A 115,343-nucleotide genomic window follows, 5' to 3' on the forward strand; every position below is an offset into this window, starting at 1 on the left:
ACATGCAGAAGAACTTACCCTTGCAGAAGCTTCGATGCTCGCTGGAATTCCTAAGGGGCCAAGCTACTATTCTCCCTTAAATAATTCCGAAAATGCAGAAGAGCGCCAGAGTGTTATTCTCTCGCGGATGGAGGAGCTTGGCTACATCTCTGCTGAGAAGGAGCAAAAAGCAGTAGCCGTGTCCCTCGATTACTATGATCATTCTGGGGAAGCCATGAAAACAGTAGCTCCGTACTTTCAGGATAAAGTGACGGAGGAGGCAGCGAGGATTCTTGATACAGATGTGGATTCTGTCAAAACAGGCGGGTACCACATTTACACGACGCTAAACAAATCACATCAGAAAGAACTTGAACAATCCATCGATGAAACGATCGCAAACGGCTCTGAAATTCAGACAGCAAGTGTAATTATGGACAGCCAAACCGGCGCCGTCACAGCACTAGCAGGTGGAAAAGATCACTCCAAAAGTGCCTATAATAGAGTAACTGATGCCCAGAGAATGGTCGGTTCCACCATTAAACCATTTCTTTACTATGCAGCTCTGATGCGTGATTACACACCGCTTACGATGATCGCAAGTAAGCCAACGTCATTTGAATTGAAAAATGGCAAAGTCTATTCACCCAGCAACTACAATAATTATTATGCCAACCGTAAGATCACGATGGCACAAGCCTTAGCGTTATCAGACAACATCTATGCCGTAACGACGAACGTGGATATCGGACCAAAGAACTTCGTAGAGGCTTTGCGGACGTTTGGCATTTCCGGTAAGCTGCCAGCGGTACCATCCCTGGCTCTTGGTACAGCATCGATCTCGCTTTACGAAATGGTCGATGGCTACATGCGGATGGTCAGTGGATCTGCAGCGGTTCGAGCTCACACCATAACTAAAATTACCGACCGCCATGGTGAGGTCGTGTACAAGTACAAGCTGAACACTGACACTGAGAAATCAATTGACCCTAACGTGGCTTTTACGGTCACCCATATGATGACAGGGATGTTCGACAAAGCCCTCAATGGCTACATGAGTGTGACGGGAGCAAGTATCTCCGATCAGCTGACACGTATGTATGGCGGTAAGTCTGGAACAACGGATGCGGACAGCTGGATGATCGGATTCAGTCCGCAATATACCATGGGGGTTTGGACAGGATATGATGACAACCGTGATATCACTAAAACAGCTGAACACCAATATTCGAAGCAATTATGGGCCAGTACGATGGAAACAATTCATCAACCGCTCCCTGTCGCAACCTTTACTCCGACTCCAGGGGTGAAGGGTGTATATATCAACCCTAAAACCGGTAAACTCTCCGGTTCAGGCTGTCCGAAAGAAAGACTCGTTTACATGGCCGAAGAAAACATCCCAACTGAAACTTGCGAACCAAACGAAAAAAGCGACGAAGAACAAATTAACAGAGAACTCCAAGACGACTCCTGGCTCGACGGCATCGTAGACTGGTTCTCCTGATCTCCATTTACTTCCACCTCAGGTCATCCAGAATCTGGATGACCTGAGGTGGAAGTAATAACCATAAATATAATCTGAATATTTTAATAATAATAGACAAAGAAAACGACCGGTGACTAGCCGGTCGTCTTCTTTGTCCTAGTAATACATGTAAAACCCATGTTGTACTTAATATATTATTCGAACAGCTTGCTCGTCAAGATTCGATGCCCGAAAAGCTGCATATTTCATGTGAACATTTTGTGAACAAATTTAAAACTTTTCGTGAATGGGGTCCCCTCGCTGTTTTGTCATTCTCAGCCCCTTTTCAACATGACCTGCTGCAAATTATATTTAACGAACCAGTCTTGTGATTACAAGAAACAGAAAAGGCGCTTCCCTTTTCAAAACCGGAAGCGCCTCAATCATTATTCAAATCCAAGTGAATCTTTCAACTCCTGATCTGAATTCTCCCACAGCTCGGGTTTAAAATCACGCAAATACTCCCCAAGGATTCGCTTCGACTTCTCATCCATATGTTCCAAGACGAAGCGGCCTTTTAGTGATTTATCCATCTGATTCACGTGCTCAGGCATTGATTTGTAGCCGCGGCGAATTTCACGATCAACGACAAGTTCACTTCCAGATACTCCATAATAACAAGGTTTACCACCCCGATGACCGACCGTCACCCATGCAATCCAATACAGTTTTCCATTTGGAACTTCTGAACGATCAGGTTGAAAGCGAACACGCTTTTCGACCTTACTTCGAGCGTGAAGCGCACCCATATCAACAAACGCCTCTTCCTCATTAGGATCAACAATCACCGGCGTCATGTTCTCAAGGCTGATAGACCCAACCCCATACCCGCCATGACCATCTGTGGAGTCATCTTTTATAATGGTAAATTGATTTTTCTTCTTGTCATTACTTTCGTTTTCATCTTTATTTTTAAATTGATCAAATTCCTTCATTCTGAATGACATCCTCCCTCTAGACTGCTGTTGCTTCTACTTTAACATACACATGTCCTACTTTTCACTCAACAAAAACTCCAATGATTCTTATCGGTGCGGGCAGGAATTTGGCATTTTTTGCAGAAGAGAGTATAGTGATCCAATTAACGCTTTAAAGGGAGAGAGCCAATATGCCTATTATTACTGTACAAATGCTCGAAGGCCGAACTGATGATCAAAAGGAAGCTCTAGTTGAAAAAGTTACGGACGCAATGACAGATACAACGGGCGCCCGCAAAGAAGCAGTTACTGTTGTGATTGAAGAAATGGCTAAACAAAACTATGGTGTAGCAGGAAAACGATTGATGGATTAATTTACTAGTATCCAATGTTTGAAGATTTCCACAAGTGGAAGGCAGTCTTATAGAATGTTAAACCTTATGAAAGGAAGGAATGTAAAATGAACCATTTATCCTTAGAAAATGCGAAAAAGTTAATTGAAAGTGCTGAGAAAGAGGCTAACAATCTGGATGTGGCCATGGTAATTTCGATCTTGGATGACGGCGGAAACTTAATAGCTGTCCATCGTATGGATGATGCATGGCTTGCCAGTGTCGATATCGCCCAAAATAAAGCTTGGACCTCAGTAGCCCTTAAAATGCCTACTTCTGACTTAGCAGAAGCAACTGTGCCAAAAGCCGAACTTTACGGCCTAAATACTACTAATAATGGACGCATCGTTGTATTCGGCGGTGGTATCCCACTCGTTAAAGAAGGGAAAGTGGTTGGAGCTGTTGGTGTCAGTGGCAGTAAAGTAGAACACGATGTACAGGTTGCTGAAGCAGCCGTTAAAGCTTTCGAATCACTGTAAACTAAAGACCATTATTCCAAGGCTGTCCTGGAAACGAATTAGTCTATAACCTGTTGGCTATCCAAAAATTTCAGCCCCCTAAAAACCAGTCTAAACGCAAACAATCCCGTATCACTTTGAAGGTGATACGGGATTTTAATATCCAGCTCAGAAAAAAATCAGACCTCAAAAGAAATACTATTCCTCTTGATCTCCCTCTTTTATTGAAGCTGATGGAGCACTATCTTCCCCTTCATTTTTCTTAAAGCCCTTATCTAATCTTCCTGCATTTTCGATGTCACCGGAAGCCTTGTAACCAGCGATTTCAGTGTTAGAGGTTGTGCCATAAAGCCCCATGCCGCCTAATTCACCATTTACATTTTCTTTATTGCGATCTTTTTCATTATCCACTTTTTTTCACCTCCTGATGGTAATATAACCAAAGGAGACCTCATCTATAGATGATCACAATTGTTACATAAATGGGAAGGCAACTTTGCTTCATAATTATAAAACAACATCAAAACCGCTTTTTTTCAAAAGCAGGTCATTATGATCTCCTAAAGTTCCCTACTACTTCAACCGTTTCACTGACGCTCACAAATGCTTTCGGGTCAACACTTGAGATAAGAGATTTAACTATGGCCAGTTCATATCGGGAAATAACTGTGTACAGCACTTTGCGTTCAGTATTAGAATAGCCGCCCTGTCCATCCATAACAGTAACACCACGAATTAAGTTTCCAAGGAGCTCATCTTTAACCTCCTGTCCTCGATTCGTAACCACCATCAGATTCAATTTGATATGACGGGTGTGAACACGGTCAATAACAATCCCGGTAATATAAATCGAAGCCATTGTATATAGTGCAAGGTCCCAGGCAAAGATAAAACCGGATACAAACACAACAATACTATTCAGGCCAAAAATTAATCCACCTAGAGGGATATCACGCTTTTGGGTAAGAACAAGTCCAATAACATCAAACCCTCCAGTTGATCCATAAAATCTTATAATAAAACCAATAGATATTCCGGCAATGACCCCTCCAAACACTGCAGATAACAAAGCGTCATCGGTAATCTTCATTACTGGGATATACTGCATGGATATAGAAGTGGTAAAAACAGAAAATATACTGTTCCATATAAATTCCTTACCTACCTTCATCCAGCCAATAATTAAAATAGGGATATTTAAAATGACAAGCCATATACCTGCGTTTATGGGAGAAAGCAGCCCAAAAACCATGGCAAGACCTGTTACTCCACCTGTCAATACTTCATGGGGGAGCAAGAACATATTAAAAGCAAATCCTAAAACAATAGAAAATACAAAGAGTACAGCATATTTATATAAATGATTCATTGACTTCACCTCGATCCGGATATTAGCAGGAACACCTAATGAATTTTAGTGGCCATGATAGTAAAAGTCAATATCGTTTTAATAGGGCCAAAGTCTCTATTATCACTAGTTAATCGTTCCTTTCCGGAAAGGTAAATTAGATCCCTTAAACTACCTACCACTTAACAGCTTTACGAATCGAAAGAAGGCTTATATACAGGGGCCAGTCCGATTCTTCATGATATCTTTTAAAATAATTGCTCATGAACCAGATGATTCCTTATCGTTTAACTTTCTGAAGGATTATCCCCCTTGGAGCATTTTTCTGATTATGCGGATTTGACCTCTATGATTAATTTCATCCTCAAACACATGGAACCAAATAAAGTAATTATTTGATGTATGATTGTCCCATAACCTTTCTTTGTATAGCCATTCATCATCTCTTTTTTGAAACTCTTCTAAGGTCCTGTTTCGAACCTGCTGCAGTTTATCCATATAAAAATCGAGAGAATTTCCTCGAATTTGTCTTCTTCCCTCATTCCCAAGTTCGTATGCTGCTCCCCATTTTTCAGACTCCTGCTTATTTGGAGCTCTATCCTCAAATATCTCAATCTGAAACCCCACTTCAATAGCAGCCATATGTAATAATAGAGCACCGATAGAGTTCGCATCTTCTTCCGGCAAAAAATCAAGCTGTTGTGTGGTCAACCCTTTTACTGCATTCAAGGTTGTATGCCTTGCATAATTCATCATGGAGACCAAATGACCTATTTGCGAGGTGTAACCTTCCGTCTTCTTTATCTTAAATTTCATTGTAATCCCCTTACTTTTTTAACTTCGGGACTTCGATTTATTGCACCCTCACAGATGGATTGAGATGTTCACTTTCAATTACAATTGCAGTCAATCCTTGATTGGTGACCGTCTCATTCCCTATGTGTGCCGGATATTCGTTTTGAACGATACGAGACAGGATAAAATTAGAATCAAACTTTGTGATTGTTTACCAAATTCCCTGCCGAACTTAAATACTTTCAAAGATATCGCCTGTCTTTTATCAACCTTTTTCCATGCTCATGTTTTCACATCTCCAGTTCATGATTTTAACCACAACCTCCTGGCCTGTTCATCAGACAGCCCCAATCGCTTGATAAAAAATAAATGAAGCAGCTCTTCTTCATCCCATTCCTTATAAATGTCGACTAACTTCTCTACGTTTCCCTCACAATACACCTCGACAAGAGCTTTTATCGTTTCAGCACTACGCCAGTAATCATAAAAATCACCGGCATAACCTGGACTCTCTCCTTGGCGATATCCTGCTTTTCCAAATTGATCGAGTGTGTATTCACCATAATCTCCTTTATAGGTTTCGATCAGAAGATTTTCCACTTCCGTAATCTCCTTAAATCTCTCCTCAGACAACATCAGCCTTCGTGGAATGTATTCACACATTCCTTCCTCAAACCACATATTCTCCTCGTCACCTTCGAAGTCATCATGAAAAAAGTCGGCATGATGAGTGAGCTCATGGGCAGCAATCATGGCAACGTCAACTTCCTCCAGCGATGAATAATACTCAACGGCTTTTGTAACATCCTTCCCTCTAGTTGATGCTAAGAAGATATCTCTCCATACCTCCGTTAACGGATTTAAGTGGATCAAGTCCCTCGATGTATAAGCCGGCAATGGAATCTCTGAATAAAGTTCAGTTGCTGATTTGAGATCGTGAAAGACTATTCCTCTTGGATCTTCAAAAGTAGTGAATTTTTTTAGATCGTTAGCAAAGTTAGTTAAGGATTCGATTATTTTTTTACCACTTTCTTCAATTTCTTTAACGTATGACGTATCTGTGACCGAGACAGCGTACTTCATAGCACTTCCTCCAAACAATTATAGACTTTCAAATTAAACTTCTATGAACTTCCTAAAAATTCCTTCCTAAAAAGCACGCAAAAACGCTCACCTAAGACAGAGCGTTTTCGATCATCCCTAGCCATTTTTTCTAATTGGAGGTTTCTTAAAAAGCACTGTCAATTACCTTTAAATGGGAAAAAACCTTTAATAACAAACAATTCTATACCCATTTACAAAAAATTAATACTTCTTATATCTCCTTTTATCTCGTTATATCTCCTTTTATCTAAACCCTTGATCTGAATAGGGGTTTAGGGTGATTTCCTCCCTTAATTAAATTTCAGATTTTCTCAAATCGTCTGTATTTTTAACTATACCCTAGCAATTTGTAATGTCACCCACCTTAGTGTGTGCCATCCCCATTCACAAGAAATAATGCCGTTTTTTACCTATAAAGCTGGTTTGATTATCTGCGTAGAGACCACTATTATAAAAACATTGACAACGGCAGAGCAGTCCTTAAGTAAACGGTTACAATGCTGACTGCCTTATTTGATCAATGCTAGGAAGAAATTTGTTTAAAAAATCAAAGGAGGATATGGTCATAATCACATTCCAGTATGAAACAGGTGAGCTCGTATGACTAATGAAACCGCAACAGTTACTCGGACTGATCAACACTTAACCTTTGAGAAACCAACCGTTGAAGATGGTTCTGCTATGTGGGAACTCGTCAACAACTCAACCCTCGATCAAAATTCACCCTACAAGTACATTATGATGTGTGAATACTTTGCAGAAACCTGTGTCGTTGCAAAAGAAAACGGCAAATTAGTCGGGTTCGTCACTGCTTTTATCCCGCCTGAACAAAGTGATGTTGTATTTGTGTGGCAAATCGGGATTGATTCTTCCCAGCGTGGTAAAGGTGTAGCTTCCAGAATTTTAAATGAACTGGTTGAGCGCGAAGTTTGCAATGAGGTGCGTTACCTTGAAGCTACCGTTACACCATCAAATGAAGCTTCACAATCCCTTTTTAAAAAATTAGCACGTGACCACAAAACGACGTGTACGATTACAGAGTGCTTCCCTGAGGATTTATTTCCAGGAGAGGGACATGAGGAAGAATTAACTTTTCGAATTGGACCATTTTCTAAACCGAACACTTCCGATAACCATAAATAACTCTAATTCTATCAAGGAGGATTGCAATTTATGAAAAACGATCTAACTGTATTTGAAGAACTAGAATCAGAGGTACGATCCTATTGCCGCAGCTTCCCTACCATTTTTACAAAAGCTAAAGGGTACAAGATGTGGGACGTAGATGACAAAGAATATTTAGACTTCTTTAGTGGGGCCGGGGCTTTGAACTATGGCCATAACGATCCGAATATGAAAGAGAAGCTTATTGATTATATTACTCATGATGGAATTACTCATAGCTTGGATATGGCTTCCGATGCAAAAGCTGATTTCTTAAACAAGCTGAATGACGTCATTCTTAAACCACGTGACCTTGATTATAAAGTTATGTTCCCTGGACCGACGGGTACGAACACTGTAGAAAGTGCACTTAAACTGGCTCGTAAAGTAACAAAACGTACCGAAGTTGTCAGCTTTACGAATGGTTTCCATGGTATGACGATTGGAGCGCTTTCCGTAACAGGAAACTCCTTCAAGCGTAAAGGTGCAGGCATTCCGCTTCATAATGCGATTACGATGCCATATGACAACTATATTGATGAAAACCTTGATACACTCGACTACTTTGAGCGCTACCTTGAAGATGGCGGCAGCGGGGTTGAAATTCCGGCAGCTGTCATTCTTGAAACCGTACAGGGCGAAGGCGGTCTGAACACTGCGCGCTTTGAGTGGTTGAAGAAACTTGATGCTATTTGTAAACGATTCGACATCTTCTTGATTATTGATGACGTGCAAGCAGGTGTCGGACGTACAGGCACATTCTTCAGTTTTGAACCAGCTGGTATCAAACCGGATGTTGTCTGCCTATCTAAATCAATTGGCGGCTATGGTCTGCCATTTGCGATCACATTGATTAAGCCTGAGCACGATATTTGGGGACCAGGTGAACACAACGGAACATTCCGTGGTAACAATATGGCTTTCGTAACAGCTACTGAAGCCCTTCGCTACTGGGAAGACCCAAGCTTTGAAGAGGGCATTAAAGAAAGAGGCGAGAAAATCACTGCATTCCTGGATGGCTTAATTGAGAAATATCCAGAAATGAAAGGATATCGCAAAGGCCGCGGCATCATGCAGGGAATTTCCTCTGGCGTAGAAGGTTTCTCTGAAAAAGTTGCTGAATTAGCATTCCAACAAGGTCTAATCATGGAAACAGCTGGTTCTGACGATGAAGTGTTCAAACTCTTCCCGCCGATCAATATTGACATGGAAGCTCTTGAACAAGGCTTTGAGAAGATCGAAGCAGCCGTAGAAGCTGTTGCAAAAGAAAAAGAATTAGTTACATCTTAATCAACTACTCAATTTACTATACAACACTTATTGGAGGCCGAAATTATGAAAGTAGTAAAACTAGAAGACGTTCTTGGAACAGACAAAGAAATCAAAGGTGAAAATTGGACTTCCCGCCGTTTGTTATTTAAAAAAGATGGCATGGGGTACTCTGTGAATGATACAGTTATCAAAGCTGGTACAGAAACACATATCTGGTACCAGAATCACCTAGAAGCCGTTTACTGCATTGAAGGTGAAGGCGAAGTGGAAACACTTAAAGACGGTAAAGTCTGGCCAATTAAAAAGAATGAAATCTATGCACTAGATGAGAATGATGAGCACTTACTGCGTGCGTACGAAGGCTCAGATATGCGTATGGTTTGTGTATTCAACCCACCGCTTACCGGCCGTGAGATTCATGATGAGAATGGAGTTTATCCAGTCGATGATTCTGATGAATAAATCATAAGAAAATCCTCCCTGTCGAGCAGGGAGGATTTCTTTATTTATGAAGGGAAACCCAGAATAGCTTTCTTCTCAAGATACTCTTCAATACCAAAATCGCCCCATTCTCTTCCAATACCGGACTGCTTATAACCGCCAAACGGAGCTGAGAAGTCTTTTCCTTTATCGTTAATTGTAATCCGCCCTGCGCGAATGCTTGTTGCTGCTTTGCGAAGCAGCTCTGGATCTTTACCTACTACATAACCCGCCAATCCATAAACCGTGTCATTGGCAATTTCAATCGCTTCATCTAATGTTTCATAAGTAATAATCGACATGACCGGTCCAAAGATCTCTTCTCGAGCAATCACCATATCATTTTTCACATCTGAAAATACAGTAGGTTTCACGAAGTATCCCTTATCAAGACCTTCTGGCTTACCCGCTCCACCAGTGATTAAGGTAGCTCCCTCTTCGATTCCTTTTTCGATATAGGATTGAACGCGATCCCATTGCTTTTTGGATACGAGCGGCCCCACAACCGATTCTTTCCGCGGGTCTCCAACAGGAAACTCTGGCAGTACTTGTTCTACCGCGTCTTCAAAAGAGCTTTTTATCGAAGCAGGAACAATGATACGAGTAGCCGCTGAGCAGACCTGGCCCGTATTCATGGAAATGTGTGTAACAGCTGACCTGGCTGCTTGCTCAAGGTCGGCATCTTCCAGCACTATAAGCGGTGATTTGCCTCCTAATTCAAGCGCCACGTTCTTAATCGTCTTCGCAGCATTTTCCATTATTTTTTGACCGACGCCTACTGAACCAGTAAAGGAAACAAAATCTATATCGGGGTGCGAGCTGATCCCGTCCCCAATGACATCGCCTGCGCCATTGACCAGATTAAAGACTCCTTTAGGAACGCCTACTTCGTCAAAAATTTCCGCTAAAATCATGGCGGCAAATGGAGTCAATTCAGATGGTTTTAAGACAACTGGGCTCCCTGCTGCGAAAGCGCTGGCAATCTTCGTTGACGTTTGATTTGTAGGGAAATTCCATGGGGTGATCAGCCCGCTGACCCCTACTGATTCTTTAACTAATGTATGGTTACCGCGCTGCTCCATAAAGGAAAAATTCTTAAGCGATTCAGCTGCCTGGGAAAAATGAGAATAACCCATTTTATAATGAACTTTTTCTGAAATAGATAAAGGAGCACCAAGTTCATCTGTCATCACTTCAATGAGATCATCTTTACGTCTTTCATACTCAGCCGCAATCTTTTCGAGCATTTCTATCCGCTCTTCTTTTGAAGTTTGTGAAAACGCAGGAAGAGCATCCTGAGCCGCTCTGACTGCTTTATCCAGGTCTTCCTTAGTTCCAAAGCTGATTTTCCCGATCACTTCCTCTGTTGCCGGGTTAATCACTTCTTCCGTTTCGGATCCAGTTGATTCTATCCATTCTCCATTAATGTAATGTTTCAAATAGTTACGCATTTCCACCGTCTCCTTCTATAAAAAGATTGTAATCATTACAAGCAAATCATCAGAAGTATATTCAGTTTTATAAACTATATAACCTTAATTCTTTCGTTTAAAACAGAGCCTATTATGAGCCAACTAAGCCTATACCTCCTCATCGTTCTATTATTTTCGTAATCTTAACATAATTTAAACTTATCTTAGTAATATTTTACAGGACGTTAATTAACTTTTCCAGGCTGGAGCCTTATACTTTACATCGTAGGTAATACATCATTATGAAAGGTGAGATAGTATGCTTCAAAATATTGGAATACCAGGATTAATCATCATTCTCGTAATAGCATTGATTATTTTTGGCCCCTCAAAATTACCAGAAATGGGACGGGCATTCGGAACTACATTAAAAGAATTTAAAAAATCCACTCAGGATTTAATGTCCGATGATAAGCAGGAGCATAAAGATCAAAACACCTCTACCGAGCAAAAAGAAAATCAGTCCGCTAACTAAACCAAACAAAAGAAGGTGTAAGCTATTCTCTTCTGCTTACATCTTCTTTTCATGAAAAGGAGACTTTTATGATGCCAGCACAAGAAATGGATCTCGTCGGACATTTGAGTGAACTGCGTAAGCGTCTACTTATCGTCCTGGGCTCATTCATCCTGTTTTTTATTGTAGCATTTGTTTATGTCCAAGAAATTTACAATTGGCTGAGTAAAGACATCGAAGTGCAGCTCGCTGTTCTCGGGCCGAGCGAGATACTCTGGGTATATTTAATGATCGCCAGCGTCGTCGCGGTTTCCTGCACCATACCAATTGTTGCTCATCAGCTCTGGCTATTTGTTCGGCCAGCCCTTACACCTAAAGAACAAAAAGTCACACTAGCCTACATTCCATCACTATTTATCCTGTTTCTCATCGGCATTTCATTTGGCTATTTCGTTATTTTTCCGATTGTATTTGATTTCTTGCTTTCCCTATCAGAGGGCATGTTTTTCACCTTCTTCACCACCGAGAAGTACTTCCGTTTCATGTTACAGATGACCTTGCCCTTCGGCTTTCTGTTTGAACTACCTGTAATTATCATGTTCCTGACAAGCCTCGGTGTGCTCAACCCGTACAGGCTTCAAAAAATGAGGAAGTATGCCTACTTTATCCTCGTTTTAATTGCAGTCCTAATCACGCCGCCTGACCTACTATCTGATATACTCGTTGTCATTCCGATGCTATTTTTATATGAATGTAGTGTGCTGCTGTCCAAAGTTGTCTATAAACGTAAACAGAAACTAGCAATCGCGGCTTAACCTCTGACACAAAAGGAAACTGTTCCTTTTGTGTCTTTGCTTAGCGAAGGCTGTTGCCTCTTCTTCTTCCCTGTCCTTCTACCCCTTTACATTTTATAACATAATGATTTTTACCTATTTTTTACTATTTACTTCACACAGGAACATGTGTTCTGTTATACTCTATATAGAGAAGGAAGGATCAGTAATTAGAAACCTCCCCTTAAACTATCTAATCAAACTTCTTCCTTCTCAGATTAGCTCGTATACTCACTTGTGCAGGCCCTCCCCATGAATAGCTAGCGCCTGATCCATAAAATATGTAACCTTATCTGAAACGGGATAAAGCCCCATCTCCTGCGAATAATGTTCTGACTTCCTTACCCTCCAGAACTTTTCAGCTAAAGCTTCATCCCCTTGAAACAATACATTCGATAATAACAAGACATCCTCAGCAAGAAGCTTTGCTTCCTCAGAATCAGCTTTTATATTATTCTTCAAGCATAACTCAATCCGTTTAATGATATTTATCCATAACTGCGTCTCCTGTTCCTCCATTTTTGGAAGCCTCTCCCTTAAGACTGATTGTTCCTCTTCATTAAACAAACTGGTCCAGGCATGACTTTTCTGTTCGGTTTCTTGTTCACTTAAATGAACAATCGGTAATAATCGTTCCCAATGCAAGTCGCCTTCAAGTCGGATTATATTTTGAATTGTATTCGTATGATTCAAAGATTCCTGCACCTGCCGAACCTTTTGTTCGAGCGTTTCTTTATGTAATATTAAAATTTGTTCAATCGAGATCTTATTTATTATTTTACTAATGTCATTCAGTGGCATAGCTAATGACTTTAGTATGGAGATCTTTTCAAGCGTTATCATTTCCCTTTCTGTGTAAAGCCTTTTTCCTGTATCCTCCTTGCATGCTAATAATATAACATTATTTCACTTCCTTTCGAAAAAAGTCTTGAAGGTTACGTTACGTCACCTATTATGATAATTTTAACGCTATTTCTAGAAAGGGATGAGATGTTTGGAAAAAGACTCACTATCTAAAAAACACTGGTCACGAAAAGAGATCATTCTCCTACTAACTATAACCTTTATTATCATTCCCATTTTTATAGAAACATTATTGGGCAGACAGTATTTTCAGTGGTTGAACGATAAGTTATATGCAGGAACTTTAACAGGGTTTACAATCGCAGTGGTCTTTTTATGCGGGGTATATCAATAGCCATACGTCCTCAAAGATTATCGTGGGGGATTGTAGGGTAACTGGTTTCAAGAAAAGGCATTGGTCTACTGTGATAATATGGACAATAAAATTGATCTTACCGGAATATTAGCTGCTATAATCATGGAACTACTAGGTGGAACCTATCAAAATAGTAAAACGGAAAGCATCCAAACAGATAGGAACATTGTGCGTTTCATTGTTGGATTTATTTCCGCTGCGATCATTTCCCCAATATATGAAGAGATCTTTTACCGGTGGGTTTTTGTATAAATGGTTTCGTAACCGATGGGGTATTTTTATAGGAATGGTGGTCAGTTCAATTATCTTTATGATTGTACACATCCCCACTTGGAATGTACTCCCAATTGCGTTTATTACCGGTTTGGTAACGTCCTGGGTTTATGAAAAAACACACTCGATCCTGCCAGCTATAATTATACATGGAGTGTTTAATGGAATAGCACTCATCTTAACGGTACTAGGCTGATCCGTTTCACTATTAATCTTGAATAAATCCTAACTCATTGCCACACGATATAACTCCTGCAAAGTATTTAAGAGTAGAAATGTGGTAACATTTTAACAATGAGTCATGGGAGTAAGCTGAACCAATATAAAAAGAAACCAATCTATCCCCTCTATGGCACAAATAACTACTTCTACATTAATCCATAGCATTCCTGCAAAATAAAACACCCTTCTTATTATGAAGGGTGCTAGTTCAAATTATCATCATTCTTTCGTAAAGTTTTTTGTACTTCTTACCGTATCAATTGGGCGGACCATTTCCTCAATTTCTTTACGCTTCGGTTCCAATGCTGGAGGAAGGGATAATTTCTCCCCAAGCGTTTCATAAGGCTCCTCCCCCATGAATCCTGGCCCATCTGTGGCAAACTCAAACAGTATTTGCGGAGCCACATTCGCATAGAGAGATTCAAAGAAATGACGGTTTACATAGCCAGATGTCCGGAATCCGAAGCCTTCCATCCGTTTAATCCATTCATCCAATACAGTACGATCTTCCACCCGAAATGCCGTATGGTGAACAGTGCCAAACCCTTGTCTGGCTTGCGGAAGAACGCGGTTATATTCAACGACTACCTGGGCACCGTTCCCTCCTTCTCCGACTTCGAATAAGTGAAAAGATCCCTCATTATCTATTTCAGTAAATAGCAGAACTTTTTCCAACATGTCTTTAAAGTAATCAATGTTGTCGACTCGCACAAAAATCGGGCCTAATCCAGTAATGGCATATTCTAAAGGAATCGGGCCGTTCTGCCATGGTGTACCAGCAGACACGCCTCTATTATTTTCATCGGATACCAGTTGATAGTGTTGATCATCGAAATCAACGAAAGACAGCGTCTTTTTACCAAATTGCTCTTTAATGCCGCTATGCTTTACCTCTAAATGATCGAAACGTTCCGCCCAATAATCCAAAGCGGCATTGCTTGGTACTCGGAAAGAAGTTTTCGAAATCTCATTCGTTCCGTGAACGCCTTTTGGAATACCAGGAAAATCAAAGAAAGTCATATCCGTTCCAGGACTGCCCGTATCATCGGCAAAGAATAGATGGTATGTTTGAATGTCATCCTGATTAACCGTTTTTTTAACTAAACGCATTCCTAACACATATGTGAAAAATTCATAATTCTTTTCAGCGCTGCTCGTAATTGCTGTTACATGATGTATTCCTTTTAATCCATTCATATTATTACTCCTCCTTCGTAAGGTAAATCAAATTTATAACTGGACTTTTTCCAAAGCTATCTATTTATCTTTAATTCAAGATAAATGTACTATGTATATTATTTGCTGTCAATCAGACCGTTTTATGTTATCAATGACAGCATCGTTGTTGACCATTATAGGAGCACAAATAGTTTATTGCATTCTAAGCACGGGAACAAAATAGTAAGGTTAATTCTCAAGGAGGCAATAAAAATGTTTCATAATGAAAAGAAAATCCACGGCTATCAGATTAATGCAACAGATGATGAATTAGGCAAGGTTGAATCTTTCCTATTTGATGATGAAAGTTGGACAATACGCTACATCGTTGCGGACACCCGAAAATGGCTTCCAGGGCGTACCGTACTTATTTCCCCGATTTCCATCAAAGCAGTTAATCACGAAGAAAGCCATGTTTCTGTAGAATTATCGAAGGATCAGGTGAAGGATAGTCCGGATATCGACTCGGAAAGCCCGGTGTCCCGTGAACAAGAGTTAAAATTAAACCAATATTACGGTTGGGGCAGTTACTGGGGCGGCCCCGGTGTCTGGGGTGCAAATATGTATCCTAACCACTTGCTGGGAGAGCACCTGGTGCAAGATTCCCTGAGCATGGAGGAAGAACCTGGAGAATCTCATGTAAGAAGCACTTCGGAAATTGAGAATTACGAAATTCATGCCGACGATGGCGGGATCGGTCATGTAGAAAGTTTTCTTATAGATGATGAAAGCTGGCAAATCCGCTATATTATTGTCGATACAAAAAACTGGCAGTCCGGAAAGAAAGTGCTGGTCGCCCCTGCATGGATTAACGAAGTGAAATGGGAAGAAAAAAGAGTCTATGTTTCTCTCGATAAAGAAAAAGTTAAAAATGCACCTGAATACGACCCTGACTCCCCAATATCAAATGCTTTTGAAGAAAAGCTTCACAATGCTTACGGAAAAGAACTTTCCTCTAAGAAATAAGAGTTCCTTCGTGGCCCAAGGTAACTATCGTACCCACTTTTTCTCTAGATCAATAGAGAGAAAGTGGGTATGAATAAAAAAAGTCTATTTTCGAACTACCTTCTAACTATAGTTCAACTTTTGCATAAACGCATGTGTCCCGCAGTTCTTTCCCATCTGCAGATCGATCTTCATTTCTAATAATTCCTTCTAAATTAAAGTTCAGTCTCTCTGGTATTGCCCTACTTCTTACATTATGGGGATCACACCTTACCTCAACCCGATTAGCCGCTAATTCTTTAAAGGCAAATTCAGTTATCCCTGCTACGGCTTCTGTTGTATAACCCTTTCCGCAAAAACGAGTATCTGCCCAGTATCCTATCTCGAACTTTGGGACCTGCCAATCGATACGATGGAGCCCCGAAGAACAAACTAACTCTCCTGTTTGCTTATGGAAAGCCAGCAGTCTTAAATCCTCTCTTTTTAAAAAATTTATGTGGGCTTCCCGAATATTGATCTCCGTCTGCTCTTCACTTTGATGTTTCTGAGCAAACGGCATCCACGGCTTCAATTCCTCTATAGAGGCCCTAAGGGATGCATAGACAGCCTTCCCATCCCCTGGCTTTGGGAGCCTGACAAATAAACGTTCGGTTTCAAATTCATGAGGGAAATCAAGCAGTATTGGATTCATCGACCTCTCTCCCTTTACTTTTCTAGCATTAACCTTCGAAATGGGAGCTACATATCAAAGATTTTTTCCAACTCTTTCATGACACCCCTCGCTCCTGAGCTTTTGTTCGAAAGGATGGCAAACTTCAATTCAGACTGCGGATAAAAGGCTGCGTGAAAGCTTACTCCTGGATCGTATCCCATCACATGATACTTATAGATGGAGTTATCTTTGTAGTTAATCCATACACCGTACCCATAATCAACTTCCTCATTCACATGTGCATAAGGAGTAAGCAGCGTGTTGGTCGTTTGTTCATCTAATAATTGATAATCGACCAGTGCCTCCCATAGTTTAATCATATCTGGAGCGGATACAAAAGCACCGCCATCCGCGCCACCTTTAATCGGAATGGAGTACATATTCGTCTTCCATGCCCCATCCTGTTGATCGATATACCCATATGCTGTGTTTTCAGGCAGACTATCTAACGAGAAGTAACCCGATTGATCCATTCCGCACCGCTTGAAGATATGTGATTCCACATACTCTTGAAAAGAAACCCCTGTTTGTTGTTCCACGATTAACCCCAGTACTATGTAGCCTGCATTGTTGTAATGAAATTTCTCTCCAGGATCAAACATCATTTCTCCATGTTGGAACATTGGAAGAAAATCCTTTAGATTCTTTAATAGATACATCGGGGTTTGTTTCCAAAGATCTTCAAAGTCATCCATGACTTCTTCATCAAAATAGTCCGCCATCCCTGAACTATGGCTTAACAGGTGATGGATCGTAACTCTATCATCAACATACGGAAATTCAATATCTAAACAATCCTTAAGCCTTGTTTGAAAAGAAAGCAGGTTATTTTCAACAAGTTGCGCAATTGCTATAGCCGTAAATAGTTTGCAGCCAGAGGCAATTCCAAAGCGTGTGTTGACTTTATTCAAACGCTTCTCAGCTCGATTAGCAAGACCAGCTGCAGATTGCAATAGCACCTCTCTGTCATCTTTCACCAATACTGTCCCAGAAAAGCCATCGTTATTAATATGATGTTCAATTGATGTTACGGCGTTCTTATCCAATAACCTCACCCTCCTTCATCTATTCGATTACTTTTTTAAACACATAACTTGCCTTGTTATAATCCATTCTTTCCTCATAAAACCTATGTGCCTCTGTTCGCTGCAGCCCCGATGACAAAGCTACAGCTTCGTAGTCATGCTCCTTCGTCCATTCATGGACAAAAGAAAGCAGCCTCTCACCATACCCTTTGGAGCGATGTTCACTCTGTGTCACGAGATCACACACCCAGACAAAACGCCCGTAATAAAGCGTAATCATTGGTTTAAATCCAGTTACAGCAACAATATCCTCTTGATCATATAAAGCGAATAGGTGATAGCTGTCTATTTTCTTTGCTTCTATCACAAGCGCTAGATATGTATCTTGATCAAGGTGAGAACGCAATTGTTTCATGACTGGAAAAGCTTCTGTGATTTCTTTTTCTGACTGTAACTCTTTAATTTCTACGTTGCTCATGAAATCCCCTCTTTCTTAACGAATATGATATTTCTCTTTAAAATCTAAGCTAAGCTCACTCCACACATCAAACATATTCCCGTCTAAATCCTTAAATATAAAGTTTAGGCCAGCATGACCTCTCTCCTCAATTTCGCCGACATCTACCCCTTTCTCTGTAAAAGCTTGGTGTAGATGCTGCAGTTCAGGGTTCCGTCAACTTCAAAAGTGATAGTGAACTGAGTATGCCCGTTTGAATCTATAAACTGAAGTCTCTCGCCTTTTTTAGCTTTTACTAAGAAGAAACTTTGGTTGGCAAAAGAAAGAATGGCTTTTTCCTCATCTAAATAATTTTCAACCGCACCAAGATTCTGTTGATACCACATTGATGAACTTTCAGGATTCAGAACAGGGGTATAATTTGTCCCGACCCGGTGGAGTTGCACATTCTTCACGATATCACCCCAATTCTTTTGTTAAGAAGAACGACTATGATCACTATCCATAAACACGAAGTCCTCTTTTGTCGGCTGCTTGGCAGCATCCTTTTGAGACGTTTTTGCAGAGAATAGCTTGAGATACCATTGGTTGCGGTCAACAGGGACACCGACACGTTTTTGCTGGACCTCTTTGATACCCTGGATAATGAACTGCATGGAGACGATGACCACCACGAATGCAACTAGGGGCGGGATAATATACCACCAGCGCCCTGTCATTAAAGCATTCTTGGATGAGCCGATCAGCCCTGACCATTCATAAGTAGTGGATTGCGGCGGGTCCGGCATAAACGGGCTATGCGAAACATCTGTCCCTCCGAAAAAGATGTTGAACACCCCTAAATGAATGAAGATGAGCAAAGTCTGAATGAACTGTTGGCCAAATACGATTCCTATTCGGGCACTTAAGTGTGGCAGCAAATGTCTCCAAAGCAAATGAACGGAGCTGCCTCCTAACACCTTTGTACTCAGGACAAATTCGTCTTTCATAATCAACTTCATTTCATTTCCAAATAACGTGATAAGGAGGGGCACAGCCAGAATCGTGAGAACGATTGCTTGATAGATAATCCTCTCCATTTCTGTTGTCGTAAAACCGCCCGGGGGCATCCACAGAACAGGTCTCAGTAACAAGTAGGCAATAACCGTTAAGGGTAGAAAATGCATACCGTCTACCAATTTCTCCAGCACTCGCTGCAGCTTCGGGGGGCAGAAAAAAGCATAAGGAACAGCAAGGATAAAGCCGAGCGCTACCCTTAGTAAGGCAATGGCTACCCCAAACAAAACCGTGTACTTCGCTCCAGTGAGCAGCTGGTCCAATATACTGTAGCCCAGTTCATCTGTCCCGAGGAAGACATATTCATGTGAATGAGGGGCGGCGCTGACTAATGTTCCGTTGTCGTCGTAAATGTGATAAAACTTCTCAACAAGGGGATCCGCAGCAGCCGTGTAGATCAAGCTGGTTGCAACAATGGCAAAAATAACACCAAATCCAATCAGAAATTTTACATTTTTGAAATGCACAGCTATTTCTCGAATAAACAGTCGAACCAATTTTCCATTCGGTTTGAAAGAAATGGATCCCAGGAAACGATTCATCTTCAAATTGGTCTCTTCTGCCACCCTGTTTTCTTTAAAGATAAACAACTCTGTTCCCTGGTAGAAAACAAAAAACGGTGTAAACAGCATAACGAGAATTAAAAATGTCACAATTGGTCTAAAATCACTCATAAAGGCTGTGGTAATTCCATTAATGTTAAAGATGTACTCAATAATCAGAAGACTTGATAAGGCGCCCCACAGGATAATTTTTGAATGATAAAAAATACTTTTAATAATATTCCTAAGAATATGGACGTTAAGAATAAAGGATTTAACCATCCCTTTACTTTTGGCAAACTGCACATAGGATTTCTTCATTTCTTCGTCCAATTGAATTAATATGATTTTATATAAAGAAACCATAGGAAGAATGGCCAAAGCTACGATGGGAAGAGCATAAATTCTTTCCTGGCCAACCGTAACGAAATCCATGAACAAGATATCCGTCTGTTTATACAGCCACACGATAACTAGCTGGGCACTGAAGGCAAGAAGCAGATCGGGTACAGCTTCCACCAAATTTAGCAGCCTCATAACCAGCCTTTTTATAACAGCCGGTAGAAAAAAGGTGCCGATAGCAAATAAGAAGGCAAGAGCAAATCCTAACGCAATCGCCCCCATAAAGATGGTCATAGAATAGCGATAAGGATCCCAAAGATACTCAAGTAATGGCACCGGATTTCCTTTAAAAAAGTACACCCATTCCGCGGGATGGATCACCGTTTGAAACAAATGGGACAACTCGCTGGTATAGGCAGATATATTAAAGAAGGTCCCCGTTTTAAATAAGGCCGGTGAAGCACTAATTAACACAATGCCAACTAAGCCAAAAATATAATAGAATAAAAACTTGGTTATTTTCACTATCCTGCCCCCTTTAGGCTATTTGACAATAGCCCTCCCCCTTTTAAATTTTAAAAATAATCAGTCACTTATGTATAAAAAAAGATATACTGTTTAACAGTATACCTTTCCTACTACTTATACTAATGAATCCGGCGGAGTTTTTCAATAAAATTCCAACCTTCTGTTATTTCTTCACTAGAGTAATTTTGTTTACCTTTTACAGTGTACACTTTTTCTGTGATTTCATCTTTAGGTAAATGTTCAAAGAAAAGCATGGTTGAAACTAGCTCCAGAAACCGGGAGCTCTGGGCAGCCATTTCCCTGATATGTTCATTAAAAGGCGGCAAATGTACATTTGAATGTTTGAGAAAATCATGCCCCGCTTCTGTCATTCGATAACGGTATTGATAATAATTCTTTTTCTCTTCTTTTGTTTCACTAATAAAACCTAAATTGCACATTTCCTCGATCCTTAACGTCAACTCTTCTGAATAAGGACCATAAAAATGAAATTCATAACGTTCCTCAAAAGGAATATCACACTTTTTTAAGATATAAATCATCTTTTGCAGCTTTTTTCGCCCTACGATGTCTTCAGAGCTTGAGAAGAATTGCATCAACTTTGCGTGATTCTCCAACATGACAACTCCACTCCTTATCCAAACAAAATTTCCATAATACGCTTCTTTGTCTTACTACGGTCCGGCATTTCCTCTAATCTATCAAGCGGAATATATAATTTATGATCGGTACGCTTTTTCCCGGATATCGATTCAACAATATCTGACAGGCGGGATAATTCCTTGAGTTCTTGATTGGGCTTTAACAAATGGATAGGAAGCCGTTCCCCTTCTTCACCAGGACGGTAAAAGTCATAAGGTAAATCAGAGCTTGAATCGACAACCAAATAATAGTCAGGGTTGATTCCTGCTTCCTGGAACAGCTTATACAGCTCCATCCATTCGTTCATCTGTGAATTCGGGTTAAACTCTATGTACTTCAAGAGTCGGCGGTTAACGAATCGATCACAGAGGTCAGACAGGATAGGATCATCCTCTTCCATCCACATTTGAAAATAGTAGAGCGCGATGGATTCATCCAGAGCTAAATATTCCTTTAGATTTGGCTTTCCTGTGAAAAAGGAAAGAAAATGGGTCGGCTCCAGTTTAAAGGTGTACCCCTTCTCATGCAGCTCCTTAGCACGGTGAAGAATTTTTGACAAAATTACTTCAGCACTCCGGGTGACAGGGTGAAAATAAACTTGCCAATACATTTGATAACGACTCATAATATAATCTTCGACCGCATGCATGCCGCTTTCTTTTACAACTACCTGATCCTCCATCGGGCGCATCACCCGAAGAATCCGCTCCATATCAAAATGGCCATAACTTACCCCTGTAAAATAGGCATCACGCTGCAAGTAATCCATTCGATCTGCATCAATTTGGCTCGAAATCAGACTCACCACGAGTTTATTTTTATACGTTTTATTAATTACATCGGCTACTTTCTTCGGAAAGCCTTTCCCCACTTTAGAGAGTACCTGGTGGATCTTCGTGTCCCCAAGCAGGATCGCCTGCGTAAAATCCTCATGATCTAGCTTGAAGACTTTTTCAAACGAATGAGAAAAGGGCCCGTGGCCGAGATCATGCAGCAGGGCGGCCGCTAAACAAAGCAACCGTTCTTCTTCGTCCCAATTGGGGCGGTCTTTAAAATTGCTAATAATTCGCCGTACAATCTCGTACACTCCTAGCGAGTGGTTGAAACGGCTATGCTCAGCTCCATGAAACGTAAGGTAACTGGTTCCCAACTGCCTGACTCTTCTCAGCCGCTGGAATTCGGGAGTGCCAATCAGGTCCCAGATAACACGGTCACGTACATGAATGTAGCGATGTACGGGGTCTTTAAATACTTTTTCTTCACTTAATTTCTCGTCACGGTAGGCCATTAGCTTGTCCTTTCTTCACGACATTTTCTACAATTATATACCTTTTTTCAGCATAAAAAAACATCTTGACAAAGCAAAGAACCGAGCATTTATATGCCCGGTTCTCTAGAGATAAAGTATGAAGCTTTCTTTTTACCATGAAGAAAAAATTGGTAAGGTTACCCTTACCAGTTCCTTCCCCTAGCCTTTATGTGGATCAACATAATCAGGAAAATCGGTAATAATTCCATCTACCCCAGTTTCTAAAAGAAAGTTTGCAGATTCGCGATCTCTAACGGTGTATGGATGGGTTTTCATATCATATTCATGAATTCGTTCAACGAGATCTTTCGTAATCATTGCTTTATTAGGGTTGAAATAATCGGCGTAGGCTGAGAATTCGGCAAGCTGCTCATTTGAAACGCCATTTTCGCTGTACCCGAGCAGAACTCCTACTGGCACAGAAGGTAAAATCGAATGGAATTTTTTCATAGATTCATGATCGAATGACTGCACAATAATCTTTTCATTTTCCGGCTTATGCAAATTGCGGGAAACAAGCGCATCCGCTACCTTTTGTTCAATTCCCGGGTAAAGGGACGGTGATTTCAATTCAATTAAAATTCCAGATCTCCCTTTAAATTGATCAAGCACTTCTCCGAGTGTTGGAATTTTTTCACCAGCAAATTCTTTACTGAACCAGCCCCCCGCATCGAGCTGTTGCAGCTCCTTATATGTAAAATCTCCCACTTGGCCAGAACCATTTGTCGTACGGTCTACCGTCGTATCATGAATCACAACCAGCTTGCCATCCTTACTCATTTGAACATCAAGTTCAAACATTTCTGCTTTCATGTCGACTGATTTTTCAAAAGCGGCCATTGTGTTTTCAGGTGCGTATCCGGAAGCTCCTCTATGCGCAATCGTGATGGTCTGTTGACGGTCCTTGTTCTTAATTTCATTAGCAGAAATACTTGTTGCTGACGTACTGAATACTCCCATAAATAATACCCCCATGATGAGAATGAACAATAAACGTGACATCTCTTCCTCCCCCTTCTTATCTTTAATTCCACTCTACAAAACTTACATTAATAGAGTATTAGGAAATCGTTAATAAAATGTAAGGAAAAACAGGAAAAAAATAACTCCCTCCGTAAGTACTACGAAGAGAGTCCTCTTATCATGGTTATACTTTTTGTAAGATTTGTTTATGCATGGTACCTGTCTCGGCAAAATTCTTGTGCCATGAGAAGGCTTCCTCAAGCACATGAGGCGTCTGTCCGCCTCCGGAAACTGCTTGATTGTAATAGTCCCACAGTTGGTCCCGATAAATAGGGTGAGCACAGCACTCTATGATTAATCCTACGCGTTCCCTCGGTGCTAATCCGCGTAAGTCTGCATAGCCTTGTTCTGTCACAACGATATCTACATCATGTTCGGTATGATCAATATGTGATGCAAAGGGGACGATGCTAGATATATTTCCATCTTTAGCGATTGATTTTGTTACGAAAATAGCCAGACGTGCGTTACGAGCGAAGTCACCCGATCCACCAATTCCATTCATCATCCTTGTACCCGCTACATGGGTAGAATTGACATTGCCATAGATATCAAATTCTAAGGCCGTATTAATTGAAATCAAACCGAGACGGCGGATAATTTCCGGGTGGTTTGAAATTTCCTGTGGTCTCATGACTATTCGATCACGATACTGTTCAAAGCTGTTAAACACCTGTTCCATTTTCTCCTCGGACAACGTAATCGAACAACAGGAAGCAAAGTTGACTTTTCCAGCATCCATTAAATCGAATACTGCATCTTGTAACACTTCAGAATACACTTCTAAATCCATAAATTCTGAGTCAGTCAAGCCGTGCAGCACAGCATTAGCCACAGAACCTATTCCAGATTGAATGGGGGCAAGACTTCTGGTTAAACGGCCGCAATTGACTTCTTCACGTAAAAAGGAAATCAAATGCTGGGCCATCATAACTGTCTCTTGATCCGGCGCCGTTATGGTGGATGGAGAGTCTTTTTGATCTGTAAACACAATTCCTTTTACTTTTTCCAGATCAACCGGAATTCCGACCGTACCGATTCGATCATCCACTTTTGTTAACGGAATTGGATCACGTTGTCCCTGTTTACCAGGGGCATATAGGTCATGAAGCCCTTCTAAGTTAGGTTGTTTCATGTTGATCTCAATAATGATCGATTCTGCATGTTGAGCGAATGCTAATGAGTTACCAATGGAAGTCGTCGGGATCACCATGCCGTCCTCCGTTATCGAAACCGCTTCCAAAATTGCGTAATCAATAGTTCCTAACACATTTCCTCTTACTAATTCAGAAGTGTGAGATAGATGATGATCAACAAATAAATGTTCACCTTTGTTAATTTTACTTCTCATCGTCGGGTCTGCCTGAAACGGCATGCGTTTATGAATAATGCCCGCTTTGGCAAAAAGTTTGTCTACATCTGATCCTAAGGAAGCTCCAGTAAACACGTTTACTTTAAATTCTTCCTTTCTGGCTCGTTCTACCAGCGAAAATGGTACCGCTTTCACATCACCCGCGCGTGTAAAACCGCTTAACCCTAATGTCATGCCATCCTTAATCCATGAGGCCGCTTCTTCTGAAGAAACAACACGATTCTTCAAACGGGAATCTTGAATTCGTCCGTTATCATTTTCCAATCTATCGCCCTCTTTTCATAACTTTTAGAATTATTTTAACTTATTCAATGAATGATTTGAGGAAAATGAAAGGGAATAGAAAAATGACGAGTGAACCAGCATATCCTGTGAGTGAAACAGCACTCTTTAAAATCCGAGTAGTTTTCTAAAATAACTGGAGTAAGATTGACTAACTGGAATACTAGCTCCGTCGTCCATCTCAAGCAAAAATGTGGAATGGGTATCAGGATAGATCTCCTTAATATGATTGACATTAACAATAAATGATCTGTGACAACGAATGAATGACTCTCTCGGCAACATGTACTCAAATTCCTGCAGCGAATTTTTATGTGTACCATAAAAGTTATCTGACCATACATATGCCTTTCGCTCTTTCACTTCTATGTATTTCACTTCAGCAAAGGGGAGGGGCTTCCATCCGTCCTGAGTTTTGACAGTGACTACTGATTTTCCATCAGTGAAAGCAGGATGAATCGCCATCACACACCCTTCAACATCCCCATCATTATGGAACGGCACAGCCATTCCGTGGTAAGGAACACCAAACACATCACGATTAATGAATTCGGAAACTTTTTGTTCCGTCTGTAAAGATTTATGTGCAATCGTCCCCTCTTTAACTGGGTCGCCTGTACTGATTTTCAAATCAATCCGTTTACTAGGACGATAATAAATATATTCCTCTGTATTTGATACAGCAATCGATATTTCATCTGAAAATAATTCACCTATCACATCTAATAGAGAATCTTTCGTAAAACTCTCCATTCTGTTAAACACCTCCCCTGATATCTCATTTCTCTATTTTAACGGATCTTTGGAAAGGCAGACAAATGGAACCTGTCCACCCCAGCTGTATTTTCTGTTATAATTATTTTGTTCTATTTATAAAGGAGTAACATGTTCATGAACAATATTCATACTTTATTACATCCCAAAACCTATCGCTTCATTGATCAAAGCGGCTTGGGTCCTGGATTTTCAGCGCTTCAGTCCTTTGCAACGGACGATGCTCTGGCTATTTCAGTGGGGCAAGGCACTTCCTCCACGACAGCCAGACTATGGGTTCATCACAATACCATTGTACTGGGCATACCGGATGCCCGCTTACCTTATATATCGGAAGCTGTTGACTATTTAAAATCTGAGGACTACCAAGTAATTGTCCGAAATTCAGGCGGACTTGCGGTTGTGCTCGATGAAGGAGTTCTCAACCTATCTCTAATTTTTCCTGATTCAAAAGAGGTCAACATTCATGAAGGTTATGAGGCAATGGTCGTGTTTATTAAGCATCTATTCGCGGATCTAACCAACAAAATCGAAGCCTATGAAATTACACAATCTTACTGCCCAGGCACCTATGACCTGAGTATCGACGGACGAAAATTCGCTGGAATTTCCCAGCGCCGTGTCAAGCATGGATCAGCCGTACAAATTTATTTAGATGTAAGCGGGAATGGTGAAGAGCGAGCTCGGCTGCTAAAGAACTTTTACGAAATTGGCAAGCGCGAGGAAAAAACACGTTTCGCTTACCCAAATATTGATCCATCTGTAATGGCTTCGATGAATGAGTTGTTGGGTACAAAGTTGAGCGTTGCAGATGTACGCGATCGGATCCTATACCAGTTGAGCGATTTCTCTGAGAAGGTTGTCGTTCAGCATCTTGAAGGCGAGGAAATGAACACGTTCAATAAACGCTTTGAACAGATGATTGAGCGAAATGCGAAAGCACTCGAGCGGATTGAGTAAACGCACGAGTGCTTTTATAGTTAAATGATTCATAAGTTTACACTTCAGCATCCTCAAGGTTATCCTTCTTATTTTTTATTCCTGCAATAATACTAATTGTGATAGCAATGAAGGATAGGCCAAGTAACGTCCCGGCGATGGGTCTAGTGAAGATTAACCAGAAATCACCCTTGTATAAAGTTAGTGTCTGCAGAAGCGATTCCTCCATCATTACCCCTAAAATGAACATGAGAGCAATAGGAGCCACGGGGATCTCCGCCTTTTTAAATAAGTATCCTAATAACCCGAAGAATAATAGTCCACCAACATCCCAAAGACTATTACTTATTGAATATGTTCCGACAATTGATATAGCTATGATAATAGGAAAAAGCAGTTTAAAAGGAACACTTGCTACTTTTGCCCATATTTTTGCCATAGGTAAATTCATAAATAGAAGCAATAAATTTCCGATAAACATACTTGCAATCACAGCCCAAACAAAATCAGGATGACGTACAAACAAGGTAGGTCCCGGCTGTAACCCATGTAAGATAAATGCTCCTAATAGCACAGCCATCGTTGCAGAGCTTGGAATTCCTAATAAAAATAATGGGATTAATGCTCCCCCTGTAAAGGCATTGTTTGCCGTTTCCGGTCCAGCTACACCTTCTACCGCCCCTTTTCCAAACCTAGAAGGGTCTTTAGCAATCCTTTTTTCCAACGAGTAGGAGAGCAAAGCAGGAACAACAGAACTCGTTCCAGGAATAAGTCCCATAAAGAATCCGAGGAATGTTCCGCGACCAATTGACATCCCTGATGGTCTCCATTCTTTCCGATTTGGTAATAAGCCCTTGACGACTGGAGGTTTTTCTGGTTTTTTAAGTTGCTGCTCAAGCCCCAGCAGAATTTCCGAAAGACCGAATAATCCCATTGCAATCGTTACAAAGTTAAAACCATCAATAAGATGAGTAATCCCAAAAGAGAACCTCACTACCCCGGAACTCGGTGCCATTCCGAATACGGCTAGAATTAACCCTATCAATACTGCGATCATGCCTCGAATGATAGATTTTCCGGCTAATCCTACAACCATCGTCATACCGAAAACAATTAAAGCGAAAAATTCAGGTGGCCCAAAGGAAAGCGCAAATTGAACCAATTGTGGGGCAACCAGAGTTACACCTATTATGGCGACAACTCCCCCTATAAAAGAGCCTATCGCTGACAAGCCCAGAGCAACCCCGGCTCGTCCTTGTTTTGCCATGGGATAACCATCCATGCTCGTAATGACGGAAGCTGCTTCTCCCGGCACATTAACTAGGACGGTAGTAATAGTTCCCCCATACATAGAACCATAAAATATACCAGCTAACATAACAATTGCAGATATAGGATCCATTCCAAATGTCATAGGAATGAGCAGTGCAGTACCTGCACTAGGTCCTAGACCTGGCAAAATGCCTACTAGCATACCCACGGATACACCAATTAAACAAAATAATAAATTATCCCAGGATAATGCTGTTTCAAAACCAGACATTAATAAACTAAATGCATCCACTTCCTTACCTCCCTACTACCATCCCCATATATTTGCCGGTAACGGGATGCCAAGAATCGTATCAAAAACTACAAACAGGATCATGGTTACAGTAAATGAAACACCAATCGATGTGTACCATTTAAAATCTGGCAGGAGTAGCATAAGCATGACAATAACCCCCGATACAATGTAGCCAACAAAAGGGGCAATAAATATAAAAATGATGATCGAAGCTACAATAGTAGATAATCTTGCTAAGACTTTCCCTTTAGGAAACACAGATGAAAATGTAATTTTATTCCCTTTTCTTAAACAGTCGATAATATAGAGCATCGAAATCAATATGAGAACACCGCTTAGAAGCGCTGGGTATAAGCCTGGTCCTGGTCCGTATTGACCATATAACTGATAATCCAAGGAACCTATGAATAAAATTATCGAAAATAATAGAATACAGATGCCTAACCATACCCCATAATTCTTCAACAGGTAACACCACATTTCTGTTACTTTAGTTAAAAGCATATCAGTCACAATCTATCAATTAGAAAAGAGCCCAGATCTATAGGACCTGGGCATATGAATTACCAGTCTAAAAGATCCCTTAATCCTTCAACATCCTTCTTATCTTGTTTTAACATTTCCATATATCCTGCTCCATCAACATAATCAACCTGGGTACCAATTTCTTTCATCTTCTCTACATGTTCAGCATTGTTAGCTGCTTTCTTTAAAGCTTCCTTAAGTATGTCTAACTTCTCTTGAGGTATTCCTTTAGGGGCTGCGAGTCCCCTCGTTGATTGTGAGATAACTTCCTCAAATCCAGCTTCTTTTACTGTAGGAACATCTTCTAAGAAAGACGATCTTTCCTTCGCTGTTACGGCAACTACTTTTAGCTTTTCATTCTGATGCATAGTGTACGCTTCCCCAACACTCGTAATCAGCACATCAACATGTCCACCTAAAAAGGCAGATCTTGATTTCGCTGTTCCTTCAAACTGAATAGCCCTAAAATTAGTATCCAACTTTTGATTAAGCTTTAAAGTGACCAAGTGGTCATCCCCTGCAACGCCCGTAGCAGTTGTAGTTACCTCATGCTCTTTTGCATACTCAACAAGTTCCTTCATATTTGTAAAACGTTCTTCATCGACCCGGATGACAATTGCCCCTGGGTCCGTAACGTGATTACCCAGGGCTTCAAAATCATCGAGGTTCACCTTACGCTCCATCGTCGGATTAACCAAACCACTTGCAATATTAGGTGAATTAAGGTAGCCTATAGTTTGACCATCAGGCTTAGCATTGGCTAGTGTGTTCCAACCAACCCAGCCACTGCCGCCTGGTTTATTTATAATATTTACTGGGACTCCCAGTTCTTCCTCTAAATAGGGTTGTAACGCTCTTGCTGTTGTATCTGTACCCCCGCCCGCATCATAGGCTACGATTACACTAATAGCTTCACTTGGGTAAGAGTCACTTGCTGAACTTCCCGACGCGGACTTTTCATTACTAGAACAGGCAGCTAATCCTCCAACGAATAACAACATGATAAAAGATAGATAGATAATTTTCTTCACTTTAACCTCGATTCCTCCTTAACCCGAATTTTGATTAACTCATATAGTTACATTACTTATAGAAAAAGCGGCAACACCTCCTTTGAGGCTGACTATTCTAACGAATCACCCCTCAAACTCAACTAAGGCAGCCTGCAAAGCCTTAATGTAACCAATTGAATAAGCAAAACCTATACTTGATGGACTCCAGCCAATATTTGAGTAAGCCCAATGATTACTCATATCTGGAACATCTCCTTCCATAAGGGGTACATGATCCGGGTTTATACATCCGTCGAACCCTACTTTTCTAAGTTCCAGCATGATTTTGAACATGTTCATATCCCCATCATCTAGTAATGCTTCTTCAAAGGCTCCTGCGGTAGGCAAACTCCCTCTAACATTTCGGAAATGAATGAGGAACAGCCTTCCCTTTCGTCCATAGTGATTAATTTCATCTAAGACGAGTGAGCTCCCACCTTCTTCCGCTCTTGTACCGACACAGTAAATGTAACCTACGTTTTTATTAGGAAATTCATCAATAATCCGATGGTAACCAAGTCCTCCGAAAGGAGTGTCAGGGTGAGGCGTGTCGGAGGGGTGCATACCAATTCTTACACCGCTGTATTCTGCAGCAGGAACAATCTTGCTATATACTTCTCTAAATTTATTCCTCCATTGTTTTGCTTCCTCTAAAGTAGGTGTCGTGATGCCCTGATCTTTTTGATACCCCAGACTTTCGCCTCTAGAAATCGCACCACCCCTTTGCTCTGCAGGATAACTTTGAGTAAGTCCTTGAAATACATCTCCAGCAAATCGCTGCCGTACTAGCTTAATCCCTGCTTCCGCAAACACTTCCACAGATTTGACAGCGTTTTCAATTTGGTGCTCTTGTCCCTGTTGATCATTCATGAATTCATGGGTAATATTGGGAAGAGTGACTCGATTAATATCCAATCCCCAGGAGCGAATTCTTCTAATTTGTTTCAACAATTGGTCTAAATCGGGGTAACCTTGTTCTTTTACTCCGGGGAAGGAAGATCCATTACCTAGATCGATGCAGTCTACCCCCAGTTGGCTCAGCTGCTTTAAATCCTGATCTGATAAATCAAAGTAATTTACCGTTATAGAAACTTTCATCATCCTTTTTCTTCCTTTCTACCAATAATAGTTACATAGCTGAAGCTAGAGTGTGTAGCTTTCCATTTTATAAAATGAAAAACTCACAATTTATTTACCAGCCGGGGTGAGCTTGTGAGTAAAGATCAAAAAACATCACGTGAATGAATGATCTTCATTACTTTGTTCCTGCCATACTCCAGATGCTCTCTTAACTTAGTGTAGGCTTCCAACACATCCCGTTTTTTCAGAGCATTATAAACTTCTATATGCTGCTCTACAGTTGCCTCGCGGTTTTTATATTCCTGTGATACTTTGTTTAATACTTGATCAACCATGCTAAGCAGCGGATCTACTAACCCTTCGACGAATGGATTGTTGGCACTATTGGCAATAATTCGATGGAATTCCTTATCGTGCTCTGAGTAGTCATCTGCTTCACTCATATCTTCAATTGTTTGTTTTAATTTCCCTAACTGCTCATCTGTTATTTTTTCAGCAGCTAAAGTAATTAACCCCAGTTCAATGGATATTCTTGCTTCAATAATTGCTGAAAAATCTCCCGTTGATAAGGCAAGCATTCGGTAAAATGGCTCACTTCCCACTCTTTCTGAAAAATAGGTCCCTTCCCTCGTTTTACGACGAATAATACCGAGAGTTTCTAGTGAACTCATTGCTTCACGTAGAACAGGTCTGCTTACATACAATTCCTCCATCAACTTAGGTTCTGAAGGCAGCTTGTCCCCCGGTTTAAAGTGGCCACTCTGTAATAGTTGAACAATCTGGTCCACAACTTGCTTGGAAAGTGTTTTTCTTTTAACTGATTGAAAACCCACATTCTTCTGGTTTAATGTCATAAAAATCACCTTTTTTAGTTTATTATAGTTTTTTCTACTATTTCCCTTATTGTAAGACAAATATAATCATTTATAAAAGGTGGCAAAGTGATGCAGTAAAGAATAGTGGGTAACTAAATATTTCCCTGAGCTTGTCCCCTCACACTTACTTCACAAAAACCGTCTTAATCGCTGTAAAAAATTCAATAGCAGCCTGTCCCTGTTCACGAGAGTGGGAGCTTGATTGCTTCATTCCACCGAAAGGTGCTTGTAATTCCACACCGGCGCTTTCTGCATTAACTCTTACAAGACCTGCCTCCATATCATTAATAAACGTAAGCATTTTTTTAATGTTAGTGGTGAAGATGGACGCACTCAAGCCATACTCCACATCATTTGCCAGCTGAAGTCCTTCCTCTAATGAGTTTACCTTCATCAATGCAAGAACCGGTCCGAAAATTTCTTCCTGTGCGATGGCCATTTCATTCGTTACCCCTTCGAAAACGGTTGGCTGGACATAATACCCGTTATCATAATCTCCGCCTGTTAGTCTTTCACCGCCAATTAAAAGCTCTGCCCCTTCATTAATTCCTTTGCGAATATAAGATAGAACCGTATCTAATTGACCTTCACTTGAACTTGGACCCATCCATGTTTCATCCAATAAGCTATTTCCTACTTTTATCTCTCTTACCTTCTCAATCAACTTGTCCTTAAATGACTCGTAAACATCACTCTGAACGATAACACGGCTGGTAGCTGTACATTTTTGACCAGTAGAGCGAAGCCCTCCGCTGATGGTTGCATTAACCGCCAGGTCAATATCCGCATCGGAAGCAACGATTACCGGGTTTTTACCACCCATTTCGAGTTGATACTTCCCTCCTCTAGCAAGTACACTTTGGCCAATCTGCCTCCCTACCTTATTGGAACCTGTAAAAGTAATCCCGTTAACATCTGGGTGGTCTGCCAAACCTTGTCCAATTACTGAACCCTGCCCTGTCACCATATTTATAACGCCCGAGGGGAATCCTGCGTCTGCAAAGCATTCGATAACCTTCGCACCGGTTACAGCAGCCTCTGTAGCTGGTTTAATCACTACAGTGTTGCCATAGATTAAGGCTGGAGCAGATTTCCATATCGGAATAGCAACAGGGAAATTCCAAGGGGTAATGACTCCTACCACTCCTAAGGGAGCCCTTGTAGTAAACATTAAAGCCTCACTATCCGTTGATGGGATTACGTCCCCAACTTTACGCAAACCTTCACCCGCATAATACCTTAAGATAGCAACACCGCGGGCCGTCTCGCCTTTTGATTCAGCTAGAGTTTTACCCATTTCTCTCGCCATACATGTTGCAATTTCTTCTAAACGGCTTTCGAGTATATCAGCTGCTTTATAAAGGTAGTCAGCCCTCTCATTCCCAGTTAAGTTTCCCCACTTTTTTTTCGCGGATTTAGCGGCGGCAATTGCCTCCTCCAAATCCTTCCGGGTCGATTTTTGAACAGATCCTACAACATCCTCGGTATTGGAAGGGCTTTCATTTCCGATAACTTCTTTTGATATCGATTCACACCACTCACCATCGACGTAATTTAAGAATATTTGTGTATTTGCTTTAACTGTCATTTCTATCACACTCCTATTTTTGATGTTTACACCATCTTACTTTTCAGTGGATATTTATTAAGAGTTTCATCAAGTATTTTCTCAAGTTGTTTGTAGTGGTCTTTTTCAACTGGAATAATTGGCGGTCTTACTGTATTTGAAACAGGGAGCCCCATGATCTCCATCCCAGCTTTTATTAGTGATACCGCGTATCCTTTTCTTTGTCTGCGAATGCTATTGATCGGAAGAATCACATCCTCATAAAGTTGGTTCGTAATTTCTTTATCATCATTCAGCACAGCCTCGTAGAACTTTCTAGAAACATGCGGAATGTAATTTGAAATGGCGGAAGAGTAAGAATCAAATCCTAACGGAACATATGTAGGCATTGTCACTTCAGCCATTGGCATCCCATTAAGCCATCCTATTTGATTACCAATGTTTTGCGTAAACTCAACGTTACGTTCCATGTCCCCAGCACCATCTTTTAACCCTACGACCTGCGGAAACTCTACTAACTTTTTCAGCGTAGGTAAATCCAAAATTGCGTTTGCCCTCTGATAAAGAATCGCATTTAAGTCAGTACTTCGGATAATGGCTTTGTAATATTCATAAAGCCCATTCTGCTCTCCCTCAATTAAGTATGGGGGAAGGATTAAGTAACCTTCAGCCCCAAGCTTTTCAGATAATCTGGCTTTTTCCACCGCCTCGGATAAAGGTCCCCCAACTCCTGTATAAACGGGCACTCTTCCCTCAACGACGGAGACCGTCAATTCTACCATTTTTTCATATTCCTTTAGGCTTAAAGAAGTAAATTCTCCCGCCCCGCAGGCAACAAATATAGCTTCTAAACCTCCTTCTAATAAAAACTCAACGTTGACAGTTAACGCATGCTGGTCCACATTTCCCTCTTCGTCATAAGGTGATACCGGAAACCCCAATATCCCTGTTGGTGATTTTCTTTCAAAGTTCATTTAAATAACCCCTCCCATATTACCAATTTTCATTGTTTTCTGAATTATAGGATATTTATAATTATTTGTCAATTTTATTTTAATACTATTTATTTGTCTGACAAATAAATAGTCCGGTGATCCGCGTGTGCAGAACAGAAAACCATTTTATTTTTTCTTGCAAAGCATTTTTGTTGTTCTATTCCATTTCACAAAAAAACAGGCCCGGAAGCTGATAGCCTCCGGGCCTGTTTTTTTATAAAGATTGAGCGGCTGTGATAATCGCAAGTTTGTAAACGTCATCTGAATTACAGCCACGTGATAAGTCATTAACTGGCTGGTTCAACCCTTGCAGGATCGGCCCGACCGCGTCAAAGTTTCCTAAGCGCTGGGCGATTTTGTAACCGATGTTCCCTGCTTCAAGACTTGGGAAAATAAACGTGTTGGCTTCGCCTTTCAGCGAAGAATCTGGCGCCTTCTTCTCTGCTACAGATGGAACAAAGGCAGCATCAAACTGGAATTCTCCATCAATCATCAGCTCCGAACTCTGTTCTTTAGCAAGCTTCAAAGCATCCGTTACTTTCTCCGTTTCAGGGGATTTAGCTGAGCCTCTTGTGGAGAAGCTTAACATCGCAACTTTAGGATCAATGTCAAACAGTTTTGCCGTATCAGCGCTAGCCAGGGCGATTTCAGCTAAGTCCTGGCTGTCTGGGGAAATGTTTATCGCACAATCAGCGAACACATATTTTTCCTCCTCGCGAACCATGATAAACACGCCAGATGTTTTTTTGATACCTGGCTTGGTTTTAATGATTTGCAGAGCAGGACGAACGGTATCAGCTGTAGAGTGAGCTGCACCACTGACGAGGCCCGCTGCCTCATTCATATAAACGAGCATCGTTCCGAAATAGTTCTCATCTTTAAGAATTTCGCGAGCTTGTTCCTCGGTCGCCTTGCCTTTACGACGCTCTACGAAACTGGCTACCATTTCATCGAAACCATTGTAATGGTCTGGATCAAGAATGTCTGACGTGGAAACATCGACACCTATCTCTTTCGCCTTCTGTTCTACTTTTTCTTTATTACCAACTAGTACAGGTGTGACTAACCCTTCTGCTCCTAGTTTACTGACTGCGGTCAGAATACGTTCATCTAAACCTTCAGGAAACACGACTTTCTTGCCTTTTCCGTCAATTTTAGCTTTCAATGTATCAAAAAGATCACTCATGTTGGACCCTCCCATTTTCACTTCTGTACTATATGATAAGGTGTTTTGTGTTTAATGAAAAGTAATAAGATAGGAATTTTTTCATTAAAACGATTACATCTTCACTGTACCCTACTTTTTTGTTCACAATACGTTCACAGTGCTTGAAATGATGCTTCAGGGACGATTGTGTTATATTGAAGTAGGAAGTACTATTTAAACTTTAGATAAAAGGAGCGATTTTGCCATGCCAGAAACAGTGAATACAGCGGATGGTTGGTACGCCCTGCACGATTTCCGCTCAATCGATTGGACTTCATGGAAATATGCCAGCAGTGAAGAACGCGATCAGGCGATCAGCGAATTCCACCAGTTGATTGGAAAATGGGAAGATACCGAAAAAAATAAACAAGGAAGTCATGCTTTATATACGATCGTCGGACAAAAGGCCGATCTCATGATGATGTTCGTGCGCCCTACGATAGAGGAGTTAAATGAACTGGAAACAGCTTTTGATAAATCTAAGTTAGCTGAGTTCACTTATAAAGCTTACTCCTATGTTTCAGTTGTGGAACTTTCCGATTATATGGGAGAAGTGGATGAAGAAGACCCAAATATTAAAGGCCGCTTGAACCCTATCCTGCCGAAGTGGAATCATATTTGCTTCTATCCGATGGACAAGCGTCGACAGGGTAATGATAACTGGTATGTTCTTGAGAAGGATGACAGGGCCAAGCTTATGTACGCCCATGGCATGACTGGAAGGCAGTACGCAGGAAAGATTCGTCAAATCATTACCGGATCAATCGGATTGGATGATTGGGAATGGGGCGTTACGTTGTTTGCCCATGACGTACTTCAATTTAAAAAGCTCGTATATGATATGCGCTTCGATGAAGTGACCTCTCGCTACGGAGACTTCGGGTCCTTCTATATTGGTAATATACTGCAACCAGAATTTGTGGATCAATTCTTTCACGTATAAATCAAACGAAAGACAGCCTCCAATAAAGGAAGCTGTCTTTCTTTTTACATTTATTTCCACCTCAGGTCATCCAAAATTTGGATGACCTGAGGTGGAAGTTATTTACAATCCGTTAGGCTACACGGCTCTTTTTTGGATGTTAAGGCTTCCGGCTGTGTAAAAGAGGATAAAGGCTGCGCCGATTGCGACAAGTAATGACTGGATTGGAACAGAAAATACTTCTCCTTGAGGCATCATCATTACGAAAGGCTGTACCCATGGATAAATCGGTCGGAATGTTTCTGAATTTGCAACTAAAATATTTGGTAACGTTAAGATCACATTTAACGTAAATGGAGCTGCAAAGCTTGACCAGATCATCGCCAGCCATAACGTTAGCGCAATCAACGGCAATGTGGAAACAAGTCCGCCTGCTGTGCATTTCAATACCAATTCGATCGGAACAGAACCCTCCATCCCTCTTATATACCCTGTCAACATAAAGATTGCAAAGAACATCACTTGGTTCACTGTAACAAGGCCAAACACGATTAAGAATTTTGCCAAATAGACCTGCTGCCTGCCCACCGGCATACTAAACAACTGACGCCAACCCCCATGCTGATGTTCATATCGGCAAATGAATCCGGAAAACACACTAATCATTAACGGCAGGATTAGCAGTGAATGAGCAGGTACCATCATCGTAAATAAAAATATCCATTCATTAGGCAATCCACTAGGGGGACTCCCTGTAAATCCGACAATCCCAGCTAAAAGAGGACTGATGAATAGCAGAACCCACACCTTTGTTTTACGTATTTTCATAAACTCTGATGCTAATAGTGAGCGTACCATCAGGCAATATCCCTCCTTTTGAAATCAAGTACTCCGACAGTAATGATAAGGAGGCCAACCAATAATCCCAGTCCCACAAATAGTAAAGGGTCCTTACCCGGGAACATCAGCGGCCATTTCCAAATCAGCCAGTCTGGAGCTTCATAGGCATAGGTTGAAAAAACGGCGCCAAATATGCCAATCGCCAATGGACCTGCTTGATTTTTAGCCACTATTGACATCCATAGTTGCAGAGCTAAAACAGGCAGCCCTGCAAAGAAGGGATAGAAACTGTTTTCCAGGATGGCGAGGATTGGAAAGTCCCACCCAAACCCTAATCCAACGCCAAGGGCAATCGTACCGATAAATAATAAAATAGAAGAGATTCCAATCATCATAGCTGTCACGAGAAATTTAGAAACAAACACATCTCTTCTTTTTACAGGTAACGCTAATAATTGTTTCCAGGAAGTTTGGCTATGTTCAATTGAAGCGATTTGTGAAGCTAAAATCGTCATCCCTAATAATAGAGCCGGACAAACGAACATATTGACAAACTGAATCAAACTGCCCCACTCATCCGGATGCTGCTGCATGATCCAATCATAACGCACACTATAGTTAACAACCTGAAGTGCAATCACCCCAAATGGCCCCAGGAAGACTAGCAGCCAGAACCACTTGAGCTTCACTTTTAATAAATCAGCTTGCAGAATAGGAAGCATGCGCCTCGCCTCCGTCCTTCGTCAATTCTAAGAAAATATCTTCCAGAGACTGACGCTGCTCCTCGATCCGATAAACTGGAATTTGCTGATTCACTAACGTGGCAACAAGACTCGAAATGTATTCATCCCTGCCCTCTTCCACATAAATATGCTCTTCATCATGTTCAACTACGTAACCTGAAGACAGAAGTTTGGATTTAGCTGCACTTCCATTGCCTACTCTTATACGAACCTGAGGTCGAGCCCGGCTTCTCAATTTCTCAATAGAGTCCTCATAAATCATCTTTCCTTTTAAAATAATGCCAACCTTTGAAGCCATTTGATCAATTTCACTTAACAAGTGGCTGGAGATCATAACCGTGATCCCATACTCCTCTGGCATTGACTTAATCAACTCTCTCATTTCATGGATCCCCGATGGGTCAAGTCCATTCGTCGGCTCATCTAAAATAAGCAGTTCCGGATCCCCGAGTAAAGCAGACGCAATACCTAACCGCTGTTTCATCCCAAGGGAGTATTCCTTCACAGGTCTGTCGCCATCTTTTGTTAAGCGAACAATTGATAATACGTGATCAATACGTGATTTCGGTACTTGCAAGAGTTTTCGCAATGCCTCCAAGTTCTCTCGACCAGTTAAATGTTCGTAATAGGAAGGAGATTCTACGAGCGAACCAACCCTTTTGAGAATATCAATCCTATGACTCTTTAAATCTTTATTAAACACCTTGATACTTCCGCCACTTGGTTTCATCAATCCTAACAGCATTCTAATCGTCGTCGTCTTGCCTGCCCCATTGGGTCCGAGGAATCCATAGATTTCCCCTTTTTTCACTGTAATATCTACCCGATCCACTGCGGTTGCTTTCTTAAATGTTTTAAGCAGCCCATTTGTTGCAATGATTGTTTCACTCATTCTCATCACCTCTACATCCAGCATAGGTGGTCAGAGTTAAATAGAGAGGTCCCTTTCGTTTAAATTTTGTTTAAATTTATGAAACCTTTCAGGACTGGATCCGTATGTTATAACGAAGGAGATGATTCAATGAAAAACCAACCCCTCATCGATTTGCCCACCTCTACTTTCGAAAAACTATCCACTTCAGTATCCTTTCTTACTATTAGCTGTACATTCATTTACTTAGTTATGATTTGGAATCAAATCCCCGAGACCATTCCTGTTCACTTTAATTTAAACGGGGAAGCCGATCGATATGGTGGGAAGTGGTCCATCATTGCTCTTCCCGTTATTTCCCTTTTAATCTGGGTGACCTTTACCATGCTTGAAAAATACCCGCACGCGCACAATTATATCGTCACTATTAACACTCAAAACGCCGAGGCTCAATATAAAAATTCAAAATTGATGTTAAGTGTGTTGAAACTAATTATTATACTCGATTTCTCCTATTTAACATGGTCCAGTATCCAAATTGGACTCGATCATCAAAGTGGCTTAGGTGTTTGGCAAATGTTGATCACACTTGCCGGAACCTTAGGAGTGATCATGATCTTCCTTATTCGCTCGATAAGACTGAAATAGGACGCCCGCTGTTACACCTGGGCGTCCTTTGTTATGAGGTCTATTCTTGTTCCTTCATGATTGGATTTAATTCTTAATTGCAGACCCATTTCTCTTACCATTAAATCGACAATTGATAATCCTATTCCCGCTCCCTTCTGTACTGATTGTTCTTTCATACCTGGACCTCGGTCTTGTATTGTGATCGTATCTTTGGTAACAAAAATACCCGCATAGCGGCCTTGTGAAGCATAGCGAACAATATTTTGCAAAAGGTTATCCAATATGCGCTCCATCCACTTCGTGTCCACTTCCCAGTAAACAGGTATCTCCGCTGTTTGCAAATCCACCTCTATGCGCTTTTCCTCTAAAACGGGATACCAATGGGCAGCCGTCTCCCTCATAAACCGATTCATCTCAAGTTTCTCGGAATGATAAGGATACTTTTTTCCAGACAAAAGCGTAAACGACAACAAATTATCGATCAAGTTGCTGACATAATCAATTTTATTATGGACCGATTGTAATTTTTCCTTTCCATGTTCACTCGTTACTTCTGAGTTGATCCCATTCATTGCAGCTCTTATCGTTGTCAACGGTGTTCGCAAATCATGAGATAAGTTGGCGATCAGTTCTCGTCGAATTTTTTCTTCCTGCTGCTCACGCTGACGACTCTCTTCAAGCTCATGTACCATACGATTAAAGCTTGACTCCAACTGTCCGATTTCGTCATCACCGGACTTTGTGATAGGAAGAGGTAAGCCTGACTCGTCTTTCTTGCGTTCCATCGCCTCCTGCAACCGCATAAGTCGTTTGTGAAACTTTTTAAAAAATACCCACGAAAGAAAGATAAACACAACCATAATACATCCAAATGCTAAAAAAAAGATATAATCGTAACGTTCGCTCAAATTTGTAATAGGCGGATCGATAAATTTACGGTCAAGTTGGACAACCATGAACCCCTGATCCTCTGTCTCTCCTATAAAAGAAACTACTGTAAACGGATCATTTTCATAGTTTTCTTTCATAAACTGAACCGTGTATGCTGAGGACCACTGTTCGGGCAATGACTCCTCGTAATTCACAGTCCCCACTGTCTTCCCCTGGGCATTCACCCAGAACATGGAGGCTGCCGGGAACTCAGAGTGGAGCTCTCGGAGTTGGGAACTGATCTGCTTTTTTGTAGCTCCGTTTAACGCATCTGCTTCCTTGTGCCATCTTGATTCAAAAGAGTCAAAATCCCCGTAAGGTTCATTAGGATCTTCAATTGCAATGCCAGGTAAATATACAACCATAGATACAATTGGAACGCAGATCGGAATCATCAAAACAGCAAATAGGATGAGCAGTAAATACTTTGCCTGCAGAGATTTGAGCCATTTCCTCATCCCCTCACCCTGTAGCCAATCCCGCGAATCGTCTCGATAATTTGCGGATTTGATGGATCCTTCTCCAGCTTTTCTCTTAAATGTCTAATATGGACCATTAAAGATTTATCCCCATCGCGATAAGGTTCCTTCCAGACTCCTTCATAAAGCTGTTCCTTCGTCAAAATTTGATTTAGATGCTTCAGAAAAAACCTGAATATGTAAAATTGCTTCCCTGACAGCATAACCTCTTCGCCAGTTTCTCTATCATGAATAATTTGGCTCTCCTGATAAATATCTAAATGACCAATTTTGAGAGTTTGCTTTCGAGATCGCTCATATTTCCTAAGCTGCACTTCGATTCTCTTCAATAGCTCCTCCGGATGGAAAGGCTTCGTCAAATAATCATCCGCAAATTCCAACCCTTCTAATTTATCATCAATCGATGACCGGGCCGATAACATAATAATGGGAATCGTCGCGTCCATTCGTTTCAATCGGCGGCCAATTGAGAAACCATCAAGACCCGGAAGCATTACATCTAATATGATGAGGTCATACTCACTTAAGTCGTCTGGCAGTTTTATACCTGAGGTCAGCCAACTTGTCTTATAGTTATGTTCATTAAGCTTCTGTGTAATCCACTCTCCAATCTCCAAGTCATCTTCGAGATATAAAATATTCACGATGACCCCTCCCTCTTTTACTATATCTTACAGTAATCATACAACATCTATGGTAATTTTCTAATCTTTTAATCATATCTTATGGGTAGTCGCTCATATAGTGGTTAAGAGTCAGCTTTCGAAGGACATGTAAAAGCGAGGTGACAGGGTGGCTGTCATTCCTAAAACTACAAAAGGTGTAAAGCTGCTTGCTAGATTAATGAGAGCTGAAGCAGAAGGCGATGGCAGACTCGGGATGTTGATGGTGGGAAATACCGGTGTCAACCGTGTAAGAGTAAACTGTCTGGATTTTACAGAAATTGATTCTATTCGAGACATGGTTTTTCAGAGCCCAGGGGGATTTGAGGCTACACAAAAGGGATACTTCTACCAACGAGCACGTGAAAAGGATATTAATCTTGCACGCAAAGTGATCAAAGGAAACAGGTATCATCCCGCTTCCAACTCTCTCTGGTTTTTCAGACCTCCAGGGAACTGCCCTGCCCAGTGGTACGGACAGTCGAATGCAGGAAGGTATAAGTCCCATTGCTTCTATAATCCTCTTAGTTCCGAATGTCCAAAAGCTTATTAATAGGTAAGGAGTGATGATCATGGATAAGCATCAACAAGGATTACAAGATGAACAAGGAGGTGGCAAGAAACAGAATCCGGCCCCTTATTATCCTTCTGTAAACTACTATCCAGGTATGCCCTATAGGCAAAGTGGCAATTCGCAAGGGGGAGGTGCCCAGCAAGGGATGCAAGGTGGTATGCAGGGAGGCGGTATGCAAGGCATGCCGGGTGGTATGCAGGGCATGCCGGGCGGTATGCAGGGCATGCCGGGCGGTATGCAAGGCATGCCAGGTGGTATGCAGGGCATGCAAGGTGGTATGCAGGGCATGCCAGGTGGTATGCAGGGCATGCCAGGCGGTGTGCAGCAAGGAGGCTTGCAAGTTCCCCAAATGCCTCAGGCGCAACAGACAGATGGGTACAATCCTCCAAGCATGCTCCCGATGCAGGAATCGTACATTGAAAACATCTTACGTTTAAACGAAGGAAAAAGAGCCACGGTTTATATGACTTTTGAGAACAATGAACAGTGGAATGCACAAATATTTAGAGGAATTATAGAAGCTGCTGGGCGCGATCACATTATTTTAAGCGATCCGGAAACGGGCAAACGTTATTTATTGTTAATGATCTATTTAGATTACATCACATTCCCTGAAGAAATAAACTATAACTATCCAATACGGTAGTTTCCAATGAATGAGTTCATACTCACCACGTTAATAACATGTAGAGAGCCCACTATAACATAGTGGGCTTCCTGCATCATTCTAATTCAAAGAGGGTAATGATGATGAAGCACCCCTATGAACAGTACTATAAATTACAATTAGCTACCCTGCTGGCAGCTGTTATCCTTGCCATTGTTGCTCTATTCAACTTAGGTCATCAATGGATTGTATTGCTTATGTTCTACATTTTAGCTGTCAGCCTGGCTATTGAAGCTTTCATTGAACTAAAAAAGCAGCAACTGGTCTCGTCTATAAGCCAGCTGCTGCGTGCAGTCATTTTGTTTATATTTGTTACGATCCTTTATTTTTAAAGGTGTTTAAGAACAGCATAACCAAGCAAGATCCAGCCGATCAAAAACGACAACCCGCCAAGCGGTGTAATCATAGCAAACATTTTAATACCCGTAGGTGCATAGATATAGAGACTTCCTGAGAACAACAGGATTCCAATGAAAAAGAACCATCCTGCACTTGTCATCATCCCGGTCTGGATTTTGCTCATGAGTAGAGCTGTTACAAGTAATGCCATCGTATGAAACATTTGATAGTCTACTGCTTTACCCCATTGACCTAAAGACTTTTCAGAAACCTTCCCCTCTAATCCGTGCGCACCAAATGCTCCTAGCGCTACGGCAAAAAAACCGTTTATAATCCCTAGTATTAAGAATAACTTCATGCTCTTCACTCCTTAAAAATCAAAGATTGACTTTCCGTTTGCCTCATCATGATCCAGGCTCGATTTGTCCGCGGACTTTTCTGGTACAGGCTTGTCAGAACCCATCATCTGGCGAATCTCGTCAACGCTAGGCTCCTGTACAGCTTCGGATGAATGATTGGACTCTGAACCCTCTTCCAGTACAAGGTCAGAAAGCAATTTTACAGCACGTATATGTTCACGAACTTTTTGATCATCTCTATGATTCAGCATCGCCTCTTGAATTTCACTGGACATCTTTTTTAAAATGGTTTGATTCGTTATAGCCATGTCTTACTGCTCCTTTTGCAAGATATTCCGTATCACATTATCTACGTCTATCATCTTAACATGCCGCTGTTCTTTATGTCTTGCTTGGACTTAGCCAATAAAAAAGGGAGTCCCGCTGTGGAACTCCCTCATACTATCTATCAGATTATACCAAGTGCTTGCAAGAAGATAAGAATGATTACAATAGGCGCAATGTATTTAACGACCTTATACCATATCCCGCCAAAAATAGAATCCGTCATATCCGCACCTTGCAATGCCTGCTCTTTAGTAAAATACCATCCTACAAACAGAGCCATCGACAGACCGCCCATTGGCAGCAGAATGTTAGAGGCAATGAAGTCCATCGAATCTAAAATGTTGTTATTACCAATCGGTGTTACTCCAGACCATACCCCAAAGCCTAAGGATACAGCAATTCCAATCACAAACATTGTGATTCCGACAAGTATGGTCGTAAACTTACGCGACCACTTAAAGATCCGCATAAAGTATGCAGTAGGAACCTCAAGCATTGAAACAGACGATGTTAATGAAGCAATAATGATCGCAAAGAAAAATACAATCCCTACTACCCCGCCGAGTGGCATGTGTTGAAAAATTCCCGGTAATGTTATAAAGACAAGCTTCGGGCCAGATGCCGGGTCAATGCCAAAAGCAAATACCGCAGGGAAAATTACCACACCTGAAATAACCGCAAAGCTGGTTCCTACGAGACCAATCCCGAGAGTAGCTCCTGGCAATTTATTTTCTTCGGAAAGATAACTGCCATATGTCAGCATAGCCCCCATTCCGAGACTGAGAGAGAAGAATGCCTGACCAAGGGCTGCTAAATAGATCGATGGATCACGGAGAGAGGACCAATCCGGATAAAATAAGAACTTCAGTCCTTCCATAGCCCCATCTAATGATATGCTATAAAATGCAAGGACGATAAGTATGATTGCTAAAATCGGCATAAATAATTTATTAATAAATTCGATACCTTTGTTGACTCCGCCTAATACTACAAAGATCGTAAAGGCCATAAACACGGCCGTCCAAAAGACAGGGTGCCAGGCATGTGTCGTAAACTCTCCAAACGCCCCAGCGTATCCTGCAGCTGGCTGTGTGAAAAATTCACCCGTTATATACTTCCAGAAGTAATAAATCGACCATCCCGCCACAACACTATAGAATCCCAGGATTAGAAAAGCACTGATTACTCCGAAAAAACCAGATAGAAACCACGGAGTGCCAGGAGCGAGCTTTTTAAAGGAACCAACTACATCGCTCTGTGCCTTTCGCCCAATACTAACTTCCGTCAGTAAAAGTGGAACACCTATTAACAGGATGAATACGAGATACAGAAGTAAAAAGGCGCCTCCTCCATTATTTCCCGCTACGAAAGCGAATCGCCAAATATTTCCCAGCCCTACAGCTGACCCTAAGGCCGCAAGCATAAATCCCAATCTCGTCCCCCATTTTTCCCTTGCCATAGTCTCTTCATCTCCTTTCATTCTATTTAAATATCCTTCAGCATATCATATATTCAAAGCATGCACGACAGACAACAAACAATTGCATTTTATTTACAGCCTGATGTCAATCTTAGAAGTTGTAGAAGTCTTTGATGGAGAATGGCCCGTGACTTTCCTTTCAAATTGCATACAACTTGTTCCAGTTGTTTTTAGAATAAAATCTGACGGCATCTCTTTTCCTTTAAACCCATAAGCTTTGCATTCTCGCGGGAACTTCGGGTTCCAGGTTGAAAAGAAATGCTTACACTTAAAACAATTCACCTTACCCATGCCACCCCTCTTTCAAAGAACAGTTATATGATAGAATCATAGCACAGCAAAACTAGATTCACTAGGATGTGTAATCATGCAAAAATGGTTCGGACCTTGGATTAATCAGCCATTTCAGCTATTTGGAACAGCCCATCTTATCATGCTTATCGTATTTTCGGCAGGAATGGCAGCCCTATATCTGTTTTCCGCAAACCTTAGAAAAGGAACACGTTCACATCACGTCGTAAGGTGGGGGTTATTCTTCCTGCTCATAACTTCTGAGATAAGCTATCAAGTATGGACGCTTTCAAACGGTTTGTTCTCTCCAGCCGAGCATTTGCCGTTGCATTTGTGCGGAATTGCTTCTCTGATTGCTATGGCTGGATTGCTCACTTACCAGAAAAAACTGATCCAAATCAATTATTTTATTGGCATTATCCCTGCTTTGCTTGCGCTCATTACACCAGATATTCCGCATGGGTATGAGCACTATCGATTCTGGAAGTTCTTTTTACACCATATGGCTATCCCATGGGCAAGCTTCTTCTTACTTGTAACCTCCTCTGTATCAATTAATTGGCGGGTCATGAGTAAAACGTACAGTTACCTTATCCTATATGCAATGTTCATCGGAGGTATGAATCATCTTATCGGATCTAATTATCTTTACCTAAGTGGTCCTCCAGCTGCAAACACCCCGCTGAATTATTTAGGGGAAGGGTTACAGTACTACCTGAATTTATCCTTGCTTGCTCTTGCAGTGTTCTCATTGATGCTGGGGATTTATCGAAAAGGTCGGCTTTCCTTTCCTTCATGAGTAGATTACTATAAAGAATAGAGCCAGAAGGGAGAGTTGAAATGGAAATCAAACCGCTTACGAATTTCACGTCATTTACCGCTATTCAAAGCCGCTGTTACCCTGGAATGGGACTTACTACAGAAGAGGATAAGCAAAAAGCAGCTGAACACCGCGAGAGGATGGACCAATACGATCGCATTCATCATATCGGTGGCTATAAGGAAAATCAGCTTGTAGGAGGATATATCGCCTACTCGCTTCCCATGAATGTCTATGGTAAAACTGTACCGACTTTAGGGGTTGGCACACTGGCAGTTGACCTGCCTTATAAAAAGCAGGGCATCGCTAAGCGTTTAGTTAAACATGGCATTGAACAAGCGAAACAAGAAGGTAGCCCTCTCGTACACCTTTATCCATTTCGCCCGGATTTTTATCGAAAAATGGGATTCGGATTTGGACCACAGCTAAGTCTGCATCAGTTTTCACCAGGTCAGCTCCCTTGCTTCGATCACACAACCACAGCAAGCCGGCTTGAGGACCAGAGGGAGATTATGGATTTCTATAATAATTGGGCCGAGCAAACACACGGGGCTTGTCATAAAGCTGATTACGAATTCCGCCATGTAAACATGGAGCATACGGACGTGATCGGTTGTCGCATCAATGGAAAACTCAAAGGCTACATGATCTTTGAGTATAAGCAGCAGCCGCATGATACATTCTTGAAGCATGATTTACATATTACCGACTGGTTTACTCAATCGGATGAAGCCTTTCAATCACTCATTAACTTTCTTCATAATCAGAAGGATCAAGTGCGATCCATCGTGTTCCCAACGTATGAAGATTCTCTGGCTTTTTTAATGGATGATCCGAGGAATGTCACGGAAGACCTTATCTTTCGCATGTATCACGAAACTCATAAACGGGGGACTGGTGTCATGTATCGTATTGTTGACCTGCCGCTGTTCATGAATTTTGTGAGTGACCATTCCTTTGGGAAGGAAAGTATTACCGTACATTTCGAAGTGGAAGATACTCTAATGAAAACCGAACAAATAACTTATTCTTACCGGTTTGAGGAAGGAAAACCAGTGGCGTGCGATAGCCGTGATGAGGGAGTCCAAATCACAATAGATATTGCTGATTTGTCTTCCTTGCTGATGGGGTGTGTGTCATTATCGACACTTTTACGATTTAAAAGAGCTAAGATCAGCGGGCAAAACAACATGACGGCACAGGCTAAGCGACTTTTTGATTCTCCACAGAAACCAGAGAACTGGTCTTCTTTTTAAATCATTATAAATAATGGCTAGCCAGGTAAAAAAATGGACCTTTTGCAAAGGAATTCTACGCCTGGCTAGTCGTTTTTTCGCTAGAATACGTAAGGTGAATAGACAAAGATGATAATCATCACCCAAATAAAATCAACAAAGTGCCAATAGTAATTGAAGATTCTTTGCTTTTCATTGAACAAAGCTGATGGAATATTCCGCTTTAACTGAAGCATCAGCAAGAGCATCCAGCCGAGGCCAAAGGCTACGTGGGATGCATGCAGACCGACTAACGTATAAAAGGAAGCCATAAAGTTATTCACTGAAATTGTGTACCCTTCGTGGACTGCATATTTATAGAATTCATGCACCTCAAGTCCGAGGAACACAGCACCAAGCAGAAACGTTGTGATCAGCCCAATCCAGACCTTCATCCGGCTGGCATCCTTCAGCCCTTTTTCTGCAATCAGCAAAGTTGCACTACTGGGCAGCAAGAAGGCTGAAGTCATGATCACAGACCGTAAGTCAAACGCTTCTGTTGGGGTGACCCCCTTTTCAGGAGGAGTAAAAATAATGTAAGTAGCAAACAACGTTGCGAACATAACAGCCTCTACTCCTAAATAAATGTAGAAACCTAAGCGCTTATCACCGAATAGCTCACGTGATACTGTCTGATTCATTATGGTTTCTCCTCCTCTCGATATGCCTGTCTGCGTTCATCTGTTAACGATCGGATAACTAAGAAGGCTAGTGCCCCTATTCCAAAGATAACCTGCAGCCAGACCCAGTGATATATAAAAGCAATACTTAATGCCATCATAACCCCAGCCAGCATAATGGGCTGGTAGGTTTCAACAGAGATCGGGGAAGGTCTTGGATCATCTGCATATTCAAGTTTCTTATTCTTGATTTTGCAGTACCAGAACTCATCCATACGTTTCACTTTGGGCATCGGGTTAAAAGGATGTTCTGGGGCTGGGGAGGCAACTGACCAATCTAGTGTCCTTCCATCCCAAGGGTCTCCGTCTGCTTTTTTTCCGTAACGATGGGTCTTATAAAGGTTCCAGATGACAAACAGCATACTAATCCCCATCAAGTAGGCGCCGACGGTACTTATGGCATTGAAAATAAATACATTATCCGCCCATGAGTATGTGTACACGCGGCGCGGCATCCCATTTAATCCTGCAAAATGCTGAGGCAGGAATGTAAGGTGAAAGCCAATCAGAAACAACCAGAAGTGCCAGCGGCCAAGCTTATCATCAAGTACTTTCCCTGTCATTTTCGGATACCAGTAATAGATGCCTGCAAAAGCGCCTAAAATCGTCCCGCCAACCATTGTGTAATGAAAGTGGGCTACAACGAAGTAGGAATCATGGTACTGGTAATCCGCCGCCGCTACAGCAAGCATAACTCCTGTGACCCCGCCCATAACAAATGTCGGGATAAAGCCTAAGGAAAATAACATCGGAGTTTTCATACGAATGACACCGCCACGCATGGTAAATAACCAGTTAAATACTTTGACCCCGGTGGGAATAGCTATCAACATGGTCGTAATGGCAAAAACAGAATTCGCCAATGGCCCCATTCCAACCGTAAACATGTGGTGAGCCCATACCATGAAACCGAGCAGCCCGATCAGGGCCAGCGCAATCACCATAGATGTATAGCCATACACTCTTTTCCTGGAAAAATTCGAAATTACATCAGAAAATATTCCAAATGCAGGGAGTATAAGAATATAAACTTCCGGATGGCCGAAAATCCAGAATAGGTGCTGCCAATAAACCGGTGATCCGATCTCCCCAGTGAAGAAGGAGGTCCCGTAAAACCGATCAAACATTAACAGAAATAAAGCAATCGTTAAAACGGGAAAGGCTACCAGAATCAGCGATGAAGTGATAAGGGTAGACCATGGGAACAGCGGCATCCTTGATAATTTCAGTCCTGGTGCTCGCAGCCGAATGACCGTTACGATCATGTTGATGGCTGTAAAGATTGTCCCAAGCCCCGAGACCTGTAACCCCAATATGTAATAGTTAATGTTGGGACCCGGTGTATAAGTATCCGTTGATAGCGGTGCATAAGCTGTCCACCCTGTATTGGGAGCGGCATTCATGAAGAACGACATGTTAAAGATAATCCCGCCCGCAAGGAAAAACCAAAAGCTAATAGCATTTAAATAAGGAAATGCTAAATCATTTGCACCTATTTGCAGTGGTACAGCGACGTTCATCAGACCTATTAATAATGGCATCGCCACAAAAAAGATCATAATGGTTCCATGGGTCGTGAACACTTCATTATACTTATCACCCTGGAAGACCCAGAAATCGTTGTTTGGTACAGCTAGTTGGGTACGAATAAACATGGCATCCATTCCTGCTCTAAAGAAAAAGATGATGGCAAATAAAATGTACATGGTGCCAATTTTACGATGGTGTGTTGTTCTCATATATTCAAATACAACAGGCCATTTTTTTGCCTTTGTCAGCCACGAAAGCAAAACAATGCCAACAATTATTGTAAATATCCAAGCTGCTACAACATCAGAAGGAATTTGACCAATTGATGGTAAATTCATAGTTTGTCCACCTGCCTATCTCTTGGGATATCATTCTGTTGCTAACCAGTTCTCAAATTCTTCCTGAGTCACAACTTTCGTTTCAAACCTCATGTTTGCATGTCCAGCGCCACAGAACTCAGCGCATTTCCCTTGAAAGGTTCCCGTAACTTGCGGTACAAACGAAAGTCTATTTTCTTTATTGGGTCTCACATCCATTTTCCCGGCCAATCTAGGAACCCAAAAAGAATGAATAACATCACTAGAGTTTAAGCGAAGGGTAACTTTTTGATCCTTAGGTAAAACGAGTTCGTCCATCGTTTTTTTCCCATTCTCATAAGTGAATTTCCAGCGAAACTGTTCTGCTTTGACATCCACCACTACTGCTTCCTTCGCTATATCATCACCTGAGCCAGCAATCGTAGAGGTGATATCATATGTAGCTTTGACCGTAGGCACCGCTAAAATCGCTAACAAAATAAAAGGGATAACGGTCCAGGTTACCTCTAAGAGTTTGTTTTCCTTTTTTTCCTCGGGAATCTTATCAGATGTTTCCGGTCTTTCTTTATACTTTCTAATGAATAACACAAACAAAATAAACACGACCGCCAGTACGAGCATCATAATCGCAAAGCTTAGGTAAATAAGGTCAGTTATTTTTTCTGCTGAATTACTTGCAGGATCCATTACTCGAAGACTACATCCGCTCAGCAAAACTAATGTGAATAAGGGCAATAGTTTTTTCATACCACTCCAACCTTTTCTATAATTTAGTGTACTGCACGACCCGTTTTTCTACTAAGGGATTTACAAGTACATATCCTCTTCTCTGACACTTAAAACGTGCTGCAAAAAAAAGATGGTTGTATTTCAAGTCGTCATCCATGTAAGTTCAAGCTTACTAGACAAAAAAAGTCCACTTCTAGCGACTGCTAAAAGTGGGACTGCGATCTTTATGTGTTTATTTGATTCTCCAAAATTTTAACCCTTTCCTCTAACCTTTCATATTCTTCCCTGGGTACAAATCCCATTTTCTTTATCTGCTCCTTTGCTTTAGCCTGTGAGCGTTCATTCCACTCACTATTCACCTGCTCTCCTTTAGACACCCAGGAGTTCAACATATCCTTCGCCTCTGATGGGGAGACATCGCCTCTGGCAGCCATATCATTTACAACGGATTCGAATTTTTCCTTTCCACTCGCAGCAGCACCCAGCCCAAGGTAGAATCCTTGCTTCAACAATTCCCTCATTTGCAAAACCTCCTTTAATATTTAGTATTCTTAATCATACGAAAGTGACTCACTGTAACAACAAGCATTCCGAATAGTCCTATTCCTCCAACAACTATGCCCAATAGTAACAAAAGGCTGTAGTTTCCGACAAAAGCGTAAATAACCGTCCCTGAACCCGCTGACATGACTAAAAAAGCTAGCAGCCCATACAACAAGTAAAACTGATGAAAGAATTTCTTTTGTAGTCTAGAACGCTGCCACTCTCTTTGTTTATTGCCGTCTTCTAAGAACTGAATAAGGGCGCGCGGTAATGAGAGAAGCGGTTTTGCTGATTCTCTTATGATTTCTTTATAAAAAGATGTATGAGAATCTGTACCCGACATCCACCGTTTAATGACCGGTCTGCCCCAGTCAATTAAGTCAACTTGAGGATGAATCGTTGTTAAGACCCCTACAACAATCGATGCCGCCCTTCCCAAAAAGGCATAGTCCGCTGGAAGTTGAATCGGCTGCTGTTTGATGAAGACCTGCAATTCATCCATAATGTCATTCGTTTTGTTGGCATCCAATTGTCCGAAACCACCGTCTAAATATAAATCTGTGGTTTGTTTAATGATTTTCTTTACACGATCAATATCTGCTTCTGCTAATAAAAAATCCATTTCAATTAATGCCCCAACAACACGATCATAATCCTCCAGTATGAAACCCTGAACCATGGACCGGATTGAATCTGCATCTGTTTTTTTCACCTCACCGACCATCCCAAAGTCAATCACTACCATTGTTCCATCAGGACGTATCAACAAGTTACCTGAATGGGGGTCGGAATGAAACATGCCGGAAAACAAAAACTGTTCGACACATAAATCAAACAATGTTTTAGCTACTTTTTCAGGCTTGATCCCATGTTTTTTCATAAACGACAAGTCAGTAATTTTCGCCCCTTCAATCCACTCCATCGTAAGAACACGTTCGGTAGACATCTCTTGATAGTAGTAAGGTGTATAGACATAAGGAAAGTCTTTGAATCTTCTTTTAAAACGATGACCGTTATCAAGTTCCAGTCTGAAATCCAGTTCATTTGTAATAACAGTAACTACTTCTTTATACAAAGCTGGCAAATCAGCCTTTTTCCCATACCTTGTGAACTTTCCTATAATAAAAAACACTATCCTCAGCGCTTTGAAATCAACGTTAAAAATTTCTCGCACACGATAGCGCTGTACTTTGACGGCCACCGATGCACCATTATGCAATGTTCCATGGTAGACATCACCTATAGAGGCTGAAGCAACAGGAGATTCATGAAGAGATTTAAGCTGCTGATAAATCGAGCAGCCCCACTCTTCTTCCAAAATCTTTTTGGAATAGTGAAATGGAACCGGCTCTACCCGGTCAACCAACCCTTCCAGCTCTCTTATAAAAGAGCGCGGGAGCAGGTCGGCTCTTGAACTGAGAAACTGTCCAAATTTAATCAATAAGCCGCCAAGCCGTATAGCAGTTTCCCGATATTCTTGAGCCTGTTTCTTAAGTAGTTCCTTCCACTTCCGCTTCGTAACCTGATCCCAAATTCGGTGTCTTTTTTGAAACCAGAAGATTTGCAACAGAAACTTTACAGCCATCCAGACGATGACCGTAATCCGGTAAACTGATATGTATTTAAGTCGGCTGCCCATTTCCCTCCTCCTTTTATAGAATTCTCCTTTTACTTTACCCTAAATGCTATAATTCGAATCAACATTCATAGGTGAAATCATGCGACATAAAAGAACAATTCCCGACTCGCTCAAGGACTTTTGACGGGTGTTATCGACATCTTTGTCGGAAAAACACATCAATTTTACTATTCTAAATTTTTTGAATATTGGTGATCCCAGCTTTATAATAGAGAGTGATTCTAAGGGGAAAAAATAATTTGGGGAGGTACTTCTACATGAAGAAGATCACATCTTTACTGGCGATCGGTGCATTATCACTTTCATTGCTTGCTCCTGCAGCATCAGGTGTAAGCGCACAATCTGATTCGAGCACAGATTACAGCAACTGGAACGTTGAGCGATATGGTGATCGCATTGATATTGATGGAAAACTAGAGCAAAAATCTCAAAGTGAAGAATTTCAAAATAAAGCGGCTGAAAAAATTAAAGAAGCTGCTAAAGAGACTGAGTTTAACTCAGAGGGACCAGCTGGAACTGCCGAAGCTGACAGCCCTTACTTTACATACGATGGAGGTACAAAGCAATTTCTTAACCGTAACTTGGAGTTTCAGACATTCACTTTACGTAGTGTCGGCGAACACGTAGAAGTTTGGGTTGCTAATGACCTTTCATTTGAGCAAGGTGATCCACGTGACCCGCATGTAGTGACACAGGAGCAAGTAGACAAGATGGCAGCTGAATTTGACTCTAACATTTATCCGGTAGCAACCGAATTCTTTGGCATGCCTGATTCACTTGACGGAACAGATGCTCAACTTGAGGATTTGGGTCTTGTTCCTGAAGGATATTATAAAGGTGATGGCGACAAGGTGATGATTCATGTCAGCAACATACCGGATGAAAACTACGAGAACTCTGAGTATCCTTTTTTCGTAGCCGGTTTCTTCTGGCAAACACTTGAAAACTATACAGACCGAAACATTATTTCTATTGACTCTGCCGATTGGGAAGAGCGTTTAGAGAGTACATTTTTCGGAACAACCATCCATGAGCTACAGCATTTAATTCACGCTGACAATGACAGTGATGAAACAACATGGCTAAACGAGGGTATGTCTACTTTCTCCGAGTACCTTGGCGGATATGGCCTTGATTCAGGATCCATCAACTTCCTGCTTGATCACCCTGAAAACTCTTTAACCAATTGGGATGAACACGTTAATGCTGCTACAGGACCTGAGACCATTGCTGACTATGGTCTAGTGCAACTGTTTACCCTTTATAACTATGAAAGGTTCGGCCAAGAATTTATTCGTCATGTAGCTACAGATGGTAACACCAGTATATCTAGCTATAAACAAGCCTATAAAGACTTTGGCCTAGATGTTACCTTCAATGAGGTTTACCAGGACTTCTCCACTGCATTAGTCGTTGATGATGACAAGTGGAAAGGCGGTAAATACGGCTTTGAAAACATCGATCTTCGTAAATTGCCTGTGGAAGACGGGAGTGAGCGCGGCTTTACAGTGAATTTTGAAAAAGCTAAGACTTACGAGAAAGATGGAGTACCGGCATGGGGTACAGATTTCAAAGAATTCAACTTTGCTCCAAACCAAAATGTTGAGAACTTCACGTTTAATGGAGTGGACTTCCTTCCACTTCAATGGGAGACTGTCCAGGATCCCCTCGGCAGTGATGATCAGGTATATTGGGCTGGCAAAGGTGATGAGCTCGATAATAAAATGATCTTCGAAGCTGACTTGACGAATGTGGATGATGCTACATTAACTTTTGATAACTATATTGATATTGAAGAACAATGGGATTTCGGTGTCGTACAGGTTTCTACAGACGGCGGCGAGACTTGGACTTCCCTTGCAAATGAAAATACGCGTTCAGATGTTGTCGAACAGGGATACCCGACCATTAAGGAAAACTTGCCTGGTTTCACCGGCACATATACGGAGTTTAAAGAAGAGTCGTTTGACCTTTCTGAATATGCTGGTGAGGAAGTATTGATTTCCTTCCGCTACTTAACAGACTGGGGAACTAGTCAGTCTGGATGGTTTATCGATGACATCGCCATTCCTGAAATTGGTTTAAGTTTCGATGGCACAAGTACTGGCGATTTCATGTCAGAAGCTCAATTGAAAGAAAAATATGTGAACTATGGCGTTACATTCATTAAAGAGAAAAATAACGGCAAATACCAGGTCATTGAAGTCGATCCATTCAACATTACGGATAAGGAAGCTTTAGAGCTTCAACAAGCCTTCAGAAAAGGCAAAACATATATGACCACGTATTATGCTGCACCACAGGACAGCACAATTCCTGTTCCGTTCGAATATGAAGTTGAATTCAAGGAGAACAATGGGAAAGGTCCTAAAAAACATTAATCCCGCTAAACTACAAACCAACCAGTAGGTCTACTGGTTGGTTTTTATTCATTTATATGGCATGATTTGAGTAAACAGGAAATAAGGTGAACATATGCAGATTCGAGAACTGGAAGTTAAAGAACTACATACTGTTGCACGATGGCTCCACTCTATGAACGAACAAGATAAACATTATGTCGCCTGGCTTGCTTCAGATCCCAATGAAATATTTGAACAGATTTGGACGTTGACACAATTCGAGGAACCCCTTGCCTATGTGGCTTGGGAACAGGATAAGATCATTGGATTTATCGGAATCCTCCCCTTCTTCGATCAAAAGTTGTCCCGATTACTTGGCCCTTTTACCACCCGGGAAGATTCCGAGGTGATTGAACGACTGTGGGAGAAGGCGACCCTCACACTCAAGATGCATTTCGATCTCGTAAAAGTAGCGTGCTTTAAAACAAACGAGCCATTGGTTACCTTTGCGGAGCGTCATGAGTTTTCACTCTATAACATAGAAAAAACGCTAGCTCTGCACCAGTCGCACTTCTCCCCTTCAAATGAAAAAAGCCCGCATATTTCCGAGCTGACGAGCGATCATCTTTCTTCGCTTCGTGACCTTCATCCAGCAGGGGCTTACTATACAACAGAAGAAATGGTCGAGCTGGCTAAACAGGAAGAGAATAAACTCTTTGGATATGTCGAAGATGGCAAGCTGATCAGCTACCTTTATTATGAAACCATTACAGCTGATGAGGGAGAGATTTGTTTTGTAAATGTCCAGCCAGATGACCGTGGGAAAGGGATTGGCACGTTGTTAATTGAGCATGCCTTACAATATGCCTTCTACGTATATGGCGTCAAAACAGTGACCCTCTCAGTCCGCAACCAAAACACGCAGGCCGAACAACTTTATCAGCAGTTAGGGTTCAGAGAAATCAACACGATCTATGCTTTTGAGAAAAATCTTAGTGACTTGAATGTGCCTCCACTCTTCCATTAAATCCATAAAAAATCCAGAGCATCTTATTCCTAGATGCTCTGGATTTTTATGCTTAATCTGCCAGGAAAACTTTTAACGTCTCATCTGGTTTTATGCGATAGTGCAAACCATTCACATGCACCTCTACAGGGCGGTTAGCATCGATCAATTTCAGCCTCATATACTGTGATGTAACACAGGCGGAAATGAGCTGCCCCTGTCCATGAACATGGAATGAGTAATCACTCCACTGCTCAGGAAGTTTCGGGGTAAAATGCAATCCATTTTCTTTGATACGTAGCCCGGCAAATCCAAATACAATCGCCATAAAACTCCCTGCCATATTAGCCATGTGAAGCCCGTCCTTCGTATTACCATGCATGTTATCCAGGTCTAGTCGAGCAGAGTCCCCAAAATAATGGAAAGCTTTTTCAAGGTCACCAAGCTTAGCGGCCATCATACTGAATACACACGTTGAGAGTGATGAATCATGTGTGGTGATCTTTTCATAGTAGTTATATGAATTCCGTATCGTTTCAAAGTCCTGTTCATCTTCAAGCAAAAAATGAGCCAGCACAGTATCAGCCTGTTTACACACTTGATAACGATAAAGAGTTAGTGGATGGAAATGAAGCAGCAAAGGAAATTCGTCGGCTGGTGTATTTTTCATATCCCATACAGCCTTATTTAAAAAGGTGTCATCTTGAGGATTTATGCCAAATTGGCTATCATAAGGCAAATTCATAGTAACAGCAGCTTGTTTAAATTCCTCAAGTTCTTCCTTAGTAAGACATAAGGTCTCAGCAAGGTCCTTCACCCTCTTTGAATTTTTTCTTTTGGCAAGTTGATACGCTTTTACTGCCCATATTAAATTATGCTTGGCCATCACGTTTGTATAATAATTATTATTCACGATTGCCGTGTATTCATCAGGACCTGTGACATTATTGATCGAGAACCCATTTTTGTTTAAATGACCAACATCCATCCAAAGCCTGGCTGTTTCTACTAGCAGCTCGACACCATAATCCAATAAAAAGTCTGTGTCCCCGGTGGCTTGATAATATTGAATATAACTATAGGCAATGTCAGCACTTATGTGGTACTGTGCCGTCCCTGCTGGAAAGTAAGAGGAACACTCCTTACCACTGATCGTTCGCCATGGAAAAAGAGCCCCTTGCTGATGTCCCATCTCAGCAGCGCGGTTCTTCGCATGGCTTAGAATGGAATAGCGATAGATTAATAGTTTTCTGGCAAGATCCGGGGCAATCATTAGGAAGACCGGAAACATATAAATTTCCGTATCCCAGAAGTAATGACCCTCATAACCTTCTCCAGATAACCCCTTAGCTGAGATATTGCTGTACGAATCTCTGCCTACTGATTGCAGTAAATGATAAAGGTTAAATCGCAATCCTTCCTGAAGTTTGAAGTCACCGCCAACACGAACATCTCCATGGCGCCAAAACTGTACCATATATTCTTTTTGCTTGTGAAAAAGTTCATCATCCCTCCAATCTTCAAGAGACTGTTGGAGCTGAATAGCCGCTTCATATAAATCTCCTTCATGCCTTAAGGAATCTACAAAAATAGTTCGCTTAGTTAGAGAAGCCGGCACAGACTCTTCCGCCTCCCACACATATTCAAAAAGCAGCTGTTTTGAATGATCATCTTTATACACCGACATTTCAGCATTCACATCCGTATAATGCCTTGTCATGCACCCAGCAAGTAAGCGGGACACCTCGGCCTGACTTTCTATATAACCGACATCTTCATTGACGAGTAACCTGCTAAGGTGGAGACGCTTTGCCTCGCCCGTGGCTACCCGCGGATCCTCTTCATTCACGTAGTTCTCCACATCCCCACTAACGCTCGAAACGACCTTCAGTTTTCCCGAGAAATTAACGGGTATCAGAGTCAACTTGATCATAAATAGTTCACGATGGACAAAAGAAACAAGCCGTTCAAAGCGGATATTCAACTCTTTGCCAAGCGGTGATTTCCAATAAATCTCCCGAGCTGTGCTTCCTTCATCCAATAATAGTTTTCTAGAATAATTAAGAACCTGACCCTGTTCAAGGGTATACAACTCCTCCTCCTCGCCTAGATAAATGTGAACCGATTGTGTATCCTGAACATTTAACATTTTCTGCTGGGTGTCTGGAAAACCATATAACTTCTCTCCATAAGGAATATCAATAATATCGTGAAATGCATTGATATACGTCCCCCTGATTGTCGGGGATTCATCAGGATAGCCTTCTTCAAAGTTCCCTCTGACACCAAGATAGCCATTTCCCAGAAAGAATAGGCTCTCCTCATTTATTAATTCTTCAACATTCAATCTATTACGCTTAATGTGCCAGTTCATGAATTATTCTCCTTTGTTCGTTTATTCTTTTACACCGCCGCTCGTCAATCCAGAGACAATCCGTTTTTGGAAAAATAGGACGATTAATAGTGTAGGGATCGTGACGATGATCGTAGCAGCAGCCACCTGTCCCCAAAGAATTTCGAATTGTGTCCGCAAGAACGAGATTGCAACAGGTACAGTATGGTAAGCCGCATCAGAATTAATAGTTATAGCGAGCACAAATTCATTCCAAGCCGTAATAAACACAATGATAGCTGTTGTAAAAACCCCTGGTGCCGCCAGTGGAAATACAATTCTAAATAACGTTTGGAAGCGATTGGCGCCATCCATTTTAGCTGATTCTTCTAAAGCGATGGGAATTTGATTAAAGTGTGTCACTAAAATCCATACCGCCAGCGGAAGAGTGATCGAGGAATAAGGTAGCGTAATCCCATAGCTGTTCGTCCAGCCAAGATCTACAAATAGGTTATAAATCGGACCAATCACGATCATTTGCGGAAACATAGATACAGCCAGGACAACACCTAGTAATAGATTTTTCCCGAAAAACTCAAACCGTGAGATGGCATAGGAGGCCATAGTCGCGACGAAAACGATATAGATGGTCGTAACACCTGAAACGACCAGGCTATTCCAGACCGCATTCAGGATCCCCCTCTCAAGTATGACATTGGCATAATGCTCAATTGTTGGATTCTCCGGGATAATGCGAAAAGGATGATTGCCAAATATTTCACCTATGCTCTTAAAGGAGGTGATTAAAATCCACAGAAAGGGAAATACAACAACAACGAGGTAAAAGCATAGGATTAATACGAAAACCAGTTTCTTCTTAGATGATGTGGAGCTAGAGCGGTTCGCCATGTTCATCAACCTTCCTTAATTTTTTTCCATCACATTTGCACCAAGAATTTTCACATAGACGGTTGCAATAATTGCCACACAAACGAACATAATCATAACGATAACGGACCCATAACCAAAGTTTGTCTGGGCAAACATGACTTTGTAGGAATAGATAGATAATGTTTCTGTCGAGCCGCCTGGACCGCCCCCAGTTAATACGTAAATAAGGTCAAATACACGGAATGCATCGAGGGTTCTAAATAACAGGGCTACCAGGATGGCCGGCTTTAGTAAAGGCAGTGTAATTCTAAAAAACTGTTGTGCTTTATCGGCTCCATCAATGGCTCCTGCTTCATACAGTGATTTTGGGATCGTCTGCAGACCGGCAAGCAATAGCAGTGCCATGTACGGTGTCGTTTTCCACACATCTGCTAATATCGCTGCCGTCATGGCTCCCCCTGAGGTCAGTAAAAGATCCGTGGGTTCATTGATCAATCCTATAGAGGCAAACATTTGTGCTACTATCCCAGCGGTTCCGTCATATAAATAACTCCACATAAGGGCTGCCACAGCTGTCGGGATCGCCCAAGGTATAAGAGAGGAAGTTCGAATAAACCCCTGACCTCGCATCGATTTATTCATAATCATGGCCATCCCGAGACCGAGCACCAGCTCAAGAGCTACAGAGGAAAACGTAAAAACGAGAGTATTTTTTAAAGCAACCCAAACAAAGTCATCCTGAAAAGCTTTCTTATAATTCTCGAGGCCAACAAAATTGGATTCAATCATACTTCGATCTATGTCATTGACGATTTTTGGTAAGTTCTGTTCAGTTTGTAATTCATACTTCTCACTCAAAGCAGCGACCAGTTCCCTGGCATCCTCATAAATCAATTCAACTTTATTTTTTACTTCTTCATTAATATTCACTACACCGGACTTGTCTTCAAATTCCTTATCAAGCTGATCAAGTCTTGCCAGCAGTTTTTCAACTTTTGCTACATCTTCCGGATCTGTAATGTTCGGCATATCACGCTTGAGGAATAAGTTTACATAGGTCGATGATTCATTGTATAGTTCAACATTAAAACGTTCATTTAAATACAGACCTGCTTTTGTGCGATCATTCAATTGATAATCAAAAAAGGTGTACGTAAAAGATTGAACAACCGGCCATACAGAAAATACAGCAATGAGTATGATAATGGGTATGATGAAAAATGATCCGCGAAAGCCCATTTTCTTCAACGTAAATTCCCCCTTTGTAAAGTACTTTGTTGGCATAAAGATAGGCCATGCTGAACGAGTTGCCAGCATGGCCTGACGAATCAGAGCTCGTTCTTCACAAGTGAAAAGCTCTATTCCCCTATTGCATTATCCACACTCTGGACAGCATCTTCCAACCCTTCTCCTGAGCTCAAATATTTGTGTACAGCTACTTGAATCTCATTTGATGCTTTGGAATATTCTGCGGAAACTGGTCGGGCAATCGTACCTTTAAGGGCTTCCTGGAAGCCAGGGAACGTTAGCAATTCATTGGAATCGAGAACTTCCTGATTTTCAAGTAATGGTTGATAACCAGGTAAATATCCTCCCTGTGTAGACATGATCTTCTGTCCTTCTTCACCGGATAAGAACTTGACGAATTTCCATGCCCCTTCTTTATTTTTTGAATTTGACGTTACGCCGAGCAGCCATCCACCGACTGCGCCGCCATTAGGTAATGGGGCTATCCCAACTTGATCTGCTGTTACAGTAGCGCCGCTTTCCTCGGGGTTTTTCAAACGTCCGAACATGTAAGGCCAGTTACGAGCAAACACAGAATTACCTGTCTCAAAAGCTGTATGAGTTTCTGCTTCCGTATAATTTAAAATGTCATCAGGTACAAACTCTGAAGTTGTGAATTCGTACATTGTCTCAAGTCCGCTTTGAATACCTTCAAATTGATTCGTAAATTCTGTAGCATTTACGGTTAACCCTTCGTACTGCTTCGACTGATAAACGAAGCCATTTTCTGTTCCGCTTTCGTTCATGTACTTCTCTGCCATTGCCGCTAAATCGTCGTACGTGTAATCGCCGGATATAAGCTTTTGCTGATCTTCTTCAGAAACGATGTCACTTCGGAAATAGAGAAGACCTACATCAGGAAAATATGGAAGCGTATATTGTTTTCCTTTAAAGTTACCTGATGTCATGGAACCAGCATTATAGTTCTCATAACTTAACCCATCCTCTTCCATCCAAATATCGATGGGCTCGATATAGCCGGCACCTGCAAATTCTCCAGCCCATACTACGTCCATGGAAATCACATCATATTCACTGGATCCGCTGGAAAGTGTTGTTAATAATTGATCGTGCATTTGCGCGGAATCATTTGTCATTTGCGTCCATTCCACTTTATATTTGTCAGATTGTTCGTTGAAGGTATCAATCGCGGCCTGTGTTGCTGGAGTACTATCGCTCTGTGCAGCAAAATGGATAATTGTTTTCTCCCCGCTAGCTTCCTCTTCACCTGACTGTTCTTCTTCAGTATCAGTTTCTCCACTAGAGCTGTCACTTTCCCCACTACTACATCCAATCACCAAAATCGAAAGCATAGAAACGAAAATCAAAAATAAAAGCCTTTTTTTCACGGGTCAGCTGACCTCCTTCATAATTTTTTCTATCTAGTACTTTTATATTATTATGAAATCGCTTACAATTATATTAAAATCTTTACATTCGTATTAAAAAATTACACACTTTGGGGGTTGATCATGGATAGTACTATCAAACATTATATGATCGACCAGTTCAAACAAATCCGCATGAACAACAGGCGTAATGAATATTTTCACCCCTCCTTCTTGATGGAACAACAGTTAATGGAAGCCATTATTAAAACAGATGAACATACAGCCTTCACGTTATTAAAAAATATCAATAAGGACCAACGTCCCAGGCTGGCTCACACTCCATTACGCTCCTTAAAAAATTCTTTAATTTGTTCCTGCACCCTGTTTACGCGAGCCGTTATTCGTGCCGGGGTCGATGCTGAGACTTCTTTTAACCTAAGTGACGCTTACATCTTAGAAATCGAGCGCAGAGCGACAGCAGAAGAATTAGATACCCTGGAATTCCAAATGCTCGGCCACTTCATCCAAATGGTCGAAGATGTCAAGGAAATGCCTTATTCACATGTCATCAACCGGGCGGTTACACACATTCATGAACATATTCTTGATGAACTGGATCTGGAACAGATCGCTAAAGCCTGTTTTGTAAGTCCGTGTTACTTATCACACCTTTTTAAAAAGGACGTGGGGGTTTCAGTTGTTCAGTTTATTAATGAAAAACGTGTGGAGGAATCTAAGTATTTTCTCATGCATACCACAACTTCCATCTCTGATATTGCAGCTTTATTTAAATTCTGCAACCAAAGTTACTACACCTCCATCTTCAAAAAACATTTTAAGCTTACTCCTAAACAGTATCGTGATCAGCAAACAAGACGAATGACGATCAGTTGAAATTATTCCACTATTTCAACTTTTGAATTTTTGGGTTATTGTATGGAGAGGGGGGTTATATGAAGCAAGTTATTCAAACTTCACTTTACCGATTAGGTGATCACAGCGCTATCAAAGCTATCCAAAAAATTAGTGGCGGGGATATTAACGAAGCGTTTTATGTACTTACCCATCACGGTGAATATTTTGTAAAAGGAAATAACAATGTGCCGCCTCATTTTTTTAAAATAGAGGCACTCGGCTTAGATCGAATCGCTCAAACTGATGCCATAAACGTCCCAAAAGTCTATGACTACAATCAACCGGGCAAAGGCGAGACGGGTTTTATCGTTTTGGAGTGGATTGAAGAGGAAGTCGGGAATTCCCGCTCAGTGGAACAACTTGGGACCCATCTTGCGAATCTGCACCAGCATACAGCCGACCATTTCGGTTTCGATCAGCCGACTTTCATTGGGGAGTTAACACAGGAAAACCATTGGCGGGACAGCTGGGTAGAGTACTATCGGGATGATCGAATGCAACCACAACTTCAACTGGCTGTTGAACATAACACCTTACCGCTAAAAAGGCGGGAGCGGCTCGAGCAGCTGCTGAGTCGTTTAGACCAGCTGCTCCCACATCATCCTTCTCCTTCCCTTCTGCACGGTGATTTATGGGGTGGAAACTATTTAGTTGGACGAAAAGGCGTTCCCTATCTCATCGATCCCTCCATATTGTATGGAGATCATGCATTTGAACTAGCTTTCACGGAATTATTCGGCGGATTTCCGCCGCCCTTCTATGCAGCTTACGAGGAAGTCATGCCACTTCCTTATGGGTACGAAGATATGAAACCGCTTTATCAACTTTATTATCTTCTCGTGCATCTGAATATGTTTGGTGAAAGCTACGGTCCTCCAGTGGATCGAATTTTAGCCAGGTATACGGAAAACTAGGGCATTCTATAACATTGGTAAAATTTTATATTGGCAATTGCATATTTTTGTATTAAAATTTATTTTGTTGCATATTTATACCCATAACAATTCGTCAGGAGCGATACTTTAATGAAAGCTAGCGACTTCAAAGTTTCATCACATTTAAAATTTATTCTGCCATCTTTACTTGGTATATTTCTATTTATTGTACCGTTTTATAACGCAGAAGATCAAAGTGTTACGATTATTATTGCTATTCTGGCCACGTGGATTCAAGAAGCGCTGGCTAACTATCTCTCATTGATCATGATGATAATCATTTCAATCACAGCGATCGGGACCGTCTTAGTTAAGTTAATAGGTCCAGATAAATTGAACAGTACCCCTTTCTTCAGACAATTGCTGGATGTGCCGGGGGTATGGGTTGTCACCCGTGTATTAGGAATGATTTTTGCTATAATGGTGTATTTCCAAATTGGGCCTGAGGCTATTATTTCTGATGTGACAGGTGGATTGTTATTAGATTCCCTGCTTCATGTGCTATTCGCCGTATTCTTATTTGCCGGATTGTTTCTGCCATTGCTGCTCAACTTCGGGCTGCTTGAGCTCTTCGGCGTCATATTAACGAAAATTATGCGTCCTGTTTTTAAATTGCCCGGACGTTCCTCTATAGACTGTCTGGCCTCTTGGCTAGGGGACGGAACTATCGGTGTACTCTTAACGAGTAAGCAGTATGAAGAAGGTTATTATACGAAAAGAGAAGCGGCTGTTATTGGAACCACCTTCTCTGTTGTATCGATTACATTCAGTTTAGTTGTGATCCAGCAAGTTGGTTTAGCTGATATGTTTATTCCATTTTATTTAACTGTCGGATTCTCAGGACTTGTTGCCGCATTAATCATGCCAAGAATTCCACCGCTTTCACGTAAAGCGAACACATATGTTACAGAAGAGGCCGATGATATTAGTGAAGAAATCCCTGAACAGCATAATGCTTTTACTTATGGATATACACAAGCTGTCGAGCGAGGCAGCAAGTCCAGTGGGGTTAAGGAGTTTTTCAAACAAGGTGGACAGAACATTCTAGATATGTGGATGGGCGTTGCCCCGATTGTCATGGCATTAGGTACCATTGCCCTGATTATTGCAGAGTTCACCCCTGTGTTCACTTGGCTCGGTGTACCATTCATTCCGATCTTGGAATTGCTGCAAATTCCTTATGCACAGGCTGCATCTGAAACTATATTAGTAGGGTTTGCCGACATGTTTCTACCTGCCATTATTGGTGCATCCATTGAGAGCGAATTGACTCGCTTTGTGATCGCTGCATTATCCGTTACGCAGCTAATTTATATGTCAGAGGTCGGCGGATTGCTATTAGGCTCTAAAGTACCTGTAAATCTTAAAGATTTATTTATCATTTTCTTATTAAGAACCATCATTACGCTTCCAATCATTGCGCTAATCGCACATCTTATCTTTTAAAAAATCATGCCGCTATTCTACTTAGGAATAGCGGCTTTCGTTACTCAATTTTCTTAATAAAAGCTTCAGCTGTAGCGAGACTGGATTGTGAGTTCTGACCTGTGACTAACTTTCCATCTACCTCAACGTGCTCTTTATAAGACTCCGAAGCCTGAAATTCAGCTCCTTCAGCTATCAACTTATCTTGCAATAAAAAAGGCATTTTGTCAGTCAGACCAGCTTTTTCTTCCTCTTTATTTGTAAAACCCGTGATCGTCTTTCCTTTAACAAAAGAGTCTCCGTTCGCATCCTTCATTCCCACAAAAGCAGCCGGTCCATGACAAATTGCCCCAATCACCTTGTCGTGTTCTATAAAGTGCTGCAAAGCGGATTGAATGACGTTCTGATTCGGAAAATCGAACATCGTCCCATGTCCGCCCGTGAAGAATATGCCTGCATAATCAGTTAGATCGATGTTTTCGAGTTTATCTGTATTATGAATCGGTTCCATGACTCCATCCCAAACTCGGGGCAGCTCATTACTGTAACTGTTTGGATCAATGGGAATCCTCCCGCCTTTAAGGCTCGTACCAGTAACTTCAAAGCCGGCTTGCTTACATTCCGTCGCAGGCTCCACAAACTCTTGCAGCCACAATCCAGTCTCATCTCCGCCTTCGATGGCGTCGATATTTGTTGCCACAAATAAGATCTTTTTTTCCATAAAAAATACCTCCCTCAGGATCTATATCACTAGTCTTTCACTAGACGACTCATTTCAATCCTAAGAGAGGTACGATTTCTTTTATTTAATTAGTTGTATAATCTTTCTTTGCTGACTTATGCCACCATTTCTTTATTAATTGAGCTCTGCCTTCAATAACGGGCTGCGTCAGTGTTTGTATGGATGTGCTTGATAATAAGAATACAATACTTGCTGCAACAATTGCTAAGCCAGCAAAGTCAATCATGTTGTCAACTTCAAACCAGCCGGCCTCGCGGAAGAACTGAATAAAGAATCCGTGAAGCAAGTAGACGTATAACGTTCTCCCTCCTAACACGGTAAAACGATACGATTGATTAGGGATCCAAGCAAGAACACCTATCGTCATGATTGCGCCTACCACGTAACCGCCAAACCGAATTAAGCCGCCAAATTCCAGGCCTCCAAGTTCACTGTACGATTTTGAACCTAACAGCCAGCCTGAGTCAAACTGAGGGAAAATGGCAATTAACCCAACAAGCGCTGTCATAAAGAGAAGCGTGGCTTCACGTACTTGAGGGGTTCGCCATTTCTTGACGTGGTCTTTCGTTAACCAATAGCCAGCCAGGAAGAATGGAAAGAAAACAAATGTTCTGGAAAGACTGAACATATGGCCGATATCATTAAAGTACCCTACGACTATTCCTAATCCTACCGAAACAAACAGTCCCATCAGAGCAGGAACTTTTTTAAACCAATAAAGCATAATGTGCCAGCAGAACAAACTGAATAAGAACCACAGCGACCAGTGTGGATAAAATGGTCCATTCAGCCAGCCATCCTTTCCTATAAAGAAAAAGTAGCCTGAGTATGCAAGCTGAAAAATCATATACGGCAAGATCAATTTTTTCGCTAAATTAACAATATAGTCTTTATGCCCTGATCCTTTTGCAAAAAAACCAGCCAAAAAGATAAACGCAGGCATATGAAACGTATAAATCCACATATATATGGTGTACATCGTATGTGAACCATCCGTAAACGGTTGAATAAGATGACCGAATACAACGAGGAAAATCAATAAAATTTTTGCATTATCAAAAGTTGCATCCCTCTTCATAGTCCTTCACCCTCTTTAATTCTGTGGTTGGTATTTAGATCAATTTCCTGAATGTAAAAAAGATATCTATACCCTTTTTACCACAATATATATAGGTTGAAGTTGAATTTTATTGCTTTTTAAATAAACTGTAATCGTAATGTCAAAAATGTAACCACATCATTAAATTGTAAAAGAAAATCAAAGAAGAAAAAAGCCAGTAAACTGAAGTTACAGGCTCTTCTCCTAGATTAGTTATTCCAAATCAATAGCCCATGAACCCTTTCGAAATACAGGTTCATAACTACCATCTTTTGTCTCGCCATCAATGTCAGTCTCAGTAGAGCCCATCATGAAATCTTCGTGAACGAGGCTGTCGTTAACCCCATGCTTTTCCATCTCCTCCTTAGACATCGATGGGCCACTTTCAATATTAGTCGGATACGCTTTTCCTAATGCCAGGTGACAGGAGGCATTTTCATCGTATAACGTATTAAAGAAAATATGCCCAGACTTGGAAATCGGTGATTCCTCAGGGACGAGAGCTACCTCACCTAAACGCTTAGCCCCCTCATCGGATTCCAATAAGTGTTTCAGTGTTTCTTCTCCAGACTCTGCTGAATAATCGACGACTTTCCCATCTTTAAAGGTCAGTGAAAAGTTCTCGATCAAGTTTCCTCCATAACTGAGCGGTTTCGTACTGCTGACTTTGCCTTGTATTCCATATTTGTGCGGCATCGTAAACACTTCTTCTGTCGGCATGTTCGGATTAAATTCCACACCCTTTTCAGAAGTAGCCGAACCCCCATGCCAAATATGGTTTTCTGGTAATTCCACGCACAAATCTGTACCAGGTGCTTTATAATGAAGCTTCTTATACTGCTTCTTATTTAAATACTCCCTTGCCTGACGCAGTCGTTCATTGTGATCCTCCCAAGCTTGAATTGGATCATCTTGATCTACCCGTGTTATTTTGAAAATTTGCTCCCAAAGCTTACTTTGAGCAGCTTCCGCTGACAGACCCGGGAAGACTTTTTCTGCCCAAGCAGCCTGAGCATAAGCGATAATGGACCATGTGGTTTTATCATTCATAATGTAGTCACGATATTCAGTTAGCGCTTCCGCACTCGCCTTATTCGCTTTGGCAATTCGTTCAGAATCGACTCCTTTGAGAAGGTCAGGATTAGGTCCGTACACCGTCAATAGGGAATACCCATCCTTTACCATCTCCTCAAGCCCCTCCGCCTTCCATTTAGGGAAAGTCTCGAGTACCTTCATCGGGGCGTTCTTCATTTTCATATAACTCAGTAACTCATCACTCCACTCAATGTGGACGTTTTTCGCACCTCTCCCGTAAGCCTTAGCAGAAATAATTCGGACAAGGTCAGCAGCTTCTATTGGAGCATTTATGATCAGTCCCTGACCGCTCTGCAAGTTAACACCTTTTTTTAATGCTAGCTCTGCGTACTTCTCAAGCCTTTTCTGATGTGTAGTCAAATGAATACCTCCAACTATTAAATGATCTATTCGTATTATTTCATAACTTTGGAAAAAATCCCACTAGATTGGGTGAATGCATGAAGGTATGAAGCAGTCTCTTGTGAATAAACCACAGGGATTCTGCCAAAGTGTCTCATTATTCTACCCAAAACTTCTTGAATCTTACGCATTTGAAGACGTTAGCTTTATCGAATACAAGGTCATTACTTGCCCATAAAAAAATCGCCGGAAGCCTTCACTTCCCGCGATTTTGTCTTATGCTTCAAATTGTCGATTAAGATTAGCCATTTCAATAGCACCGGTTGCCGCTTCCCAACCTTTGTTGCCAGCCTTCGTTCCTGCCCGCTCAATGGCCTGCTCAATGGTGTCTGTTGTAATGACGCCGAAGATAACAGGGACCCCGCTTTGTACGCTAGCCTGTGAAACACCCTTGGCAGCTTCTCCGCAAACATAATCAAAGTGCGGCGTCGAGCCGCGGATTACGGCACCAAGTGTAATAACAGCATCGTATTTTCCTGAGTTCGCCATCTTTCCCGCCACCATTGGAATTTCGAAAGCTCCCGGTACCCAAGCAGCTTCCACGTCATCAGTGTTTACGCCATGGCGCTTCAGTCCATCAAGTGCGCCATCGTATAGGCGTCCTGTAATGAAATCGTTAAACCTTCCTACAACAATTCCAATTTTTAAGCCACTTCCTACAAGGTTTCCTTCTAATGTTTTAACCATCCTACTCTCTCCTTTAGCTACTGCCATTTGTAAAAATTCTTACTTAATGCGTCAAATTATTTTCCGCTAATAATGGAATAAGTGCCCCATTTTCGATTGTTTGGTCTTTAAGTAAAGTTCGTTCTCTTTTCTTGAATCCATTTGAATAGGGACTCGTTCTACGACTTCCAACCCATAGCCGCCAAGACCGGAAATCTTCTTCGGATTATTGGTTAACAGCTTCAGTTTAGAAATTCCGAGGTCCCGTAAGATCTGTGCTCCTACACCATAATCACGCAAGTCCGGACCAAATCCGAGTTTTTCATTCGCTTCAACGGTATCCAATCCTTCTTCCTGAAGCTTGTAGGCATACAACTTATTCAATAAGCCGATCCCTCTGCCTTCCTGTCTCATATAAAGCAGAACCCCGCTCCCGTTTTCAGAGATTTGGCGAAGAGCGTTGTGAAGCTGTGGTCCGCAATCACAGCGATAAGAACCGAAGACGTCACCTGTTAAACATTCGGAGTGTACACGTACTAGTGTCGGCTCGTTAGGATCTATTTCCCCTTTAATGAGGGCAATATGATCTTTATAATCAATATCATTTGTATAAGCAACAGCCCGGAAATCACCATATTCGGTTGGCAGCTGGACCTCGACTTCGTGGATAACATGGTCTTCTACTCGATAACGATACTGAATTAAATCTGCAATCGTAACCATCGGAATATTAAACTCATCAGCCATTTTACGAAGATCAGGTACTCTTGCCATTGTGCCGTCTTCTTTAATAATTTCGCAAATGACCCCGGCTGGTCTGGCTCCAGCCAGCTCAGCTAAATCTACTGCCGCCTCTGTATGACCAGCTCGTCGCAATACACCGCCTTCTTTCGCAATTAACGGAAAAATATGACCTGGCCTTTGGAAATCATCGGCTTTGCTTAATGGGTTAAGCATTTCACGAATCGTCAGTGCCCGCTCATCTGCGGAGATGCCAGTCGTCGTATGCTTATGATCAATGCTCACTGTAAAGGCAGTCTTATTGGGATCAGTGCTGTCATCTACCATAGGGTCCAGCTCAAGCTGATCAGCTAATTGACTTGTAACAGGTGCACAGACAAGCCCTTTGCCATGAGTAATCATAAAATTGATCATTTCAGGCGTTGCATATTCAGCTAATCCTATTAGGTCGCCTTCATTTTCCCGGTCCTCATCATCACAGACGATGACCATTTTTCCCTGCTTTAATTCTGAAATTGCCCGTTCAATTGAATCAAACATCTTCCCACCCTCTTCTTTATGCGAATCCATTCTCACTTAAGAAATCTTTCGATAGCTTTGACTTACTGCTCTCAGGCTCTTTTCCTAAAAAGTGAGCCACGTATTTACCAATCATGTCACATTCAATATTTACCTGATCACCAGGTTCCTTATTACCAAGTACCGTATGTTCCATCGTGTGCGGGATAAGTGAGATCGTGACACGGTTCTCCTTTACCCCAAACACTGTTAAGCTGGTACCGTCAACTGTAATCGAACCTTTATAGACAAAGTAATGAATGAGTCCATCCGGGAGTTCGATCTCATAATAAACGGCATTTGATTCTGATCTCTTTGTCACAATCTCACCCGTGCCATCGATATGCCCTGAGACTAAGTGACCCCCAAAGCGGCCACCAGCAGCCATCGCCCGTTCGAGGTTAACCGAACTGCCTTGCTTCAGCTGGTGCAAGTTCGTTGCTCGAAATGTTTCGGGCATCACATCAAATTCCACACTTTGATCAGAATAACTTGTCACCGTGAGGCAGACGCCGTTGATCGAAATACTGTCGCCTAAATGAATGTCATCTAAAATTTCATTCACTTCAATGCTTAACTCAAGCGCCTCTGTTTTACTTCTAATAGTTTTGACCGCACCCATTTCTTCTACAATCCCTGTAAACATTATGAGTCCTCCTCTCTCACTGAAACAACTTTGATATCCACCCCAAGCTGTTCAGAGCTAAGAAATTTAAAAGCATCCAGTTGTGCCAGACTACTGATTCCTTCACCAGCCACAGGTGTCAGTGCCTGTCTGCCGCCAATTAATTTAGGCGCGATGTATGTGATCGTTTCATTCACTTTCCCGGCTCGAACAAAAGCATCTGCAATCGTTCCGCCGCCCTCAATCAGCAATGAGGTAAGTTTTTGTTCACCTAAATAATCTAAAACAGCTTCTACTTGAACGTTTTCCGTTTCCAATTTGATCACCTTAACGTGGGGAAAGTCCTGAAAATGAGTCACTTCATCACCTTCGACGGAGTCCCCTGTAAAGATCCAGGTCGGAGCTTCTCTATCTTGAATCACTTGGGAGTCAGAAGGAGTTCGTAAATGGGTATCAAGAACAACCCGAACCGGGTTGTTGCCGCCTCCCGCTATTCGAGTCGTCAGCTTAGGATTATCCATTAGAACCGTATTAATGCCCACTAAGATTGCAGCAGAGCGATGACGATAGGAGTGACCGTCCTGCCTTGCTGTCTCACCCGTAATCCATTGACTTTCACCCGTTGTAGTAGCAATTTTGCCATCTAAGCTCATCGCTGATTTCAAACGAACATAGGGCTGCTTTGTTTTTATAAAATGAAAGAAAGCACGATTGAGCTCATCTGCTTCATCTATTAAGACCTCTGTTTCTACCGTAAGTCCGGCCTTTTCCATCATCTTGATCCCTCGACCGCTAACTTTAGGATTAGGATCGTGAGAAGCGATAATCACACGTTTAATTCCGGCATCAATCACGGCCTGGGCACAGGGCGGTGTTTGGCCGAAGTGACTGCAAGGCTCAAGTGTCACAAAAATTTCGGCTCCCTGCGCTTTTTCACCAGCCATTCTGAGTGCATGAACTTCAGCGTGGGGCTCCCCGGGTTTGACGTGGACCCCCAGACCAACAACTTGATTATTCTTTACAACCACTGCTGCGACCGAAGGATTTGGACTCGTTTGTCCTACTGTTTCTTTAGCCATTTGAATAGCCATGCTCATGTATCGTTCGTCGCGCTGCATCTTCTTCACCTCCCAATAGTTTAATTAGAAAAAGCCCTGAAGAAGACGAACTTCTCCAGGGCTTTGCTGTATTGAAAATTAAGTATAGCGAATAGAAGGTACAACTACAGAATGTTTGCACCTTGTTTTGCACGCTCGCTCCTTCTCCCATCCAGACTTTAACTGTCGGCTTTGGAATATGCACCAAATCAGGGGGAAGAAAGAAATAAGACTCCTTCCCCGTCGCGGGCTCTGAACACAGATGGTTCATCACCGCCGGCCGGGATTTTCACCCTGCCCCGAAGGATTGTTTATTCAGTTGTCTTATACTAAATATAAATGAAACTCGATAAATTCGCAATTAGTTAGCACTATTTATGAGTTGGTGCGGTTCTTTTTGGATTAATTCTGATTGTTGATGACGAATTTGGTCAACAATTCGTCATCAACAACAAAGCTTAGAAGTAATCGGTTTAGGATGTCGTCGAGTTTTGTTTTTGCACGGTTTTGACCATCTCAATCTCATTCGTATTTAACATAAATATCCAGTTAAAAGAGATAATTTCCTCCACAATCTGACCCCTTTCATAAAGAGAGAGCGCAAGTCTTATTCCAGATTTGCGCCCGTTCGTATTCTTTAATGTTATTATGCAATTACTGTTGCTCATCATTCGCCAAGTAGATCATTTCAAGCTTTTTCTTTTCCTCATATGATCGAGTAATCAAATTTTCCATTTCCTCCACACTTTTTCTGCTGCCATTCTTAAAAATCCTGAAGTGAATAACATAACAAGGTGGGTTAAACGTTAAAAGCCAGTACCTTGTAAAAGGCCTGGCTTTTTTGCTAAATCCACATCTCCTACAGTCTCGCTCAATCTTTTAAATTTAGAAAACGCGGTTTAAGTAAATACCCGATAATCACCAAGGCTATTGAAATCGTGAAAAGCAAAAATAAGAATTTCACAACGTCTGTAGCTGTTTCGCCAAGATATGAATATAGCAAAGTTGCGGGGAGCTGACCGAGACCGGTCGCCCAAAAAAAGTTCCAAAACGTAATTGGGGTGACGCCTGCCGCATAGCTGACTAAATCAAATGATATGATCGGTACAAGGCGTGCAATAAGAACCGAGTACGACCCATACTTTTGAAAAAATTGGTCCCACCAGGCAAGAGCTTTACCGCTGACAAACCGTTGAACCACTGGTCGACCTAGCCATTTTGCAAGGTAAAAACAGAGAATCGCACCGGCCATGGCACTCCCCCACGACAACAAAGCCCCCCCCAGCCACCCGAATACTAATCCGTTCGCAAAAGTAATTACGAAGGCCGGAAGCGGCGCGATGACCGATTGAAACACCATTAACCAACCGGAAACGATCGGGGCAAGCGGCCCAAATGACAGCAAGTACGCCCGAAAGGCCGATACATCCGCTTGTTGCATGACTACAATAGCATCGTTAACAGCTCGTTGAAAATCCCGGTGACCAAGATAAAAGAAAACAAATAAGGCGACTGTTCCGCTGAAAATGCCAATCCCGATTTTCTGACTGGTGGGTAATTCCTTTCGATTGCCAAAAACCTGCAGTCCCCGTGAAAAAAACAATGAAGTAATGCCAAGCACAAACCAGGCGACCAGCAGCATGTTCATTTGCGATATGGTTAGTACGTCATTCAAAAACCACGCCTTGCTGGTTATATAGGCCGGCATAAAAAGATAACTTCCATTGATCAAAGTGACAATTACCGGCACAACGCTGAAACAGATAACGGCAAGAAAGGGTTTCCCTTTCCTTAAAAAGAAAGGGAGTCCCCCCTCTGTGATTAAAAATACGATACACAGCCATAACGCTAAACCCATAAGTACGGTAACCACATAAGCACTATCAAAGCGCATGTCGATCCATTGAACTTGAATCAATAATAACCCGACACTCAGTCCAGCCAAATAAAAGCTAAACAACTGTCCCAAAAAAAGACCACACGTTTGGACAACCAATTTCATTATAACCCCCCCTAATGATGCACCACCTATATCTATTCCGTTTTGACAAATTGGTAGATCAAAACAACAGGGGTCCCGTCACCGGGTAGTACATCGGGATTTCCGTGAAACTTTGCCTTTCCGTCCTTAAACGTTCCCACAGGATGGGATGCGTTACTTGTAATGCCGACTGGACAACTATCGAAGCACATAAAACATCCAGTCATATGTTCTTTCGCTGCTTCATAGTTGCCTCCAAAATGATAAACGATTTTCTTTCCAGTGGAATCCATCATTACTTCGTGAATGTCATATGTCTTATCCGCACCATCCCATGTGATCTTAACTTCTACCTTATCCCCTTTGATAAACTCCCCATCACTGGTTTTATTAAATGCCTTATCTTTGTCTCCCCCCTTTTCTAAGGCGGGATCTCCTCCGATTTTTCTTAAAGAATGATAAAAAGCCAGCGGACTGGCATAGGCCTTAAAGACTGATTTGTCACCGTTTGAGCCTTCTACCCAGTTCAAGCCGTGCCGGGTCGGCTTCTTCAGGTATTTCCCGTTTACCGTTGCATAAACCTTAACCAAGCGGTCCTCTTTATTTATATAGATCGAATGGTCTTTTCCAAGGTCATCTGCACTTGATGCATAAAACTGATCAAAATCCCCCGCATTTACAGGTGAAGTTGTCCCGGACTGACCACACCCCCCCAATATTCCTAACAGCATAAAAACCAATATAGAAAGACTAAAATATTTCTTTCCCATAATCCAGTCCATGGTTCCCCCTTTCCGCCCAACATAGGCAAATTATCCTTTATAACCAAAACATACACGAAAAATAAGATTTTTGTTCCTGCCTTTCCCCAAGCTTCAAAAATGCCCCTTTTGAACAAATGGTTACTAAATCGATCGTTTTACCGCACACATTCCTCGTCACACTATGCTATCTCTTTGACCGTTCGAGTTCTCCAGTTGTTGTAAAGATAGAATCAGTTCGTTAAGATTTTGAACGTGATTTCTTTTTAAAACAAGATGTTGTCCTATGAATAAAGCAAAAGTTTCAACAGTAGCGCGTGTTTCGTCGTTTTCTATCCTTTCAAGATCTTCAGCACAGGAAGTCCCGATCACACGGCGCATAAGTTCACAGCCTGCAAAGCCGAGTGAATCATGGAGTAAAGTGGATAGGAACCTGTTAGGATTAGTAAGCATCAAAGTATCATTTCCTGGTTGTTCCGATAGCTGTCTAAACGCACCTTCAAATTCATCCCAAACCGCCTGAATCAAATCTAGCAAATAATTTTTGTAAGCCATGTGTTTGTCTTTCCCGATACAAACATAAGCCATCAGTACGTTTGCGATAAATACTCCAATATCAAATCCCATCGGCCCGTAGGAAGCGAACTCAGCATTAATAACCTTTGTGTCATTGTCGGTAACCATGATGTTTCCTATGTGCAGATTCCCGTGGATTAAAGCTTGTTTGTTTGACGTAAATTGATGTTTGATTTTCTCGATCTCCGCTTTCAACTCATCGTTGTAATAGATTTCAGACAAGGATGCTTTGATTAACGGATCGAAACAATCTGCCTGGTGCTCTGTAAATGGATAAGTAAAGTTAATTTCCTCTGAAATACGGCGCATAGCCTCATTTTGAAATTGTGTTTTGAACCTTTGCCGTTCTTCGGAAGCAGCACCAAAGTCAGACGTCAAAAATAAGGTCCGGGCAAGAAATGTCCCTATATGTTTTGGCAAATAATGGTAACAATTTTGAACATTGAAACCTTTCTTAAGAATATGATAGGTTGACAAATCTTCCATGATGATAAGTGAAAGTTTTTTATCAAAATGATAGACGTTGGGAACTAAATCCCCGCAGAGTTCGTTTTGAATGGATAATGTTTCATATTCGACACGAATCCAGTCATAATTGAGCGGCCAAGAAGGCCCCCATGTGCGCGTAAAGGGGAGCGCTTGCTTGAGAATCACACTATTATTCTTATTTTCACGTTCTTGTACACGGAAGAATAAATTCAAATCCCCACCCCCGACTTCCCTGCAAGTCAACTCTGCCTGTTTTGGAAATAACCCCGGAATTGTTTTCACGTATTCAACGACTTCCATTGTTGTTAATTTTCGATAATCCTCCATCATAACCCCCCTGCTCTTCCCTATAACTATTCAAGCAAATTCTCTTCTTCTATTCATTTAAATAGCGATTGGTTTTTATTCTAATAGGTCTTTTTAATTATCCAGATCTAGATTTATTTAATTTTTCTCCTTTTCAGCTATTGTCTTTGTTGATGGATTATTTAAACAAAAGACTTTCAAAAAACAAAACGAGGACTAGGACAATGAAAAATAAAAGGAGCAAACCGGCAAATATAACGTCAAAAGTTGAAGAGAATATCATCGAAGCCATTACCCCCATAACAGGATAGTAAGTGGTTGTGAAAAAAAGATAAATCAGGCCGAAGACCAAAAGAGCAGCCAGTGTAGAAAAAATCACTTTCAACCATATACTCGACATCAGATCACCAACGAGTTTATCACGGGAGTAGCGCCAGATGAACTTCCGGTCCATAATGGTTTTGATCAACCATATAAGTTTCCCGTGAAATGCACACCCCTTATATAACATTAGTCCTTCTCTGTTTCCGGAGGCAAGAATGGATAAAAAAGAAAAATGCGGTTTATAAAGGCGCTTCGGTTTTTTGTTAAAAAAACGATTTAAATTCCTCCATAAAATAGGGGCTTGTCTCACCGGATACACCCCCGCTTTGGCAAGCGGTGGTTCTTCTGCAATTTTGATACAGTCCCCTGCTCCGAAGATGGAAGGATATAATTTGGTTTGTAACGTATTTTCTACAAGCAAATAACCATGAGCAACAGGCAGAGAAGACTCGGCAAATAATCGTGGAGGCCTCGGTCCTGTCAACCACAACAACGCATCAAAGCGAATTTCCTGATTCGATTGTGCCAAGATAAGCCGGTTTTTCATCAACTCACGTGCACGATAATGAAGATAAAGCTTAACTCCCTTTTTTATGAGAAGTTCCTTTACTCGTTGAGACACATATGGGGCTCCCTTGTCCATTAATTCTGTAGAGCTCACAAGTGATAATGGTTTTTTTCCGTTCTTATGCCGCCAGGATTGTAATGACAATGCCAGTTCTGTACCTGCCACTCCACCACCAACAATTACGAGGTTCTCGGCTTCTCGGACCTTTTCCAGAAGAACCGGAAAACGGTAATTCGGCTTAAGCGTCTCGGCATATTCCAAAACCCCCGGTGTCTCGAGACCAGACGTCAACGAACCGATATCAAAAGACACGGCATCATAATCAATCGATTCCCCATTGCCGGTTAGCACCTTTTTGTTATCTGGATCGATCGACACCGCCTTGTCCTTTTTCCATTGAATACCAGCTTTTTCTACCAACTGACCGACATAAATCCGAATTTGGTCGATAGAATAGATACCTTCCACACAACCGGAAAGCATCCCAGAATAGTATTGGTATTCGTTTGGAGACAGCAACGTCACCTGAACACCCGGTATAGCATGTTTTTGTAGCTTTTTTAAAATATATAAATGGGCATGGCCCGCACCTACCAGCAACAGATGTTTCAAGGGATACGCTCCTTTCTAGTGAGGAAGGAGAAAATATGGAGATTAGCAGCTATACGGAGATATTGAAACCTAATTTTTCCTTGCTATTAATATATGAACCAACTATTAAATTATGAACTAGATCTCAATTATGTCGGATCGATGATTCAAAGATTCATTTGCGATTAAGCATGGATAAAAAATAGGTACGAAGGTATGACGACAAAGCAAGACCAACCACTAAAAAAATAACATGGGCAATAACATTCACAAAAAAATCAAACATCAATCCCCCTCCTTTCTCTTTGTTACGAATTATCTGTCTTCAAACTCGCGAGGAATATCTCTTTCCAGCAAGGCATTCACACGTGTAAACCCATAGATAAAGGCGGAAACAAAAAAAATAAATAACGATGTGAACAGGATGGCAACGATTATCCCGAAAATACCACCGCTCACCCCCTGTATGTTAATAGGCGTACCATCAAAGTAAGCAATGACAAGTAATTCTGCAAAACCAAAAACTGCTATGCCAATTAACGAATTCCTTATCCATCTCCACCACCTGTTTTTCATCTCGGTCACCCCTCATGCTTAGGTATTTGAGAATAATGGTTGCGCTGACGCTGACGGGCCCTTGATCTCTGGAAATAGGCGACAACGAGACCTGTCAAACCGACTAGTAAAGCAATAAGAAACAAAACAATCAACCCTGCAAATGCATAAAAAAAGAAGGCACCAAGACCGGGAGATGAGGATGGATTTAATTTCGTAAATATATAACCCGGCAACTCTGAACTACTGCTTCCCCCTGATGGATTAACACTTTCCCCTGATGAACTACCGCTTTCATTGGAAAAACCAGCTTGACCGCCAGATTGATTGGTATTCGGGCTAACCATACTAATCATATTATTCCTACGGGTCATACCCATCATCATTCCCATGCCGCCCATACCAGCCATGCTCGAGCCTCCACTTCCTCCCGAGCCGCCCATACCGGCCATGCCTGAGCCTCCGCTTCCTCCCGAGCCGCCCATACCGGCCATGCCTGAGCCTCCGCTTCCTCCCGAGCCGCCCATACCAGCCATGCTCGAGCCTCCACTTCCTCCCGAGCCACTCGTACCGGCCATGCCTGAGCCTCCGTTTCCTCCCGAGCCACTCGTACCGGCCATGCCTGAGCCTCCGTTTCCTCCCGAGCCACTCGTACCGGCCATGCCTGAGCCTTCGTTTCCTCCCGAGCCACTCGTACCAGCCATGCCTGAGCCTTCGCTTTCTCCCGAGCCACTCGTACCGGCCATGCCTGAGCCTCCGTTTCCTCCCGAGCCACTCGTACCGGCCATGCCTGAGCCTTCGTTTCCTCCCGAGCCACTCGTACCAGCCATGCCTGAGCCTTCGCTTTCTCCCGAGCCACTCGTACCGGCCATGCCTGAGCCTCCGTTTCCTCCCGAGCCACTCGTACCAGCCATGCCTGAGCCTTCGTTTCCTCCCGAGCCACTTGTACCGGCCATGCCTGAGCCTCCGTTTCCTCCCGAGCCGCTAGGGTTTGCTGCACCTCCTTCCGATATTCCACTACCGTTGCTATTTGAAGTTACCGTCTGAGACCCGCCCGGAACGTTCTGAGCAAGTTCGTTTGGAAATAAGAAAGGAATTAAGACGACTAACAAGCCTAATATAAAAATACCCGCTAGAGTGTAAACAGAAAGTTTAAGCCATGGGCTTTTCATTTTATCCCCCCCGGAATCTCTGAACTCTTGGTTACCCTTCCTATAGTTACATATTTTCATCTTCCAAATACTTATTGGGACAAACTAACCTGTGAAACTATCCCGGAATCATTCATTTATCTTCTCCCTGTAAACATCTTATTCATAAGAGAAAGGTTCATGACCTTTCTCTTGTTCGACATTTATTCAGACGTTCTAGATTCGACGTATGAGAAGTAGGTAATTAGACCGTCATCCGCATGGTGATCCTGATGGCAATGGAAGAGCCAATCCCCTGGATTATCAGCCTCAAAGGCGATGGAGATACGTTGCATCGGTTTGACATTGATCACATCCTTGGAAAGCCAAGGTTCCGCTATGGATTGACCATTGATAGCGACGACACGGAAATGATGTCCATGTAAGTGCATGGGGTGACTCTCAGGTGATCGATTGAACAAATTAATCTTGATCGTTTCCCCGAGACGGACCTTGTATGGTTCCACTTTCTTGTAATTCTCGAGGGAACTCCATATTACGCCATTAATTCCCCAGGCCATCCCTCCCGGACCCATGGTCATGCCTAGGTCCATATTGTAGACATGGTCATACTCCGTTGTATCCGGTCCGGGAATACCGGCTGTGATTCCTTGATACCTGGGAGCATTGTCCGGTGGATCCGCAAGTTGTAAGGACTCAGGGCGTTTATTATCATCCAAGGTACCTGAAGGCGATAGTGACACTTTTGCACGCATACCGAATTCGCTGTGACCAGGATCTATATCGAACATGTTATATTCCCCCGGTTTGGTTCCGATTAAATAAACACTAACGCGCTCAAATGGGGAGATTACGGCATAATCAACGGGCTGAGCAGCAGGCAGCGGAGATCCGCCCATATGGGTTACGTACATTTTCATTCCTTCTACCTTGATGCGATGGGTCTGAAATCCGTAATTTAACAATCGCAACCGAACCCATTCATTTGCCTTTGCCTCAAATACATGTTTCGGGTCCCGCTTCCAGTTGACGGTAAAGACATTATAAACATCTAAGGTACCAAGAAGGGCATTTGGCATCATCTTCTGCATCATGCTCTGATCCATCCGATTGCCATCCGTTGCTGGCGGGGGATCACCCTCACCAGAAATCTCCATTTCATCCAAACCTACGATCCATTCGGTATCTGCTTTCGGGTATGCGGTGGGTTCCACAGATTCGATGATAAATGGACCCACCAACCCCTTATTTACTTGGAGTGTTCCACCATGGGCGTGATAGATGTACGTCCCTGCAGGCTTCGCGGTAAACTCATAAACGAATTGTTCCCCAAAATTCACAGGAGGCTGTGTAACGTACGGCACTCCATCCATGCTATTTCGCTTTGGAATGCCATGCCAATGTATGGATGTTCCAATGCCTGGTATTTGGTTACGCAATGTAATACGTACCTGTTCGCCTTCTTTGACACGAATCACCGGGCCAGGAACCGTTCCGTTATAAGTCCATCCATCTATGGCTAGCTGTTCGTCAATTTGTACCTTCTCTGGATAAGCAGTGAGCGTAAATTGACGAACACCCCCTCGTTCGGTACTTTCTGCTTCGGGCTGTGATGGGGAGGGTAATTCATTGGTTTCAGCTGTCGAATCAGGTGAAGCTGGGGCTTCCCTCGATTCTTCTTGTTTTTGTAAAGGCGCTTGGCGTGATTTTGATGTGTTTGGTTCCGTTGGTCCTTCGTTTTTTTTTGTCGGCTTATTGCGTTGGGTTGGTTCTTGGGGAACCCCGGATTCCAATGATGGTTTCTTTTGTTCTTTGGGTTGTTGCTGTGATGATGTCTTTTTTGATGGAGGAGTGGAAGGTTGTGCAGAAGTGGGGACCTCCTGAGTGTTATTAGGCCTAACCGAATTTACTTTCGTGAGTGCCCATGACAACAGCAGTACGGCCGCGATTATAAATAGAATCAGAAAAGCCATTTTTGTGTAGAAAATCCACTTTCGGATGGTTCGATAGATATTTTCGACCTTAGTTCTGGCAGACTCTTTCCATTTTTTAAACATCATTCACCTCTTCACCCTAAAGAGTTGATAGTTTTGGCTAAATGCCTCAAAAAAAATGCGGGGATGACAGAAGGAGTTGGATCAGATAGAACCGCCATAACCATCTTTATTTTTTCGCCCTGAGTAAATGAACTTTGTCCATGACCTCAAGGGCGACTATGCGAGGATAAGCCCTCACCTTTGGCGGTAGGTATGATCATGTGGGGTACTAATCACGGAATAATGAGGAAATATTTATCTACCTATACCGAAGTATAATGGAACAATCAAAGGTTAAGAGAATTAGAACTTCCCTCCGGCATTTGACTCATTCCCTTCCTCTTGGTTGTTGCCATTTTCGAGTGTACAGATTGCCGAAGGACGCTTTATCCTTGGAACGAGACATTCCATTACTCGGAAATAACTGTTCATGGTCTCATCATTTAAGAAAGAGATAGATACATCCTGACCAATGGCTATATCGACATTTTGCTCACCAGTTGCCACGATAACCCCGCACCCATTTCGGATTTGGGATGATTGATATATTCCATCTTCAAACAAGTTCCGAACATGCTCAATCTCCAGCACCTTTGAATTGCCGTGCACCTGGTGCAACCGGGCATAAGCGTCAGGCGACAAGGCCATGGCAAAAGGCCCCGTGTGCCCGTTTTTGATCAAGCGATTCCGAGCATCTACGATATTTTGAAACGCCATACCTTCTTGACGAGACCAATCGCTGCACTTCAAGGTTTCTCTGCCACTTACATTCATTAATCCGGGAATGTTCAGCGATTTCGCCCCATTAAATATCAGATCATCTTCCTTCAGTGCTACATCATTTGCCGCACTAGCCGCCGCGGAAAAGTCCAGCGGTTTGCCTGTTTCTCTCGCATGCTCGACATCCCGCCAATAGATAACAAAGTCTTTATATAATATTGGAATAACCAGAGTATTACTCTGGCTCGGTTTTGCTACATCCATTTCGTCTCCATGCATGCTTATACTCGCAGGTTTCGGTTCAAGATAAACCGGATTGCTGATCGATTGCGCCCCAGATCCAATAGGTCCATATATATCTAGAAATCTGCTCGCCACGATATGGTCTCGAACTGTTTCAGTGACGGTCTCCCGCAAATGACTCCACTGTCTCTGCGTTAATAACCCCCGCGGAGAACTACGCCCTGATTTTCTGCTCGCCACGTTCATTTCCTCCTTTTCGATAATAATTTCTGCTCTAGCCATCTAATAAAGACGTTCCAATTTTCTTCATAGAGGAGTCCTGACTTCACGAAGCGCAAACGTGCCCAATATGGGTGTTTTTTCATGACTGCCACCTCCTCCCTTCTTTACGCATTCCCATCATCCGATGCTGCAGAATCTGACTTTTCCCGCCGATCGACCGGTTTAGTGAAAAGATAAAGTAGAATAATTAAATAGAATGCAGATAGGTCAAAAGAAGTCTTATAATTGAAAATCTGATTAATAATCGGCAGTTTATACGTGAAAAAACCTAGCAAGATACTGACGACGACCAGGATGAATTTCTTAACCTTCCACCACATCGCCTCCACCTACCTGTGGGTGGAGCGACGAGATCGATTTCTTCTTCTGCGGTATTGCTCGTAATCCTCGTCGTCATCCAAATCGTCATCTCGGCCATCGTCAAACCAATCTAGGTCATGACGCTCGAAATAACGAATCGTGATCCCCACTAAACCAATAAGCAAGCCGATGACAGCCAGTATGATTAAGGAAATAAAGATAAAATTAAATAGAGCCACTGCAGCTCCGGCACCACTGATCCCCCCGACGGCGCTCCCACCTGTGGCACCACCCCCGGCACCTGCGCCGACAAATCCGATGAATATAAATTCAATCAGTCCGAAAATAAGAATAGCGACTAAAGAGTAAACCGTTAATCTCAAAAATGGTCGCTGACTTCGGTGCATAATAATCCCCCCTCTTATATTACTATCATATGAAGCAAGTATAAAAGATGTGTGCAAGCAGCTAGAAGTGGTAAAAAAACAATCTCCTGTCACTCCTTCGTAAAGAGACGGTACACAAATTCAACACTAAAAACAAATACACCGAGAAGGATGACAAGAGCTAAAATGATAATAAGACTGTAGAAAAAAAAATCGATGAACCCGAGAAAAATAGAATTAGCCAATCCCATTCCTCTGGGCGGCCCCATCATATTGGAGAACGCCTGTTGAAATACAAGATCCAACAAACCGAGAAGGATAATTGACACTAACAAATAAAGGATCCACTTGAGCCATTGTTCGGCTTTCATTTTGGCTTACCACCTTGTTTTTGATAATTGTATCCTTTAAAATGGAGCAACTGATTTCTTACATAATCATAACCCCGACTTAATGCCCCGATAACCATAATCACAAGAATTAACAAGATTAAGAGAGTTAACAAGCTATATACCCAGAAACTCAAACCCATTTGTAACACTGCGGGATCCTGTAGGATTACCGCTCGCAGCCAAACAAACACAGCCACAGCTAGGAAAAGCCCGGCAGAAAATCCAAAATAAGTCAAGACTCTTGTCCTCATCGATGCTTTTTTAACTCCTTTGAGTTTTGGTATCCATAACAAAGCCAGTACACTTACAACTCCAATCAACCCTGCAGAACAAATGATCAATACTAATGAAAACACGTAGTTAGCCTTATCAAGAATCGGGTTCCCATGCTGTGGCATCGTACCTCCCATTCCCATCAAACCATCACAGTTCCGCTCACATACCTCCAGCACTGGCCTCAAGCTGTACTCATTCATTCGAGCGAACTCGAACAACATCATCATCGCCATAGACGGCATTTCACGCATGGAAGGCTGAGCCCGATACTCCGGTTGAAGAAAGACGTATATCGCAATTAAAAGAAAAGACAATACAAAAATAAGCATGAGAAGAAAGTAAAGGTATTTTCTCTGTTTCATGTCGTATCCCCGAGTCTTTTCCGAACCCATAAGCCCCAAATGAGAATAAATGGTAGGAGTCCGAACGATACAACAGTTATTACTGACAATAAGTCACCCCCAAAACGACCTCCAAATTGCCCATTCATAGTCTGCCAAACCATAGAGGACATGAGTGAACTTGATTGACATGCTGCTGCCATGCTCTGCATATAAGCCATTATTTGTTCCATTGTCAACACCGGATTGAGTAGTGAGATGAGAACAGCTGCTCCGAGCATCAGAAACAGGAATGCCAATGATCGAGTGATTAGCACGAACCACGGATTGAGTAAGATCCCTAGCCCCCCCTTTCTTCATTAAGGCCAGATCACTTTCTTCCCTTCTTGTTGACCAATGGAAGCCGGAAAATATTCCGCTTTCGAATAATGTGACATACAATAACAAACAAGATTAAAAAAGCAAAGAACTCATGTACCACAAAACCAAAGACAGCATAAGTGAAAGGAACAGACGGCATGAACCACAGTAGAAACCCGCTAAGTATCATTAGCAAAGAGAATAATAAATTAAAACGAGCAAACCCTTTTTTACCGATCGGAAGCCAAGTACGTTTGGAAGCCGGATCGTTCAAAACCTGGCGAATCTCATACAGCACGGCAATAAATACCCATAAAACCCAAAACACGCCAACGACTCGATGCGTAATATCTGCCAGGGCAAAATGATTCCCCAGAATCCAGCTGAACTTGGCTCCTACAATTGACATGCCACTTAGTAAAAGTAGAAAGACTAAAATTGCTGATATCCAATGTAATAATAGATCAAAAGATGGTGCCTTTTTCTTTTTACTCACTCTTCTCTTCTCCTCTAGCGATATTGGGGAGTGAATTCCTTCTTAAAGGAAGATTATGGTGTGGCTATCATGATCTCATTTTTCCTCGGTCTCACCGTCTACTTACTCTGTTTCTTCGTTTTGTTTATTGTCAGCCGTTTGTTTTCCCTGTCCCATTTTGTGCCGAGCCGCTCCTTTTTCTTTAATAAGACTGATAAAATAGGCAACCAAGCTCACAACCAGGATAAGCACCAGAATCATTAAGGTAATCTTAAAAACCGTTACCATGTTACTAAAAAAGTTTTGCATATCCGTTCCATTCGAAGAATTAGCACCGTTATCCCTTCCACTGTTCTCTTTCGATTGTGTTGAATTATTGCTGCTCATATCCATCCCGTTCATATTGTCCCCTGATTGAGAAGAGGCCTGACCACCCCTATCCATTTCATCCATGGAGCTTGTTGATTCTTTTGCATTGCCTGAACTGCTTCCTGCGCCCACCTGTTGAAGCTGCACTATATTTTTCTGGATGTTTTTGATTGCTTTTGTAAGCTCTTCATTGTTCATAGATTGAGTGGAATTCATGCTGGTCTCGTCCGTTTTACCTTTTGATTCCTTAGAATTGTTTGAGTCGCCGTCTATGATCGTTTTTTGAAGCTGTTCAATACTTTCCTTGATCTTATTGATTTCTTTTTTCACTTCTGTCGATTCTTTGCTGTTCTTATTCGTTTGTTCCATCTTATCTGTGGATTCCTTTGAACCACTATCTGTCACCATTTGTTGAAGCTGTTCAATATCTTTACTAATCTGAGTAATTTCCTTTTGAAACTCCTCCATATTCGTTTCCGCTCTAGCGCTGTCGAGTGGATATATCAATAAAAAGCAGATAGTCACAGATACAATAGTGGCTATACCGAGTTTGCGCATGTTTTCCCCCTTTGTTCAAATGTCTTGTCCAAAAACAAGGACCATTATCTCATTCGTTAATGGTGTCGAGAGTCAATCCTCCATTACGGTGGTCCTAACAATAAAACTAGTAAAGAGTGGTATGTAAGAAAACTATGATCAAATTAATACGATTATTCTAACTACTTTATAGTTAGGTATTATTCTTTATGCTATGACAGTGCCGAGATGTATATGTCAACTGCTAATTAAGAGTGAGTGTAACTTTCTTATAGCTAAATAATAGGCTTGTTGAAGTTAATAGAAATTTTATACAAGACCTGAATTAAAAAATAGGATCAACTTGGAAGTCTTGAAATCTTCCGAGTCGATCCTATTGTATAGTTGCTCCATTATGAAATATCTATCCGTTAATAACAAGTAGGACAATAACTGGTTAATGTTAATATTTACTACTATTTCTTCCATATTGTTTACAATTATTTTGGTAATTTACTCCATAATTGTTATTGTTTCGGCTACAACTACAGCTTTGATTTCCGCTCCTACTTCCTCCGCATCTATTACAACTGCCCTGGTGATTACTTCCCGAATTATTATGGTTTTGACTACAACTGCAGCTTTGATTTCCGCTCCTACTTCCTCCGCATCTATTACAACTGCCCTGGTGATTACTTCCCGAATTATTATGGTTTTGACTACAACTGCAGTTTTGTCTTCCGCTCTCACTTCCTCCGCATCTATTACAACCACCTTGATGATTACTCCCTAAGCCATTATGGTTTTGACCACAACAGCATCCATGGCATTCAGGACTTTCTGTTTCAGATACCTTAACCAATCCATAGTCTAGTTCATCAACAATTTGAGTCGTATTGCCCGTAATTTCTATTTGCAAAGTAGGCGCAGGTGTACCGCCAAAGTGGGAACTTTGAAATTCACTTGGAAGATTACTGATTGCACTTAGCGGAATACAATCCAGCTCAAAATAGTTGATATAGCTTAGCACAGAAAAGTCTGGAAGAACTAACCATAGATATGCCTGGAACGGTTCCTCGGGTGGATTTGCAATCACAAGACCTCCACAGTTTAATGGAACATAACATCCACGTAGTGAATTTGCTGTATACCCATATAAACCATCCGGTCCGTCAAGACCAGGTGCATACGAATGCTTGTGGGTGCTTGCAAATAGATAATACCAACCATCACAGACTACTATATGAGGGCGTTCCAGTTGTTGATTTGTACAAGTTGCTTCAAGCAAAGGTGGAAGAAGCTCCCATCTAGTATAGTCATTACTGCAGAGCAGAGCCATTCCAATGTTTCCAGTGAACTGGCTTGCTTCAGGAGGAGCGCTTGCCCCGCAGTTGATATCACCGGCTGTATTACCTTGGAATATTAAATATTCACATCCCGTGGCTGGATCTTTAAAGAACCAGGGATCACGGAATGCATAAGCCATACCTGTGTTTTGAGATTGCTCAAATGTTTGATACAGCATCCCGTCTGCCTCTAGAATAATTTTATGACATTCCCAATTATCAAATCGTACACAATTTGAATCGGCAACAACGTCTCCCTTTGTAAAGGCAACACGTTGTTCATACGTTACTTGCGACTCTCCCCGTCTTCCTGCTGCCGTATAAAAAAAATAAATTTGACCATCTTCTACAAACGCCGAACCTGCCCATTGACGGGAACCAAATGCATCCTCGGTCGTGAAAACAGGGCCTCCTTCTATCCAGTCACGGCCATTTTTTGAATAAAAGTAACAGATTACAGCAACGTCATTACGTTTATTAGGTAATACACTGCATGGAGCAGCCAAGGTAAAAAGAACCCTCCATCCGCCGGGCAGCACAGCAATAGAGCCATCTTTCTCACGTAACACCCACATATCCCATGTCCACAAATCTTGTGAAATAATTGGGAATGGATCGGTGATAAGAGGAGCAGTACGATCTGGGGTGATTCTAATTTGCTCAGCTTCCTCTCTCGTCCAAACTGATGGTTCTGCACGTTCATGCTCTCTTAAACAACAGTTAAAGTCTTTACTTGGATCATAGTTGCAATAATCCATCTGATTGCTGGGTTCAACTCTTCTAGGGGAATTTCTCAAACCATACATCCTTTCTACCTATATTAACCCCATAAAGGGTTTATAAATATTCTATGTTTGTTCGATTAAATCGTATAAACAGATGCTGATTACCTAATAAGAATATTCAAAATGGGATAGTGTCAGCACACATGGCTATAGTAAAAAGGTAAAAGGAGAAAGATCAATCTGCCAAACCTTACTGTTACTAGATAAAAGGTGGTGCACAATTGGAAGTTAATATGTATGAAAAACTAAGGATGTTTGCTTACTATTAATCTGATACTCTTAGAACTGTCTATCCTATTAAAATAGTTAAACGTTTAGATCTTAACGAGTGCTTTTTACTATAGGAGCTATGAATGATTTTTAAGATAGTCCATAGAAAATAAACGTAATAGAATTGTAACAATATCCTCGCTTTTTCAAGACCTGATTACAACTTTTTCATCATTTTCTTCTAACAGAACTAAGACCAATACAAATGATTCATATACTATAGGAGGGTATTTGTTAAGTAGACATATTGCGATTTGGGGCATGAACCATTCCAGTTCAGGTGAGGTCCCTGACAATTTGCAGGAGGTAGAGAATCCAACTTATGAAGTTGGAAGTCAAGCAATTGTTGAAACAGAACATATGAAAGGGATGAAGGGTGCTTAAGCCACCATAGTAGGTGCTTATAATACTACAAGCCTACGTTGTTTCCTATACGCCAACAACCGGTGGTGAAAGTGTGGAGAATCATAAATGGGTAACAGAAAATGAATTATCGTTAAAAAAGCTGAATTAAACAAGCTTTTTTACCATAATCCCTAGGAGAATCTGAAATGAGTGAGCAATTGAAGAAATTAATTGGTAAAGTTAGGGGATATCCGTCTTCAATTGCTGAAGTCCTGAGTTTTAAATGAGGTGATACCCCCCTAGTATATGTATATGAGAAAGTTCACTGTTCCGCTAAAAGTGTGGGAGAAAAATATAGAAACAGCTTATTTCCTTTGGACTGGTTTGAAGAAAACCAGTCCTTTCAATTTGAGCTAATTGCGTTTCTTCCGGTCACTGTACATTAGTAAATACCTACTTGGTTCCATGCCTCAATTACAGCCTTATACTCATTACCATACCCGTAATAGTCTGCAGTAGATTGGAGAAGTGCTGCTTTCGCATCAATGAAATGACTGGCTGGCTCAAGGTAAACGGTAAGAGCACGATAATATATTTTTTCTGCCTTCTCCATGCCTATTTGTTTAATTGTTAAGTAAGCCGCTTTATTTGGGATCCCACTATTAATATGGATGCCACCATTATCTTTAGAGGTATGAACATAATTTTCCATGTGTTCAGGCTGTCCGAATGCAGGCGGATTCGCAATACTTCGCATCGCATCACCAGAAATACCTGGTGTGATTACATCCTCACCAAGTAAAAAACCATCATTCTCAACAAATACACCGAAAACGTCCGACATCGATTCATTTAATGCACCCGGTTGATCGTGATATTCAAGCTGGGCTGAATAGTCTATTACTGCATGGGTGAATTCGTGGGCGACAACATCTAATGCTCCCGAAAATGGTATAAAGTTTTTGCCGTCCCCATCCCCATATACAATTTGATCACCGTTCCAAAAAACATTGTTATAGTTTGTTCCATAATGAACAGTCGAGCGAACTGTTGAACCTTGATTATCAAAGCTATTACGCCCATGTACGTTATAAAAGTAATTGTAAACGACCTCTGTGTTGTAATGAGCGCTTACGGCGGCCCCTTGATTTACTGCGGTAAAAGCGTTATCTCCGTCAAAGACATGTACCCCCGGAAGATTTGTACGGTTCCTCGCCGTATACGTTTCGATCACTCCGTTCATAGGTTTCGTAGTGTCATATAAATAATAATACCCATTAGAAAAATACGTTTGAAATTCGTGGTATTCTCCTAGTACTCCGTAACCGGAACTGAGTGCAGATCCTGCATAAGCAATCGCATTATAGGCATTAATTAAAGAGCCATCGTTCGTATTAATATAAATCTGCCACTTCCCAGGATTTGGATGCATAAACTGCAATTCAACGTGATAAGCCAAGTAATTCGTTCCCCTAAATGGGTAAACGACCAGCTCTACTTTTTCGTTTATATCTTTTCTATAGTGATTTTCATTGAGATGAGGAGATCCCATGAAGGGGCAAATCCACTGAACATCATTCGTTTGTATATAGTCCCATGCCAAATTTATCGCTTCACTTTTAGATAAAATCGGCGTTAAATCATTTTCAAGGTCATCCCCCACGTTTGGATATACCCTGTCTGATACGGCTTTTACTATTCCATCTTTGCCTGTATGGATGGTTAAAGTTGCACCTTCAACCGGTATCCCCCTGACAGACTGAATGAAATGATAATGCGACATCCCAAGGTTGTTCTTCGTCTTATTTATAAAAGTTAAATCTGATTCAGGTGCCATCTTAAAAAGCATAAACTCTTTTTTTAAGAATTCTTTAACCTCTTCAAGATTGTGAATCGGATTATCTGAAAGGGTACCTGACACAAAAGTCGGTGTCTCTTTATTTTTGGCCCAAACAATACGAAAGTGTCCGTTGGATAAACTGTTCATATTTTCAATCAGATTTGAGCGTGATGTGGCTGCTTGTGCCTGTTGTCCCACACCTGCCTGCACACTCATCCACATAACGACAGCCACTAGGGTTATCCATAACATTTTCATGAATGTTCACCTGTCCTTGGAATTGACTCGCTTGAACCTGGATGGATGAGATAAGTATTGCACTGAAGGTAAGTTTAATAATCCATTACGTAAAAGCGCGTTATCACTCCTACTTAACAGCCTATTTCTTAGCTTCCCAACATGTGCAAACGCATTTATATCCAGTAATCGGGGGAGTGAGTTTTCCGAGCAGTGACGGAAGATTTGTTTTACGAAGATACATACCTAACGAGCCAATAGATGGTGATTATGAAGAAATGTATAAGTGATTGTCAGGTGAAGTGGCCATCTTTTATCCAAAATAAAGATTCCGTAAGCTAGATAAAAACAAAAGCAGCTATCCAATTGGAGCGACCACTTTTGCTCTTTTAGTGGAACAGGACCGCAAAGTATTGTATGGATACTTTACATAAGTAATAGTTAAACATATTAATTGCAACTATCGAAAAAAAAGCCGGGTGAACCAGCTTACTAGCTTGCCTTTCTCATCATTCTCTTATCGTCTTTCGCTTTTCCCTTTTCTGTCATTTCGGAACAATCAATATTTGGATTTTTCATCATTGCCATACAATTTTTCATCCTCCCATTTTTTTCAATTCACAACACTCCATATGACCATTCATATCTTTACACATTTCCATACATTCTTTTTCTGATTGACAACAATCCATCTCTTCTGATTGGGCTGCATAAACAGAATCACTAAATGCCATTATTCCTAAAAATACTAATAAAAATATTACTTTTCTCATTTCTTTTCCCTCCTGGTTGATGTGCCTACTATTATAAAATCTGTAAGTTTAAGTACAAATCTCTTATACACTCTATCATAAATATTCTGATTATTTACCCAAGAAATATGAGGTTACCCGATTCTACCCAAAAGGGGCGACCTGCTTAGCTTAGGGAAGAACCAATATAATGATTTCTAACTTCAATATCGTATGGAATCCGATCTTATCTAAGAAACGCAGCCGATTTTTGGGAAGCCAGACTCCGATAAATTAACGTTATGCGTTGGTATTCCCCTATTTCTGTTAGCGTTAATGAACTAATAAGATAGACGAGTACCCAGTTCTTTTTATATTACGTACGTCTAGCGCTTAAGAATCATAGTATATTTCTAGTTTGAATGGTTGGAGAAAGCAATGAAATAGATCTCTCCACCCTTGTTTAATCAGCTTTAGTATTAAGGAGGTTGAAGCAAACATGCGTCCTTTTATTTCTTTATTGCAGAAGGGTTTTGTCACATTAATGGTGATCATCGTTCTAGCAGGGTGTTCGGGGCAATCGTCAAAGGGAACGACAGAAGCCCCTGATCTGCTTAAGGCTGGTAATTTCCGAATGGGGCCATCTATCAGTCAAAATGAGCCGACAACAGCTGTCGATTTTACCTTTGATCAACCAGCATTCTTAAATGGCGGAGATCGCTCAAGCTTTCATCTCATTCCATTGATGGAAGGAGATACCCTAGGCGGGTCGACCAATGTGAAACCCAAGAACGACAAGGAAGGGGATAATACTGTCACCGTTCTCTTTTCGGGGGAATTGAATCCAGAGAACTATGCACGTGGATATGTGGATTCTAAGGTAGTGAATTCGGATAGCAGCAACACGAGTTCAGACAATCCTCTGAACATCAATCAAGCTGCGGCAATTAGTAACGGGGGAAAGACGGAGAATCCTGACCTTGTGAATGTGACCTTAGACGGTAACTCTTATTTATTCGAATTTGACGAGGCACTGACGGATGACGATATTATACAAAATTCAAGTGGATTACGCTTGTACTTTCCAAAGGCAAAGCAAAATAGTACCATTCCTTCTGCTGGTTCATCACGCGTGGAAGTGGTGAGTGACACAACCTTGCGGGCTTACTATGAAGGAACCATTCCAGGTGATTACACGTTAAAAGATGCAGTTGGCGCCTATGTAGTGCAAGGTACTGTGCAAGCGGCAGAATGGTGCAGAGGTGCAAATAGCGGAAAAAATGCTTTCGACGAGGTCCGGAAAAGTGAATAGTACAAAGGCTTAGTAAAGTTGATTTATGGGCTTTTTTGAGTATTTAGTTTCGTTTGAATTGATATTGGAGTCGAGAGAGCTCCTATACTGGGCTTTCTCGGCCCCAAACCCTATAGTTATGAGAGGTGACATTATAATCGTGTATCCTAAACTCCCACACGCCAACCCAAAGATAGTAGTGACGACCAGGATGAACTTCTTAATTTTGACAACATTGGCTCCTCTTACTTGCGACGATATCGATCGTACTCCTCGTCTTCATCCCGGTCGATATTGCGGTCATCGTCAAAGAAATCCTGACTGTGCCGTTTAAAATAGCAGATGGTTATCCCGACCAAACCGATAAGCAAGCCGATGACAGCCAGTATAATTAAGGCAATAAAAATAAAATTAAATATAGCCACTGCCTCCCCGATACCACTGATCCCTTCAGTTGCACCACCGCTACCCTCGTGGCTACCCCCGTGATCCGCACCGACGGAACCAGGGAAGATAAATTCAACCAGTCCGAAAATCAGAATAGAAACTAATACCCAGACCGTCAGTTTCAAAAATGGTCGTTGGGATTGATCCATAGTAAACTCCCCCCTTATGTTACTATCATACGGAGAAAACATAGAGGGTGTGTGCAAGTATCAAGAAATAGAAAAAAATAAGCGCCTGTCACCTCCGATACAGACAGACTAGAAATTAATCCCAGAAAGATAGTCTTCTATGAGGTCCGTGTTCCTCAGAGCGGAAATTTTGCCTGCCGCTGCCTTCAAATTCCGATTTACCTTGGACACCCTTGCCTTTGGCTAACGGTTACCATTTTATAACCTGCCAAGCACACCTACAAAAGTCACCCTTCTCAGAAAGGTAACCTTAACTACATATCAGGTTGATCTTATACCAACGATGATTTATTAAGTGACATCATAACCTTGGTCTCCAACAGCCTATTTCATTTGGTCGATGCTTGCTCTAGAATCGCCATATTCCCTTCCGCTATACTTTCTTTAACGTTCCCTTCAACGACAGATACACCATTTAATTCCTAACACATGGGTAACATTCGTTTTGATAACTCCTGCACTGAAAGCTTCTTTTCTCATTAAAAGTAGAAGATTTTTATTATTCTCCTATCGGAAAGAATCGTAGAGGATTACATCCATCTTTATAACCACAAACGTGTTCAACGGAAACTAAACAGCCTGATCCCTATGGAATAGGAAGCAGGATATGATATAACCCTAGGTGTTTTTAGGTCAATCCTTACTTGTTCACTAAAATAGACTCTTAAATTGGCTTTTATCTATACCATTTTTGTCGAAAGAGCATACCATAGTATAAACTCCTTAGGGTTAATATAGTTAGAAAGGGTGTAAGACTTGAGAAATTCCTATAGTAGTTTTGGAAGTGATAATCAAAGCTGTTGTAGTAGATGTGGAAATAACAGCGGAAGTCACGGGTGCTCTTGTAGTCAGAATAATAATTCCGAAAGTAATAACCAAAGCCATTGTAATAGATGTAGAAATACCAACGGAAGTCATGAGTGCTCTTGTAATCAGAATAATAATTCCGAAAGTAATAACCAAAGCCATTGTAATAGATGTAGAAATACCAACGGAAGTCATGAGTGCTCTTGTAATCAGAATAATAATTCCGAAAGTAATAACCAAAGCCATTGTAATAGATGTAGAAATACCAACGGAAGTCATGAGTGCTCTTGTAATCAGAATAATAATTCCGAAAGTAATAACCAAAGCCATTGTAATAGATGTAGAAATACCAACGGAAGTCATGGGTGCTCTTGTAATCAGAATAATAATTCTGAAAGTAATAACCAAAGCCATTGTAATAGTTGCGGAAGAAGTGGCAATGGAAGTAACGATTGTTGTAACCAGAACAATATTGATAGTATTTTGTCCTGTTGGGAGGGTAAGCCTTTAGAGGGGGCAATGGAGATGATAGAAAAGTATGGTTCGCCAAATGAAGCTACTATGAGTAGATTAATATGGTATAACAATGGACCGTGGAAAAGAACGATTGTATACAGGGATACTGTTCCACATAACTTCCCAACTCCGCACCCTGATTTTTTAGAACAAGTGATTGATTATCGAATTCCAGTTCATTTGGCAGATGAGTTAACGTGGTTTGATGGAAGTGTATATATAGATCGCACAGCGGGTGAAGTTTCAGCGAAATGTCATATGGAAGCGATGAATACGCTATCTTTGAATCTTGTCCATGACATTGTGATAGGTACAAGGACCGTAGATAAAGCCCGTATGTTTTATGCGGAGGTTGCCGAGAATTATGCGAAATCACAGCAAACATGTCCTTATACAGAACGACTCTTGTTCCCTGAACAACGTTTAACAAATGACCCTGGGATATCTTATTTCGATTGTTGAACTATCTTTAGTATAATACCAAGCTCCATTTCTTCAAAATGATGGCGTGATTGACTACCGTACATGTAGCGTATCGGCAGTTCTGATATTGCTTAACTTAACTCCTTCGGGGATTTAAGTACACAACCCCCCATGGACAATAAATATAATTGGGAATTCGCAGAGTTTTTTGAGCGATTTTCCTTAGACATCAAAAAGCCCTTTACGGGGTAACGTCAGGAAAATGCAGATTTACAACTTAAGCAATTATCTCTAATCGAGTAGGAGGAGGTGACTAGCCTCCCTTATTTTTTCATTGACCTCTGAGATGGCCACATGTAACACCAGTACTTTCCCGTTCTAGATTTCTTGTATCTGAAGTGAAAACCAAGAAAGTCAAACCCCTTTTTTGCATGGATCACACTTGGGCACCCAAAAGTGATAACCAGTATGATACTCCATCTCTTCTTCATCATCCCCTGATTACTTTAAGATGCACTTCGCTTCGCGGAGACGTTGAAACACGGTAAACAATTCGGCTACTAGAAACAATAAAGTCAATGCCGTCAGATATTTTGAAAAGATAATCATTAATGAAAATAAAATAAACCCCTCGGTCCTTTCAGCAAGTCCTGCTTGATAGTAAAATGATTTCGACCCTTTGTTTTCCACAACCGATCCCACCGTTAAAAAAACCGTCATAGCATAAATGATCGCAACACTTAATAACAATAGGGCCCACATTGATTCCGGAAAACGGAAAGCCAGTCCTAAAATCACACTGATTTCAACAAGTCTGTCAAAACTGACATCCATCAGTGTTCCCCATGCAGACGGTTTTGTCTTTCGTGCCATCGCACCATCAACGGCGTCGAAGTACCCCGACAGCCAAAGCACTGCTACTGCCCAAAAAGGCTGACCCAGATAAATCAGCACACCGGAAAAGGCCCCGACAACAAAGGATAAAATGGTGACATGGTTGGCTTTTAAACCGAATTTTAATAAACGATCGGCTGTCTTTCCAATAAACGGTTCCACGTATTTTCTTGCATGTGTGTCAAGCATGGAAAATCCCTCCTTCTGTTGTCCGAATTGCCTTATCAACACGATTGCGATAATTGCTCTGATAATTTTATAGCCGTTTAATCGTTGTGTGTATTATTCTCTCTGTCATACCTACGCTCGCAAATCTAGGGATGACGAAAAGGAAAAACATCTCTCCCCTGGTTCAATCATTGAGCCTTTTTCGTAGTTTAATATATAAAATGGCGAGTAGCACTACGCCTGTACGGATTTGAATATCAGCGAGATTGAACACCGCTGGCCAGAAACGGAAAAAAATAAATCAACAACATACCCGAGATAAATGCGATTGATTAAGCTTCCCAACGCTCCACTAATTAACAGTGCAAACCCCAAGTAGACCAATAAAGGTTTTTGACTTTTCGCAAAAAAACGAAGATCAGCCCGTAAAATAACATGTACCTCTTCCCAAATTGTTTATTCCCTTTTAAAATTAAAGGGCCCCGAATAGAACCCTTAAATAATATTAATCCTCTTTGTGAAGGAACGTTCTTATCTGTTCTGTTTGAGGTATAAAGTGAAGCTTATCCGGACTAATCCTCAACAAGAGGACATCTCCTTGCTTCAGATCAAAACAAAGACCCGCATTCAATACAACATCAAGTACCTTTGACCCTGTCTGCACTTTCATATAATAAAAACCCTGTCTAAAGGACTGTTCTTTAATCACACCTTTAAAAACAGTTGTTTCCTCTATTTTATTTGATTGCTGTTCCTTTTCTATCATGAACGTTTCAGGTCGAATCACAAGCCAGCCGCGTCCATCCGTTGTGTGATTTATTCGTGGCAATGGCACTTGGAAATCCTCCGATACAAACATCCCTTGTTGAAGCTTTCCAGACAAAACATTTTTTGCGCCTAAAAAGAGCGCAACATGAGGGTGCCCCGGTTTTTCGTATAAATCCCTCGGATTGCCAAGTTGTAAAATCTCCCCATTTTCCATGATCCCGATACGGTCAGATAATTGAAAGGCTTCCTCGCGGTCATGGGTCACAAAAAGAATGGTGACGCCATGTTCCTTATGCATGCGGGCCACCAGTTCCCGCATCTCCTCACGAAGCCCAGGATCAAGCGCACTGAACGGTTCATCCATTAAAAGGAGGCGAGGCTCGGGCGCAATGGCACGGGCGAGAGACACACGCTGTTTTTGTCCGCCGCTTAGTACGGAGGGATATCGTTTACCGAAACCCTCCAATCCGACGGATACGAGGGTTTCTCGCGCCTTTTCCATTCTTTTCCTTTTTCGGATTCCTTTCATTTTTAAACCGAAAGCTACATTCTCTTCGACCGTCATATGAGGAAACAACAATGCCTCTTGAAACACCATACTGAATCCTCTTTCCTCCGGCACAACCGGGGTGATTTTCTTGTCGTTCAGAAAAACGTCACCTGCGTCAGGTGCAAGTAACCCTGCTACCAGTTTCAACAATGTCGTTTTGCCACAACCTGAGGGACCTAATAAGGAAAAAAATTCTCCTTCCTGAATGGTTATACTGGTTTGTTTAACTGAAAAAATCGATGTTTTGGTTGAATTTTTGTTGTGTTCCTTAAATTGTTTTTCGATGGCTTTAAGCTGTAATGATTCCATACTTGTCCCCCATTACATGTGAACCGTAATCTTCTTTCCATAATACCTTTTTAATAAAAAATCCATGATAAACAGGGCAAACGCAGCCATTCCGGCAAACATCACCGTATACGCAGAACCAATCGCAGGATCTCCTCCACTGATAAATGGGAAAAGAAGGAGAGGTAATGTCATCACTTGCCCTCCCCCGACAAGGAGCGTCACAATATATTGGCTAAGGGAAATAAGGATACTTAAACTGGCTCCTGCAACGACCCCCGGCAATAAATGAGGCATCACAATATACCCGAATCGCCGTATGGGACCTGCGCCAAGCATTCGTCCCTGTTCTTCCCACTGAAAACCAAGAGTACTATAACTGACGATTAATGCACGAACCATGTAAGGAAGAGTAGGGATTAAATGCGCAACAATCACACCGGTCAGCGAATCGGTTAAGCCAAGATGTATAAATGTCACATACATACCCATGACAGAAATAAATGCTGGGATGATAATCGGTGCATAAATGAGTCCCTCAATCAGCCATTTTCCGCGAAATGTCATACGTCCCAGCACATTAGCCGCTGGAAGAGCTAACAATAAATTAATAAATGTTACAATAAAGGCGATGACTAAGCTTGTCCAAATCGCATCCCACGTGCCGCTACTAACGGAGAATACATAAACCCAGGCCCGGAGACTGAATGTATGTGGTATGACCTCCGGCCATTGCCAGCCATGAGAGAAGCTTGAGAGAATCAAAGGAAGAAACGGAATCCCGATAGTGATTAGCAACAGGACAGTAACCGCCACATGAAATCTATGACCCATTCGTCTCATACTTACCAGCCCCCCTCTTCACTCATATGCCATCGTCGGCTCAACCGGTAAGCTATAACACCTAGGAGGCTCGTCATTACAGCCAAAATCACATTAACGGCCAATGCTTCCGGACGTGCCTCCAGTCCTCCGCCCGTGTATAAATTATAAGAAAGCACCGGAAGCATTCTCGGATAGGTTACGCCCAATAAATACGGCACTTCAAAAGCAGAAAACGTAAAGGCAAAAACAATAAAAGTCGAAGAAATCCATGCCGGCATTAAAAGCGGAAGTAAAATTTCACGGAAAAAGGCCCATTGGCTAGCACCGAAAACTCTTGATGTTTCAAACCATGAAGCGTGAATCCGCAGAAGCACCGGGTAGATCATCAATGAGATAAACGGCGCTTCTTTCCACGCATATGTGAGAATAATCCCCCATCCAAATGGTTCATTCACCAACACAGGAAAGTCGCTGATGTGATCAATCCATCCAAATGAAGCAAGGATTCGTGACACCCATCCACTTTGCATCCATAGCAAGACCATTAAATAAGCGCCAACTAAATGGGGAACGAGCATCGGTAACTGAAAAAAACGCTGCCAGAAACGGGGGATCCGTCCTCTTCCCATCTTAGCGAGCATAAACAAGCAAACGGAGACAAACATCCCCAGAATACCTGCAGAAAAAGAAGAGAGAAAAGCAATCCGAAATGTGAGTACCAGCGAATCCCAAAAATCTTGTGACGATAATAACTCTTGATAGAAATTCAAAGAAAGGTTGTATTGCCCCGCGGCCGGTAAAAAGCCTATACTTTGAAGAAGTCCTTCAATGAGACCGCCAACAAACAGGAGAAGTAATACTCCCACTGTTGGTAGCACATATACGTAAGGTTTAATCTTTTGCCACATGCTCCAACCAACCCTTTTCAAGGTATTCGACATAATCCGACGGAATTTCCGGTACACGGTGTTCAGCCAACACTTCTGCTGGTAATGTCGCCTTCCCCAGGTCAAGCGCACTTAGGCGTTTTTGGTGCTTTTCAGACAATTTATTTGGATCAATCGCCATTTGAGCTCCCCAGATTTTTGGATTAGCTTTGGTGATTTGGGCATTTGGCGACAACATGAAATTGATTGTGGCCATAGCTGCCGCTTTATGCGGCGAGTTAAACGGGATCGACAGATAACTTGTGTTAGAAGGCGTTCCTTCTTTAAATACAAAGGTACGGGTTGATTCCGGAAATCTTCCGTCTTTTACCTCATTGGCAGCATGGGCGGGATCATAACTCATGGTCATCCAAACCGCACCATTCGCATACAGTTGATCCAATTTACTGGCACTTTCCGGATAGGTTTGTCCTTTTCTCCAAAGGTAAGGTTCAATGGCATTTAAATAGTCCCAAAACGGTTCAAGTTTATTATCTAATCCTTTCTGTTCATCAAACGATTTCAAATATTGTTCATAACCTCCTGTTGTTTGATACAAGATATTACGTATAAAAGCACTTCCGGTGAAATCAGGCGGTGCCGGATACGTGAATTTCCCTGGATGCTTCTTCACCCATTGTTTGAGTGCTTCGGCCGATTTCGGCGGTTGCTGCATTTTATTTTGATTATAGGTGTACACTAATTGGGCCTGGCTCCAAGGTGCCTCCATCCCCTCAGTCGGTTCCCCAAAATCATTTTTAATCACTTGAGACTCTTGATCAACATATTTCTGAACATTCGGAAGTTCCGGAACAAAAGAACCCCATAATAAATCTTTTTCTTTGGCAGTTAAAAAATTCTCACCATTAATCCACATCACATCTACGCTGCCGTCGCGTTTGCCCGCCTGCTTTTCCACTAGCAATTTGTTGATGATTTCTTTTGTATCATTCACTGGAACACGATTTAGGATGATTCCTGTTTGTTTTTTTAAGCGCGGCGCAACCCAATCATCAATGTAACGATTCGTTGCTTCACTGCCGCCGTACAAATACACGTTAACGGTTTGTCCCTCGGCTTGGGACAAAACATCTTGCCATTTTGCCTGTAAGAGATCTTCTTGTGTTATAGATGATGTCTCTTTGTGATTTTCTTTTTGCCCGACACAACCTGCCAAAACTACAGCAAAGATGAAAAAAGTAGCCAGCGTATAAGATAATTTTGGTCTTTTCAATCCTTTTCCCCCTCATTGCTTAAGCTAATTTTACCGTATTTAAAACTGTCAACAGATATTTTGTCCTCTTACCTGAACCATTGAATATACTTTTCAGCCACTTTGGGCAACATTCCATCGAACAGTTTCCCCCTCCAATACAAGTCTGCAGATTGCTGCAGAATCGCTCCGTGTGTTGGATAAGGGTGAATCACATTGGAAATGTCACCGATCTTGTGCCCTTGCGTCTTCGCAAAGACGATCTCTTGCATCCAATCCCCAGCATTGGTACCGAGGGCGTGGGCACCAAGAATATGGCCCTTATGATCAGTAATGACCTTAATAAACCCTGACAAATCTCGGTCAGTTACAAATCGATCCACATCTCTTGTATTCACTTTAAATACTTTGATGTGGTGATTCTCCCTGGCTTCCTTTTCTGTTAAACCGAGATGAAAGACTTGCGGATCAGTATAGGTCACCCACGGCACGTTTTCATAGCTGACTTTTCCTTTGATCCCAAATAAGGCATTTCTTACAACAAGCTTTCCTTCCATCCCGGCAGCATGGGTAAACGGAAATTTCCCGTTTGTGTCCCCGATGGCATAAATGTGCGATTTCGACGTTTGCAAATAGTCATTGACGACAATGTTCCCACGATCATCGAGGTTAACACCAATTTTATCGAGACCCATATCGTCGGTGTTTGGTTTTCGTCCGGTAGCCATCAAAATATCATCAACAACGATGTTTTCCTCGTAACCGCTCTGCTCATAGGTCACAACTTTCGTTCCATTCTCTTCACGAACTTTTTTTACCCTAGCATTTAACTGAAAGGTTAATTCTTTTTCCAATTGTGTCTTAATTACCGAGATAACATCCTCATCTTCTTGTCCAAAAATGGTAGAGTTCCCTTCCAATATGGTTACTTCAGACCCGAAACGGGCAAAGGATTGGGCAAGTTCAAGACCAATAGGGCCTCCACCTATCACTAATAAACGCTTCGGTGTCTTGCTTACATCAAAGGTTGTTTCATTTGTCAGATACGAGGTACTTTCTATTCCTTGAATTGGTGGGATAACGGGTCTTGAACCGGTTGCAATGACAACACGTTTTCCTTTTATGTCCGTTTCTTCCTCAACTTGGATGTGGTGTTCTTTGATAATACGTCCTTTTCCCTGGTATATATCAACCCCAAGATCTTGAAAACGTTCATGACTGTCCTCTGCCTGAATTTCAGCTATGGCCTCCTTGACACGTGCCATAGCTTTTGTAATATCAGGTTTTCCGGATAACGTCATCCCATATGTTTCGGCACTTTTTTTAGCTTCAAACACCTTTTTTGCACTTGTGATGAATGCCTTTGACGGAACGCAACCAAAATGAAGACAGTCTCCCCCTAAATTTCTGTTCTTTTCTACCAGAGCGACATTCGCCCCAAGACTGGCTGCCCCGGCGGCAACCGTTAACCCCCCGGCGCCTCCACCAAGGACAATAAGATCGTAGGTATTCATTTTTTTCCCCCTTCATCTGACAACAATTCATCCATACTAAATGTCTCTACTTAGCACCAAGTTAACGAAATGCTTAGTAATAGGATTATCATACCTGCCTTTTAAATAAGAAAGATAATACCTTTGACTAAATGATTCCATAATAGAAACTAGTTGAACTCGTCCTGCGTTTACAGCTGGTGTAGCTGCTAAATTTGAAACAAAGCTAACCCCTAGACCTTCTTCCACGGCTGCGATTATAGCCTCGGTGCTACCGAATTGTGCAACAATACGCAATTCGTCCACCCGGATTCCACAACCCTTCAAGCCTTCCTCCATAGATTTGCGTGTCCCAGATCCGGCCTCTCGAAGAACAAAATTGTACTTAAGAAGATCACATGGATTTCTTTCGAATGTTGAAGATACTAAAGGATGTACGTTGGGAGAAATAAGCACAAGGGAGTCGAAAGCTACTAACTCAGATATAATATCTGGTGAATTTGACTTAGCTCCTGTAACCCCAATATCTATCTGTTTGTTTATAATCCGAGCAAGAATTTGTTCAGAATCTGCAATCTCAATAGTTGTATCTACTTTTGGAAAGAGCTCATAAAACTTTCCTATATATTTCGGTAATAGATATGTGCCCGGAATAGTACTTGCCCCAATCTTGAGATTCCCTGTCAAAATGCCGTGAAAGTTTTGAACTCCTTCTTCCACTTCCCTATATTTATCGAGGAGCTGACGACCCATACTGTATACATAATTTCCAGCCGGTGTAGGTTTAATCGAAGATGAAACTCGCTCTAAAAGCCTTACTCCTAGATCTTTTTCTAAGCTTTTTATTTGATTGCTAACAGCAGGTTGTGTCAGCCCAAGGTACTCAGCTGCCTCAGAAAAGCTTCGTTTTTCTAATATCAAAACAAATGCTTGGATTTTTTTTAGATTCATAATCACTTACCTCTTTTGGAAGTTATCTTTATAAATCAAAATTTTTATCATAAGTCGAAAAAATGGTTAAAATGAAGAAAATGACAGTATATTCTTCCTACACTAAACCGTAATCCTTTGACTATGTCACTTGCTCAATTAGAACCACTGTATCATTCCAAGATTGCCCACCTCCTACGTCGTCCGTCCAGTTTGGAATCATCGGATTAGGATTATAACCCTTATTTTTAGCAGTTCGCCCGTACTGCCAATGACCAAAGCTCGCCGAGATAGCTAATACTCGTGGGTGAATGGCTTCTGTTATAACTGGTTTTACAATCATATAAGGACTTTCACCTTCTCGTCCCCGTGCCAATATTTTAAAATCCTGTGCCTCCTCAATGCCATAAAGTTCCGCTGTTCTTGGATGAATCCAACATGGATTTTCTCCCACTATTTCCGTTAACCACAACTGGTTTGCTGTCCGCGATTGGGTATGAACATTCCATTTAAACGTAGTTAATATATATTCGTTCTTACCTAAATGTTTATGCTCTTTGATTGGGCGATAGACGGGAGTAATTGGAGCATCAGACTTTAACAACTGACCAATTTGGGGTAATTTAAACTGAAATCTCCGATCAGGTGTGGAAAATCCTTTTACAATCTCACCATTCCATTGTCTACCGATCACCTGATCGTTTTCTATTAAACGAGCTATTCCTTTATCATCAGTTTTCACATCAGAATCTGAAGTCGAATAAGTTGTTTTTTGAAGATACGGCATATAGGCTTTAGGTTGGCTTTTATCTTCCCATATTCCGTTTTCTTCCAATTGTTCCAGCCCACCAGGGATAGCTTCCGCCCATACTCGGATAAAATGTTCGGCATTATCATAGGAAAAATATTTTGCCATCTCTTCATCTGTCTCTTTTGCCAAGGCAATCAAAATATCTCGAATGTCTTTACATTCACCAGGCGGTGGTATCACCGGCTGGCGCAAACCTACATAGGGCCGAAGTTCATAGGAATTCCTTGCATCCAAGTCCCACTTTTCCAAGAATGTCGCATCTGGTAATACATAATCAGCTACTTCCACCATTTCACTGTGGAAAGCATCAATGACAACATGGAAAGGAATTAAATCTTCATCCAATAACACATCTCGGACAAAGGTCGGGCCTTCAGGCCAACTCATCGGTGCGTTTACATAGTATGACAACAGCGTATCTACACTTGCTTTTTTTTGGGCAATATAAGGAAATATTGTACTTGATGCTGCTCTTGGATAAACTTGATTCACAAACGGTAATTCAGTTGGATGGGAAAGCTCCGTTTGTACCCTAGGCTTTGGAGGAAGCGGCCCCGGTTGAGGCACCGAAAGATTGACATCCCCGGGGATATAACACCAGCCACCTTTTTCTCCAATACTTCCTACCAGTGCATTAAGACATAAAACGGCCCATTCATTATAAAAACCATTTTTGTGAGCATGTGTTCCACGATTAGTAATCGTCGTCGCTCTGGGGGCAGCACTTGCAAAAGCATGGGCTATTTCTTCAATCTTTATGGCTGGTATACCACTCTCCTGCTCAGCCCATTCCGGCGTATATAATTGATAATAAGCCTTCCATTCATTCAATGAAGCGTTGGTCCAATATTGAATGAAATGATCATTCTGTAAACGATCCCTTAGAATGACATGGCCAATGGCCAGGGCCACCAGTCCATCGGTCCCAGGAAATATCGGAAGCCATTCGTCAGATTGTGCTGCTGTATTAGAAAGACGGACATCAAAGGTTACCAACCTTGCTCCATTACGCTTTGCCTCGGACACACGTGCCAACATGCCAACATGTCCTTGGTGAGCTTCATAGAAATTACTGCCAAAATTCAGGATATAGTGTGAATTTGAAAAATCAGGAGTATCCCAGTCCGTATCCCCAATTACCGTCCGGATAGCCATACGCTTATTTAGCGAACACAAACCACGGTGTCCTAATTTGTTTGGAGTACCAAACGCATGGGTAAAGCGTTCGAGAAATCCATTTGTTCGGTCTCGACCATATAATAGAACCATTTCCTCTGGTCGCTTTTGCTTGCGCAAGGTACGAAACTGCTGAGTAATAGCTTTAATGGCCTCATCCCAAGAAATTCGTTCCCATTTTCCACTTCCTCGAGGACCGCTTCTCCGCATGGGATATAAAATGCGATCAGGGTCCTCCACCATATTTATGGCTGCTTGACCCTTTGCACATAATTTCCCACCGGAATTGGGATCAAGGGAGTTCCCTTCCAATTTGCGAATTTCGCCATCTTCTACCTTGGCAATCATTCCACATACCGTGCTGCAATTTAAACACATTGTTGGAATGTGCTTAACGGCCATTTTATTTCTCCTCTCTTAAATGATTAATTCGTTTTAGTTTGCTTTCCGTTTGATGATCTAATCCCTTATACCATACACGTGGTTGTGTAGATTCGGGCTCCCAACGTGTATATTTACCTTTCTCCAATGCTTGCTGTATTTTAGGATCATCTTCAAAAGCAAATTGGATGGCATCTGTTGGACAAGTAGCAGCACAGGCTGGTAACTCGCCCCCTTCCACCCTGCTCTCACAAAAATCACATTTCATCGCCTTAAAACTTGTTGGATCCATATATATAGCACCATATGGACATGCATCAACACAAGCACTTGTACCTATGCATTGTTCTTGGTCAATAACGATCGCACCTGACTCCTTGATGGTAATGGCACTGACTGCACAAACCTCCATACAAGGTGCGTCTGTGCAATGCTGACATAGGGTAGGTATAAAATTCCTAGTCACATGAGGAAATTCCCCATTTTCAACATATTGAACAGTGTGACGGTTTTTACCTATCGGAACCTGATGTTCTGCCTTACATGCCACTGAACAAGCATGGCATCCACTACAACTGTCAAGGTCGATGAGCATCGTATATTTACTATTCATAATAACTCCCCTTACTTTACCGGATCATATTTATATTTAACAAAGATTTCTTGCCCCTTATCTGAGAGCATCAGCTGCATGAATTTCTCAGCCAAATCTTTGTTTGGTGCCTGATTAGGCACGGATATATAGTTAGTGGCAACCACATTATGTTCCTCAGGGATTTCGACAATTTTAACCTTTTTTAAAAACTCTGGAGTCACATCAGAACGATACACAACCCCTGCCTCTGCTTCCCCCATGGATACCTTTTGCAGAACTTGCTTCACATTTGTTTCAAGCGATACGACATTAGACATTACTTTTTCAGAGAAATCTTTACCATACGTAACTTTGGCGTTTTCCAATACCTGCCGAGTATATTTCCCTATCGGAACCGTATCCGTGCCAATAACCAATTTAATATTTTGATCTGCTAGATCCTTCAAAGACTGGATACCTGCTCTATTGTCCTTAGGAACCACAATCACGACATGATTATTGGAAACTGGAAAAAATTCATCAATTAAATCCTGTTTTTTGACAGCCTCGATATGCCCTAAATCTGCAGATAGAAATAAATCTGCGTTCGCCCCTTGCTCCAGCTGTGTGCGGACAATCTGCGTACCAGCAAAAGTGGCCATAACATTAACTTCCGGATGTTTCTTTTCAAATTCTTCAATCAAATCGCTAAATGGATCCGTTGCGTTTGCTGCAACTAAGGCGAACACCTCTATCTGATGTGTGGTGCTAGCTGACTTCGAATCAAACCCAAAGGCTGTCGCCACAAATGTCATCAATAACAGTGCGGCTAGAGAATAGGCCCATTTCCATCTTCTTCGCTTTTTTTTCTTTTCCCTTTTTGGTTGTGTTTCCTCGGGTTCGGTTTGATGTGTTCGCAAAAGTTTAGAGGAAATTGGTATACTTCGAATCTCTTTTGCATCAACGCTTACATATACGATCTCACCGACCTGGAATACTTCTGTTTCGTACTTTTCAATTGGAATATCTGCATAAAAGGAAGATTTGCCTTGAATATGCAATCGTACGAATCCACCAAGCACCACTATATCGCCTACTTTTCCATTCCATTCATAGGTGGAAGCTCTCGTTTTACGACTTACCTCCCCTTTCCACGGATCAAACGAAACATAGGATGGTAATTCGGTCTTAGGGTTTTCCACAGCCACCAAATTTGTCCCTGTAAACTCTGCTACAAAATGGTCTGCTGGGAACTGTGTGACCTCACGAGGGATACCTGATTGAATCACTTTTCCTTTATCCATCACAGCTACCCGATCCGCTAATACACGAGCATCTTCATAATCATGAGTCACCAATATTGTCGGAATCGACAGTTTTTTAAGTAATTGTTTCAGTTCTGTCCTTACATGAGATCGAGTAGATACGTCTAATGCGGACAAGGGTTCGTCTAAAAGCAATAGTTCGGGTTCAGTGACCAAAGCTCGGGCCAAAGCAACCCGTTGCTGTTCTCCCCCCGACAGCATAGCTGGTTTAGAATGTGCCAAAGACTCAATCCCTAGAAAGGCTAACGTATCCTGTACTCGTTTTTCTCTTTCTTCCACAGGTAGTTTAGAGATTCCATAGACTACATTTTCTGTTACAGTAAGATGTGGAAATAAAGCGTAGTTTTGAAATACATATCCTATATTTCTCTCTTCAGGTGGCAAATCCACTTTTTGTTGACTACTAAAAAGCACATTATTGATTACTTCAATTTTTCCTTCATCTGGACGCAGTAGACCAGCTAACATTTTTAAAGTAGTACTTTTCCCACAACCTGAATGCCCAATAAGAACAAGGGTTTCATCCCCTATTTGTTCAGAAATATCAACGGTAAAATCCCGAAGCTGTTTCTTGAGCTTAAATTCCAGCATAGTTCCTCTCCAATCCTAGCTAGCAGCTAACTTATTTCTCATATATTTTTCAATCAAACTTACAAATAATAACAAAAAGAAGGAAACGGTTAAAAGCAATGCTGAGATGGCGACAGCAACAGTGGCATCTGATTCCATGGCAGTGTAAATAGCAAGTGGAAGCGTCTGTGTTGTACCAGGCATATTACCGGCGAACATCATTGTTGCTCCAAATTCTCCTAATGCTAAAGCCCAACTTAAAGCTACGCCGGTTAATAAACCCGGAAAGGCAAGTGGAATGGTAACTCGCCAAAAGGTAATTTGCGGAGAAACCCCTAAGGTTCTTGAGACATCTAATAATTGGTCATCGATCGCTTCAAAGGATTGCCTGGCTGTATTCAGGTAAAACGGCGAAGCCATAAAGATTTGTGCCATCACTACAGCAATTGCAGTAAAGGGAATCTCCACATTAAATAAAGAGAACGCCCCCGATAGTAAGCCTCTTTGGCCAAATACGAGCAGTAAACCTACACCTACAACAGCAGTTGGAGCAACGATAGGCATTTTGAGGACTACTTCAAGTCCCTTTTTACCTGGAAACTCACTTTTAGCCAAGCGGTAAGCAAGTGGTGTACAGAAAACAATAATAAAAGCCATAGAAATCACCGTTGTTTTTAGGCTTAGAGTTAAAGCTTGATAAGCCAAGCTTCCGTTTAACTTCTCCCAAAGTAAGAGAGGGCTCTTTGTAATAAATACAGAAATCAACGGTAGAACTAAATAAGTGACGGTTGCAATAACCAATAAAAGTAACAAAAGTTGACCAATTTTACATACCGATGACATTGAATCACCTTCCTTACACAGTTTGATTATAAGTGAGTAAATTTTTGTTATAGACGTTATCATTTTAATTTATATAAAGGTCATAAAGATTTCTTGGCTCTTAGTCTCAAAAGTAAAAGCCCTTAGACTATGGGCTTTTTACTAATACAGTATTGATATCAGAAAATAAGACATTCCTTAAGGTCATCTTTAAAAGATACAGCGGACTATCTTTTTATTCATCCTTTTTCCTTAGATAAACCTCTTATTTATTTTTTATATGTTTTCCCTTGTAGTTGAAGAACAACTATACAAAATGATTCAAATTTTTATTCCGTAGCCTGTCTTATTTACAACAGCATTTTCTACTGAAAGAATAGTACCATCAATGGAAGATGACTTTTTGAAACCGAAGCCTTTTGGTGGCATAAGTACATGTTTAGATCAGGTAGAAACGGCTCGATAGGCGAAAGATGGCGCCGAACTTGTCGCGCTAGCCTGTTTGTTGAATATACCTTTTCCATTCATAAACTCCACACTGTATCAACAACGTTCGTTTTTGAGACAAGAATCTGAAGAAAAGAATTTATTACTTTATCCTTGATATACTAGTTTCAAAATTCGTATCAAAAACAAAGTGTTAATATGTACTATAATTAACCTTTTTTGATAACAAAGATCAAAATTTACATATGCAGTTTGACGCGTTGAAGCAATATGGGGTGGAAGAGAAAAATATCTACTCAGAAAAAATTACCGGAACAAAAAAGATCGGCCGGCATTCACGGAAGTGGTGAGGTATCTACGTCGTGAAGGAGATAAGGTAGTTGTTTATAAACTCGATCGAGTTTTAATTTATTAATTGATCTGTTAAAGCAATAATTTTATAAAAAGCTTTCTCTCTAGTTGTTATGGATAAATTTTGGTCCTGAAATTTGGAAATTAAGTCTTGAATTTCGTTAACAAGTATAAATCATCTGTTTTATTCTTTTGGTCCTTCTTTTTGAGAAAATGAATTAGATCGTCTTGCATCAGGAAACCTCCGTTTAAAATTACAAGGTTTTACCTTTGTTCTTCAAATAATCCCATCGGCCATATCGAAGCAAAAATAGTATAATACTAGATTTCTAGAGCACAATGGATATTAACTCTATTGAATGAGGGGATATCCTTGCAAAATTATCAAAATACAGATAGAGCGAGCCGATATAAAGCCTATGTGAGTCAACTTGGTACTACTCAAATCCATTTGAGAAACCCACTAATTATCGCGTGGTGGTCGGCTGCTTTCCTGGGGTTCGGCCACCTTCTTTTATCCAAATATCTTCGCGGTTATGTATTGGTTTTATGGGAAATTATCATTAACATTAGTGCAAACATCAATCTAGCGATGATTTACTCTTTTCAAGGTCAATTTGATTTAGCTAAACAGGTGGTGGAACCAAGATGGATGCTTCTTTATATACCTGTCTACATCTATGGATTTTGGGATAGTTACCGAACATCGGTCGATTTGAATAAGGTTTTTATACTGGCTTATCGGGAAAACGCTCGATTTATTCATTTTCAAATCACAGCCTTAGAGATTAACTACCTAGATAAAAGGAAACCTTGGGTTGCAGTAATGTGGTCTTTTTTTATGCCAGGTGCAAGATAGCTTTACATTCATAGAATCGTTAAAGCTTTTTATTATGATATGGGTCCTCTGAAACCTAGAGGATAAAGAAAAGCCCGATTCCCCCTAATCTATAGGGAAATCGCGCTTTTTTAGCGATTATTTATGAATATTTATTATCTTTTCGCACTTTTTTTAAACTTATTGTCAGTCAACGCAAACGCACGATCTACAGCTGCATAGGCGTTAATATAGCCAGTACCGACTTCCCATGCTTCATATCCCGGCATGGACGTAGTGGTTTCAGTCAGGATTTCAAAGACTTCGTCGGGAGATAGTGTCGGGTTAGCTTCAAACATCAACATGATTATGCCTGCAACGTGTGGGGTAGCCATGGATGTTCCACTTAACGTTGTATAATACGGTTGAAAAGCAGTAGGTATATTTTCCGCGTCAGTAGTCGTATTAAGTACCCCTACCGGGGAAAGAGTTCTGGTTGACACGATATTTAAACCTGGAGCTGATATGTCGGGCCGGTTGAAATACGTATACGTTTCACCTTCACTGGTAAATGTCCCGCTTTCACCTTTCACACCACGTGATGAAAAGTCTGCCAGCTCATTTTCAAAGGTACCTGCTGCCACAGAAATCACCCATGGTGCGAGAGAATATGGGTTCATAGTATCCGCCTCAGGACCAGCATTACCCGCCGCAAAGGTCACAACCATGCCCCGTTCATATGCTGCTTTACTAGCAACGTTAACCGGGCCATTCGGGTCAAATTCACCTGATGAACCCCAAGAATTTGTAATGACGCGAATGTCAAATTCCGCCTGATGGGTTAAAGCATAGTCAAATCCGCCAATTGCATCAAGAATAAAGAGAGCACCTCCGGAGCCATAGCCTACTAAATCTGCACCCGGGGCCACCCCTTCATATTTTCCGTTAGACTTTTCTCCTGTGCCACCAACAGTACCAGCAACATGAGTCCCATGCCCGGAGTTGGTATCCGTGTTCACAATACCCTCTTGATATGTCACAGGGCCGATATCGCTATATGCTTGTAAGTTAATGGAGCTAAGTACATTTTCAATTAGATGAGATCCGTATTCTAAGTCTGCATGTGTGCCGTCGACCCCACTGTCATGTACAAGTACGGAACCCCCTTCTCCGGTAACAGGTAGTCCTTCGTTCCATTTTGTCATCTGATCATCCGTACGAACCTGATCGACTCCTGTAAGTTCTGTAGCCTTTTCGTTAAAGTATATCAGCTTTCTGTTCAAGTACAGAGAACGAACACCTTCTGCTTTTGATAGTTTATCAATCTGACTTTCTGTTGCTAAAACACCGGCGACCGGAAGGGCCTTCATAGTAACCCCATCCGATACTCCAATCTCTTCAAGCAAAGCAACATTTTCAGTGGTAGGAGCCCCCTCACCTTCAAAAGTGACCACCACTTCAAACGGTCCTGATTCCGATTCTAATGCTTTATTTAAATAGGGGTCGATAGAAACGTCAATATTTGCTTCTGCATTCACTCCTATTCCACTTGGTAATAGCGAAACAAATAAGGATAAAATTGCGACCAGTGTTAAAACAAAGCTTGCTCTTTTCTTCATATTCTGTGTCTCCTCCTTTTTATTGATCTCTAAATTCCTTTTCCGCATTATAGTAACACAATATTTTGATTTTTCAGTATTTAAATCCCTCAAAAGACCAAAAGAATTCTTTAGAACTAGTATTTTCTAGTATATGGTTAATATAGCTGAACCAAAATTTTTTCTTCCCTTGTATTTTCAATAACAATTCGTGTTCGGGTTGTGACTACTGCATAAGATAAATTGCCAGTTTCTCATCCCTTCGGTTAAAGCTTCCTGAGGAAGTCGGAACCCGTCTACTGCAGACAAACTGCCCACGAGGTCGGTCTTGAACCAGATAGTGACTCTGATCCAGTAACCCCCTTAGTTCCATGGTCGGGAGGGACAAGTCCTATCAGTTCATCAACCGTTTTGATCCATCGAGAAACTTTATGTAGTAACGAGCATCATTTCCCCTGGCTATGACCCACAATATTCTTAACATCAATGATTAAGTACGTTGTCAATAAAGACTTTTAAGCTCCATCGCCAAAAAGTCTGTTGGTTCACAGCAAGTAATTTCTGTAATCCTAAACGGATGAAAATGTACAATATTTACATCCTAATCTTACAATATAAATACCGGATTAGAGCGTTTATAGACAGGGAAAAGAGAAGCTTTTAATTTACAAAAATAAGAAAATGTGGAGAATAGGAGGGTAACTTATGACGACCAATATTGTATTAATTGATGATCATAAACTATTTCGTGAAGGTGTAAAGAAGATAGTCTAGACACTTTGACGCTAAATCCAGACGATAGATTTCCTCTAGCCAGTACAGTAAAGATCATTATTGCATTTAATTTTGTAAGAATGGTTGAAAACGATAAATTTTCCATTTCCGAAAAAGTAAATGTCAACTATATTGATAAATTTTTTATCAAAAATACAGATGGTGGCGCCCATCCTGCCTGGAAAAATTCCATTAATAATCCTAATGAGGTATCGTTGTTAGAGGTAGCTAAGGGGATGATGCATTTTAGTTCAAATGCATGTACAGATTACTTAATGAGTAAAATTGGATTAGATGTTATTAACGAGAGTTTAAAAACTCTCCAAACGAATAAACACGATAGAATAACTTATCTAACACCGTCCGTTTTAATACCAGTTTATTTGTCAGATAAGAAGAAAATAGCTGCTGATAAGATAAAATCAATGAGTCTTTCTTCTTACCAAGAATTGTCAGAAGAGTTATTTCAGAAAATGGCAATGGATAATTGTGATTCTCTTAAAGAAAAAGCAGTTCAAATGTTAGATCGAAAAGTACAATATGCTACATCAGAAAAACTGCCATCTTCAACTACAGTAGATTACGCTGACCTTATGTGCAAGTTAGGAAAAGAACTACTGAGTATAAAAGAAAAAGAACTATTTAATGAAGTATTAATCGGAAAAAGCATTAAAGATGATCAAGATGACTTCTTTTGGTATAGGGGTGGAGCTACACTATTTGTTTTAACTTCTGCCTTGTATAGAGAAAGAGGAGATCACTCCGTTTCAGTTTCCCTGTTTATGCGTGATGATAAAGCTGGAGAAATATACTGGATAAAAAATATACTCAATAGCTTCATTTTCAGTATAGCCACTGATCATGATTTCAGAAATAGAGTAAAAGAATTGGCAGTTAATTAACTCAACTTCCGCACTCGAAAATGGCGCGTAAAGCCTTGATATGATGCTTATGGCAATCAATTATTTATCTCCAAAAACACAAAAAAGACATCCTCTTTGGTAGAATAAAGACACCATAACAATACCCCAAAGAAAGGGTGTCTGTTGTGACTATTATTTTATCAACATCCAACTCTCATGAACAGGCGGATTCTTACGTTTCCCGTTTTTTCAAAGAACCTAACCTCTCTGTCTTTCTGCACCCATCCAATATTCCGGAATTGTTAGCAATAGGTAAGCGTTTGAAGTTATCTCCGGCTTTTCCCCTGCTCCGCACCGAACGTGCTAGTTTCCCAGCATTCGGCGTTCCATCTAATGATATGTACTAAATTATAAGTTCCTTGTTACTCTTCGAGACTGGATCGCTTGATCCCTTCCATCCCACATACCTTTCGGTATTG

111 protein-coding genes, 2 pseudogenes and 1 riboswitch (2 of these 114 cut by a window edge) are annotated in these 115,343 nt (G+C 41.5%); of the genes and pseudogenes, 30 read left to right on the top strand and 83 right to left on the bottom strand.

What is annotated here, in order from left to right; all coding sequences use genetic code 11:
• On the top strand, positions 1–1,483 hold the 3' portion of the coding sequence (locus tag P9989_RS18935; RefSeq protein ID WP_283076402.1) for a transglycosylase domain-containing protein. The gene continues 569 nt to the left of window position 1, outside the view; the window shows 1,483 of its 2,052 coding nt (coding positions 570–2,052); its start codon lies off the left edge, out of view; the stop codon is at positions 1,481–1,483.
• Positions 1,484–1,890: 407 nt separating this feature from the next.
• Here the strand turns inward: P9989_RS18935 and P9989_RS18940 are convergent, their stop codons facing one another.
• A complete protein-coding gene (locus P9989_RS18940) occupies positions 1,891–2,439 on the bottom strand; it encodes a YwhD family protein (RefSeq protein WP_283076403.1) in 549 nt (182 codons plus the stop codon).
• A gap of 173 nt (positions 2,440–2,612) precedes the next feature.
• Between P9989_RS18940 and P9989_RS18945 the strand changes: the two genes are divergently transcribed.
• Positions 2,613–2,795: a 2-hydroxymuconate tautomerase gene (locus P9989_RS18945; protein ID WP_283076404.1), complete on the top strand. Its 183-nt coding sequence runs from the start codon at positions 2,613–2,615 to the stop codon at positions 2,793–2,795.
• A gap of 86 nt (positions 2,796–2,881) precedes the next feature.
• On the top strand, positions 2,882–3,292 hold the full coding sequence (locus P9989_RS18950) for a GlcG/HbpS family heme-binding protein (RefSeq protein ID WP_283076405.1): 411 nt from the start codon (positions 2,882–2,884) through the stop codon (positions 3,290–3,292).
• A 177-nt stretch (positions 3,293–3,469) separates the two neighbouring features.
• On the opposite strand, the gene P9989_RS18955 is transcribed toward P9989_RS18950, so the two are convergent.
• The 4 genes from P9989_RS18955 to P9989_RS18970 form a co-directional block, all read right to left on the bottom strand.
• Entirely contained in the window at positions 3,470–3,682 is a 213-nt protein-coding gene (locus tag P9989_RS18955) for a hypothetical protein (RefSeq protein ID WP_283076406.1), read from the bottom strand.
• Between the two features lie 139 nt (positions 3,683–3,821).
• Complete coding sequence (locus P9989_RS18960) at positions 3,822–4,640, bottom strand: YitT family protein (RefSeq protein WP_283076407.1); 819 nt, start codon at positions 4,638–4,640, stop codon at positions 3,822–3,824.
• Between the two features lie 282 nt (positions 4,641–4,922).
• The gene (locus P9989_RS18965) at positions 4,923–5,435 is read right to left on the bottom strand and encodes a DinB family protein (protein WP_283076408.1); all 513 of its coding nucleotides are present in this window, start codon (positions 5,433–5,435) and stop codon (positions 4,923–4,925) included.
• Between the two features lie 282 nt (positions 5,436–5,717).
• Positions 5,718–6,497, bottom strand: coding sequence for a hypothetical protein (locus P9989_RS18970; protein ID WP_283076409.1), 780 nt, complete (start codon positions 6,495–6,497; stop codon positions 5,718–5,720).
• A 621-nt stretch (positions 6,498–7,118) separates the two neighbouring features.
• On the opposite strand from P9989_RS18970, the gene ectA reads away from it, so the two are divergent.
• Genes ectA through P9989_RS18985 form a run of 3 tightly spaced genes read left to right on the top strand, consistent with a single transcriptional unit; the run spans position 7,119 to position 9,416 of the window.
• Complete coding sequence (gene ectA / locus P9989_RS18975; RefSeq protein WP_283076410.1) at positions 7,119–7,661, top strand: diaminobutyrate acetyltransferase; 543 nt, start codon at positions 7,119–7,121, stop codon at positions 7,659–7,661.
• 30 nt (positions 7,662–7,691) lie between these two features.
• Positions 7,692–8,972, top strand: coding sequence for a diaminobutyrate--2-oxoglutarate transaminase (ectB, locus tag P9989_RS18980; protein WP_283076411.1), 1,281 nt, complete (start codon positions 7,692–7,694; stop codon positions 8,970–8,972).
• A 45-nt stretch (positions 8,973–9,017) separates the two neighbouring features.
• Positions 9,018–9,416: an ectoine synthase gene (locus P9989_RS18985; RefSeq protein WP_283076412.1), complete on the top strand. Its 399-nt coding sequence runs from the start codon at positions 9,018–9,020 to the stop codon at positions 9,414–9,416.
• A gap of 44 nt (positions 9,417–9,460) precedes the next feature.
• On the opposite strand, the gene P9989_RS18990 is transcribed toward P9989_RS18985, so the two are convergent.
• The gene (locus P9989_RS18990; RefSeq protein WP_283076413.1) at positions 9,461–10,885 is read right to left on the bottom strand and encodes an aldehyde dehydrogenase family protein; all 1,425 of its coding nucleotides are present in this window, start codon (positions 10,883–10,885) and stop codon (positions 9,461–9,463) included.
• A 280-nt stretch (positions 10,886–11,165) separates the two neighbouring features.
• Between P9989_RS18990 and tatA the strand changes: the two genes are divergently transcribed.
• Together tatA and tatC are read left to right on the top strand one after the other, a co-directional pair.
• On the top strand, positions 11,166–11,381 hold the full coding sequence (tatA, locus tag P9989_RS18995) for a twin-arginine translocase TatA/TatE family subunit (protein WP_283076414.1): 216 nt from the start codon (positions 11,166–11,168) through the stop codon (positions 11,379–11,381).
• 71 nt (positions 11,382–11,452) lie between these two features.
• Positions 11,453–12,175 (top strand): twin-arginine translocase subunit TatC, encoded by a 723-nt coding sequence (gene tatC, locus P9989_RS19000; RefSeq protein WP_283078984.1) that lies wholly within the window; start codon positions 11,453–11,455, stop codon positions 12,173–12,175.
• A gap of 249 nt (positions 12,176–12,424) precedes the next feature.
• Here the strand turns inward: tatC and P9989_RS19005 are convergent, their stop codons facing one another.
• Positions 12,425–12,994 carry a MerR family transcriptional regulator gene (locus P9989_RS19005; protein ID WP_283076415.1) on the bottom strand — a complete coding sequence of 190 codons (570 nt, stop codon included), beginning with the start codon at positions 12,992–12,994 and terminating at the stop codon, positions 12,425–12,427.
• Positions 12,995–13,469: 475 nt separating this feature from the next.
• Here P9989_RS19005 and P9989_RS19010 point away from each other — a divergent pair, with 475 nt between their 5' ends.
• Both P9989_RS19010 and P9989_RS19015 read left to right on the top strand, forming a co-directional pair.
• Complete coding sequence (locus tag P9989_RS19010; protein WP_283076416.1) at positions 13,470–13,664, top strand: hypothetical protein; 195 nt, start codon at positions 13,470–13,472, stop codon at positions 13,662–13,664.
• Between the two features lie 34 nt (positions 13,665–13,698).
• Positions 13,699–13,881 (top strand): CPBP family intramembrane glutamic endopeptidase, encoded by a 183-nt coding sequence (locus tag P9989_RS19015; protein ID WP_283078985.1) that lies wholly within the window; start codon positions 13,699–13,701, stop codon positions 13,879–13,881.
• Positions 13,882–14,126: 245 nt separating this feature from the next.
• Here P9989_RS19015 and P9989_RS19020 read toward each other — a convergent pair whose 3' ends face one another.
• Positions 14,127–15,104 (bottom strand): ring-cleaving dioxygenase, encoded by a 978-nt coding sequence (locus P9989_RS19020; protein WP_283076417.1) that lies wholly within the window; start codon positions 15,102–15,104, stop codon positions 14,127–14,129.
• A 234-nt stretch (positions 15,105–15,338) separates the two neighbouring features.
• On the opposite strand from P9989_RS19020, the gene P9989_RS19025 reads away from it, so the two are divergent.
• Positions 15,339–16,091, top strand: coding sequence for a PRC-barrel domain-containing protein (locus tag P9989_RS19025; RefSeq protein ID WP_283076418.1), 753 nt, complete (start codon positions 15,339–15,341; stop codon positions 16,089–16,091).
• A gap of 106 nt (positions 16,092–16,197) precedes the next feature.
• Here the strand turns inward: P9989_RS19025 and P9989_RS19030 are convergent, their stop codons facing one another.
• The 10 genes and pseudogenes from P9989_RS19030 to P9989_RS19075 all read right to left on the bottom strand — a co-directional run bounded on the left by P9989_RS19030 (position 16,198) and on the right by P9989_RS19075 (position 26,113).
• The gene (locus P9989_RS19030; RefSeq protein ID WP_283076419.1) at positions 16,198–16,761 is read right to left on the bottom strand and encodes a GNAT family N-acetyltransferase; all 564 of its coding nucleotides are present in this window, start codon (positions 16,759–16,761) and stop codon (positions 16,198–16,200) included.
• 47 nt (positions 16,762–16,808) lie between these two features.
• The gene (locus P9989_RS19035; RefSeq protein ID WP_283076420.1) at positions 16,809–17,828 is read right to left on the bottom strand and encodes a serine hydrolase domain-containing protein; all 1,020 of its coding nucleotides are present in this window, start codon (positions 17,826–17,828) and stop codon (positions 16,809–16,811) included.
• Positions 17,829–17,847: 19 nt separating this feature from the next.
• The gene (locus P9989_RS19040; protein ID WP_283076421.1) at positions 17,848–18,285 is read right to left on the bottom strand and encodes a GNAT family N-acetyltransferase; all 438 of its coding nucleotides are present in this window, start codon (positions 18,283–18,285) and stop codon (positions 17,848–17,850) included.
• A 15-nt stretch (positions 18,286–18,300) separates the two neighbouring features.
• A pseudogene (locus P9989_RS19045) lies at positions 18,301–18,719 on the bottom strand (VOC family protein).
• A gap of 21 nt (positions 18,720–18,740) precedes the next feature.
• A complete protein-coding gene (locus P9989_RS19050; RefSeq protein WP_283076422.1) occupies positions 18,741–20,729 on the bottom strand; it encodes an ABC transporter permease in 1,989 nt (662 codons plus the stop codon).
• Positions 20,730–20,851: 122 nt separating this feature from the next.
• The gene (locus tag P9989_RS19055) at positions 20,852–21,352 is read right to left on the bottom strand and encodes a YwgA family protein (RefSeq protein WP_283076423.1); all 501 of its coding nucleotides are present in this window, start codon (positions 21,350–21,352) and stop codon (positions 20,852–20,854) included.
• Positions 21,353–21,366: 14 nt separating this feature from the next.
• Positions 21,367–22,662, bottom strand: coding sequence for an HD domain-containing protein (locus tag P9989_RS19060; RefSeq protein WP_283076424.1), 1,296 nt, complete (start codon positions 22,660–22,662; stop codon positions 21,367–21,369).
• 180 nt (positions 22,663–22,842) lie between these two features.
• Entirely contained in the window at positions 22,843–23,685 is an 843-nt protein-coding gene (locus P9989_RS19065; RefSeq protein ID WP_283076425.1) for a glycerophosphodiester phosphodiesterase, read from the bottom strand.
• Positions 23,686–23,830: 145 nt separating this feature from the next.
• A complete protein-coding gene (gene scpC / locus P9989_RS19070) occupies positions 23,831–25,342 on the bottom strand; it encodes a succinyl-CoA:acetate CoA-transferase ScpC (RefSeq protein WP_283076426.1) in 1,512 nt (503 codons plus the stop codon).
• Positions 25,343–25,468: 126 nt separating this feature from the next.
• Positions 25,469–26,113 (bottom strand): LytTR family DNA-binding domain-containing protein, encoded by a 645-nt coding sequence (locus P9989_RS19075; RefSeq protein WP_283076427.1) that lies wholly within the window; start codon positions 26,111–26,113, stop codon positions 25,469–25,471.
• A 138-nt stretch (positions 26,114–26,251) separates the two neighbouring features.
• Between P9989_RS19075 and P9989_RS19080 the strand changes: the two genes are divergently transcribed.
• Positions 26,252–27,094, top strand: a complete 843-nt coding sequence (locus P9989_RS19080) for a lipoate--protein ligase family protein (RefSeq protein ID WP_283076428.1) — start codon at positions 26,252–26,254, stop codon at positions 27,092–27,094.
• 37 nt (positions 27,095–27,131) lie between these two features.
• Here P9989_RS19080 and P9989_RS19085 read toward each other — a convergent pair whose 3' ends face one another.
• From P9989_RS19085 to pta, 8 genes are all read right to left on the bottom strand, one after another.
• A complete protein-coding gene (locus P9989_RS19085) occupies positions 27,132–28,637 on the bottom strand; it encodes a tripartite tricarboxylate transporter permease (protein ID WP_283076429.1) in 1,506 nt (501 codons plus the stop codon).
• Positions 28,638–28,652: 15 nt separating this feature from the next.
• Positions 28,653–29,144, bottom strand: coding sequence for a tripartite tricarboxylate transporter TctB family protein (locus P9989_RS19090; RefSeq protein WP_283076430.1), 492 nt, complete (start codon positions 29,142–29,144; stop codon positions 28,653–28,655).
• A 59-nt stretch (positions 29,145–29,203) separates the two neighbouring features.
• Entirely contained in the window at positions 29,204–30,196 is a 993-nt protein-coding gene (locus P9989_RS19095; RefSeq protein WP_283076431.1) for a tripartite tricarboxylate transporter substrate binding protein, read from the bottom strand.
• 105 nt (positions 30,197–30,301) lie between these two features.
• Positions 30,302–31,318 (bottom strand): mannonate dehydratase, encoded by a 1,017-nt coding sequence (locus P9989_RS19100; RefSeq protein ID WP_283076432.1) that lies wholly within the window; start codon positions 31,316–31,318, stop codon positions 30,302–30,304.
• A gap of 122 nt (positions 31,319–31,440) precedes the next feature.
• Complete coding sequence (locus tag P9989_RS19105) at positions 31,441–32,151, bottom strand: FadR/GntR family transcriptional regulator (protein WP_283076433.1); 711 nt, start codon at positions 32,149–32,151, stop codon at positions 31,441–31,443.
• Positions 32,152–32,296: 145 nt separating this feature from the next.
• Positions 32,297–33,760, bottom strand: coding sequence for an alpha-ketoglutaric semialdehyde dehydrogenase GucD (gene gucD / locus P9989_RS19110; protein WP_283076434.1), 1,464 nt, complete (start codon positions 33,758–33,760; stop codon positions 32,297–32,299).
• Between the two features lie 26 nt (positions 33,761–33,786).
• The gene (gene kdgD, locus P9989_RS19115) at positions 33,787–34,713 is read right to left on the bottom strand and encodes a 5-dehydro-4-deoxyglucarate dehydratase (protein WP_283076435.1); all 927 of its coding nucleotides are present in this window, start codon (positions 34,711–34,713) and stop codon (positions 33,787–33,789) included.
• A gap of 235 nt (positions 34,714–34,948) precedes the next feature.
• A complete protein-coding gene (gene pta / locus P9989_RS19120) occupies positions 34,949–35,920 on the bottom strand; it encodes a phosphate acetyltransferase (RefSeq protein ID WP_283076436.1) in 972 nt (323 codons plus the stop codon).
• Positions 35,921–36,146: 226 nt separating this feature from the next.
• Between pta and hemQ the strand changes: the two genes are divergently transcribed.
• The gene (hemQ, locus tag P9989_RS19125) at positions 36,147–36,884 is read left to right on the top strand and encodes a hydrogen peroxide-dependent heme synthase (protein WP_283076437.1); all 738 of its coding nucleotides are present in this window, start codon (positions 36,147–36,149) and stop codon (positions 36,882–36,884) included.
• Between the two features lie 117 nt (positions 36,885–37,001).
• Here hemQ and P9989_RS19130 read toward each other — a convergent pair whose 3' ends face one another.
• Genes P9989_RS19130 through P9989_RS19140 form a run of 3 tightly spaced genes read right to left on the bottom strand, consistent with a single transcriptional unit; the run spans position 37,002 to position 39,338 of the window.
• Positions 37,002–37,721, bottom strand: a complete 720-nt coding sequence (locus tag P9989_RS19130) for an ABC transporter permease (protein ID WP_283076438.1) — start codon at positions 37,719–37,721, stop codon at positions 37,002–37,004.
• The gene (locus P9989_RS19135) at positions 37,721–38,425 is read right to left on the bottom strand and encodes an ABC transporter permease (protein ID WP_283076439.1); all 705 of its coding nucleotides are present in this window, start codon (positions 38,423–38,425) and stop codon (positions 37,721–37,723) included. The genes P9989_RS19130 and P9989_RS19135 overlap by 1 nt, the downstream gene beginning before the upstream one ends.
• On the bottom strand, positions 38,403–39,338 hold the full coding sequence (locus P9989_RS19140) for an ABC transporter ATP-binding protein (protein ID WP_283076440.1): 936 nt from the start codon (positions 39,336–39,338) through the stop codon (positions 38,403–38,405). Before P9989_RS19140 ends, P9989_RS19135 begins: the two co-directional genes overlap by 23 nt.
• Before the next feature lie 129 nt (positions 39,339–39,467).
• Here P9989_RS19140 and P9989_RS19145 point away from each other — a divergent pair, with 129 nt between their 5' ends.
• The gene (locus P9989_RS19145) at positions 39,468–39,965 is read left to right on the top strand and encodes a DUF1648 domain-containing protein (RefSeq protein ID WP_283076441.1); all 498 of its coding nucleotides are present in this window, start codon (positions 39,468–39,470) and stop codon (positions 39,963–39,965) included.
• Between the two features lie 11 nt (positions 39,966–39,976).
• Here P9989_RS19145 and P9989_RS19150 read toward each other — a convergent pair whose 3' ends face one another.
• Together P9989_RS19150 and P9989_RS19155 are read right to left on the bottom strand one after the other, a co-directional pair.
• A complete protein-coding gene (locus P9989_RS19150) occupies positions 39,977–41,335 on the bottom strand; it encodes a HAMP domain-containing sensor histidine kinase (RefSeq protein WP_283076442.1) in 1,359 nt (452 codons plus the stop codon).
• Complete coding sequence (locus P9989_RS19155; protein ID WP_283078986.1) at positions 41,332–42,003, bottom strand: response regulator transcription factor; 672 nt, start codon at positions 42,001–42,003, stop codon at positions 41,332–41,334. The genes P9989_RS19150 and P9989_RS19155 overlap by 4 nt, the downstream gene beginning before the upstream one ends.
• 145 nt (positions 42,004–42,148) lie before the next feature.
• Here P9989_RS19155 and P9989_RS19160 point away from each other — a divergent pair, with 145 nt between their 5' ends.
• The 3 genes from P9989_RS19160 to P9989_RS19170 all read left to right on the top strand — a co-directional run bounded on the left by P9989_RS19160 (position 42,149) and on the right by P9989_RS19170 (position 43,591).
• Positions 42,149–42,571, top strand: a complete 423-nt coding sequence (locus P9989_RS19160; RefSeq protein WP_283076443.1) for a cell wall hydrolase — start codon at positions 42,149–42,151, stop codon at positions 42,569–42,571.
• A gap of 115 nt (positions 42,572–42,686) precedes the next feature.
• Positions 42,687–43,238 carry a spore coat protein GerQ gene (gene gerQ / locus P9989_RS19165; RefSeq protein ID WP_390305297.1) on the top strand — a complete coding sequence of 184 codons (552 nt, stop codon included), beginning with the start codon at positions 42,687–42,689 and terminating at the stop codon, positions 43,236–43,238.
• Positions 43,239–43,339: 101 nt separating this feature from the next.
• Entirely contained in the window at positions 43,340–43,591 is a 252-nt protein-coding gene (locus P9989_RS19170; protein WP_283076444.1) for a hypothetical protein, read from the top strand.
• On the opposite strand, the gene P9989_RS19175 is transcribed toward P9989_RS19170, so the two are convergent.
• The 3 genes from P9989_RS19175 to P9989_RS19185 form a co-directional block, all read right to left on the bottom strand.
• Positions 43,588–43,956 (bottom strand): DUF423 domain-containing protein, encoded by a 369-nt coding sequence (locus tag P9989_RS19175; RefSeq protein WP_283076445.1) that lies wholly within the window; start codon positions 43,954–43,956, stop codon positions 43,588–43,590. The two genes, P9989_RS19170 and P9989_RS19175, sit on opposite strands and share 4 nt — an antisense overlap.
• A 12-nt stretch (positions 43,957–43,968) precedes the next feature.
• On the bottom strand, positions 43,969–44,265 hold the full coding sequence (locus P9989_RS19180; protein WP_283076446.1) for a YwdI family protein: 297 nt from the start codon (positions 44,263–44,265) through the stop codon (positions 43,969–43,971).
• A gap of 140 nt (positions 44,266–44,405) precedes the next feature.
• Positions 44,406–45,743, bottom strand: a complete 1,338-nt coding sequence (locus P9989_RS19185) for a sodium-dependent transporter (protein WP_283076447.1) — start codon at positions 45,741–45,743, stop codon at positions 44,406–44,408.
• 388 nt (positions 45,744–46,131) lie between these two features.
• Between P9989_RS19185 and P9989_RS19190 the strand changes: the two genes are divergently transcribed.
• Positions 46,132–46,854 carry a YwaF family protein gene (locus tag P9989_RS19190; protein WP_283076448.1) on the top strand — a complete coding sequence of 241 codons (723 nt, stop codon included), beginning with the start codon at positions 46,132–46,134 and terminating at the stop codon, positions 46,852–46,854.
• A 41-nt stretch (positions 46,855–46,895) separates the two neighbouring features.
• The gene (locus P9989_RS19195) at positions 46,896–48,131 is read left to right on the top strand and encodes a GNAT family N-acetyltransferase (RefSeq protein ID WP_283076449.1); all 1,236 of its coding nucleotides are present in this window, start codon (positions 46,896–46,898) and stop codon (positions 48,129–48,131) included.
• Positions 48,132–48,211: 80 nt separating this feature from the next.
• Here P9989_RS19195 and P9989_RS19200 read toward each other — a convergent pair whose 3' ends face one another.
• The 5 genes from P9989_RS19200 to P9989_RS19220 form a co-directional block, all read right to left on the bottom strand.
• The gene (locus P9989_RS19200; protein ID WP_283076450.1) at positions 48,212–48,790 is read right to left on the bottom strand and encodes a cytochrome c oxidase subunit 3; all 579 of its coding nucleotides are present in this window, start codon (positions 48,788–48,790) and stop codon (positions 48,212–48,214) included.
• Positions 48,790–50,697 carry a cytochrome c oxidase subunit I gene (gene ctaD / locus P9989_RS19205; RefSeq protein ID WP_283076451.1) on the bottom strand — a complete coding sequence of 636 codons (1,908 nt, stop codon included), beginning with the start codon at positions 50,695–50,697 and terminating at the stop codon, positions 48,790–48,792. The genes P9989_RS19200 and ctaD overlap by 1 nt, the downstream gene beginning before the upstream one ends.
• A gap of 30 nt (positions 50,698–50,727) precedes the next feature.
• Positions 50,728–51,423 (bottom strand): cytochrome c oxidase subunit II, encoded by a 696-nt coding sequence (gene coxB / locus P9989_RS19210; protein WP_283076452.1) that lies wholly within the window; start codon positions 51,421–51,423, stop codon positions 50,728–50,730.
• A 206-nt stretch (positions 51,424–51,629) separates the two neighbouring features.
• Positions 51,630–51,926: a phasin family protein gene (locus P9989_RS19215; RefSeq protein WP_283076453.1), complete on the bottom strand. Its 297-nt coding sequence runs from the start codon at positions 51,924–51,926 to the stop codon at positions 51,630–51,632.
• A gap of 14 nt (positions 51,927–51,940) precedes the next feature.
• Positions 51,941–53,587: an ABC1 kinase family protein gene (locus P9989_RS19220; protein WP_283076454.1), complete on the bottom strand. Its 1,647-nt coding sequence runs from the start codon at positions 53,585–53,587 to the stop codon at positions 51,941–51,943.
• Between the two features lie 257 nt (positions 53,588–53,844).
• Here P9989_RS19220 and P9989_RS19225 point away from each other — a divergent pair, with 257 nt between their 5' ends.
• Together P9989_RS19225 and P9989_RS19230 are read left to right on the top strand one after the other, a co-directional pair.
• A complete protein-coding gene (locus P9989_RS19225) occupies positions 53,845–55,968 on the top strand; it encodes an immune inhibitor A domain-containing protein (RefSeq protein ID WP_283076455.1) in 2,124 nt (707 codons plus the stop codon).
• A 94-nt stretch (positions 55,969–56,062) separates the two neighbouring features.
• Positions 56,063–56,956 (top strand): GNAT family N-acetyltransferase, encoded by an 894-nt coding sequence (locus P9989_RS19230; protein ID WP_283076456.1) that lies wholly within the window; start codon positions 56,063–56,065, stop codon positions 56,954–56,956.
• Positions 56,957–57,008: 52 nt separating this feature from the next.
• Here the strand turns inward: P9989_RS19230 and P9989_RS19235 are convergent, their stop codons facing one another.
• The 4 genes from P9989_RS19235 to P9989_RS19250 form a co-directional block, all read right to left on the bottom strand.
• The gene (locus P9989_RS19235) at positions 57,009–59,309 is read right to left on the bottom strand and encodes a glycoside hydrolase family 65 protein (protein WP_283076457.1); all 2,301 of its coding nucleotides are present in this window, start codon (positions 59,307–59,309) and stop codon (positions 57,009–57,011) included.
• 21 nt (positions 59,310–59,330) lie between these two features.
• The gene (locus tag P9989_RS19240; RefSeq protein WP_283076458.1) at positions 59,331–60,176 is read right to left on the bottom strand and encodes a carbohydrate ABC transporter permease; all 846 of its coding nucleotides are present in this window, start codon (positions 60,174–60,176) and stop codon (positions 59,331–59,333) included.
• Between the two features lie 15 nt (positions 60,177–60,191).
• Complete coding sequence (locus tag P9989_RS19245; protein ID WP_390305109.1) at positions 60,192–61,406, bottom strand: carbohydrate ABC transporter permease; 1,215 nt, start codon at positions 61,404–61,406, stop codon at positions 60,192–60,194.
• A gap of 110 nt (positions 61,407–61,516) precedes the next feature.
• Positions 61,517–62,794 (bottom strand): extracellular solute-binding protein, encoded by a 1,278-nt coding sequence (locus P9989_RS19250; protein ID WP_283076459.1) that lies wholly within the window; start codon positions 62,792–62,794, stop codon positions 61,517–61,519.
• 123 nt (positions 62,795–62,917) lie between these two features.
• On the opposite strand from P9989_RS19250, the gene P9989_RS19255 reads away from it, so the two are divergent.
• The 3 genes from P9989_RS19255 to P9989_RS19265 all read left to right on the top strand — a co-directional run bounded on the left by P9989_RS19255 (position 62,918) and on the right by P9989_RS19265 (position 66,072).
• On the top strand, positions 62,918–63,670 hold the full coding sequence (locus P9989_RS19255; RefSeq protein ID WP_283076460.1) for a helix-turn-helix domain-containing protein: 753 nt from the start codon (positions 62,918–62,920) through the stop codon (positions 63,668–63,670).
• 59 nt (positions 63,671–63,729) lie between these two features.
• A complete protein-coding gene (locus P9989_RS19260) occupies positions 63,730–64,605 on the top strand; it encodes a fructosamine kinase family protein (protein WP_283076461.1) in 876 nt (291 codons plus the stop codon).
• A gap of 111 nt (positions 64,606–64,716) precedes the next feature.
• On the top strand, positions 64,717–66,072 hold the full coding sequence (locus P9989_RS19265) for a YjiH family protein (RefSeq protein ID WP_283076462.1): 1,356 nt from the start codon (positions 64,717–64,719) through the stop codon (positions 66,070–66,072).
• Between the two features lie 40 nt (positions 66,073–66,112).
• Here the strand turns inward: P9989_RS19265 and P9989_RS19270 are convergent, their stop codons facing one another.
• The 23 genes from P9989_RS19270 to P9989_RS19380 form a co-directional block, all read right to left on the bottom strand.
• The gene (locus tag P9989_RS19270; protein WP_283076463.1) at positions 66,113–66,772 is read right to left on the bottom strand and encodes a type 1 glutamine amidotransferase domain-containing protein; all 660 of its coding nucleotides are present in this window, start codon (positions 66,770–66,772) and stop codon (positions 66,113–66,115) included.
• Positions 66,773–66,857: 85 nt separating this feature from the next.
• On the bottom strand, positions 66,858–67,871 hold the full coding sequence (locus P9989_RS19275) for an acyltransferase family protein (protein ID WP_283076464.1): 1,014 nt from the start codon (positions 67,869–67,871) through the stop codon (positions 66,858–66,860).
• Between the two features lie 234 nt (positions 67,872–68,105).
• The gene (locus P9989_RS19280) at positions 68,106–69,347 is read right to left on the bottom strand and encodes an aminopeptidase (protein ID WP_283076465.1); all 1,242 of its coding nucleotides are present in this window, start codon (positions 69,345–69,347) and stop codon (positions 68,106–68,108) included.
• A 258-nt stretch (positions 69,348–69,605) separates the two neighbouring features.
• Positions 69,606–70,076 carry a 6,7-dimethyl-8-ribityllumazine synthase gene (gene ribH, locus P9989_RS19285; protein ID WP_283076466.1) on the bottom strand — a complete coding sequence of 157 codons (471 nt, stop codon included), beginning with the start codon at positions 70,074–70,076 and terminating at the stop codon, positions 69,606–69,608.
• A 66-nt stretch (positions 70,077–70,142) separates the two neighbouring features.
• The gene (locus P9989_RS19290) at positions 70,143–71,336 is read right to left on the bottom strand and encodes a bifunctional 3,4-dihydroxy-2-butanone-4-phosphate synthase/GTP cyclohydrolase II (RefSeq protein WP_283076467.1); all 1,194 of its coding nucleotides are present in this window, start codon (positions 71,334–71,336) and stop codon (positions 70,143–70,145) included.
• A gap of 16 nt (positions 71,337–71,352) precedes the next feature.
• Complete coding sequence (gene ribE, locus P9989_RS19295) at positions 71,353–72,000, bottom strand: riboflavin synthase (protein WP_283076468.1); 648 nt, start codon at positions 71,998–72,000, stop codon at positions 71,353–71,355.
• Positions 72,000–73,097, bottom strand: coding sequence for a bifunctional diaminohydroxyphosphoribosylaminopyrimidine deaminase/5-amino-6-(5-phosphoribosylamino)uracil reductase RibD (ribD, locus tag P9989_RS19300; RefSeq protein WP_283076469.1), 1,098 nt, complete (start codon positions 73,095–73,097; stop codon positions 72,000–72,002). The genes ribE and ribD overlap by 1 nt, the downstream gene beginning before the upstream one ends.
• Positions 73,098–73,232: 135 nt before the next feature.
• Positions 73,233–73,387, bottom strand: a riboswitch (FMN riboswitch).
• 560 nt (positions 73,388–73,947) lie between these two features.
• Complete coding sequence (locus tag P9989_RS19305; protein WP_283076470.1) at positions 73,948–75,078, bottom strand: TVP38/TMEM64 family protein; 1,131 nt, start codon at positions 75,076–75,078, stop codon at positions 73,948–73,950.
• Between the two features lie 32 nt (positions 75,079–75,110).
• A complete protein-coding gene (locus P9989_RS19310) occupies positions 75,111–75,839 on the bottom strand; it encodes a YdjY domain-containing protein (protein ID WP_283076471.1) in 729 nt (242 codons plus the stop codon).
• A 156-nt stretch (positions 75,840–75,995) separates the two neighbouring features.
• Positions 75,996–77,210, bottom strand: coding sequence for an S-methyl-5-thioribose kinase (gene mtnK, locus P9989_RS19315; protein ID WP_283076472.1), 1,215 nt, complete (start codon positions 77,208–77,210; stop codon positions 75,996–75,998).
• Between the two features lie 157 nt (positions 77,211–77,367).
• Entirely contained in the window at positions 77,368–78,693 is a 1,326-nt protein-coding gene (locus P9989_RS19320; protein WP_283076473.1) for an FAD-dependent oxidoreductase, read from the bottom strand.
• A gap of 294 nt (positions 78,694–78,987) precedes the next feature.
• Positions 78,988–79,248 carry a hypothetical protein gene (locus P9989_RS19325; protein WP_283076474.1) on the bottom strand — a complete coding sequence of 87 codons (261 nt, stop codon included), beginning with the start codon at positions 79,246–79,248 and terminating at the stop codon, positions 78,988–78,990.
• A 5-nt stretch (positions 79,249–79,253) separates the two neighbouring features.
• Positions 79,254–80,399 carry a hypothetical protein gene (locus P9989_RS19330; protein WP_283076475.1) on the bottom strand — a complete coding sequence of 382 codons (1,146 nt, stop codon included), beginning with the start codon at positions 80,397–80,399 and terminating at the stop codon, positions 79,254–79,256.
• Between the two features lie 182 nt (positions 80,400–80,581).
• Positions 80,582–82,438, bottom strand: coding sequence for a multicopper oxidase domain-containing protein (locus P9989_RS19335; RefSeq protein WP_283076476.1), 1,857 nt, complete (start codon positions 82,436–82,438; stop codon positions 80,582–80,584).
• A 279-nt stretch (positions 82,439–82,717) separates the two neighbouring features.
• Positions 82,718–83,659 (bottom strand): family 1 encapsulin nanocompartment shell protein, encoded by a 942-nt coding sequence (locus P9989_RS19340; RefSeq protein WP_346274870.1) that lies wholly within the window; start codon positions 83,657–83,659, stop codon positions 82,718–82,720.
• A gap of 104 nt (positions 83,660–83,763) precedes the next feature.
• Positions 83,764–83,979, bottom strand: coding sequence for a hypothetical protein (locus tag P9989_RS19345; RefSeq protein ID WP_283076477.1), 216 nt, complete (start codon positions 83,977–83,979; stop codon positions 83,764–83,766).
• A gap of 9 nt (positions 83,980–83,988) precedes the next feature.
• Positions 83,989–84,366 (bottom strand): hypothetical protein, encoded by a 378-nt coding sequence (locus tag P9989_RS19350; protein ID WP_283076478.1) that lies wholly within the window; start codon positions 84,364–84,366, stop codon positions 83,989–83,991.
• An 89-nt stretch (positions 84,367–84,455) separates the two neighbouring features.
• Entirely contained in the window at positions 84,456–84,716 is a 261-nt protein-coding gene (locus P9989_RS19355) for a hypothetical protein (protein ID WP_283076479.1), read from the bottom strand.
• Entirely contained in the window at positions 84,713–85,375 is a 663-nt protein-coding gene (locus P9989_RS19360; RefSeq protein ID WP_283076480.1) for a hypothetical protein, read from the bottom strand. Before P9989_RS19360 ends, P9989_RS19355 begins: the two co-directional genes overlap by 4 nt.
• A 93-nt stretch (positions 85,376–85,468) precedes the next feature.
• Positions 85,469–85,714: a hypothetical protein gene (locus P9989_RS19365; protein WP_283076481.1), complete on the bottom strand. Its 246-nt coding sequence runs from the start codon at positions 85,712–85,714 to the stop codon at positions 85,469–85,471.
• A 10-nt stretch (positions 85,715–85,724) separates the two neighbouring features.
• Positions 85,725–86,210: a cytochrome b/b6 domain-containing protein gene (locus P9989_RS19370; RefSeq protein ID WP_283076482.1), complete on the bottom strand. Its 486-nt coding sequence runs from the start codon at positions 86,208–86,210 to the stop codon at positions 85,725–85,727.
• Between the two features lie 102 nt (positions 86,211–86,312).
• Positions 86,313–87,116 (bottom strand): dermokine domain-containing protein, encoded by an 804-nt coding sequence (locus P9989_RS19375; RefSeq protein ID WP_283076483.1) that lies wholly within the window; start codon positions 87,114–87,116, stop codon positions 86,313–86,315.
• A 421-nt stretch (positions 87,117–87,537) separates the two neighbouring features.
• Entirely contained in the window at positions 87,538–89,178 is a 1,641-nt protein-coding gene (locus P9989_RS19380) for a glycoside hydrolase family 68 protein (protein WP_283076484.1), read from the bottom strand.
• Between the two features lie 558 nt (positions 89,179–89,736).
• Here P9989_RS19380 and P9989_RS19385 point away from each other — a divergent pair.
• Positions 89,737–89,968: pseudogene (locus P9989_RS19385) on the top strand (YdhK family protein); the annotation flags it as partial.
• Positions 89,969–90,262: 294 nt separating this feature from the next.
• Here the strand turns inward: P9989_RS19385 and P9989_RS19390 are convergent.
• Both P9989_RS19390 and P9989_RS19395 read right to left on the bottom strand, forming a co-directional pair.
• A complete protein-coding gene (locus P9989_RS19390) occupies positions 90,263–91,918 on the bottom strand; it encodes a M4 family metallopeptidase (RefSeq protein WP_283076485.1) in 1,656 nt (551 codons plus the stop codon).
• A 575-nt stretch (positions 91,919–92,493) separates the two neighbouring features.
• On the bottom strand, positions 92,494–92,670 hold the full coding sequence (locus P9989_RS19395) for a hypothetical protein (protein ID WP_283076486.1): 177 nt from the start codon (positions 92,668–92,670) through the stop codon (positions 92,494–92,496).
• A 457-nt stretch (positions 92,671–93,127) separates the two neighbouring features.
• Here P9989_RS19395 and P9989_RS19400 point away from each other — a divergent pair, with 457 nt between their 5' ends.
• A complete protein-coding gene (locus P9989_RS19400; RefSeq protein WP_283076487.1) occupies positions 93,128–93,940 on the top strand; it encodes a hypothetical protein in 813 nt (270 codons plus the stop codon).
• Between the two features lie 224 nt (positions 93,941–94,164).
• On the opposite strand, the gene P9989_RS19405 is transcribed toward P9989_RS19400, so the two are convergent.
• Complete coding sequence (locus P9989_RS19405) at positions 94,165–94,515, bottom strand: hypothetical protein (RefSeq protein WP_283076488.1); 351 nt, start codon at positions 94,513–94,515, stop codon at positions 94,165–94,167.
• A gap of 817 nt (positions 94,516–95,332) precedes the next feature.
• Between P9989_RS19405 and P9989_RS19410 the strand changes: the two genes are divergently transcribed.
• On the top strand, positions 95,333–95,872 hold the full coding sequence (locus P9989_RS19410; RefSeq protein WP_283076489.1) for a hypothetical protein: 540 nt from the start codon (positions 95,333–95,335) through the stop codon (positions 95,870–95,872).
• An 8-nt stretch (positions 95,873–95,880) separates the two neighbouring features.
• Positions 95,881–96,339, top strand: coding sequence for a hypothetical protein (locus tag P9989_RS19415; protein ID WP_283076490.1), 459 nt, complete (start codon positions 95,881–95,883; stop codon positions 96,337–96,339).
• A 462-nt stretch (positions 96,340–96,801) separates the two neighbouring features.
• Here the strand turns inward: P9989_RS19415 and P9989_RS19420 are convergent, their stop codons facing one another.
• From P9989_RS19420 to P9989_RS19470, 12 genes are all read right to left on the bottom strand, one after another.
• The gene (locus tag P9989_RS19420) at positions 96,802–97,383 is read right to left on the bottom strand and encodes a CDP-alcohol phosphatidyltransferase family protein (protein ID WP_283076491.1); all 582 of its coding nucleotides are present in this window, start codon (positions 97,381–97,383) and stop codon (positions 96,802–96,804) included.
• Between the two features lie 213 nt (positions 97,384–97,596).
• A complete protein-coding gene (locus P9989_RS21745) occupies positions 97,597–97,746 on the bottom strand; it encodes a signal peptidase II (protein WP_428841944.1) in 150 nt (49 codons plus the stop codon).
• Positions 97,747–97,867: 121 nt separating this feature from the next.
• Positions 97,868–98,989 carry an ABC transporter ATP-binding protein gene (locus P9989_RS19425; RefSeq protein ID WP_283076492.1) on the bottom strand — a complete coding sequence of 374 codons (1,122 nt, stop codon included), beginning with the start codon at positions 98,987–98,989 and terminating at the stop codon, positions 97,868–97,870.
• 12 nt (positions 98,990–99,001) lie between these two features.
• Positions 99,002–99,811, bottom strand: coding sequence for an ABC transporter permease (locus P9989_RS19430; RefSeq protein ID WP_283076493.1), 810 nt, complete (start codon positions 99,809–99,811; stop codon positions 99,002–99,004).
• Positions 99,812–99,813: 2 nt separating this feature from the next.
• Positions 99,814–100,701: an ABC transporter permease gene (locus tag P9989_RS19435; protein WP_283076494.1), complete on the bottom strand. Its 888-nt coding sequence runs from the start codon at positions 100,699–100,701 to the stop codon at positions 99,814–99,816.
• The gene (locus P9989_RS19440; RefSeq protein ID WP_283076495.1) at positions 100,685–101,953 is read right to left on the bottom strand and encodes an ABC transporter substrate-binding protein; all 1,269 of its coding nucleotides are present in this window, start codon (positions 101,951–101,953) and stop codon (positions 100,685–100,687) included. The genes P9989_RS19435 and P9989_RS19440 overlap by 17 nt, the downstream gene beginning before the upstream one ends.
• A gap of 68 nt (positions 101,954–102,021) precedes the next feature.
• Positions 102,022–103,446: a dihydrolipoyl dehydrogenase family protein gene (locus P9989_RS19445; protein ID WP_283076496.1), complete on the bottom strand. Its 1,425-nt coding sequence runs from the start codon at positions 103,444–103,446 to the stop codon at positions 102,022–102,024.
• A gap of 36 nt (positions 103,447–103,482) precedes the next feature.
• Positions 103,483–104,376: a selenium metabolism-associated LysR family transcriptional regulator gene (locus tag P9989_RS19450; protein ID WP_283076497.1), complete on the bottom strand. Its 894-nt coding sequence runs from the start codon at positions 104,374–104,376 to the stop codon at positions 103,483–103,485.
• A gap of 121 nt (positions 104,377–104,497) precedes the next feature.
• Entirely contained in the window at positions 104,498–106,744 is a 2,247-nt protein-coding gene (locus tag P9989_RS19455) for a molybdopterin-containing oxidoreductase family protein (protein WP_283076498.1), read from the bottom strand.
• Position 106,745: 1 nt separating this feature from the next.
• Positions 106,746–107,336 (bottom strand): 4Fe-4S dicluster domain-containing protein, encoded by a 591-nt coding sequence (locus tag P9989_RS19460; protein ID WP_283076499.1) that lies wholly within the window; start codon positions 107,334–107,336, stop codon positions 106,746–106,748.
• 11 nt (positions 107,337–107,347) lie between these two features.
• The gene (gene modA / locus P9989_RS19465; protein ID WP_283076500.1) at positions 107,348–109,213 is read right to left on the bottom strand and encodes a molybdate ABC transporter substrate-binding protein; all 1,866 of its coding nucleotides are present in this window, start codon (positions 109,211–109,213) and stop codon (positions 107,348–107,350) included.
• Between the two features lie 15 nt (positions 109,214–109,228).
• Positions 109,229–110,035: an ABC transporter permease gene (locus P9989_RS19470; protein ID WP_283076501.1), complete on the bottom strand. Its 807-nt coding sequence runs from the start codon at positions 110,033–110,035 to the stop codon at positions 109,229–109,231.
• A gap of 1,198 nt (positions 110,036–111,233) precedes the next feature.
• On the opposite strand from P9989_RS19470, the gene P9989_RS19475 reads away from it, so the two are divergent.
• Positions 111,234–111,671, top strand: a complete 438-nt coding sequence (locus tag P9989_RS19475; protein WP_346274871.1) for a hypothetical protein — start codon at positions 111,234–111,236, stop codon at positions 111,669–111,671.
• Between the two features lie 134 nt (positions 111,672–111,805).
• On the opposite strand, the gene P9989_RS19480 is transcribed toward P9989_RS19475, so the two are convergent.
• Positions 111,806–113,248 carry a S8 family peptidase gene (locus P9989_RS19480; RefSeq protein ID WP_283076502.1) on the bottom strand — a complete coding sequence of 481 codons (1,443 nt, stop codon included), beginning with the start codon at positions 113,246–113,248 and terminating at the stop codon, positions 111,806–111,808.
• Positions 113,249–114,006: 758 nt separating this feature from the next.
• Between P9989_RS19480 and P9989_RS19485 the strand changes: the two genes are divergently transcribed.
• On the top strand, positions 114,007–114,903 hold the full coding sequence (locus tag P9989_RS19485; protein WP_283076503.1) for a serine hydrolase: 897 nt from the start codon (positions 114,007–114,009) through the stop codon (positions 114,901–114,903).
• Positions 114,904–115,286: 383 nt separating this feature from the next.
• Here P9989_RS19485 and ltrA read toward each other — a convergent pair whose 3' ends face one another.
• Positions 115,287–115,343, bottom strand: the 3' end of a protein-coding gene (gene ltrA, locus P9989_RS19490) for a group II intron reverse transcriptase/maturase (RefSeq protein ID WP_283075615.1). 1,758 nt of this gene lie beyond the right edge of the window; 57 of the gene's 1,815 nt are visible here — the last part of the coding sequence; the start codon falls outside the window, past its right edge — the gene reads right to left on this strand; its stop codon occupies positions 115,287–115,289.

Source organism: Halobacillus naozhouensis (genome assembly GCF_029714185.1).
Taxonomy (GTDB): Bacteria; Bacillota; Bacilli; order Bacillales; family Halobacillaceae; genus Halobacillus_A; species Halobacillus_A naozhouensis.

Excerpts from the sequence above, each read along its gene's own strand:
- coxB (WP_283076452.1), bottom strand. The coding sequence starts at position 51,423 with ATGAAAAAACTATTGCCCTTATTCACATTAGTTTTGCTGAGCGGATGT.
- gerQ (WP_390305297.1), top strand. The coding sequence starts at position 42,687 with ATGCCCTATAGGCAAAGTGGCAATTCGCAAGGGGGAGGTGCCCAGCAA.
- ribD (WP_283076469.1), bottom strand. The coding sequence starts at position 73,097 with ATGCAGCGCGACGAACGATACATGAGCATGGCTATTCAAATGGCTAAA.
- modA (WP_283076500.1), bottom strand. The coding sequence starts at position 109,213 with ATGCTGGAATTTAAGCTCAAGAAACAGCTTCGGGATTTTACCGTTGAT.
- P9989_RS19430 (WP_283076493.1), bottom strand. The coding sequence starts at position 99,811 with ATGAGACGAATGGGTCATAGATTTCATGTGGCGGTTACTGTCCTGTTG.
- P9989_RS19175 (WP_283076445.1), bottom strand. The coding sequence starts at position 43,956 with ATGAAGTTATTCTTAATACTAGGGATTATAAACGGTTTTTTTGCCGTA.
- P9989_RS19090 (WP_283076430.1), bottom strand. The coding sequence starts at position 29,144 with ATGCTTTTAACTAAAGTAACAGAAATGTGGTGTTACCTGTTGAAGAAT.
- P9989_RS19435 (WP_283076494.1), bottom strand. The coding sequence starts at position 100,701 with ATGTGGCAAAAGATTAAACCTTACGTATATGTGCTACCAACAGTGGGA.
- P9989_RS19265 (WP_283076462.1), top strand. The coding sequence starts at position 64,717 with ATGAAAGCTAGCGACTTCAAAGTTTCATCACATTTAAAATTTATTCTG.
- P9989_RS18945 (WP_283076404.1), top strand. The coding sequence starts at position 2,613 with ATGCCTATTATTACTGTACAAATGCTCGAAGGCCGAACTGATGATCAA.
- kdgD (WP_283076435.1), bottom strand. The coding sequence starts at position 34,713 with ATGAACTTTGAAAGAAAATCACCAACAGGGATATTGGGGTTTCCGGTA.
- P9989_RS19020 (WP_283076417.1), bottom strand. The coding sequence starts at position 15,104 with ATGAATGGATTAAAAGGAATACATCATGTAACAGCAATTACGAGCAGC.
- P9989_RS19030 (WP_283076419.1), bottom strand. The coding sequence starts at position 16,761 with ATGAATCCAATACTGCTTGATTTCCCTCATGAATTTGAAACCGAACGT.
- P9989_RS18960 (WP_283076407.1), bottom strand. The coding sequence starts at position 4,640 with ATGAATCATTTATATAAATATGCTGTACTCTTTGTATTTTCTATTGTT.
- P9989_RS19080 (WP_283076428.1), top strand. The coding sequence starts at position 26,252 with ATGAACAATATTCATACTTTATTACATCCCAAAACCTATCGCTTCATT.
- P9989_RS19100 (WP_283076432.1), bottom strand. The coding sequence starts at position 31,318 with ATGATGAAAGTTTCTATAACGGTAAATTACTTTGATTTATCAGATCAG.
- ribE (WP_283076468.1), bottom strand. The coding sequence starts at position 72,000 with ATGTTTACAGGGATTGTAGAAGAAATGGGTGCGGTCAAAACTATTAGA.
- P9989_RS19260 (WP_283076461.1), top strand. The coding sequence starts at position 63,730 with ATGAAGCAAGTTATTCAAACTTCACTTTACCGATTAGGTGATCACAGC.
- P9989_RS19275 (WP_283076464.1), bottom strand. The coding sequence starts at position 67,871 with ATGAAGAGGGATGCAACTTTTGATAATGCAAAAATTTTATTGATTTTC.
- ribH (WP_283076466.1), bottom strand. The coding sequence starts at position 70,076 with ATGGTTAAAACATTAGAAGGAAACCTTGTAGGAAGTGGCTTAAAAATT.
- P9989_RS19005 (WP_283076415.1), bottom strand. The coding sequence starts at position 12,994 with ATGCCACTGAATGACATTAGTAAAATAATAAATAAGATCTCGATTGAA.
- P9989_RS19195 (WP_283076449.1), top strand. The coding sequence starts at position 46,896 with ATGGAAATCAAACCGCTTACGAATTTCACGTCATTTACCGCTATTCAA.
- P9989_RS19290 (WP_283076467.1), bottom strand. The coding sequence starts at position 71,336 with ATGTTTGATTCAATTGAACGGGCAATTTCAGAATTAAAGCAGGGAAAA.
- P9989_RS19330 (WP_283076475.1), bottom strand. The coding sequence starts at position 80,399 with ATGAAAAGCCCATGGCTTAAACTTTCTGTTTACACTCTAGCGGGTATT.
- P9989_RS19480 (WP_283076502.1), bottom strand. The coding sequence starts at position 113,248 with ATGAAGAAAAGAGCAAGCTTTGTTTTAACACTGGTCGCAATTTTATCC.
- P9989_RS19170 (WP_283076444.1), top strand. The coding sequence starts at position 43,340 with ATGATGAAGCACCCCTATGAACAGTACTATAAATTACAATTAGCTACC.
- P9989_RS19425 (WP_283076492.1), bottom strand. The coding sequence starts at position 98,989 with ATGGAATCATTACAGCTTAAAGCCATCGAAAAACAATTTAAGGAACAC.
- P9989_RS18950 (WP_283076405.1), top strand. The coding sequence starts at position 2,882 with ATGAACCATTTATCCTTAGAAAATGCGAAAAAGTTAATTGAAAGTGCT.
- P9989_RS19130 (WP_283076438.1), bottom strand. The coding sequence starts at position 37,721 with ATGGTACGCTCACTATTAGCATCAGAGTTTATGAAAATACGTAAAACA.
- P9989_RS19405 (WP_283076488.1), bottom strand. The coding sequence starts at position 94,515 with ATGGATCAATCCCAACGACCATTTTTGAAACTGACGGTCTGGGTATTA.
- P9989_RS19345 (WP_283076477.1), bottom strand. The coding sequence starts at position 83,979 with ATGTGGTGGAAGGTTAAGAAATTCATCCTGGTCGTCGTCAGTATCTTG.
- P9989_RS19445 (WP_283076496.1), bottom strand. The coding sequence starts at position 103,446 with ATGAATACCTACGATCTTATTGTCCTTGGTGGAGGCGCCGGGGGGTTA.
- P9989_RS19145 (WP_283076441.1), top strand. The coding sequence starts at position 39,468 with ATGAAAAACCAACCCCTCATCGATTTGCCCACCTCTACTTTCGAAAAA.
- P9989_RS19380 (WP_283076484.1), bottom strand. The coding sequence starts at position 89,178 with ATGGATTATTGCAACTATGATCCAAGTAAAGACTTTAACTGTTGTTTA.
- P9989_RS19335 (WP_283076476.1), bottom strand. The coding sequence starts at position 82,438 with ATGATGTTTAAAAAATGGAAAGAGTCTGCCAGAACTAAGGTCGAAAAT.
- P9989_RS19395 (WP_283076486.1), bottom strand. The coding sequence starts at position 92,670 with ATGAGAAAAGTAATATTTTTATTAGTATTTTTAGGAATAATGGCATTT.
- P9989_RS19230 (WP_283076456.1), top strand. The coding sequence starts at position 56,063 with ATGCAGATTCGAGAACTGGAAGTTAAAGAACTACATACTGTTGCACGA.
- P9989_RS19190 (WP_283076448.1), top strand. The coding sequence starts at position 46,132 with ATGCAAAAATGGTTCGGACCTTGGATTAATCAGCCATTTCAGCTATTT.
- P9989_RS19240 (WP_283076458.1), bottom strand. The coding sequence starts at position 60,176 with ATGGCGAACCGCTCTAGCTCCACATCATCTAAGAAGAAACTGGTTTTC.
- P9989_RS19075 (WP_283076427.1), bottom strand. The coding sequence starts at position 26,113 with ATGGAGAGTTTTACGAAAGATTCTCTATTAGATGTGATAGGTGAATTA.
- P9989_RS19305 (WP_283076470.1), bottom strand. The coding sequence starts at position 75,078 with ATGAAATTGGTTGTCCAAACGTGTGGTCTTTTTTTGGGACAGTTGTTT.
- P9989_RS19460 (WP_283076499.1), bottom strand. The coding sequence starts at position 107,336 with ATGAATAGTAAATATACGATGCTCATCGACCTTGACAGTTGTAGTGGA.
- P9989_RS19135 (WP_283076439.1), bottom strand. The coding sequence starts at position 38,425 with ATGCTTCCTATTCTGCAAGCTGATTTATTAAAAGTGAAGCTCAAGTGG.
- P9989_RS19340 (WP_346274870.1), bottom strand. The coding sequence starts at position 83,659 with ATGGCTAGAGCAGAAATTATTATCGAAAAGGAGGAAATGAACGTGGCG.
- P9989_RS19015 (WP_283078985.1), top strand. The coding sequence starts at position 13,699 with ATGGTGGTCAGTTCAATTATCTTTATGATTGTACACATCCCCACTTGG.
- P9989_RS19360 (WP_283076480.1), bottom strand. The coding sequence starts at position 85,375 with ATGAAACAGAGAAAATACCTTTACTTTCTTCTCATGCTTATTTTTGTA.
- tatC (WP_283078984.1), top strand. The coding sequence starts at position 11,453 with ATGCCAGCACAAGAAATGGATCTCGTCGGACATTTGAGTGAACTGCGT.
- pta (WP_283076436.1), bottom strand. The coding sequence starts at position 35,920 with ATGAGTGATCTTTTTGATACATTGAAAGCTAAAATTGACGGAAAAGGC.
- gucD (WP_283076434.1), bottom strand. The coding sequence starts at position 33,760 with ATGACAGTTAAAGCAAATACACAAATATTCTTAAATTACGTCGATGGT.
- P9989_RS19220 (WP_283076454.1), bottom strand. The coding sequence starts at position 53,587 with ATGGGCAGCCGACTTAAATACATATCAGTTTACCGGATTACGGTCATC.
- P9989_RS19270 (WP_283076463.1), bottom strand. The coding sequence starts at position 66,772 with ATGGAAAAAAAGATCTTATTTGTGGCAACAAATATCGACGCCATCGAA.
- P9989_RS19350 (WP_283076478.1), bottom strand. The coding sequence starts at position 84,366 with ATGCACCGAAGTCAGCGACCATTTTTGAGATTAACGGTTTACTCTTTA.
- P9989_RS19180 (WP_283076446.1), bottom strand. The coding sequence starts at position 44,265 with ATGGCTATAACGAATCAAACCATTTTAAAAAAGATGTCCAGTGAAATT.
- P9989_RS19215 (WP_283076453.1), bottom strand. The coding sequence starts at position 51,926 with ATGAGGGAATTGTTGAAGCAAGGATTCTACCTTGGGCTGGGTGCTGCT.
- P9989_RS19040 (WP_283076421.1), bottom strand. The coding sequence starts at position 18,285 with ATGAGCAACGTAGAAATTAAAGAGTTACAGTCAGAAAAAGAAATCACA.
- mtnK (WP_283076472.1), bottom strand. The coding sequence starts at position 77,210 with ATGGAGGATTATCGAAAATTAACAACAATGGAAGTCGTTGAATACGTG.
- P9989_RS19200 (WP_283076450.1), bottom strand. The coding sequence starts at position 48,790 with ATGAATCAGACAGTATCACGTGAGCTATTCGGTGATAAGCGCTTAGGT.
- tatA (WP_283076414.1), top strand. The coding sequence starts at position 11,166 with ATGCTTCAAAATATTGGAATACCAGGATTAATCATCATTCTCGTAATA.
- P9989_RS18985 (WP_283076412.1), top strand. The coding sequence starts at position 9,018 with ATGAAAGTAGTAAAACTAGAAGACGTTCTTGGAACAGACAAAGAAATC.
- P9989_RS19415 (WP_283076490.1), top strand. The coding sequence starts at position 95,881 with ATGGAGATGATAGAAAAGTATGGTTCGCCAAATGAAGCTACTATGAGT.
- P9989_RS19025 (WP_283076418.1), top strand. The coding sequence starts at position 15,339 with ATGTTTCATAATGAAAAGAAAATCCACGGCTATCAGATTAATGCAACA.
- P9989_RS19470 (WP_283076501.1), bottom strand. The coding sequence starts at position 110,035 with ATGTCATCGGTATGTAAAATTGGTCAACTTTTGTTACTTTTATTGGTT.
- P9989_RS19375 (WP_283076483.1), bottom strand. The coding sequence starts at position 87,116 with ATGCGCAAACTCGGTATAGCCACTATTGTATCTGTGACTATCTGCTTT.
- P9989_RS19455 (WP_283076498.1), bottom strand. The coding sequence starts at position 106,744 with ATGGCCGTTAAGCACATTCCAACAATGTGTTTAAATTGCAGCACGGTA.
- P9989_RS18965 (WP_283076408.1), bottom strand. The coding sequence starts at position 5,435 with ATGAAATTTAAGATAAAGAAGACGGAAGGTTACACCTCGCAAATAGGT.
- P9989_RS19365 (WP_283076481.1), bottom strand. The coding sequence starts at position 85,714 with ATGAAGAAAGGGGGGGCTAGGGATCTTACTCAATCCGTGGTTCGTGCT.
- P9989_RS19055 (WP_283076423.1), bottom strand. The coding sequence starts at position 21,352 with ATGTTGGAGAATCACGCAAAGTTGATGCAATTCTTCTCAAGCTCTGAA.
- hemQ (WP_283076437.1), top strand. The coding sequence starts at position 36,147 with ATGCCAGAAACAGTGAATACAGCGGATGGTTGGTACGCCCTGCACGAT.
- P9989_RS19225 (WP_283076455.1), top strand. The coding sequence starts at position 53,845 with ATGAAGAAGATCACATCTTTACTGGCGATCGGTGCATTATCACTTTCA.
- ectB (WP_283076411.1), top strand. The coding sequence starts at position 7,692 with ATGAAAAACGATCTAACTGTATTTGAAGAACTAGAATCAGAGGTACGA.
- P9989_RS19310 (WP_283076471.1), bottom strand. The coding sequence starts at position 75,839 with ATGGACTGGATTATGGGAAAGAAATATTTTAGTCTTTCTATATTGGTT.
- P9989_RS18990 (WP_283076413.1), bottom strand. The coding sequence starts at position 10,885 with ATGCGTAACTATTTGAAACATTACATTAATGGAGAATGGATAGAATCA.
- P9989_RS19185 (WP_283076447.1), bottom strand. The coding sequence starts at position 45,743 with ATGGCAAGGGAAAAATGGGGGACGAGATTGGGATTTATGCTTGCGGCC.
- P9989_RS18940 (WP_283076403.1), bottom strand. The coding sequence starts at position 2,439 with ATGAAGGAATTTGATCAATTTAAAAATAAAGATGAAAACGAAAGTAAT.
- P9989_RS19060 (WP_283076424.1), bottom strand. The coding sequence starts at position 22,662 with ATGGCCTACCGTGACGAGAAATTAAGTGAAGAAAAAGTATTTAAAGAC.
- P9989_RS18970 (WP_283076409.1), bottom strand. The coding sequence starts at position 6,497 with ATGAAGTACGCTGTCTCGGTCACAGATACGTCATACGTTAAAGAAATT.
- P9989_RS19420 (WP_283076491.1), bottom strand. The coding sequence starts at position 97,383 with ATGCTTGACACACATGCAAGAAAATACGTGGAACCGTTTATTGGAAAG.
- P9989_RS19065 (WP_283076425.1), bottom strand. The coding sequence starts at position 23,685 with ATGTCACGTTTATTGTTCATTCTCATCATGGGGGTATTATTTATGGGA.
- P9989_RS19400 (WP_283076487.1), top strand. The coding sequence starts at position 93,128 with ATGCGTCCTTTTATTTCTTTATTGCAGAAGGGTTTTGTCACATTAATG.
- P9989_RS19105 (WP_283076433.1), bottom strand. The coding sequence starts at position 32,151 with ATGACATTAAACCAGAAGAATGTGGGTTTTCAATCAGTTAAAAGAAAA.
- P9989_RS19325 (WP_283076474.1), bottom strand. The coding sequence starts at position 79,248 with ATGAAAAACAGGTGGTGGAGATGGATAAGGAATTCGTTAATTGGCATA.
- P9989_RS19390 (WP_283076485.1), bottom strand. The coding sequence starts at position 91,918 with ATGAAAATGTTATGGATAACCCTAGTGGCTGTCGTTATGTGGATGAGT.
- ectA (WP_283076410.1), top strand. The coding sequence starts at position 7,119 with ATGACTAATGAAACCGCAACAGTTACTCGGACTGATCAACACTTAACC.
- P9989_RS19355 (WP_283076479.1), bottom strand. The coding sequence starts at position 84,716 with ATGAAAGCCGAACAATGGCTCAAGTGGATCCTTTATTTGTTAGTGTCA.
- P9989_RS19150 (WP_283076442.1), bottom strand. The coding sequence starts at position 41,335 with ATGAGGAAATGGCTCAAATCTCTGCAGGCAAAGTATTTACTGCTCATC.
- P9989_RS19450 (WP_283076497.1), bottom strand. The coding sequence starts at position 104,376 with ATGAATCTAAAAAAAATCCAAGCATTTGTTTTGATATTAGAAAAACGA.
- P9989_RS19010 (WP_283076416.1), top strand. The coding sequence starts at position 13,470 with ATGGACAATAAAATTGATCTTACCGGAATATTAGCTGCTATAATCATG.
- P9989_RS19140 (WP_283076440.1), bottom strand. The coding sequence starts at position 39,338 with ATGAGTGAAACAATCATTGCAACAAATGGGCTGCTTAAAACATTTAAG.
- ctaD (WP_283076451.1), bottom strand. The coding sequence starts at position 50,697 with ATGAATTTACCATCAATTGGTCAAATTCCTTCTGATGTTGTAGCAGCT.
- P9989_RS19255 (WP_283076460.1), top strand. The coding sequence starts at position 62,918 with ATGGATAGTACTATCAAACATTATATGATCGACCAGTTCAAACAAATC.
- P9989_RS19235 (WP_283076457.1), bottom strand. The coding sequence starts at position 59,309 with ATGAACTGGCACATTAAGCGTAATAGATTGAATGTTGAAGAATTAATA.